The following is a 115,343-nucleotide window of genomic DNA, read 5'->3' as shown; positions in this document are numbered from 1 at the left end:
GCTGACGTCATGCTGGTATTGGCCAACGCCGATGGCTTTAGGCTCGATTTTAACCAGTTCGGCCAGCGGGTCCTGTAAGCGCCGTGCAATGGATACAGCACCACGATAGGACACGTCTAAATCAGGAAATTCCTGCGCTGCCAGCTCAGATGCCGAGTATACCGATGCACCGGCTTCGCTGACCACCACCTTAGTCAGACGCTGCTCAGCTAGCTGCTTAATGACCTCAGCCACGAGTCGGTCCGTTTCACGTGACGCAGTGCCGTTGCCAATCGCGATTAGCTCAACTTTATGCAGGTGACACATGGCGGCTAGTGCGCGCACAGTTTTATCCCAAGCATTCTGTGGCGGATGTGGAAAGTAAGTGCTTTGGGTTAAGAGTTTACCGGTGCCGTCCACCACGGTAGCCTTAATGCCGGTGCGCAAGCCTGGGTCGATACCCAAAGTTACCCGCTGACCTGCAGGCGCCGCCATCAGTAAGTCTTTTAAGTTTGTGGCAAACACTTGGATAGCCGCTTTTTCAGCGTCTTCCCGCAATTGACCAAGCAAGTCAGTTTCCATGCGCGGTAAAATTTTGATTCGCCACGTCCATTGCACCGCCTGTTGACGCCATGCGTCCGCTGGTGCGTGGTTAAAGCGCAGGCCAAAATGGCTGGCTATCACATGTTCAAACTGGCTGCTGCGAATACTGTCGTCCTGGTCCGGATCGGCATTCAGTTGTAACTGCAATACCCCTTCGTTGCGTCCGCGTAGTAAGGCTAAAGCGCGGTGGGAAGGGACTTTGCGTAGCGGCTCCTGGTAGTCGAAGTAATCGCGAAACTTGGCGCCTTCCTGTTCTTTACCTGGTGCTACTTTGGCCTGCAGCGCTGCGCCTTGCCATAGGCTTTGTCGAATTGATTTCAGTAGGGCGGCGTCCTCGGCAAAACGCTCCATCACGATATATCGTGCGCCTTCCAATACCGCTTTGGTGTCACTAAAGCCAGCTTCCGCATTGATGTACTGCGCAGCTTGCTGTTCAGGATCTATGTTAGCGTCGTTGAGCAGGGCGTCGGCTAATGGTTCGAGCCCAGCTTCAATCGCGATTTGCCCTTTGGTGCGGCGCTTCGGTTTAAATGGCAGGTAGAGGTCTTCCAGCTCAGTTTTAGACTGTGCTTGGGCAATCGCTTGGCGCAATGTGTCCGTGAGCTTGCCTTGGTCGTTGATGCTTTTGAGAATGACGTCGCGACGCTCATTGAATTCACGTAAATAAACCACGCGCGAAGCCAGGGTGCGCAGTTGGGTGTCGTCTAAACCGCCTGTCACCTCTTTACGGTAACGTGCAATAAAGGGCACCGTAGCGCCTTCGTCAAGGAGGGCAATCGCGGCTTTAACTTGCGCTTCGCGGACATTTAATTCTTCAGCAATGGTAGATACAACGTGCAACATAGCTTCTCTCTGCTATCTTTAAATGGCTATTATATAGACAGCAACGAAGCTTGCCTCGTTGCCAAAGGCAGCATCATAGCATAGTCGGCCCCGCGGCAAAGGGGCGCACTTAGGATAACCAGTATGAACGAGATAATTTCCCAACTGAACGGGGTAGTTAGCATGTGGTGGGCCGGGCTGACCGTGAGCGCAGGATTAGTTTTGGCCGCAGTGGCGCCAGTTCAGGCGCAACAACCGCCGGAATATACCCAGCGTAGTATCGACCTTGCGGCGGATGGGTTAGACCACTTACAGGCTCGTTTAGCCAACGGCGCGGTCACCCTGCAGGGGGAGCCGGGGCTACAACAAGTGGTCGTTGAAGCGCATATTTACCATTATGACGCCGAGGACATTGTACTGACACTGGTGGCTGAGCAAGGCGCGGCGCGCTTGGAGGCAAGCTTTGGCGGTGGTAGCTATAGCGGCGCAGCTCCGTATATCAACTTGCATGTCAGAGTCCCACATCATTTTAGTGCCGAAATTGAACATGGCGACGGTGAAGTCATTGTGCATGAGTTGGCTGGTATGCTCAGCTTGCAAAATGGCGCTGGCGACATTCAGGTTAGCCACGTCGGTGGCGTGCATATTGAGCACCGTAGTGGCGGCAAAGTGAACACGCGCAATATTCACGGCCCAGTGCGTATTCGCCAACGCTAAGCAATCAAGGGCGCAGCTTTACAAGGTAAAGGTTTGGTATTGGGGCGGCAAAAGCGCGCGAGCTGTTCTAGGCTTAAAGGGTAAGACAAACTTACACGCACACAGCTCGCATGCTGAATACCAAGTAGGCAGCCAGCCAAGGTGACTTTTAATTGTACAAGGAGTTCATGATGAGTGAATCAAGTGCCCAGAAACGTAAAGCTGAAGCGAAAGTTGAACAGTGGGAAGCTGAGCTGAAGAAATTAAAAGCCCAAGCGAAAGAATCCAGTGCTGATGCTCAAATTAGCATTGAAAAGAAAATGGATGAATTACGCGGTAAGATCAGTAAAGCCCGTGATTAATACCAGTATCGGCGGCCGTTACTTGCTTTAAAAGGCAAGGCGGCCGCTTTTACTTTTACCTCGCCGAGTAGATGCAGTAACCTTGTTCCCCCTGAAAGCCACTTGATGAACCGCACGAACGCATGAAAACCAACCTAATTACGCGTGAAGGCTACCTGAAGCTAAGCGCCGAACTCGACCACCTGTGGCGTGTCGAGCGTCCCGAAACCACGGCAAAAGTGAGTTGGGCCGCAAGCCTTGGCGACCGTAGCGAGAATGCCGATTACCAGTACAATAAGAAGCGCCTGCGTGAAATAGACCGCCGCGTACGCTACTTGCGCAAACGCTTAGAATCAGTGCAAGTGGTTGATTATAATCAGCAGCAGGACGGCAAAGTGTTCTTTGGTGCCTGGGTCGAAGTCGAGGACGACGACGGCAAAACATTAAGTTTTCGGATTGTGGGCCCAGATGAAATTTACGGGCGCAATGACTACATTTCAATTGACTCACCGATGGCGCGTGCGTTGTTAAAGAAAAGTGTCGATGATGAGGCCGAGGTAAGCACGCCTCAAGGCAACCACACGTGGTACATTAACGCGATTCGCTATCAACCCAAGTAGGCCGATCTCGGGCTACACCTTTTGTAACAAATTAACCCTCGTAGATAGACGCATCGGCTTTGCAAAGCGGGCTGCGCACTCTTATATTGAGCGATAGACACAATCACGGTAGGACCCCGCATGGTAACGGCGCAGGAACACGCAGGCGAAAGCCAGAAAATTCTAGTGGTAGATGATGATATGCGTTTGCGCGCATTGCTTGAGCGTTATTTGCTGGAACAAGGCTTCGCTGTGCGCGCAGTGGCAGACGCGCACCAAATGGACCGCTTGCTGGAGCGCGAAAGCTTTTCTCTCATGGTGCTGGATTTAATGTTGCCCCATGAAGATGGCATGTCGATATGTCGGCGTTTGCGTGAAAAAGGCAGCGCACTACCAATTATTATGCTCACCGCCAAAGGCGACGAAGTTGATCGCATCATGGGTTTAGAGCAAGGTGCTGATGACTACCTTGCCAAGCCATTTAACCCACGTGAGCTGCTAGCACGGATTAACGCAGTGTTACGCCGCCAAAAGCGTGAATTGCCAGGGGCACCAAGTGACGAAGAGATGATCGTCGAATTTGGTGATTTTTGGTTTAACTTAGCCACCCGGGAAATGCGCCAAAACCAGCAGCCAATTGCGCTAACCAGTGGTGAATATGCGGTATTAAAAGCGCTAGTGACCCACCCCCGAGAGCCGCTTTCACGGGATAAACTGATGCATTTAGCACGTGGGCGCGACTACAGTGCGCTGGAGCGTAGCATCGATGTACAGGTGTCACGCTTACGCCGCATGATAGAAGCCGATGCCACCAAGCCACGTTATATCCAAACGGTTTGGGGCTTGGGCTACGTGTTTGTGCCTGACGGTCAAAAAGCCTAATGTGGCGCTGGACACCGCGTACTGCTTTTGCCCGTACTATTGCATTGATTGCGTTCGTGTTGGTTATCAACCAAGCGGTGTCGTATTTGATGATAGCCGTGTACGTGGTAAAACCCGGGGTGCAGCAAATTGTGCATCTGCTGGGTAGTAACCTGCAAACGCGTATCCTGTTAGAACAAGTGGAAGGCCCCGAGCGACAACCCTTGCTGGCTCAATATAACGCGATGGGTGGCGCACAACGCTTTAGCGCCCAAGAGGCAGAGCAAATGGGCGTTGATTATGCCCAGCCCTACGAGTTCCTCGCGGCAGAATTAAGTTACGTGATGCAAGAGCCCGTGCAGGTGCGCATGGCGAGCTATAACAGTACCTTTTTTTGGGTCCAGCGCAGTCAGGAGCCAGACAGCTGGTATCGTGTGGTGCTGTCTGAATTTGATGACCGTGCGTTGTCGCCATTGTTATTTTACTTAGCGTTAATTGGTTCGTTAAGTGTATTGGGTGGCATTGCATTTGCGCGTTGGCTCAACCGTCCGCTGCAAGCTTTACAGTTGGCAGCGCGCAGGATTGCCGCTGGTGAAGACCCTGGGCAACTGGAAGAACGCGGTGCCTCGGAAATCATGCAGGTGACCCAGGCGTTTAATCAAATGTCGCGGGGTATTCAGCGTCTTGAGCAAGATCGCGCATTGCTACTTGCAGGTATTTCCCATGACTTACGCACCCCTTTAACGCGCATTCGTCTTGCGACTGAAATGATGCCACCGAGTGAAGATTACTTGGTTGAAGGCATCGTCCATGACATTGACGATATGAATGCGATTATCGACCAGTTTATCGATTACGTGCGTGCCCGTGATCATGTCAATTTCAGTGAAGAAGACCTCAATGTGCTGATTCAAGATGTGATTGAGAGTGTGCAGTACGTGACGGACGCGCCAAGTGAAGACCTATTTCACCTTAACTTGGGTGACTTACCTTTGGTGCAACTGCAAGCGGTAGCGATGAAGCGCGTGCTAAGCAACCTAATTGATAACGCACGCCACTATGGCTCGACACCGATAACAATTCGTACTGGCGCTCAGGGTATCTACGCCGATGGTAATGTGCGTAAAGATGCCCGCATTTGGATCGAAGTAATCGATAGCGGTGAAGGCATTGATGAAGCGCAATTGGATGAGGTATTTGAACCCTTTATGCAGGGCAACTTGGCTCGCGGTGGGGAAGGGTCTGGTTTGGGCTTAGCCATCGTGAAACGTTTTGTACAATTGCACGGTGGCGACATTCAATTACGTAACCAAGCTGGCGCTGGGCTGTGCGTGCGGATCGAATTGCCAGTCAGGCAACCGACCCAACACGCGGTAGGCTGACTCAGCCCATCACACGGTTAATACCATTGAGGGCTGCCACCCGGTAAGCCTCGGCCATGGTCGGGTAGTTAAAGGTGGTATCGATAAAGTAATCTAAGGTATTACCTTCTCCCTTTTGCTCCATAATGGCTTGGCCGATGTGAATAATTTCTGCTGCACGCTCGCCGAAACAGTGAATGCCAAGAATCTCGCGGGTTTCACGGTGAAACAGCAATTTCAGACAGCCAACTTGGGTATCCGCAATTTGTGCACGGGCTAAATGCTTGAATTGAGCGCGACCAACTTCATAAGGCACTTTCTTCGCGGTTAGCTCTTCTTCAGTCGCACCCACCGAACTAATTTCCGGAATGGTATAAATACCCGTTGGAATATCCGCAATGAGTTTTTGCTCGCACTTACCTTCAAGCATTGCGGTGGCAGCGAAGCGACCTTGGTCATAGGCTGCACTGGCAAGGGACGGGTAACCGATAATATCGCCGACTGCATAGACATTGTCGACGCTGGTACGATAGTTGTCGTCAACCTCTAACTGGCCGCGTTGGTTCGGCTTCAGGCCAACTTTCTCAACACTCAGCGACTCGATATTGCCGGACCGACCATTGGCAAATAGCAGACAGTCTGCTTGCACAATTTTGCCTGATTCTGTGGTTAGAATGACCTTGTCGTCCGTACCTTCCACACTGGCGAACTCTTCGCCATGGCGAATCACCACGCCGCTGTTGCGTAAGTGATAGCTCAAGGCGTCAGAAATTTCAGTGTCGAGGAATGACAGCAGGCGGTCGCGCATGTTGAGTAAGTCAACTTTCACACCCAAGCCACGAAATATACTGGCATATTCACAGCCAATCACGCCTGCGCCGACGATAATAATGCTGCGCGGGTCGTGCTTTAACGCCAATACGGTATCGGAATCGTACACACGCGGGTGACTGAAATCGATATTGGCAGGGCGATAAGGGCGCGAGCCTGTGGCAATCACAAATTGGCGCGCGGTAATGAAATCAACTGACCCGTCAGCTTTTTCAATTTGCAGGGTGTTGCCATCCACAAACGACGCAGCTCCATGAATCACTGGCACCCCATTGCGCTCATAAAAGCTGCCTCGCAGCTTGATTTGGCGACGGATGACGGATTGTGCGTGATCAAGAATGTCACTGAATTTTAAATGCAGTGGGGTGTCATGACGCGAAAACAGGGGGTTTGCATTGAACTCAATTAAACGGCTAACCGAGTGGCGTAGCGCTTTAGATGGAATGGTGCCCCAATGCGTACACCCGCCGCCGATACTTGAATGGCGCTCTATCATAGCGACGCGCTGCTTGCTTTTTGCCAGCTTCATGGCGGCGCCTTCACCTGCTGGACCTGAACCGATAACTATCGCGTCGTAATCAAACGTTTTCTTTGCCATGCATGACCCTGTTTAAAACTGTAGCTGAATCGAATATTAGCTCGTAGCCCCTATTATAGGTCGTAAGCTGGCATAGTTGTCAAAACTAGGAAATTGATGGAAGATTTTTGACGGTAGCTGGCTATCTGGGTTTTCAACCCCAAGCACGTGGGCGATACCAAACTGCGCCGCCGCCGCTAAAATATGCTCACCGTCATCAATAAATAGGCTGCGAGCAGGGTCGAACTGCGTGCGTTGCTGAAGTTGTTGCCACAAACTTTGCTCTTCTTTGCAGGCACCAAATTCATGGGTTGAATATTGTTCATCACACATAGCGGCCAGGTTAGTGCATTGATTCTTAAGCGCTAACGCGTCTGGGTGTGCGTTAGTAACTAAAATAATCCGCTTATTAGCTTGGCGGGCTTCGGCTAAAAAATCCGGCACATCAGCACGCACTTTGATTAAATCAATAAACTGGCGTTTAAGTTCGCGAATCGGCAATTGCAAAGTTTGCTGCCAGTAGTCTAAACAGTACCAGTCAAGTGTGCCTGCGACCGTACTGAAATGCTGATGGATGTACTGGTGCGCAGTCGCCACTTCAATTTGTTGCGCTGCCGCATAGAACTCAGGCACGCGCTGGTTCCAAAATTGGTTATCATAGTGCAAATCCAGTAGCGTACCGTCCATGTCGAGCAGTAAAGTGTCGATATCGGACCATGGCAGCTGGATAGGCGTAGGGGTGGTTTGAGACATGGGAAAACCTAGATTGTTGATACATTGAAGGTTAGCCGTTTAGCTTTTGGGCTAAGCAGTTTATAGTAACCTTATTACCAGCTAAGCAGTGTCGGGGAATTATGACGGATAAGCAAGTACCACAAATTCTCGCGCGCCAATTGGTCGCCGAAAGCCGTTTGCTACGCATTGAAAGCGTTGATTTGAAATTTAGTAATGGCGAAGAGCGGCGTTATGAGCGCGTGCAAGGTAGTGGCCGAGGTGCGGTGCTGGTGGTGCCTATGCTTGACGCTGACACCATGTTGCTGGTGCGTGAATACGCTGCCGGGTTGCATAATTACCAGCTCGGCTTCCCCAAAGGCTTAGTAGACCCAGGTGAAAGCCATGCAGTGGCCGCAAACCGCGAGTTGCGCGAAGAGATTGGCTATGGCGCTAAGCGCTTAACTGCGATGAAATCTGTGACCATGGCCCCTGCATTCTTTTCCGCCAATATGACCTTGTTTATTGGTCAGGACCTCTACCCTGAAAAATTGGCAGGCGATGAGCCAGAGCCGCTTGAAGTGGTGCCATGGAAAGTGAGTGAGATTGACCAACTGCTGGCGCAACCAGATTTCACTGAAGCGCGCTCCGTCACCGCGTTATTGCTACTTGAGCGTTGGTTGCGGGGCGGCAGTGTTGGCCTGCCGTCGCAAGACGGCGTGGTGGATACCGAAGCAAAGCAGGAGTCGAATTTTGGCTAAGCCTTTACAGCAAGCTTTAGCAAGTATATTACGCGACACCGGCGCACTGGTGCTGGACCACTATCGTCGTCAAGACTTCACCGTAACCGATAAGGCGGATGATTCACCAGTTACCAGTGCCGACTTAGCTGCGAGTGAGTTTCTGCTCGCCGCGTTACAGCGTTTAACCCCTGACATCCCGGTACTGTCCGAAGAGGCATTAGTGCCTTGGGTAGAACGTCGTAATTGGCAACGCTATTGGTTAATCGACCCAATTGATGGCACCCAGGAATTTATTCAAGGTAGTGGCGACTTTGCCATTGCGGTGGCGCTCATCGATAATTTTCAACCCGTACTCGGTGGTATTTATTGGCCAACCGAACAGCGCTTATATCAAGGTGGAGTAGGGCTTGGAGCCCAGCGCCTCGACTACTCCCAAAGCGACAGCCCCGAACCTACGCCGATGCAAGTTCGGCGACTGCATGACCCAGCGCAGGATGAATTGGTCATCGCAATTAGTCGTCGTCAGAACCATGCCAAAGTTGCGGCGCGGATGACCAGCGAACGGGCGGTGCGCTCGGTAATGACCGGCAGCTGCTCGTTGAAAGCATGTATGGTGGCAGACGGAAGTGCTGACTGTTTCTTGCGTTTAGGACCCACTGGGGAGTGGGACACGGGGGCTGCCCAAGTCATTGTTGAGCAGGCTGGCGGACGTTTACTCAGCGAACATTTCGAGCCGATTACCTACAACCGCACGGCGAGCTTAGCGAACCCAAACTTTATGGTGTTAGGCGACCCGCGCGTGGATTGGCTCGCAGTGTTTCCACGGTTACTGGCCTGACGCAGCAAGTGTTAGGCGCTAGGCGTCTGGTTGCTGGTTGTGCTCAGTGGCGCTGACGGCGTCTTTGGGCACAATATGCACACTTTCGTGCAGCTCTGAATACACAACTACAGCATCGCCACGCTTGAGTTGCGCGCGCACGTGCTCGACTTTGGTTGCTAAGCTGACTTCCTGCTCGCCATAATCTGTACCTTCTTGCAGCACAAAGTGTTCAATCAGCGCCGTTAAAGTCTCTGGGTTTATCTGTTGGTAAGGAATTTTCATCGCTACTCCTATCAATCAAGTCCTAATTCCGTGCTCAAAAAATCTAAAATTCGTCGACTTAGCCAGTAACCCGACTTGCCCTCATGCTTGGCGACAAAGCCAACATGCCCGCCATGGGTGCTGAGTTCGTGGCGTACATTGGCAGGTAGCATCGGCGCCTCAGGCACACAGCATGGGCTGGTAAAGGGGTCGTCTGCAGCATGAATAATCAACAGCGGTCGCCTAATCAATGGAATGAATTGTAGTCCACTACAGCGTGTGTAGTAATCATCAGCGCCGTCAAAGCCGTGTAATGGCGCAGTGACCAAATTATCGAACGTACGAAAGTTGACGATGCGCCGAATCGTTGCAGGGTCGATATGCAAATGCCCCTGCAATTGCCCAAGCGCGTGCTTTTGAATGATTTTACGCTTCAATGAGCTCACTAAATGGTTGCGATAAACACGTGAAAAGCCTTGGTCAATGCGCGCAGAGCTTGGGCCTAGGGACAAGGGGGCGGAGGTGCTCACGGCAGCGCGCAGTCCAATGTCTGGTTCTTCGCCAAGCAATTTGACCAGCATATTGCCACCTAAACTGAACCCCGCCGCATACAGTTGCTCAAAACCTTGGCGCTGCAGCCAAGCCACTAAAGTCGAAGCGTCGGCGGTATCGCCTGAATGATACGCACGGTGGCTGCGGTTGGGGCGGCCACTGCAGCCGCGAAAATGCATCACCACTGCGTGCCAGCCGCGACTACGGGCGGTCGCCATGAGATCATCCGCGTAAGGGGAATACACTGACCCTTCAAGACCGTGAAAAATAATCAACAACGGTCGTTTCGGCTCACTTATGACTTCGGTGTATGGTCGGTTCCAAGCTAGGTCGATAAAGTCGCCGTCGGGCAACGGCAGGCATTGCCAATGTCGCTCGCTGCGGGCTTTGTATCGTGCAATACGACTCCATAGGGTTTGCACATGTTGGTTGCGTAGCCATGGGTGGGGCTGGAAATTTAATAATTGAGTCATACGGCAAGGCTCATGGGCATGGTTGATTTGATTCAGGCGCAGCGAACATTCAGGCGCGCACTTTAGCACGGCGCACGAAGTGACGTCAGCCGCCAGGACATACTTAGTTACAAAACATCGAACCGGGCCGCTTAGCTTTGATTGCCCAAGCGCAGCGGCTTGCGCATAATAGTTGCAACATATCATTAACTAAATGCCAAGGAAGCACACACTATGACCACAGCTAGATTCCGCACAAACCCTCGCAGCATGCGAAAAAGCTTGCTTTCGAGTGTCATTACAGGTGCCTGCTTGGCGCTATTGGTTGGTTGCCAACCCGCGCCAGAGCCATCATCGCCTAACGGTAGTAGCACACCGGCTTCGAGCCAGCAACAGGCAAGCGATAGTGGGATTTATGTCAGTCCAAATGACAGTCGCGAATACGCGGTGGTGCGCCTGGACAACGGCTTAGATGTGGTGGTGGTTCGCGATCCCGACGCAGATAAAGCAGCGGCGGCATTAAATGTCCATGTAGGCAGTATGCAAAACCCAGATGAGCAGTTGGGTTTGGCGCATTATTTGGAGCATATGCTGTTTTTAGGTACTGAAAAGTACCCTGATCCAGACGAGTATGGTGAATTCATGTCGCGTCATGGCGGTATGCATAATGCTTATACGGCCGATGACCATACCAATTACATGTTCCAGATTAACAACGACCGTTTAGCCGATGCCTTAGACCGCTTTTCGGACTTCTTCAAAGCCCCTATTTTTGATCCTGACTACTCAGAAAAGGAAATTAATGCCGTTGATTCTGAATGGTCGATGCGCCGTGCATCTGATGGTTTTATTTTATTCAAATTAAATAATATCACGTTAAACCCGGAGCACCCGATTGCTCGCTTTCGCATTGGTAATAAAGAAAGCTTAGGCGACAAAGAAGGCAGTATTTTGTATGACGAAATGCTGGATTTTTATCGTCGCTACTATTCAGCCAATTTAATGACCGCAAGTATTATCGGTAACTACCCGTTGGCTGAACTTGAGCAAATGGCACATACCTATTTTGCCGATATTCCGAACCATGACGCACCCGCACCGGAAATTACTACACCAGTGGTAACGGATGCCGAACGCAGTCGTCAAATTTTCTACCGCCCGCAAATGGAAATGCGAGTATTACAAATCGATTTCACGATTGATAACAATATCGACCAATTCGCCTACCAGCCGAATGAACTGGTGGCGTATATGATTAATTCGGAGATGCCGGGCACCCCGGGCGCATTCTTACGGGAGCAGGGCTGGGCCGATAATTTGGGTGCTTACGCGCAGCCAAATGCCTATGGCAATGCTGGACGCTTTATCATTCAGGCAGAGTTGACCGACACCGGCCTTGAAAACCGTGAAGTGATCGCCGGCATGCTGTTTAACTACATTGATAAGCTACGTGTCGAAGGCGTCGATGAAGCCTACTTCGACGAAGTGCGCACGGTGCTGAACAACCGTTTCCAATTTTTGCAGCGTACCAATGCATTTAATTACGCCACGCAATTGGCCGCTGCTATGCAGCACTACCCCCTTCAACATATCGTCGACTACAGCTATCGCTTAGACAGCTACAACCCACAGGCGATTAACGAAGTATTGACCCAGTTGAGCCCTGACAATGCGCGAGTTTGGTTTATTGCCCCAGACGTCGAGGTTGACCAGCGCTTGCATTATTTTGATGGCGAATACCGTGTCGAGGCGTTGAACCCTGAGATTATCGATAGCTGGCGCGCCCAAGCACAAGACATTGAAGTTAGCTTACCGTCGGTGAACACCTTGTTGCCTGAAGATATGAGCGTCAAGCCGTTAGGCGACAGCACCCAGGCACAGCAGGTAATCAACACGGCAGGAGTGAGCGTCTGGTTGCAGCGTAGCGAGCGTTTCCAGGAGCCGCGTGCGAATGTCAGTGTGCAGCTATTCCAAGATACCTCGGAGCAGGATTTAAACCAACGCATGGCGGCTCAAGTCGCGGTTAGTGCATTTAACTTAGCTGAGCAAGCGTTAGCGCGCGAAGCCTCTATTGCTGGGGTTAACTATGATTTGTCGGCAGGCCAAGGGTTAGCGTTAAACCTATCGGGCTTTAATGACAAGCAAACTTTGCTGGCTGAACGTGTCCTGAGCAGCTTCGCAAATTACGAGCCGAGCGCGAGTCGTTTAGAGCAGGTCAAAGACCGCTTACGTCGTCAAATTGAAAACCAAGCGTTGCAATTCCCAGTGCAGCAATTAGGTCCACGCTACAATAGCTTTATCCAATTGCCGGGTGCTAACCCTGAAGCGCGCCTGCAAGCTTTGGCTGCCGTCACGTTAGATGACGTGTTAGCGGCGCGCGATGGCCTATTTAATGGCGTGACAATTCGTGCATTGGCAGTGGGTAATTATGACGAAGAGAGCTTACAAAGCTTGGTGGCAGTGATTCGTGATCAAGTTGAGCTTGACCCGTCAATTCAATATGACCGCAGTCAAGTGATCACCCCGCGAAGCGCTACGACGGTGAGTTACCAGCGTGATGTCGCGCTTGAAGATGTCGCCTTGTTGCAAGCTTGGGTGCTACCGGACGATAGCTTAGCAACCAGAGCTAAAGCCAGTGTGATGGCAGAACTTGCCCATGCGCGATTCTTTAATGAACTGCGCACCGAGAAACAACTAGGCTACGCCGTTGGTGTATCCCCTGTGGGTGCGGGCGACTATGCGGGCATTGGTTTCTTGATTCAAAGTTCGGTGGCGTCATTGCCAGAATTGAAAGATCATTTTACAAGCTTCCAGCAAGGGTTTGCTGAGCATTTAGACGACATGTCAGACGAAACCTTCACTGAAAGTAAGCAAGGTGTGCTGGTCAGTTTGCGCGAGCAGCCACAGAACTTAAATCAGGAGGCGTCACGTGTACGTGCTGACTGGGCTCGGGAAAACTATCGTTTTGACACCCGTGAGCAACTTATTGCAGAGGTCGAGCGGTTAACTAATGAAGACATGCAAGCATTCTATCGTATGTTGTTAGACTCAGACGCCCGTATGCAAGTATTGGTGCAGTTACGCGGGACTAAGTTTAGCGACACTGACTTTATCGACATCGATGATGCGGTCGTGGTCGATGATATCGAAGCCTTCCAGCAACAATGGCAAGGTAGTGACGATTAAGGTTTACACGCAATAACCTTATGCGCGCAGGCGCTGCAGATGTGTGATCAGCAGCGCCTGTTCTTGTTGTTCTAAGATTAACTCAGCGTCTAATAGCGCTTGTTTGAGTGCCTTGCTAGCGACTTCGGTCAATGCCTCACTGCGACTTAACTGACGTCGTAACTGGCGCACTAATTGGGTGTGCTCAGTGCTAAACGCGTCAATTAACGCCTGTAGCACCTGCTTCTCATTGGTATCTAACGGTTGCCCTCGCTCTGCAAGATACAACTCCAACAACGCTAAATTCACATTGTCGCCGTGCTGGTCCTGGCGCGTTATCAGTTGTTGCTGCATGCCAGGGCGCTGATAAATTTCATGACTTGCTTGCCAGAATGTGGCGGCATCAATCGGGTTATGCATCGTCCACCTGCATCATATCTAGTTGTTCACTGTGGCTTAACCAGTCGGCTTCGGCGTCTTCAAGCTGTTGCTGTAATTCACCTTGGCGCTTCAATAACTGAGTGAGCTCGTCTTTGTTGGCTGCGTCATAGATATCCGCCGCGCTAAGCCGGTCATGGACCTTGACCAGTTCTGTTTCGGCTTGTTGCATTAAGCGTTCCGCGGCTTTAATTTTGTCTTGCAGCGGTTTCATCAGTTTGCGCTTATCGGCGGCGGCTTGGCGTGCTTCTTTTTTGCTGGTCTTATCTGGGCTGTCGGATTGGCTCGCCGCATTTGCCTGGGCTTTCGATTCGGCGCGCTGGTCTTCCACCCACTGTTGATAGTCCTCTAAGCTGCCATCAAAACCTTCTACGCGCTGATTCGCGACTAAGTAAAAATCGTCGACGGTGGCACGCAGAAAATGACGGTCGTGGGACACAATGACCATGGCGCCGGTGAAATCCTGCAAAGCGCGAATCAGCGCCTCGCGAATATCCAAGTCCAAGTGGTTGGTCGGTTCGTCAAGCAGCAATAAATTGGGCTTCTGATAGACAATTAACGCCAGTACCAAGCGTGCTTTCTCACCACCTGAAAACGGCCCGCTGGGTGCAAACACGCTATCGCCATGAAAACCAAACCCGCCTAAATAGTCACGCAGGCTTTGCTCGCTTGCGCTTGGGTCGAGCCGTTGTATATGCGCCATAGGGCTCTCTTCAGGGTGCAAGGTTTCTAACTGATGTTGTGCGAAGTAACCAATTTCAAGCCCTGCACTTACCCGGCGCTGGCCCGCCAAGGGCTGCATCTCGCCAGCTAATAGCTTCATCAGCGTCGATTTACCCGCGCCATTGTGGCCTAACAAGCCGATACGGCTACCCGGCACCAAGTTCAGGTGAATGTTGTGCAAAATAACGGTGTCGCCATAACCCGCCTGCAGCTTTTCCATTTCAATCAGTGGGTTGGGTAACTTGTTAGGCGGGCGAAAGCTAAATTCAAAGGCCTGGGCATCTTCCAGCGGTGCGCTTAAGGTCAGCTTCTCAAGGGCTTTGACCCGGCTTTGGGCTTGCTTAGCTTTAGTCGCTTTGGCTTTAAAGCGGTCAATAAACGACTGCAAATGGGCGCGCTGGGCTTGCTGCTTTTCATACTGCTGGCGGTGCTGTGCTAACTGCTCACTGCGTTGGCGCTGGAAACTGGTGTAGTTGCCGCTATAACTGTGGGTTTGCTGGCGGTCGATATGAATCGTATGGGTAATCACCGCGTCCAAAAAGTCACGGTCGTGGGAAATCAGGATCAAGGTGCCGGGGTAACGCAGTAACCAGTTCTCTAACCAATAAATAGCATCCAAGTCGAGGTGGTTGGTAGGCTCATCCAGCAGTAATAAGTCAGACCGCGCGATCAAGGCTTGAGCTAGGTTTAAGCGCATTCGCCAACCACCAGAGAACGCGCGCACCGGTTTTTGCAGTTGCGCTTGGCTAAATCCTAAGCCGGCCAACAAACTCGCTGCTCGCGCTTCAATTTGATAGCCGCCAATCGCATCTAACTGGCCATGAATAGCGGCTATCTTGTGGCCGTCATCGGCCTGTTCTGCCGCCGCTAGGGCTTGATTCAATGCGGTGTACTCTTGGTCGCCACTGACCACATAGGCAAGTGCCGTGGCATCTAGCGCTGGCGTTTCCTGCGCCACAGCCGCAATGCGCCACGCGGCTGGAAACTGCAGGTTACCTGCGTCTTCCTTGATTTCTCCGCGCAGCAACGCAAATAGCGATGATTTACCAGTACCGTTCGCACCCACTAAGCCGACGCGCTGTCCTGCATAAATGGTAAAACTACTTTGCTGTAATAACTGCTTGGCGCCACGAATAAGGCTTATCGATTCCGCTTGAATCATAGGGTAAAATTCCAACCACCTAGAAATGGGATTGATTTTATCACAGCCATGATCAGGACGGCAGGGCGGTATGCTATGCTAATGGCAAGTTAAGCCCGTCGTCGGTTGGTGGCAACCAGAGGAGTACGCATCATGGCGAGAAGTAAGAAGCGGTTTATCGCCGGCGCAACATGCACAGAATGTAAGGCAGTCGACAGTTTAATGTTGTACAGCGAACACGGCATTGAGCATGTTGAATGCGTTGAGTGTGGCTTTAAGATGGATGAGCCAAAAGCCCAAGGCAGTGGTTCGGAGCGCACGTTTGACGGCGTGATCGGGGTGTTCAAACCCGAGTAACCGCGGCTGACCGAAGCGCCACCGGCCAAACTCTGCTTGAGGAGTTTGTATGAACCGATTATTGACCCGACAGATCCCCCAACAACTGTATCGCCCTGATCAGGTGCGTGACTATGAGGCAAGAGCGGCTGAAATTGCTGGCATTAGCATGTGGCAATTGATGCAGCGCGCTGGCCGTGCCGCCTTCGAGTGCTTGCGCGAAGCGTATCCGGCGCCACTGCGCGTTGCGGTACTCTGTGGTAGTGGTAATAACGGCGGTGACGGCTATGTATTGGCCACACAAGCGGCACTGGCAGGCTACGATGTACGTGTATTTACTGCTAAACCCGCAGCCACTGAGCTGAGTGCGCGGGCGCAAAGTAGCTGGCAAGCCCAGGGTGGCCAGATCGAAGCCTTGTTGGATTGGGGCGACTGTGACCCGGACGTGGTGGTGGATGCGTTACTTGGGACTGGGGTGGATACGCCGGTGCAAGGCGACATTGCTGAGGCAATAGCCAGCGTCAATGAAGCGCGCTTACCGGTAATTGCGATTGATGTTCCGAGCGGGCTGCATGCAGACACCGGGCGTGTATTGGGGCAGGCTATTCAGGCTCGCCATACGGTGACTATGGTGGCGCCAAAGCGTGGGCTTTACACGGCTCAAGCTGGGGACTATTGCGGCCAGCTATGGTTCGCTGACCTGGGTATTTTGCGTGAATTTCGCACCTTGTGCAAAGCGGCAGCTTGGCGTTTAGACCCAACTCAGTTGACTCAAGCCTTTCCGCCCCGGCCTTGGAATTGCCATAAAGGTATGTTCGGCCATGTGGTCATTATCGGCGGCAGCGAGGGCATGGTGGGCGCGGTTCAGTTAGCCGGTATGGCGGCGTTGCGTGCGGGCGCAGGTAAAGTCACTGTGATTTGCCAACATGGCAGCCAAGGGTTTGCGCCTGAGCTTATGGTGCGCAGTTTACAAGCCGATGACCCTGATAGCGATACCCTCTTGCAACAAGCCGATGTGATCGCTATTGGCCCGGGCCTGGGCCAGCAACAGTGGGGGCAGGCGTGGTGGCATAAGGTGATTGAGCTGGATACGCCCCTTGTGGTTGATGCGGACGCGCTTAATTTGCTGGCGCGAAACCCCATGCGTCGAGACGATTGGATTCTAACCCCACACCCTGGCGAAGCGTCGCGATTACTAGCCACCCAAGCCAATGAGTTAGAGCAAGATCGCTGGGACACAGCGGCACGGCTGCATGAGCAGTACGGTGGTGTGGTGGTGCTAAAAGGTGCGGGAAGCATTATTTACCATTCAGACTATGTGGCAGTGAATACTTCGGGCAACCCAGGGCTTGCCAGTGCTGGTATGGGAGATGTGTTAACGGGCGTTATCGCCGCGGTGCTTGCGCCACTATACGCACAAGCGGGTCAGCTGCGCCAAAGTCTGCCCGAAAGCACAGGCTACGCAGCGCTGGTGCATGGGTTGGCGGCGCAAACGGCTAGCCAAACGCGAGGCCAGCGCGGTTTGCTGGCCAGCGATGTGATTGACTGCATCAGTGCTTGGGTAAATCCTTCGCAAGGGGGGTCAACTGCTGATTGAAGTTTGCTAATATTCACCGCAGTCAGCGAATTCAATGGTTATAGCAACAATATAAGGCAACAGCACGATGAGTCATCTGGTGAGTAGTGAAATAAATCAGCACGCAACGCCTCAGTTGGTTATTACGCTGGCTGACGCTGACGCGACTGTTGCAGCGGGTCAAGGGTTAGCGCAGGCGATAAAAGAGCTGGCCGAGGTTCCGCCGTTGGTGGTGTATTTGCATGGTGGTTTGGGTGCCGGGAAGACAACCTTTAGTCGCGGCTTAATTCAGCACCTCGGCCACCAAGGGGCAGTCAAAAGCCCGACCTATACTTTGGTAGAGCCCTACGAGCTAAGCGATATGCGCGTGTTTCACTTTGATTTATACCGTTTGCAAGACCCAGAAGAGCTCGAATTCATGGGGATTCGAGATTACTTTGCCAATGATTGCTTGTGTTTGGTCGAATGGCCGCAGCGTGGGTTCGGTTTGCTTCCAGGCGCTGATATTGAGCTTGAATTAGTGGCCCAGCAAGACAGTGCAGGCGTTGAGTTGCATCGAACTTTATCCGCGCTGGGTCGAACTGCGGCGGGAAATGCCTGTCTGAACTTGTGGCAAACCGCAGTGTAGTTTGTTAAAAACGCAATTTAGTTTGTTAAGAACTACGTGTAATGAGATAAATAACTGCTAGTTAAATAATCTATGAGTTAACCAAGTAATTAAATAATAATGAAAAAAATACGCAGTGCGCTGAACAGTTTGGCTCTTATATGGTGTTCGTTGTGGCTTATCGCCCCAGCGTTTGCAAGTGATGCCTTAGAATCGGTGCGGGTGTGGCCTGCGCCGGACAAGACCCGCATTGTGTTTGACCTGGCAGCAGCCCCTGAACATAGTTATTTTACCATCTATGACAACCAGCCTTATCGGCTTGTGATAGATTTTCGTAACACCCGCAACCAAGTCAACCTGGACGCCCTCGACTTTGAGTCGATGATGGTCAATCGTATTCGCTCGTCATCACCGCCCCAAGCATCCACCACACGTATCGTGTTAGAGCTCAGCCGACAAGTGACCCCAGTGATATTTCCATTGCCGCCGAATGAGCGCTACGGCCATCGCTTAGTGGTCGATATTCCGGGGCAGTCAGTGCCAGAACAGCGCGTAACACGCAGTTTAGAAGGTATGAAAGAGCGTCCTGTGGTGGTCGCGATTGATGCTGGCCACGGAGGCGAAGACCCAGGTTCAATTGGGCCTTCGGGGACCTATGAGAAAAATATTACCTTGCCGGTTGCACGTCGCTTGGCGGAGCTAATTAATGCTGACCCAGGCATGAAGGCAGTATTGGTGCGAACTGGCGACTATGGCGTACAACTGAATCAGCGTAACCGCATCGCCCGACGTGAGCGTGCAGACATGCTGATTTCTATTCACGCCGACGCATTTACAACACCGCAGCCGCGTGGTGCATCGGTGTGGGTGTTGTCGCGGCGACGTGCGAATACTGAGTTAGGCCGATGGTTAGAGAACCGCGAGCAGCATTCTGAATTGCTCGGCGGTGCTGGCGAAGTGTTGTCAAACAATGGCGACGACCCGTACTTAGCGCGCACCTTATTAGATATGTCGATTGACAGCTCAATGAGCGGTGGCTTTGAGGCGGCGAATTTATTGTTGTCACGCCTCGGCACAGTGACGCGCTTACATCGCCGCGAGCCACAGGCTGCAAGCTTTGCGGTCTTGAATAGCCCGGATATTCCGTCGGTATTAGTCGAGTTAGGCTTTATATCGAACCCGCAAGAAGAGCAAGAAATGCGCTCGACGGCGCATCAGCAGCGCTTAGCCCAAGCCTTGTATGAGGGCACGCGTGAATTTTTTGTCCGCCACCCAATTGATGGCACTATTTTAGCCAATCAACGCACACGTCAGCATCGTGTGCAGTCGGGTGATTCGCTGTCAGTGTTGGCGCAACGTTATGGGACGACCGTGCGTGCGATTCAGCAACAGAACAACCTGTCGTCTACGGTGTTGCGAGTTGGTCAGGTGTTAGAGATTCCGGCTAGCTGATGCCTATTCGTCAATTGCCGCTGCAACTAGCCAATCAAATTGCTGCGGGCGAGGTGGTTGAGCGCCCGTCGTCTGTGGTTAAAGAGCTGGTGGAAAATAGCATCGATGCAGGTGCAACAGATTTAAGCTTAGACATTGAACAAGGCGGAGCCAAGCGCATCCGCTTGCGTGACAATGGAAGCGGCATTGCCAAAGACGAGCTGGCGCTGGCATTAAGTCGTCATGCAACTTCGAAAATTCATACCTTGGATGACCTTGAGAGTATTCAGTCCCTCGGTTTTCGTGGCGAAGCATTAGCAAGTATCAGTTCGGTATCACGCCTAACCTTGACCTCGAAGCCAGCAGATCAAAGCGAAGCTTGGCAGGCGTTTTGTGAAGGCCGTGATATGCAGGTACAAATTCAGCCCGCCGCGCACCCCCAAGGCACTACCGTTGATGTGCAGGATCTCTTTTTCAATACCCCAGCGCGGCGTAAGTTTTTACGCACCGAGAAAACTGAATTTGGTCACATTGATGAGGTGGTGCGGCGGATTGCATTAGCCGCGCCTCATGTGCGTATTCATTTGACCCACAACGGCCGGAAGGTCCGTGACTATAAGCCTATGCGCGGTCAGGCGGCGGAGCAGATAGATGTCGACCAAGCGTTGCCCAGATTAAAAGCAATTGCCGGCCAAGGCTTCGCCCAGGACGCGGTGTTTCTGCAACATACTTTCGAGCAGTGGCAACTACATGGCTGGATAGCGCCTGCACAGGCATGTCGGCACCAAGGGGACGTTCAATATATGTACGTCAACGGACGCATGATGAAGGACAAATTGCTAAATCATGCGATTCGACAAGCCTACGACGATAGCCTGAACGACGATCGCCAGCCAACGTATGTGCTGTATTTAACGCTGCCAGCGCGAGAGGTGGATGTGAATGTTCATCCAGCGAAGCATGAAGTGCGCTTTCATCAGGCGCGCCAAATTCATGATTTTGTGCTGCACAGTTTGCGCCAAGCTATCGCTAGTTATAAGCCGTTGCAGGATGACGCGCCAAGCTTTACCACTACGGAATCAAACCTGAACCCGCAAGGGCCAGTGACGGCAGCCAATGAGGCGCCCGCACAGCAGGCCTATCAGCCCCCGCCGCGTCACGCCTATCAGCAGCCCCATAGCGACTCAGCGGCTGCACACTCAGCGATTAGGCAGCTCGTAGAACAGGATGCTCCAGCCGCAGCAGCCTATTACCAGCAGTTAATGACGCCTGCGGCGCAGACGTCCGCACCAGCATTAACACCGGGCCATAGCCAATGGCGGCGAGTCGGTTTATTAGCCCAGCGCTATGCGCTGATGCTGCAACACAGCACCCAAATGACCAGTGACTTGGCACTGATTGATGTCAGCGCCGTGCAGGTCGCCGTGGAGCAAGCTCGGTTAAAGCAAAAGCTAAAACAAGGCTTAAGCGGTCAGCCTCTGCTGCTCCCGGTGCAGCTTGAATTAGCCGAGCCTTTGCAGCCAGAACAGCAGCAGCAATTAGCCGTACTTGGGGTGCAGTTGAAAATGCTCTCAACACAACGTGCGGTGGTCATGCAGGTGCCAACGATGTTGCGCCAACGAGACATTAGCCAATTGTTACCTAAGCTTATCGAGCTATTAGACGCTACCGACCTAACCGAGCACCAAGCGCTGCACCGGTGGCTGGCGCAGCAGGCGGAATTAACCCAGTTTAGCGAGTCGCAGGCAGACTATTGGCTGCAAGAAAGTGCGAATTTAGATATTCAGGCTAATTTCTTGCGCGCACTTGATTGGCAGAGCACACTTAATTAAGCCCTAGAACATAATGTAACAGGACCGAATGTGACACAACTGAATGGCGGTCAGCCTTTTGTTATTTGTATTTCCGGACCCACAGCCGCGGGTAAAACCCAGCTGGCGATGGATCTATTTGAGCGCTTGAATGGGCGTATTATTAGTGTTGATTCTGCGCTCATTTATAAACAAATGGACATTGGTACAGCCAAGCCAAGTGCTGCGGAGCTGGCGCGCTACCCCCATGCTTTAGTGGATATTCTTGACCCTGCGCAGAGCTACAGCGCAGCAGACTTTCGCCATGCTGCCCTGGACCTTATTGAGCAGGCGATTGCGCAGCAGCAAGTACCTATCTTAGTCGGCGGCACCATGCTGTATTACCGCACGCTCCTTGGCGGCATGTCGAACTTGCCAACTGCGGATGCGGCAGTGCGTGAGGCCCTGCAAGCTGAAGCCGAGCAGCACGGTTGGCTGGCATTGCACCAAAGGCTGGCCAGCTTTGACCCGCAGTCCGCCGCACGTATTCACCCGAATGATCCGCAGCGGTTATTGCGTGCTTTGGAAGTGTACACATTAAGTGGGCGCAGTATGACTGAGCTCACGGAGTCCCAGGAGCCAGGTCTGCAATGGCCAAGTTACCAATTTGCAGTAGCGCCTGCCGATCGAAAAGTGTTGCATCAGCGTATTGAATTACGTTTTGATGATATGTTGCAGCAAGGCTTCATTGCTGAAGTTGAAAAACTGCGTGCACGCGGCGATTTGCATTTGGATTTACCATCCATGCGCTGCGTCGGCTACCGTCAAGTATGGCAATATTTAGACGGCGACATCAGCGCCGACGATATGCGGGCAAAAGGGATTGCAGCCACACGTCAATTGGCAAAACGCCAGTTAACTTGGTTGCGTAGTTGGCCGGATTTACATTGGCTTGACCCAACTCAGGTGAACCTAGCTGACGAGGCGTGGTCAACCTTGCGGGACAAATTCGCGACGCGGCCACAAATGTGGTTAAAAAAGCCTTGAAATTTGTAGAAATAACCCGCACTTAATAAATTATCTTGCTACACTCAAGATGCAGTGGCGTCGTACTCAAGCACTGTATCAATTCTAATAACAAGTTGCGAAAGGAACATAGCCATGGCGAAAGGCCAAACGTTACAAGACCCTTTTTTGAATGCGCTACGACGTGAGCGTATTCCCGTTTCAATTTATTTAGTAAACGGCATTAAGCTCCAAGGACAGATCGAGTCGTTTGATCAGTTCGTGGTACTATTAAAGAATACCGTGAGTCAGATGGTGTATAAGCATGCCATCTCAACTGTGGTGCCTTCACGTATTCCGAACAACTACCATCCAACGGGTAGTGACGACGCTGAAGGTGGTGCCCCCCAATTTTAATTTCCAATTAAGCAGAGGTAGCTCGCTTGTTTGATAGATATGAAGGCGGCGAGCAGGCGATACTCGTCAATGTCGACTTTCCGAATGAATCCGCTCGTGAAGACGTTGAAGAGCTCGCTTTGCTGGTGTCATCGGCTGGGGTTGAAGCACTTGAAGTCGTTTCAACCAGCCGACGTGCGCCGGATGCGAAGTTGTTTATCGGCACAGGTAAAGCCGAAGAAATTGCTGCATTGGTTAAAGCCCATGAAGCAGACATCGTTATTTTTAACCACGCGTTGTCACCCTCCCAGGAACGTAACTTAGAGAAAGTCTTTCAGTGTCGCGTGCTTGACCGCACCGGTTTAATTCTTGATATCTTCGCCCAGCGTGCGCGCACCCACGAGGGTAAGCTGCAGGTTGAGTTGGCGCAATTGCGTCACATTTCAACGCGACTGATTCGAGGCTGGACTCACTTAGAGCGCCAAAAAGGTGGTATCGGTTTACGTGGGCCTGGTGAAACTCAGCTCGAAACTGACCGTCGCTTGCTGCGCGCACGTATTAAAGCGATCTTAGCGCGTTTAGACAAAGTGGCGAAACAACGTGAACAAGGGCGTCGCGCACGCATGCGTGCGGAAATTCCTACGCTTGCATTGGTCGGTTATACCAACGCCGGCAAGTCGACGTTATTTAATCGAATTACCAACGCAGATGTGTATGCCGAGGACCAATTGTTTGCCACCCTCGACCCAACCTTACGTAAGATTGACTTGAAAGACGTTGGCCCTGCGGTGCTGGCGGACACCGTTGGGTTTATTCGCCATCTTCCCCACGACTTAGTGGCAGCGTTTAAAGCCACATTGCAAGAAACCCGCGATGCCGACTTACTCCTCCACGTGATGGATATTAGTGACGAGCGCCAAGCGGACAACCAACGCCAAGTTGATGCGGTATTAGCTGAAATTGAAGCCTCCGAAACACCGCAATTATTGGTATGCAATAAGATAGATCGTCTGGAACAGCAAAATCCACGTATTGATTATGACGACGCAGGGGTTCCGCAACGCGTATGGTTGTCTGCCCAAACTGGCGTTGGGGTCGATTTGTTGTTCCAAGCCCTGAGTGAGCGCCTGTCAAAGCAAATGATGCGTGAGCATTTGCGACTACCTCCGCAGGAGGGTAAACTTCGCAGTCAATTATATGCGCTTGATTGTGTGCAATCAGAACAGATACTCGACAACGGAGATATGTTAGTATCTGTCAACATGCCTGCGGTGGAGTGGCAAAAGCTGCTTAAAGTGCACGGTAACAAGCTTGCTAGTTTTGTTGTCGAGCAAGAATAACACCCGCAGTAGCAACGAATTTTATCTACGTTTGGAGTAATCAATGGCCTGGAATCAACCGGGGAATGGCGGTGACAAAAACCGCGACCCATGGAAAAACCAGGGCGGAAAAGATCAGGGTCCTCCTGATCTGGACGAGGCCCTGAAGAACCTACTCGGCAAGCTGGGAATGGGTGGCAAAGGTGGTCAGGGTGGCAGCGGCCAGTCTGGCGGCAGCGTGCCAAGTAAACTGATTGGCTTAGTTGCCGTGTTGGCTTTAGTCGTCTGGTTTATCGCGGGTTTCTATACCGTCAACGAAGCAGAACGTGGTGTCGTACTGCGTTTTGGTGCATACCATACTGAAGTAACTTCAGGCTTGCACTGGCGCCCAGTGTTCATTGACGAAGTGTCGAATGTGGACGTCAATAACGTTCAGTCGCAACAGACTAGCGGCTTTATGCTGACCGAAGACGAAAACGTAGTTCGCGTCGAGCTAGGCGTTCAATATCGTGTAGTGAATGCACGTGCCTATCTATACAACGTCGAAGCACCTGACGACAGTTTGGCTCAGATTACCGATAGCGCCTTACGTTTCGTGGTCGGCCATAATACGATGGACAATATCCTGACTGTTGGTCGTGAACAAATTCGCCAACAAACTTGGGAAATTATTGACCGTTTGGTTGAGCGTTACGACCTAGGTATCAATGTGATCGACGTCAACTTCTTGCCTGCGCGTCCGCCAGAAGAAGTACGTGATGCATTTGATGACGCCATCGCGGCACAGGAAGATGAAGAGCGTTTTATTCGTGAAGCTGAAGCCTATGCACGTGAGCGTGAGCCGCAAGCACGTGGTCGTGTGCGTCGTCTGCAACAAGAAGCCCAAGCGCAAAAAGAAAGTGCTATTTTACAAGCTCAAGGTGAAATCGCACGCTTTAACTTGTTACTGCCACAGTATCAAGCAGCGCCAGAAACGACGCGTCAACGTTTGTATTTAGAAACGCTACAAGCAATTTACGCGAATAATGCGAAAGTGTTTGTCGATGTCGATGGTGGCAACAACATGTTGTACCTACCGCTCGACCAAATTATGCAAAATCGCCAGCGTCAGGTCGCACCTATATTGCCGTTAGAAGGCGTGGGTTCGCAGACTGGGACATCAAGTAATACACCGCGAGTGAATTCTTCTGGGTCTGGTATTGTCCAGCCTGAGAGTATGCGTGGTAGCAATCCACGTGGCACAAGCGGTCGAGGAGGTAACTAAGATGCGCAATTTAGTCATAGTCATTGCTGTTATCGTCGCCATTTTAGGCTATTCATCGCTGTTCACCATCCAAGAGGGTGAGCGTGGTATCGTGATCCGTTTTGGTCAGGTTGCCCAAGATGAAGACGGACGCCCTGTCGTGTATCAGCCAGGCCTACACTTTAAAATTCCACTGATCGAGCGGATAGAGAAGTTAGATGCGCGCGTGAAAACATTGGATGGTCAGCCTGACCGCTTTATCACCAGCGAACAAAAAGACTTAATCGTCGATGCGTTCGTGAAATGGCGAATAGCTGACTTTGCCCAGTTCTACTTGTCTACGGGTGGTGGTAACGAGCGTCAAGCAGAAGACCTACTGATGCGCCGGATCAATTCGGGTCTACGTAGTGAGTTTGGTACACGTACTATCCGTGACATCGTTTCAGGCGAGCGTGATGAGCTGATGGAACAAGCGCTGGTGCAAGCTGGCGATGGAGCGTCTGACTTGGGTATTCAAATTCTTGACGTGCGAGTAAAGCAAATTAACTTGCCAACCGAAGTGAGCCAGTCGATTTTCGCGCGTATGCGGGCTGAGCGTAATGCAGTTGCTCGTGAGCACCGAGCTGAAGGTCAATCTCAGGCGGAGTTTATCCGCGCTGACGTGGATGCGCGTGTGACGGTTATGCTTGCAGATGCAGAACGTGAAGCACGTCAAATACGTGGTGAAGGTGATGCGGAAGCGGCACGTATTTATGGTGAAGCATACAGCCAAGATGCTGAGTTCTTTGCCTTCTTACGAAGCATGGAAGCTTATAAAGAAAGCTTCTCAAGCGGTAACGACGTGCTGGTGCTAAGCCCAGATAGCGAGTTCTTCCGTTTCTTGAACCAGATGTCGGGTATCCGTAGCGAGTAACACTTTCGCTACCGCCTAAATGTCGGCTTAAAAAGGCCGCGCTGTTCACTTGCATAGCAAGGAAGCAGCGCGGCCTTTTTGTTACTATGATTTGCACCCAAAGCGACAATGGATATACTCAAGCTACTGTTGTTATAAGCATGGGGTTGCTATGCGCCATTTATATTCTCGTTTCCTTGATGCCCGCCCTGGGGTATTACATATGTCGCCGCACAGCCACTATTATTGGCCGGATGTGACCCGGCAGGCACAATTGGATTACTGGGATGACGCGGCACGCTTTGCGGATGATAAGTGGGATGAAATCTTCGCTCGGCGTGTCCCTGCGGTGCAGGCAATGATTGCTGAGCGCCTACATGTGAGTAGCCCTGAACAGATAGCCTTTGCAGGCAATACCCATGAATTTGTATACCGGATTATGAGTAGCTTTGCTGCTGATAAGCCATTGCGTATCTTAACCACGGATAGTGAATTTCATAGCTTTAGCCGTCAAAGTCGGCGCTTACTCGAGCGCGGCAACGTGGAAATTACCACAGTCCCAGCACAGCCCTACGCGAGCTTAGCGACACGCTGGCGCGACGCAGTCGCGGCCCAAACCTATGAACTAATCTTCATCAGCCAGATTTTCTATAATTCAGGGGTTGCAGCACCCGGGGTCGACCAATGGCTAGACGCGGTGCGTGATGACAATACGGTGGTGGTTGTCGATGGCTACCATGGCTTTGGTGCGGTGCCGACGGACTGGTCCGCGTTTCAACATCGGGTATTCTACTTAGCCGGCGGCTACAAATACGCGCAAGCCGGGGAGGGCGTTTGCTTTGCCGTGGTGCCGCAAGGTTGCAAATTACGTCCAGAATATACCGGTTGGTTTGCAGACTTCGCCAATTTAGCTAAACCGCAGCAGGGTGCTGTTGAGTATGCGGACGATGGCATGCGCATGGCGGGTGCAACCATGGATTTTAGTGCGCTATATCGGTTGCAGGCGGTGCTGCAGATGTGGCAGCAAGAAGGCCTTAGCGATACTAAAGTAAACGCGTATGTTCGTGATTTGCAGCAGGGTTTCCTACGTCATATCGATAGCTTGAACCATCCGTTATTGACGCGCGCTAACCTCTTAGTTGAGGACTATGCGACCCATGGACACTTTTTTACCTTTCAGTTAAGTTCGCCGGAAGAAGTGCAAAGCTTGGCAACCCGTTTACGCGAGCAGGGGGTGATGACGGATTACAGATACGACCGCTTGCGCTTTGGGTTTGCTTTGTATCAACAGGTGCAGGAATTTGAGCAAATTGTCGGTTGAGCACTCAGTTTTGCGAAAATCTGGGTGAATTATAAACGCCGCTTTGGTAGAATCGCGGCTTAATTTTCCACTGTTTGAGAATCATGGGTAAAAACGTCGTTATTCTTGGCACCCAGTGGGGTGACGAGGGCAAAGGAAAGATCGTTGACTTGTTAACTGACAAGGCAACGTATGTCGTACGCTATCAAGGTGGCCACAACGCTGGTCATACATTGGTCACCGAAGGCAAGAAAACAGTTCTTCACCTTATTCCATCGGGCATTTTGCGCAACAACGTTACCTGTATGATAGGTAACGGAGTCGTGCTGTCGCCTGAAGCTTTGATGGAAGAAGTTGAGATGCTGGAAGCGCGCGGCGTGCCGGTGCGCGAGCGCCTACTCATTAGCGAAGCCTGCCCACTTATCTTGCCTTACCATATTGCTTTGGACCAGGCCCGTGAAGCGGCACGTGGAAATAAAGCTATTGGTACCACAGGTCGTGGTATCGGCCCTGCGTATGAAGATAAAGTGGCTCGGCGTGCACTGCGCGTGGGCGACTTAATGAATATGCAACAGTTTGAGCACAAACTACGCGACATTATTGAGTACCACAATTTTGCGCTCACCCAGTATTACAAGCAACCTGCAGTAGATGCGGACGAAGTCCTTGCCTACTGTAAGGAAATCGCACCTATCCTGATTAAGATGATTGCCGATATTCCTGGTTTGCTAGATAAAGCGCGTAAGAATGGCGACCACATCATGTTTGAGGGTGCTCAAGGCACCTTACTCGACATCGACCACGGCACCTACCCGTATGTAACCTCCTCGAACACCACGGCTGGTGGCGTCGCCACAGGTGCTGGTTTCGGCCCACGCCATATAGATTATGTACTGGGTATCGTAAAAGCGTACACCACCCGCGTTGGTTCAGGTCCGTTCCCGACCGAACTGGGTTGTGAAGTGGGCGAGCATTTAGGTGTGAAAGGCCATGAATTTGGTGCGACCACTGGGCGCAAACGTCGTACGGGGTGGTTTGATGCAGTGGCCATGCGTCGCGCGGTACAGATCAACTCAATCAGTGGCTTATGTTTAACCAAGCTTGACGTGTTAGATGGCCTTGATGAAGTGAAAATTTGTACGGGCTACAAGTTGCCCTCAGGTGACATCGTGGACCTACCGCCGTTATCGGCCGAAGACTACGAGAAAGTTGAGCCAGTGTATGAAACCATGCGGGGCTGGGCGAAGCCAACTGTGGGCGTCACCAAGCATGAAGACTTACCAGCTAAGGCACTTGCGTTTATTGCACGGATCGAAGCATTGCTTGAAGTGCCAGTAGATATTATCTCTACCGGCCCTGATCGTGCTGAAACCATAACTTTACGCCATCCTTTCTCGGCGTAACCGCGTTTGGTGGCATACTTTGTATGCCACCACGCCATGTTTGTGAGCAGGCTGAGCCTGCCCTAGACATGAAATAACGTATAAAAACCGAGCTTATTACGCAAAAAATAAGCAATCGGTAGCAAAAATTAAAAAAAAATGCGATTAGCTGTTGCAACGATGAAAACCTTGCCATAGAATTCGCACCACCTAAACGGTGACGCCGGCATAGCTCAGTTGGTAGAGCAACTGACTTGTAATCAGTAGGTCCCGAGTTCGACTCTTGGTGCCGGCACCATTTAGCTAAAAAATTTGTGGAGGGGTTCCCGAGCGGTCAAAGGGATCAGACTGTAAATCTGACGGCTCAGCCTTCGCAGGTTCGAATCCTGCCCCCTCCACCATTTTTTTCTGCAGACCCCAGGTAGCCGAAGTAAGATTGCGGGTGTCGTATAATGGCTATTACCTCAGCCTTCCAAGCTGATGATGCGGGTTCGATTCCCGCCACCCGCTCCAAGACAAGTTTTCGTGCTGATATAGCTCAGTTGGTAGAGCGCACCCTTGGTAAGGGTGAGGTCGGCGGTTCAAATCCGCCTATCAGCACCAGTCTTCTGCCTCTTATCTTCCCAGTCCTGCTTTTCTGCAAACATAACCAAGTTTATCAATCCTAAGCACTGGTGAGTATCGTCACCGAGCGTATTAAAGAGAGGCTGTCATGGCTAAAGCAAAATTTGAACGTAGTAAACCGCACGTAAACGTCGGTACTATCGGTCACGTTGACCATGGTAAAACCACGCTGACGGCGGCGATCACCACGGTATTGGCAAAAACCTACGGTGGTTCTGCAAAAGACTTCGCATCAATCGACAACGCTCCAGAAGAGCGTGAGCGTGGTATCACTATCTCAACCTCACACGTTGAGTATGACACTCCGTCACGTCACTATGCCCACGTAGACTGCCCAGGCCACGCTGACTATGTTAAAAACATGATCACTGGTGCTGCACAGATGGACGGCGCAATCTTAGTAGTAGCTGCGACTGACGGCCCAATGCCACAGACTCGTGAGCACATCTTGTTGTCACGTCAGGTAGGCGTACCATTCATCGTTGTATTCATGAACAAGTGTGACATGGTAGACGACGAAGAATTGTTAGAGCTGGTAGAAATGGAAGTCCGTGAGTTGTTGTCAGAGTACGACTTCCCAGGTGACGACTTGCCAGTGATTCAAGGTTCAGCGCTAAAAGCGTTGGAAGGCGAAGAAGAGTGGGAAAAGAAAATCATCGAATTGGCAGAAGCTTTGGATTCATACATCCCAGAGCCAGAGCGTGATATCGACAAGCCATTCTTGATGCCAATCGAAGACGTATTCTCAATCTCAGGCCGTGGTACCGTAGTAACTGGCCGTGTTGAGCGCGGTATTGTAAACACTGGTGACGAAGTAGAAATCGTAGGTATCAAAGACACTACGAAGACTACCGTAACGGGTGTTGAGATGTTCCGTAAGTTGCTAGACGAAGGTCGTGCAGGTGAGAACATCGGCGCATTGTTGCGTGGTACTAAGCGTGAAGATATCCAGCGTGGCCAAGTATTGGCGAAGCCAGGTTCAATCACTCCGCATACCAAGTTCGAAGCAGAAGTATACGTACTGAGCAAAGAAGAAGGTGGTCGTCATACGCCATTCTTCAAAGGCTACCGTCCACAGTTCTACTTCCGTACTACGGACGTAACTGGTGCAGTAGAATTGCCAGAAGGCGTAGAGATGGTTATGCCTGGTGACAACATCAAGTTCGTAGTAGAACTGATTGCACCAATCGCGATGGACGACGGCTTACGCTTCGCTATCCGTGAAGGCGGCCGTACCGTAGGCGCTGGCGTTGTATCTAAAATCTTAGATTAATTGGTAGGGCAGGCTTTGCCTGCCGCCAAGCGATGTTGAACGGCAGGCGAAGCCTGCCCTACAACCACCAATCAAGATTTTCAAAAGGCTCCCATAGGGAGCCTTTTTTGATTTCCGCCTTTGCGAATATATTGTGCCAGACATCACACAGCCATTCTCGGCATAGATTTGCAACACATCATTAACGTTGCTATTGTCATTGCAGCACCGTGAATGAGCGTAACCATTCAACGAGGCATGATGGTATTGTATCTAAAATATTGGATTAACCGGGCAGGCCATGTCCGCGTCACGCAGTGATGCCGCCGCGCATTGCCTGCCGCCAAGCGATGTTGAAAGGCAGACAAAGCCAGCTCACGATGTTTTGAACAGAGTATTGCCAATGACTACTTGGATAAGCCACCGCGGGTATACTAAACACGCAACTGAAAACACCGCTCAGGCATTTGATGATGCCGTTGCACTCGGCTTTGACCACCTTGAGACTGACCTGCGCACGACACGAGACGGTCATATTGTGTTGTGCCATGACCCTGAGTTAAGTCGTATCAGTGCTGCGCAAACTAAAGTCAGCGACTTAACTCGCAGTGAACTGGAAGCGCTCAAGCTGATTCAGGGCGAACCACTATTGTTCTTTGATGAATTCCTCGACCGGTATGCACACTTAAACTGGATCCTTGATATCAAGCCGGACAGCGCTGAGGCGACTATTGCTGGGCTGCAAACTTGGCTTAAGCACCCTCAGGGTGAAACTTTCCTACGCCAACAGGTGCGTTTTTTGATGTGGCAACCCGCGCATGAGCAGCAACTACAACAGGTGTTGGACAATGCATTTTGTCTTGCCCGAGATAAAGCCTGTGTGCGTGCTGGGGTGTCTGCGCTAGTCGGTTTGCCTGCACTTGGTGTGGTTGAGCATGGCGTGTATGCGGTGCCACCAAAGCTTGGTGGTGTGCCGGTGTTATCAGCAGGCTTAGTCAAGCGTTACCACAAGCTTTCGGCAAAGGTCATCGGATATTTGCCTGAGAGTGAGGCTGAACACCAGCAAGCATTAGACGCAGGCGTTGACGAATTGCTGACGAACCATGCGCACCTGATACAAAGTTTGGGCAAAACCGCGGACTAAAGCAATGCTTGACGTTTGAACGCATTGTGAGCCTTGCTTTCACTACTTTGATCGGTATAATACGGCGTCCATCCTAATTATCCTTTCTTCCCTTGTTTTTCCAATGCACAGGGTTAGTCCATGATTAGGATGCTTGTGTAATTTTTAGGGGTGTAGTTCCAATTGGTAGAACAGCGGTCTCCAAAACCGACGGTTGGGGGTTCGAATCCCTCCACCCCTGCCAAATTTTTGTTGAATGCCTGAGCATTCATTGTCAACGCATACATTGCAGGATCAGCAACCATGAGTGCAAACACAGAAAGTCAAACGAACCAAATGGATGGCCTGAAATGGGTTATCACCATCGCGCTGCTTGCAGCGGCAGTTGTAGGTAATTATATCTATGGCGACGTGATGGTTGTGTTCCGTGCATTAGGCGTCATTGTATTGGTTGTTTTAGCCGGTATTATCGCTAGCCGCACCGCTAAGGGTCAGACCTTTCTGAACTTCGCCAAAGAAAGCCGTACTGAGGTACGCAAAGTTGTATGGCCAAGCCGCAAAGAAGCTACCAACACGACTGCAATTGTTCTAGTTGCGACCGTGATTGTAGCGCTTTTATTGTGGGGTCTAGATGGCATTTTAGTGCGTGTAGTGGGTATGGCCACAGGCATCAGTGCCTAACTACAGCGCCTAAGCAACTCGATAAGCCAAATCATTTATCCGGAGAACATAATGGCTGAAGAACAGAAGAAACGTTGGTACGTCGTGCAGGCGTTTTCAGGTTACGAGCAGCGCGTCCAAAAGACCTTACTTGAGTACATCAAAGCCCAAGGTATGGAAGAGTTGTTTGGCGAAGTCTTAGTACCGACTGAAGAAGTCGTCGAGATGCGTGGCGGTCAGCGCCGTAAGAGCGCACGCAAGTTCTTCCCTGGCTATGTATTGGTCCAGATGGTCATGAATGAAGATACTTGGCACTTAGTTAAGAGCACGCCGCGTGTATTGGGCTTCATTGGTGGTACTGCAGAACGTCCTGCGCCGATCAGCAGCAAAGAAGCTGATGCTATCTTGAATCGTTTGCACGAGTCAGAAGACAAGCCGCGTCCGAAAACTATGTTCGAACCGGGTGAAGTTATTCGTGTTACTGACGGTCCGTTTGCAGACTTCAATGGTACCGTTGAAGAAGTTGACTACGAAAAGAGCCGCATGAAAGTATCGGTTTCAATTTTCGGACGTTCAACACCAGTAGATTTAGATTTCAGTCAAGTCGAAAAGTCTTGATCGAGTTGGCGGATTCGTATACAATCCGCGCTCAAATTTTCCATCGGGAAGCCGTTTGAGCCACCTTCCTCAAGGTCTGGCGAGGCGTTTAACCCATAACAGAGGTCGAGTAAAATGGCTAAAAAAGTCAGTGCCATCATCAAGCTGCAAGTAGCAGCTGGTAAAGCAAACCCGTCACCACCCGTAGGTCCAGCATTGGGTCAGCACGGTGTGAACATCATGGAATTCTGTAAAGCGTTCAACGCCCAGACAGACAACCTTGAGCAAGGTGCACCAGTTCCAGTTGAAATCACTGTGTTTGAAGACCGTTCATTCACGTTCATTACTAAAACCCCTCCTGCAGCATTCTTGTTGAAGAAAGCAGCTGGTATCAAGAGTGGTTCAGGCGAGCCTAACAAGAAGAAGGTCGGTACTGTGACCCGCGCTCAGTTAGAAGAAATCGCGAACATGAAAGAACCGGATCTGACTGCAGCGGACATGGACGCAGCAGTTCGTACAATCGCGGGTTCAGCTCGCTCAATGGGCTTGATCGTAGAGGGTTAATGCAATGGCAAAACTAACTAAGCGTATGCGTACCATTCGCGAGAAAGTTGAAGCTCGTGATTATGATGTTAACGAAGCACTGACTTTGTTAAAAGAATTAGCAACAGCCAAGTTTACTGAAAGTGTAGACGTTTCAGTTAACTTGGGTATCGATGCACGTAAATCTGACCAAAACGTTCGTGGTGCAACTGTACTACCTAACGGTACTGGTCGTGACGTTCGCGTTGCAGTATTTACTTCTGGCGCTAACGTTGAGAAAGCGAAAGAAGCAGGTGCTGATTTAGTTGGCATGGAAGACTTAGCTGAGCAAGTTAAGAAAGGCGAAATGAACTTTGACGTTGTTATCGCTTCTCCTGACGCAATGCGTGTGGTCGGCCAATTAGGTCAAATCTTAGGTCCACGTGGCCTGATGCCTAACCCTAAGACTGGTACTGTAACGCCAGACGTTGCGACTGCAGTTAAAAATGCAAAAGCTGGTCAGGTACGTTATCGTAACGACAAGAATGGTATCATTCACTGCACTATCGGTCGTGTTGATTTCGACAACGACAAATTGAAAGAAAACTTAGAAGCATTGCTTGGTGCTTTGAAGAAAGCCAAGCCATCTTCTGCGAAAGGCGCGTTTGTTAAGCGTGTTAGCTTGTCGACCACTATGGGCGCAGGCGTTCGTGTAGACCAAAGCACTTTAGCTGATAAAGCGTAAGTTGGTTCGCTTACTTAGGTAAGCAATCAAGGTTTTAGGGTTGGAGTTGCCTCTCATTATGATGCGGCTCTCATCCAAGACCGCAGGTGCTCACATCGGGAGGTGAGGGCTTAATCTTCGTTCATTTGAATGGGGCCTGCGCAGATGGTGACATCCGACTCAGACTCTCTGGGAGAGATTCACCGTGACAAAGGGGTGGTAGCGGGTAACCAACGCCACCAACTTGTAACGATAAGAGGGCGGCTTGACCAAACTCTTTTATTAACGAGGTGATACTAGTGGCACTAGGTTTAGATGCAAAAAAGGCGATCGTTAAGGACGTTAACGAAGTCGCTTCTAAGGCACTATCCGTCGCTGTTGCTGAGTATCGTGGAATCGAAGTTGCGGACATGACCAAACTTCGTACCGAAGCTCGTAAGCAAGGCGTTCACGTACAAGTCGTACGTAACACTTTAGCTAAGCGTGCTTTTGAAGGTACACAGTTTGCTGACATGGACGAGGCACTTAAAGGTCCACTTCTCTACGGTTTTTCTTTGGACGCTCCAGGCGGCGCTGCTCGCTTGTTCAAAGACTTCGCTAAAGAGAACAAAAACCTGCAAGTGACTGCGCTATCGATCGGTAACGGTCTGATGGGTCCAGAAAAACTGGACGCTGTAGCGTCACTTCCGACTCGCGACGAAGCATTGGCGAAATTGCTTGCCACCTTCAAAGCGCCGGTTACCAAATTTGTTCGTACTATCAATGAAGTACCTACTAAGTTTGTCCGCGTTTTGGGTGCAATCAAAGACGCTAAATAAGCGACATTTATTTTTTAATCGAATTTACATTCATAATCCCAGGAGTTTAGAGACATGGCTCTGACTAAAGAAGATATTTTAAACGCGATCGCTGAAATGCCAGTAATGGAACTGGTTGAATTGATCGAAGCTGCTGAAGAAAAATTCGGTGTTGACGCATCTGCTGCTGTTGCAGTTGCTGCTCCTGCTGCTGGCGGCGCTGCTGCTGAAGAAGAGCAAACTGAATTTGACGTAATCCTGAAAGCCGCTGGTGCTAACAAAGTTGCTGCTATCAAAGCAGTACGTGGCGCAACTGGCCTAGGCTTGAAAGAAGCTAAAGCTATGGTTGAGTCTGCTCCAGTAGCAGTTAAAGAAGGCATTGCTAAGGCAGACGCTGAAGAGCTGAAGAAGCAGCTTGAAGAAGCTGGTGCAGAAGTTGAACTTAAGTAAGTTCTGTTTGCATTAAGGCCTTTTTAGGGCTCAGGCTGGTGACTTTTTAGTCACCAGCCTTTTTGCGCTAAAGAGGATGCATCTGTTTTTCCACTATAGTTTTGGATGCATCAGGATGAAAACTGTAGTAGTAGCTGCCACGCAGTTTGGCAGTTAGGGTCAGAAATCAGCTAGCTGAGGAACCCCATGGCGTACTCCTACTCTGAAAAAAAACGAATTCGTAAGGACTTTGGCAAGCGCCCACGAGTGCTTGAAGTACCTTACTTACTATCAATTCAGCTTGATTCATTTAAAAAGTTTATTGACGCCGATCCGGAAGGCCAATACGGTCTGGAAGCCGCGTTCCGCTCAGTATTCCCGATTACAAGCTACTCGGGTAACGCCGAGCTAAAATACGTGAGCTACCGCTTAGGTGAGCCAGTATTTGACGTCAACGAATGTCAAATTCGTGGTGTAACTTATTCTGCGCCGCTACGCGTGAAGCTGCACATGGTGCTGTATGATAAAGACGCACCTGCCGGCACTGTAAAAGACATTAAAGAGCAGGAAGTGTACATGGGCGAAATTCCGCTCATGACTGACAACGGTACCTTTGTTATCAATGGTACTGAGCGTGTCATCGTTTCTCAGTTGCATCGTTCGCCAGGCGTATTCTTTGACCATGACAAGGGTAAAACCCATTCGTCAGGTAAAGTCTTATACAATGCACGCGTGATTCCTTACCGCGGCTCTTGGTTAGATTTCGAGTTCGACCCGAAAGACAACGTATTCGTGCGTATTGACCGTCGCCGTAAACTGCCTGCGTCGATCATTCTACGTGCTCTTGATTACACCAACGAACAGATCCTTGAGCTGTTCTTTGAAACCACGCATTTTGAAATCAAGCGCGATAAGGTTCTGATGACCCTGATCCCTGAGCGCCTGCGTGGTGAAACTGCATTGTTTGATATTAAAGATACCAACGGTGACGTGATTGTCGAAAAAGGCCGTCGTATTACTGCGCGCCATATCAAACAACTTGAAAGCCTGAATATCCAAGAAATGGAAGTGCCGGTTGATTACTTAGTGGGCAAAGTGCTGGCTAAAGATTACGTCAACAAGAAAACCGGTGAAGTGGTGTCTAGCGCCAATGACATCATTACCTTGGAACTATTAGCTGAGCTGCGCGAAGCAGGCTTCAAGAAATTTGAAACCTTGTTCATGAACGACCTAGACCATGGTCCTTACATGAGCGAAACCTTGCGTATTGATAACTCAACTAATCGCCTAGAAGCTTTGGTTGAAATCTACCGCATGATGCGTCCGGGGGAGCCGCCCACTAAAGACGCCGCAGAAGCATTATTTGAAAACTTGTTCTTCTCTGAAGACCGTTATGACTTATCGACCGTTGGTCGTATGAAGTTTAACCGTCGTTTAGGCCGTGACGAAGAGACTGGTTCAGGTATCTTGTCAAAAGAAGACATCGTTGCCGTGATGCAAAAGCTGATCGAAATCCGCAACGGTTTAGATATCGTGGATGACATCGACCACTTGGGTAACCGTCGTATTCGTTCGGTTGGCGAGATGGCAGAAAACCAATTCCGCGTCGGCTTAGTCCGTGTAGAGCGTGCTGTGAAAGAGCGCTTGAGCTTGGGTGACCTTGATAGCGTAATGCCACAAGACTTAATTAACGCCAAGCCTATTTCAGCGGCGGTGAAAGAGTTCTTCGGTTCAAGCCAGTTGTCACAGTTTATGGACCAAAATAACCCATTGTCGGAAGTCACGCACAAGCGTCGTATTTCGGCATTAGGTCCAGGCGGTTTGACCCGTGAACGTGCCGGCTTTGAAGTGCGTGACGTACACCCGACTCACTACGGTCGTTTGTGCCCAATCGAAACGCCTGAAGGTCCGAACATCGGTCTGATTAACTCATTGTCGTCGTTCTCACGTTCAAACGAGTATGGTTTCCTTGAAACCCCGTATCGTCGTGTTGAAAACGGTGTGGTGACTGACGAAGTTGATTACTTGTCTGCGATTGAAGAAGGTAAGTACATCATCGCTCAGGCCAGCATTAACCTAAGCGACAGTGGTGAAATTACGGAAGAGCTTGTACCTTGCCGTCACCAGGGTGAATTTACCCTGACCAGCAAAGAGCAAGTTCAATATATGGACGTGTCACCACAGCAGATCGTATCGATCGCTGCGGCATTGATTCCGTTCCTAGAGCACGATGACGCTAACCGCGCATTGATGGGCTCGAACATGCAACGTCAGGCGGTACCGACTTTGCGTGCAGATAAGCCATTAGTTGGTACGGGTGTTGAGCGTACAGTTGCTGTCGACTCTGGTGTAACCGTGGTTGCTAAACGTGGTGGTGTGATTGACTACGTAGACGCTGCACGTATCGTGGTGAAGGTGAATGAAGAAGAGATGGTACCAGGCGAAGCGGGTATCGATATCTACAACCTAACCAAATACACCCGTTCGAACCAGAACACTTGTATTAACCAAAAGCCTACGGTCAACCCAGGCGAGCCAGTGCAGCGCGGTGACGTGTTAGCCGACGGCCCTTCGACTGACTTAGGCGACTTGGCACTTGGCCAAAACATGCGCGTGGCATTTATGCCATGGAACGGTTACAACTTCGAAGACTCGATTTTAATTTCAGAGCGTGTAGCTATCGAAGACCGTTTGACCACCATTCACATTCAAGAATTGAACTGTGTGGCGCGTGACACCAAGCTAGGTCCAGAAGAAATTACGTCGGATATTCCTAACGTAGGTGAGTCAGCGTTATCTAAGCTGGACGAATCAGGTGTGGTGTATATCGGTGCTGAAGTAAATGGCGGCGATATCTTGGTCGGTAAAGTGACGCCAAAAGGCGAAACCCAGCTGACCCCAGAAGAAAAGCTTCTGCGTGCCATCTTTGGTGAAAAAGCGTCTGACGTGAAAGACAGCTCATTGCGCGTACCAAATGGTGTCACTGGTACCGTTATCGACGTCCAGGTATTTACTCGTGACGGCGTAGAGAAAGACAAGCGTGCCCTGGATATCGAAGAAATGCAGTTGGCGACAGTCAAAAAAGACTTAACCGACGAGTTCAAGATTCTTGAAGAAGGTGTGTTCAGCCGTGTTCGTACCTTGTTGTTAGGTAATGGCTTTGACGAGTCTAAGCTGGCTGCGCTTGAGCGTAGCAAGTGGTTAACTCAAAGCCTGAAAGACGAAGATGCGCAACAGCAGCTTGAGTACCTGGCACAGCAGCACGAAGAACTGCGCACTGACTACGACAAGCGTTACGACGAGAAACGTCGCAAGATCACCCAGGGTGATGACTTGCAGCCAGGCGTTCTGAAAATCGTTAAAGTTTACTTAGCTGTGAAGCGTCGCATTCAGCCGGGTGACAAGATGGCTGGTCGTCACGGTAACAAAGGTGTTATCTCTAACATCGTTCCGGTTGAAGATATGCCGTACGATGAAAGCGGTGAGCCAGTCGATATCGTATTGAACCCGCTAGGTGTACCTTCGCGGATGAACGTGGGTCAGATTCTCGAAACTCACTTAGGTGCTGCCGCGCGTGGTATCGGTCGTAAGATCGAGAAAATGATGAAAGAGCAGCGTGAACTGGCTGAAATGCGTGAATTCCTGCAAAAAGTCTATGACTTAGGCGAATGCCGTCAGCAGGTCGATATCAGCACGTTCAGCGACGACGAGGTAATTCGCTTAGCCACTAACCTGAAAGCAGGTCTACCGACTGCGACGCCAGTGTTTGATGGCGCGATTGAATCAGAAATTAAAGCATTGTTGACCTTGGCAGATTTGCCAGAGTCAGGGCAGGTAACCTTATTTGACGGACGTACCGGTAACGAGTTCGAGCGTCCAGTCACCGTCGGTTACATGTACATGCTGAAGCTGAACCACTTAGTTGATGACAAGATGCACGCCCGTTCAACCGGATCATACAGCCTGGTTACTCAGCAGCCGCTGGGTGGTAAAGCGCAATTCGGTGGTCAGCGTTTCGGGGAAATGGAAGTATGGGCACTGGAAGCATACGGTGCCGCTTACACCCTGCAGGAAATGTTGACTGTGAAGTCGGACGACGTGAACGGCCGTACGAAGATGTACAAGAACATCGTAGACGGCAACCATCAGATGGATCCAGGTATGCCGGAATCGTTCAACGTATTGTTGAAGGAAATCCGCTCACTAGGTATCAACATCGAGTTGGAAGACGAATAAGCCGTCACGGCGTTAGCCATGGCATCTGAGGCGGGAGCCGCTTGCGGCTCCCCGAAGGTTTAACTCCGACAGGAGAAGAAGCGTGAAAGATTTATTAAAGTTTCTGAAACCAGCTAACCAAGCGGATGAGTTTGATGGAATCCGCATTGGTCTGGCGTCGCCAGACCAGGTTCGTAGCTGGTCATATGGTGAGGTTAAAAAGCCGGAAACCATTAACTACCGTACCTTCAAGCCAGAGCGTGACGGTTTGTTCTGTGCGCGTATTTTTGGTCCGGTAAAAGACTATGAGTGTTTGTGCGGTAAGTACAAGCGCTTGAAGCACCGTGGCGTGATTTGTGAGAAGTGTGGCGTTGAAGTGACGCTGACTAAAGTGCGTCGTGAGCGCATGGGTCACATTGAACTCGCTAGCCCGGTTGCACACATTTGGTTCTTGAAGTCATTACCGTCACGTATCGGCTTAATGCTGGACATGACATTACGTGATATCGAGCGCGTATTGTACTTCGAAAGCTACGTAGTGATTGACGCTGGCATGACCTCGCTGGAAGTGGGTTCATTGTTAGGCGAAGAAGACTACCTGGATGCGTTAGAAGAGCACGGCGACGAGTTCGAAGCGAAAATGGGTGCGGAAGCGGTATTGCACATGCTGCGTCAGGTCAACATGCCTGAGCAGATCAAAATGCTGCGTGAAGAGCTACCAGAAACGAATTCTGAAACCAAGCGTAAGAAAATTTCTAAGCGTTTGAAATTGTTAGAGTCATTTGAGCAGTCTGGCAACAAGCCAGAGTGGATGATCCTACAAGTATTGCCAGTATTACCACCGGATTTGCGTCCGTTGGTACCATTGGACGGTGGCCGTTTCGCAACCTCAGATTTGAACGACTTATACCGTCGTGTGATTAACCGTAACAACCGTTTGAAGCGTCTTTTAGACCTTGCTGCGCCAGACATTATCGTGCGCAACGAAAAACGTATGTTACAAGAAGCGGTAGACGCCCTGTTAGACAACGGTCGTCGTGGTCGTGCTATCACTGGTTCAAACAAGCGTCCTTTGAAGTCACTGGCTGACATGATCAAAGGTAAGCAAGGTCGTTTCCGTCAAAACCTATTGGGTAAGCGGGTTGACTACTCAGGTCGTTCGGTGATTACCGTAGGTCCTAAGCTGCGCTTACACCAGTGTGGTTTACCGAAGAAAATGGCACTTGAGCTATTCAAACCGTTTATCTATGGCAAGTTAGAAGGTCGCGGTTTAGCCACGACTATCAAAGCTGCAAAGAAAATGGTTGAGCGCGAAATTCCAGAAGTATGGGACGTGTTAGACGAAGTCATTCGTGAACACCCTGTATTGTTGAACCGTGCACCAACGCTTCACCGTTTGGGTATCCAAGCGTTTGAACCTGTGTTGATCGAAGGTAAAGCGATTCAGTTGCACCCACTAGTGTGTGCGGCCTATAACGCTGACTTCGACGGTGACCAAATGGCGGTTCACCTTCCTTTGACGCTTGAAGCGCAAATGGAAGCACGTGCGTTGATGATGTCGACCAACAACATCTTGTCACCTGCCAGCGGCGACCCGATTATCGTACCTTCACAGGACGTTGTATTGGGTGTGTACTACATGACCCGTGAAGCGATCAATGCGAAAGGCGAGGGCATGATGTTCAAGAGCCCTGCGGAAGCAGAGAAAGCGTATCGCACGGGCCAGGCTAGCTTGCATGCTAAAGTGAAAGTACGTATTAACGACGTTGAGCGTGACGAAGACGGCGTGGTCACTGAGTACACCCACGTGATCGACACCACCGTAGGTCGTGCCCTGTTGTCATTGATTTTGCCAAAAGGCATTAGCTATAGCAGCATCAACCAGAACATGGGTAAGAAGCAAATTTCAGCGTTGCTGAACAGCTGTTACCGTGATTGCGGTTTGAAAGATACCGTCGTATTCGCTGACCAATTGATGTACACCGGTTTCCATTATGCGATGGTCTCTGGTACGTCGGTTGGTATCAACGACATGGAAATTCCAGCGGCTAAGAAAGAGCTGATCGAAGGTGCAGAAGCCGAAGTTGCAGAAATCCAAGCGCAGTTCGAGCAGGGTTTGGTAACCGCAGGTGAGAAGTACAACAAGGTCATCGATATCTGGTCAACCGCGAACGAGAAAGTCTCGAAAGCGATGATGGAAAACCTGTCTAAAGAGACGGTTACCAACGCGAAAGGCGAGCAAGAAGAGCAGATGGCCTTCAACTCAGTCTTTATGATGGCCGACTCGGGCGCTCGTGGTAGCCCCGCACAGATCCGTCAGTTAGCAGGTATGCGTGGTTTGATGGCGAAGCCAGATGGCTCAATCATCGAAACACCTATCGTGGCTAACTTCCGTGAAGGTTTGAACGTACTTCAGTACTTCATCTCGACCCACGGTGCGCGTAAAGGTTTGGCCGATACGGCATTGAAAACTGCGAACTCAGGTTACTTGACCCGTCGTTTGGTTGACGTGGCACAAGACTTGGTTATCACTGAAGCTGATTGTGGTACGCAAGAAGGTCTGTTCGTTAAGCCGCTGATCGAAGGTGGCGACGTGGTAGAACCTCTGCGCGAGCGTGTATTGGGTCGTGTGGTATGTGACGACGTATTAGTGCCGGGTTCTGACGACGTTCTGATTCCGCGCAACACCTTGTTAGACGAGAAGTGGTGTGACATTTTAGAAGCCAACTCAGTCGACGAAGTAAAAGTACGCTCTATCATTACCTGTGATTCATTACGTGGTGTATGTGCGAACTGTTACGGTCGTGACTTGGCACGCGGTCACTTGGTTAACGAAGGTGAAGCAGTTGGTGTTATCGCTGCCCAGTCTATCGGTGAGCCAGGTACCCAGTTAACCATGCGGACGTTCCACATCGGTGGTGCCGCATCGCGTGCGTCAGCTGAGAACAGCATTCAGGTTAAAAACCCAGGTAAGTTGAAGCTACACAACGTGAAGAGCGTTGAGAACAGCGACAGCCATTTGGTGATTACCTCGCGTTCAGCGGAATTAACCCTAATCGACGAGTTTGGTCGTGAGCGTGAGCGCTATAAAGTGCCTTACGGTGCGATCTTGAAGAAAGGTGACGGCGCAGCAGTTGCAGGTGGCGAAGTAGTGGCCAACTGGGACCCGCATACGCACCCAATCATTACCGAAGTACAAGGTAAGATTAAGTTTGTCGACATGGTTGACGGCGTTACGATGATGACTCAAACCGACGAACTGACTGGCTTGAGCAGCTATGTTATTTTGGAAACTGGTCAACGTACCAGTGCCGGTAAAGACATGCGCCCAGCGGTTAAATTGGTTGATGCGAACGGTGATGACGTGAATATCGCTGGTACCGACATGCCTGCACAGTACTTCCTACCGGGTGGCGCTATCGTCAGCTTGGCGGACGGTGCTCAAGTAGGTAGTGGTGATACGCTTGCGCGTATTCCGCAAGAAGGTTCGAAGACCCGTGATATTACCGGTGGTCTACCGCGTGTTGCCGACTTGTTCGAAGCGCGTAAGCCAAAAGAGCCAGCTATCCTTGCTGAAATCACAGGTACTGTTTCGTTCGGTAAAGAGACCAAAGGTAAGCGTCGCTTAATGATTACCCCTGCTGAAGGTGGCGATCATTACGAAGAGATGATTCCTAAGTGGCGTCAGTTGAACGTGTTTGAAGGTGACCAAGTGAGCCGTGGTGAAGTAATCGCTGACGGTCCAGAAGCGCCACATGACATCTTACGTTTACGTGGTGTGTCTGCGGTCGCTAACTACATCACCAACGAAGTACAGGAAGTTTACCGCTTACAGGGCGTTAAGATTAACGATAAGCACATTGAAGCCATCGTGCGTCAGATGCTGCGTAAGGCGATGATCTTGAAGCCAGGCGATTCAGGCTTCCTGGAAGGTGAACAGGTTGAAGTGTCTGCGGTGATTGAAGCAAACCGTCAGCTAGAAGCGGAAGGCAAAATGCCTGCGCTGTTCGAGCGTCAGTTGCTTGGTATTACCAAAGCGTCACTGTCTACAGAATCGTTCATTTCAGCCGCATCGTTCCAGGAAACGACGCGCGTATTGACCGAAGCTGCGGTACAGGGTAAAGAAGACAGCCTGCAAGGCCTGAAAGAAAACGTTATCGTTGGCCGTTTGATCCCTGCGGGTACGGGTTACGCTTACCATCAAGAGCGCGCGCGCAAGCGTGCGGCGTCGATGCAAGCGAACCAGCAAACCACAGTGAGTGCAGAAGAAGCGGAACAAGCGCTGTCAGATGCATTGAACGAAAGCGACAGCAACGACTAACCGTTCTGTTGTTTAAAAAAGGCCCTGCGGGGCCTTTTTTGTTGGTTGTTGTTGTCGGGCCAACGCAACATAGATCACGGGATCAGGTTGACAGGTTAATCTGTGACCTATAAAATTCGGCCTCCCTTAATGGGGAACAGTTTGGAATATATGGTTCGTTTAGCGACTGAAACCATTGAAAACCAAAGTCGCGCTTGGGTGAATAGACACTCGGGCGCTTTGTGTTGTTTTAGTAAAAGTACTGATTACTTGGAGAAACCATGGCAACAGTTAACCAATTAGTGCGTAAGCCGCGCAAAGCACCAGTTGTGAAAAGCAACGTGCCAGCGTTAGAAGCTTGCCCACAAAAACGTGGCGTATGTACTCGCGTATATACCACCACTCCTAAGAAGCCAAACTCTGCATTACGTAAAGTTTGTCGTGTACGTTTGACCAACGGTTATGAAGTGACTTCATACATCGGTGGTGAAGGCCACAACTTGCAAGAGCACAGCGTCATCCTAATCCGTGGCGGTCGTGTTAAAGACTTACCAGGTGTGCGTTATCACACTGTTCGCGGCGCATTAGACTGTGCTGGCGTAAATGACCGTAGACAAGGCCGTTCTAAGTACGGCGCGAAGCGGCCTAAATCTTAACGGTTCTCCGTTTCTAGTAAGGCCAAACTTTTAAATACATTTTGTTTTGGGTAATCCCTGAAGACATCGGAGAATTAAGATGCCAAGAAGACGCGTAGTCGGCCAACGTAAAATCCTTCCGGACCCTAAGTTCGGATCAGAGTTGTTGGCGAAATTTATCAATATTGTCATGGTTGATGGCAAGAAATCAGTCGCTGAAAGAATTATCTATGGTGCACTAGACATCGTTGCTGAAAAAGCGGGCAAAGATCACTTATCAGTGTTCGAAGAAGCTTTAGACAACATCCGTCCAAGTGTCGAGGTTAAGTCACGTCGCGTAGGTGGCTCAACTTACCAAGTACCAGTAGAAGTTCGCCCAGTGCGTCGTAACACGCTGGCAATGCGCTGGATGGTTGACGCAGCTCGTTCACGTGGTGAGAAGTCTATGGCTCAACGCCTGGCTGGCGAAATGTTAGATGCCTCTCAGAACAAAGGTTCTGCGGTTAAGAAACGTGAAGACGTTCACCGTATGGCTGACGCGAACAAAGCATTCGCTCACTATCGCTGGTAATTCACGCCCAATCTCAATTAAGAGGATATTAAAGTGGCAAGAAAAACTTCTATCGAACGCTATCGTAATATCGGTATCGTTGCTCACGTAGACGCAGGCAAGACGACGACTACCGAGCGTGTATTATTCTATACTGGCTTGTCTCACAAGCTGGGTGAAGTACATGACGGTGCGGCGACGACTGACTGGATGGCACAGGAACAGGAGCGTGGTATTACAATCACCTCAGCTGCTGTAACCAGCTTCTGGCCAGGTATGGACAAACAATTCCCTGAGCACCGTATCAACATCATCGACACCCCTGGTCACGTTGACTTCACTATCGAAGTTGAGCGTTCATTGCGTGTTCTTGATGGTGCAGTAGTAGTGCTATGTGCATCTTCTGGTGTTCAGCCACAGACTGAAACTGTGTGGCGTCAGGCCAACAAGTATGAAGTACCGCGCATGGTATTCGTCAACAAGATGGACCGTGCTGGTGCTGACTTCTTGTCAGTTGTTAACCAGATGAAAACTCGTCTACAAGCGAACGCAGTTCCAATTCAGATGCCTATCGGCGCTGAAGAGGAATTTAAAGGCGTTATCGACCTGATTAAAATGAAGGCGATCAACTGGAATGAAAACGACATGGGTATGACATTTACCTATGATGCGATTCCAGCTGACCTGATGGACGAAGCAGAAACCTTGCACAACGAATTAGTTGAAGCAGCGGCTGAAGCGACTGACGAGCTGATGAACAAATACCTTGAAGAAGGTGAGTTGACTGAAGCTGAAATCAAAGCGGGTTTACGTGCGCGTACTTTGGCTAACGACATTATCCTGACCTTGTGTGGTTCTGCATTTAAGAACAAAGGTGTTCAGGCGATGTTGGACGCGGTTATTGAATACCTACCTTCACCAACTGAAGTTAAGCCAATTACTGGTATTAACGACGACGAGTCTGAAGGTGTGCGTAAGTCAAGCGACGACGAGCCTTTCGCTGCGTTGGCGTTTAAAATCGCAACTGACCCGTTCGTAGGTACTTTGACCTTCTTCCGCGTGTACTCAGGCGTTGTAAACACAGGTGACTCTGTGTATAACCCAGTGAAGCACAAGAAAGAGCGTTTTGGCCGTATCGTTCAGATGCACGCTAACGACCGTGAAGAGTTGAAAGAGGTTCGCGCTGGTGACATCGCTGCTGCTATCGGCTTGAAAGACGTGACTACTGGTGACACCTTGTGTGACATCAACAACAAGATTACCCTTGAGCGCATGGAATTCCCTGAGCCAGTAATCTCTGTTGCGGTAGAGCCGAAAACCAAAGCTGACCAAGAAAAAATGGGCGTAGCTTTAGGTAAGTTGGCCGCAGAAGATCCTTCATTCCGCGTTAAAACTGACGAAGAGTCTGGTCAGACTATCATTTCTGGTATGGGTGAGCTTCACCTGGACATCATCGTTGACCGTATGAAGCGTGAATTCAACGTTGAGTGTAACGTAGGTAAACCTCAGGTTGCTTACCGTGAAGCGATTCGTAAGAAAGTTGAAGTTGAAGGCAAGTTCGTACGTCAATCAGGTGGTCGTGGTCAGTACGGTCACGTTTGGTTACGTATCGAGCCGTTGGCTATCGATGAGAAAGACGAAGATGCACCGACATTCGAATTCGTTAACGAAATCGTTGGTGGTGTGGTACCAAAAGAGTATATCCCTGCGGTATCTAAAGGTATCGAAGAGCAAATGCAGAATGGTGTATTAGCTGGCTTCCCAGTATTGGGTGTTAAAGCGACATTATTCGACGGCTCTTACCACGACGTTGACTCGAATGAAATGGCGTTCAAAATCGCTGGTAGCATGGGTTTCAAAAAAGGTGCCCTGCAAGCCAACCCTGCGATTCTTGAGCCGATGATGAAAGTTGAAGTTACTACCCCTGAAGATTTCATGGGTGACGTAGTAGGTGACTTGAACCGTCGTCGCGGTATGATCGAAGGTATGGAAGACTCGCCAGGTGGCCTGAAAGCGGTTAACGCACAGGTTCCATTGGCGGAAATGTTTGGTTATGCGACTGACTTGCGTTCACAAACGCAGGGCCGTGCTTCTTACTCAATGGAGTTCCTGAAGTACGCTGAAGCACCAAGCAACGTTGCAGAAGCTGTTATTGCAGCTCGTAACACCAAAGGTTAGTTGAGGTCTGGTCCCGGTCCTTAGGGCCGGGCTTTAAACTTAAAATTAAAGGAAATAGCAATGGCTAAAGCAAAATTTGAACGTAGCAAGCCGCACGTAAACGTTGGTACTATCGGTCACGTTGACCACGGTAAAACTACTTTGACTGCTGCAATCACCACGGTATTGGCAAAAACCTACGGTGGTTCTGCAAAAGACTTCGCATCAATCGACAACGCGCCAGAAGAGCGTGAGCGTGGTATCACTATCTCAACCTCACACGTTGAGTATGACACTCCGTCACGTCACTATGCCCACGTAGACTGCCCAGGCCACGCTGACTATGTTAAAAACATGATCACTGGTGCTGCACAGATGGACGGCGCAATCTTAGTAGTAGCTGCGACTGACGGCCCAATGCCACAGACTCGTGAGCACATCTTGTTGTCACGTCAGGTAGGCGTACCATTCATCGTTGTATTCATGAACAAGTGTGACATGGTAGACGACGAAGAGTTGTTAGAGCTGGTAGAAATGGAAGTACGTGAGTTGTTGTCAGAGTACGACTTCCCAGGTGACGACTTGCCAGTGATTCAAGGTTCAGCGCTAAAAGCGTTGGAAGGCGAAGAAGAGTGGGAAAAGAAAATCATCGAATTGGCAGAAGCTTTGGATTCATACATCCCAGAGCCAGAGCGTGATATCGACAAGCCATTCTTGATGCCAATCGAAGACGTATTCTCAATCTCAGGCCGTGGTACCGTAGTAACTGGCCGTGTTGAGCGCGGTATTGTAAACACTGGTGACGAAGTAGAAATCGTAGGTATCAAAGACACTACGAAGACTACCGTAACGGGTGTTGAGATGTTCCGTAAGTTGCTAGACGAAGGTCGTGCAGGTGAGAACATCGGCGCATTGTTGCGTGGTACTAAGCGTGAAGATATCCAGCGTGGCCAAGTATTGGCGAAGCCAGGTTCAATCACTCCGCATACCAAGTTCGAAGCAGAAGTATACGTACTGAGCAAAGAAGAAGGTGGTCGTCATACCCCATTCTTCAAAGGCTACCGTCCACAGTTCTACTTCCGTACTACGGACGTAACTGGTGCAGTAGAATTGCCAGAAGGCGTAGAGATGGTTATGCCTGGTGACAACATCAAGTTCGTAGTAGAACTGATTGCACCAATCGCGATGGATGACGGCTTACGCTTCGCTATCCGTGAAGGCGGCCGTACCGTAGGCGCTGGCGTTGTATCTAAAATCTTAGATTAATTGGTAGGGCAGGCTACGCCTGCCGCCAAGCGATGTTGAACGGCAGGCGAAGCCTGCCCTTCAACCACCAATCAAGATATTCAAAAGGCTCCCATTGGGAGCCTTTTTGTTAGCAAAAGGTTTATCATTGCGCTAAATTAAATTGGTGCTGACCAAGGCGAAGGCCTGTAAATACGGCGTATTTACTCTCTATTGCGGTGATCAGATTTCACCCTACATCCCTTTTCGATTACAATGCATGGCGAAATTATTCGAATAAAGCCGCCGCAACAGGCCGCTAAAGAGGATTAACCATGTCTGCTGGCTCCCCTAAGACTGAAAACGACAACGCCAAGCGCGGTGCTTTTACCCGCTTTTTGGACGGCGTTGAGTGGTTAGGTAACTTACTACCACACCCTGTTACTTTATTTGCCTTATTCGCATTAGCTGTGATGGTGTTTAGCGCCGTTGCTGCTTATTTCGGTGTTTCAGTTGAAGACCCGCGCCCAGGCCAGGAAGGCGTGACTATCGCTGTGAATAGCTTGCTTAGCGGCGATGGACTGCGCTGGATGGTGGCGAATTTAGTACCGAATTTCACCGGCTTCCCGCCGTTGGGTGTGGTGCTGGTAGCGCTTTTAGGTGTCGGTATAGCCGAGCGCTCAGGCCTATTGGCCGCGCTGCTACGCAGTATGGTATTGAACGCATCTCCGCGTATGGTCACGATTGTAGTGGTATTTGCAGGGGTTATCTCAAATACCGCCTCAGAGCTTGGCTATGTGGTACTGGTGCCACTCGCAGCAGTCACCTTCCACTCCTTGGGTCGCCACCCATTGGCTGGTTTAGCGGCAGCCTTTGCCGGGGTTTCAGCCGGTTATAGTGCGAACTTGTTTATTGGGACTGTTGACCCCTTACTGGCAGGATTCACCCAGGAAGCGGCGCGTTTAATCGACCCAGATTATGTGGTCGGCCCGGAAATGAACCACTTCTTTATGATCGCTAGTACCTTCTTGATTGCAGCGTTAGGCGCCATTGTGACCGAGAAGGTCGTCGAGCCGAAACTAGGCAAGTTTAATGAAGCCGACATGGACGCTGAAGCCATTGCTGATAACCACGTTTCAATGGAAAAATTGAACAGCGTTGAGCGCAAGGGTTTAATCGCTGGTGGCGTAACCTTTGTCAGTTTATTAGCGCTTTTGGCGATTACCGTAGTGCCTGAATGGGGTGTGTTGCGTAACCCTGCAACGGGCGAGGTGTTTGGTTCACCATTCTTAAGTGGGATTGTGGTATTCATCTTTATTACCTTCGCAATTCCAGGTTTTGTCTACGGCTATATCACAGGCTCAATGCGTAATGACCGCGACGTCATTCAAGCGATGGCGAAAAGCATGAGCTCGATGGGCTTATACATTGTATTAGTGTTTTTTGCGGCGCAGTTCGTTGCCTTCTTTGGCTGGACCAACTTCGGTACTATCTTCGCGGTCAATGGCGCAAACTTCCTCGAAGCGATTAACCTGACAGGCCCGGGCGTGTTCTTGCTGTTTATCTTAATGTGCGCCTTTGTGAACCTGATGCTGGGCTCTGCTTCAGCGCAGTGGGCGATTACCGCACCTATCTTTGTACCTATGTTGATGATTATCGGTTACGCGCCTGAAACAGTTCAAGCGGCATATCGAATTGGCGACTCGGTGACTAACATTATTACGCCAATGATGAGCTACTTCGGGATTATTTTGGCCGTTGCCGCGCGTTACCAAAAGAACTTAGGTATCGGCACTTTGATTTCGATTATGTTGCCTTACAGCATGGTATTTTTCGTGGGCTGGACCGCACTTTTCTATTTGTGGGTATTCGTACTAGATTTGCCAGTGGGTTGGGGCGCTGCCACCTACTACCAAATGGCGGGTTAATTCTCTGCTAACGATGACAAAAGCCAGCTTACCAGCTGGCTTTTTGTTGTCATCATGGTCGCGTTTCACCGCATTTAGTTGACACTATTTGCCAACGTGCAATGCTCTGTAAACCAAGCAGAGGCGCACAGTGATACACACGAAGGAATGAGTGAATGCAGGGGCGAGTAGTACACACAATATTTTATCTGGCGGTGGTCGGTTGGTTATCGCTCAGCTTTACAGCTTTTGTTAGCTCGGCTCAGGCGCACACACCGGCGCAGCAAACCAACTCTGACGCCGAAGTTATTCATGTCGCCGCTTATGAATTTCCGCCTTATTATTCGTCGCACCTCTCAGAACACCTGCTTGGCGGCTTACTTGATTACTTGAACGCTCAACAGCAACAGTACATATTTAACTTGGTGGAAATTCGTTCTACCGCACGCTATCAACAGGTCAGTGCTGAAGGGTGTTGCAGTGTGATTTTCTTCCAGGCCCCAGAGTGGGGTTGGCAGCAAAATGACCAAGTTGTTCGCGGCCCGCGCTTAAGCCGTGGTGCCGATTTATACGTGGCCTTGAAACCACCCAGCGAAGTGATTGCGAATGATCCTTTAATCGGTGGTTTGCGTGGTTATCATTACCAATTCACCGACTTTCAACATGACAGCGAATTGCTGGAGTACGAACATCGCATGTACTTGGCAGATAACCATTTCACGCTGGTGAATATGCTGCAGCGCGAGCGCCTTGACTTGGTGATGGTGAGTGAAGAGTTTCTCGGTATGCTGGCAGCATTACAGCCGCAGAAGGTTGATTTAGCCGAGCTGCAAACGGAGGTCGACTTAAGTTACCACACCTATTTATTGGCACATCAATCACAGCAAGCGCTGCTCGACTGGCTGGAAGGGCAACTTACAACGATGCACCAAAGTGGTGAGTTAAGCGCATTATTCGAGCGCTTCGGGGTGGGGGAACATCTCGATTACGTCCCCCGCCAGCGCGATATGGATTAGTAGACTGAAAGCCCAAGTTTTTCAGCCAAGCGTGTGATCATATACATGCCCATACATGAGTTGCCATATTGGTTTAGGCGCGGGCTCCAGGCGCATATCACGCCATAGTTTGGCACAATCGCGACAATGCCCCCGCCGACGCCACTTTTCGCCGGCAAACCGACTTCAAAGGCAAATTCACCGGATTGGTCATACATGCCACTGGTTTGCATAATGGCATTGATACGGTGGGCGTCCCGGCGACTGACAATGGTATCACCTGAGTGCGGCTGGACGCCGCGGTTGGCTAGAAAGCTTAAACTACGCGCGACATCACGACAGCTCATTTCAATTGAGCATTGGTAGAAGTAATGATCGAGTGCGTCTTCGACATCTGCTTCAATGTTGCCAAAGCTCTTCATCAAATAAGCCAGCGCTGCGTTGCGACTACCGTGCTGCTTTTCGGATAAGAACACGTCTTGATTGACTGCTATCTCAGGGCGGTCGGCAAGACCACGAACAAACGACATCAGCGCATTCTTACTTGCCGAGTAATGGCTGACTAAGGTGTCCGCGACCACAATCGCACCGGCATTAATAAACGGATTGCGCGGAATACCGTGCTCCCACTCCAGCTGAACAATTGAATTAAAGGCTTGCCCTGAAGGCTCCATGTGCACGCGCTGCCATAAATCATCGCCCATGCGCAGCATCGCCAGCGCGAGTCCAAACACTTTAGACACGCTTTGAATGGAAAACGGCACGTCGGCGTCGCCCGCCACGTGCACTTGGCCGTCGAGGTTGGCGACGGCAATGCCACACTGGTTGGGGTTGACGCTGGCAAGTGCAGGAATGTAATTGGCGACTTCACCGCTTAATGGCAGCGCAAGGGCTTCTTGCAAAATTTCATTTAACAATAACTCTTGGTTGCTTGGGCGCTTTGGTGTACCTTCCATGCAATTACCTATGTAAGTGGGTGGTCAGGGTGGCTGTGCTGCAATAACTTGGCGCGGATGCTATCTGGCACCGGCACGGAGCGCTCGTTCTTATGGTCGTAATTGACCAATATTGTGGTGCCTTTGGCGCACAGCTCACCTTTTTGCCAAACTTCACTGCCGATATCAAACGAGCTTTTACCAAGGCGCGCGATATAGGTTTTAATCGTAACTGCGAAACCAAAATAGACAGGGCGTACAAAATCGACATTCAAATTCGCCACAATCAGGCTGATTTCATACGGGTTGCCCTGCTCATTAAACAATTCAAACACAGGCAGGCGGCCGGTTTCAAACCAAGCTGGAATGACTGTGTTATTAACGTGCCCTAAGGCGTCAGTTTCATAAAAACGTACTTTTAACTCTTCAACGTACATGTAGGTTCCTTGGCTTAACCAGCAAGCTTACAACATTGGCTTCAAGAATCGAGCGGTATGCGACTTGGTGCTCTTGGCGACGGTTTCAGGCGTACCCTGCTCAAGAATTTCACCACCACCAGAGCCGCCTTCAGGGCCTAAGTCGACAATCCAATCCGCGGTTTTAATCACATCAAGGTTGTGTTCGATGATCACAATGGTGTTGCCGTGATCACGCAGGCGATGGAGTACCGCGAGCAACTGCTGAATATCGTGAAAGTGCAGGCCAGTTGTGGGCTCGTCTAAAATATATAAGGTCTTACCGGTATCGCGTTTAGACAGCTCGCGCGATAGCTTAACGCGCTGAGCCTCGCCCCCTGACAAGGTGGTTGCAGACTGACCCAGGCGCACATACGACAAGCCAACGTCCATGAGGGTTTGCAGCTTGCGTGCAATCGCTGGAACGGCATCGAAAAATTCACGTGCTTCCTCAATGGTCATATCGAGTACTTCGTGAATGCTCTTGCCTTTATACTGAATTTCCAGAGTTTCACGGTTGTAACGCTTGCCTTTACAAATGTCACAGGGCACATATACATCCGGCAAGAAATGCATTTCAACTTTAATCACGCCATCACCCTGGCAGGCTTCGCAGCGACCACCCTTGACGTTAAAGCTGAAGCGGCCTGGCTTATAGCCGCGTGAACGTGCTTCAGGCACCGCTGCAAAGAGTTCTCGCACTGGGGTAAAAATACCGGTGTAGGTGGCAGGGTTTGAACGCGGCGTGCGGCCGATAGGGCTCTGATCAATATCCACGACTTTGTCTAAGTGCTGTAAGCCATCAATGCTGTCATGAGGTGCCGCCACTGTGGTGGTTGCGCCATTCAGTTCACGCTGTGCCAGTGGGTATAAGGTGTCGTTAATCAAAGTCGATTTACCCGAACCTGACACCCCGGTCACGCAGGTCATCAAGCCAATGGGTAAGCGTAAATCGACATTTTTTAGGTTATTGCCACGCGCACCTTTTAAATCAAGGTAATCTTTACCCGGCTTGTGGCGCTGCTTCGGCACTGCAATTTCTTTGCGTCCAGACAGGTAATCGCCGGTGAGCGAGCCTTCGCTCGCAATCACATCCTCAACACTGCCTGCTGCAACAATTTCACCGCCATGCACACCGGCACCGGGGCCTATATCAATCACATAGTCCGCGCAGCGAATCGCATCTTCGTCATGCTCCACCACCAACACGGTGTTGCCCAAGTCGCGCAGGTGACGCAAGGTATCGAGCAAGCGCTCATTATCACGCTGGTGCAAACCGATTGAGGGCTCGTCGAGCACGTACATAACACCGACCAGGCCTGCACCAATTTGGCTGGCTAAACGAATGCGCTGGGCTTCGCCCCCTGACAAAGTCTCGGCACTGCGCGATAAGGTGAGATAATTCAACCCGACATTGACCAAGAAACTAAGGCGGTCGTTAATTTCCTTTAAGATCTTCTCCGCAATGCTGGCGCGCTGACCGGTCAACGTTAGGGTCTGGAAGAAATGTAAGGCATCACCAATAGAGCGCTCAACGACTTCAGGCAAGGTTGTATTTTCCACAAATACGTTACGAGCCTCTTCGCGTAAGCGCGTGCCGTTGCAGGATTTACAGGGCTGACTAGCCAAATACTTCGCAAGCTCTTCGCGCACCGCAGTCGAGTCAGTTTCACGGTAGCGGCGCTGCATATTTGGAATAATGCCCTCGAAGGTATGTTTACGCACCACGGTATCGCCACGGTCGTTCACATACTTGAACTTAATTTCTTCTTTACCGCTGCCGTACAACACTTTGTCGCGGGTGTTGGCGGCTAAACTTTGGAACGGCACGTTCAAGTCAAAGCCATAATGCTCCGCTAACGAGCGCAGCATTTGGTAATAATAAAAATTGCGTTTGTCCCAGCCGCGAATAGCACCGCCGGTGAGACTTAATTCTGGGTTAGCAACCACTTTCTCCGCGGCAAAAAATTGCTCAACCCCAAGGCCGTCACAGGTAGGACAGGCACCTGCCGGGTTATTAAACGAGAACATGCGCGGCTCAAGTTCTTGCATGCTGTAACCACATTCAGAACAGGCGAAGTTGGCAGAGAAGGTAAGTGATTCTCCCTCGCCTTCCATGGGCACAATAAATGCCGTGCCGCCACTTAGCTCGAGCGCAGTTTCAAACGACTCAGCAAGGCGAAGCTCTAGCCCGTCACGCACTTTCAGGCGGTCGACCACAACTTCAATATCATGTTTTTTATGCAATTCCAGCTTAGGCGGGTCACTTAAGTCGCAGACATTGCCATCTACCCGCGCCCGCAAATAGCCTTGCGCCGCTAAATTCTCTAAGGTCTTTTGGTGCTCACCTTTACGCCCCTGTACGACTGGCGCAAGTAGCATAATTTTACTGCCTTCTGGCAGTGCCATCACGTTATCCACCATTTGGCTGACCGTTTGTGCAGCCAAAGGTAAATCATGATGGGGACAACGAGGCTCGCCCACGCGGGCAAACATCAAGCGCAGGTAATCGTATATTTCGGTAATGGTACCGACGGTCGAACGCGGGTTATGTGAGGTCGATTTCTGTTCAATTGAAATGGCCGGTGATAAACCTTCAATGGAATCAACGTCAGGTTTTTCCATTAAGCTCAAAAATTGACGTGCATAGGCAGACAACGACTCAACATAGCGCCGCTGACCTTCCGCATACAAGGTATCAAATGCAAGGGACGACTTACCCGAGCCAGATAGACCAGTGATCACGACAAGTTTATCGCGCGGAATTTCGAGATGAATATTCTTTAAGTTGTGAGTACGCGCCCCACGAATGTCAATTTTATCCATAGTCTCCGACTTCTTTTGGCTTAAGGTGAGGGTGCCCGGAGGCTGAGCTAATCCTCTATTATCGCACAGATTTGCAGCAAGCGCAGCCAGCACATACTGGCAATGCATGCTTTCAACATAGTGCGTTGTGATGCTTTCTGGTACACTCTCGTGCCAATATTATCCACCCAGTCTATCCACGTTTTCAGGTGCATTCGGGTTTGAACAAACACGCATTAAATTCAGTTGAGAAAAAGGCAGCGGCTTCGCTAGCGTCCGTCTTTGGCTTACGTATGCTCGGGCTGTTTTTGATCATGCCGGTGATTGCGGTATATGGCCAACAATACCCCGATTACTCACCATTTTTGATTGGCATGGCGATTGGGGCCTATGGCCTTACCCAAGCCTTGCTGCAAATTCCGATGGGCTGGGTGTCTGATCGTATCGGCCGACGACCTGTCATTGTCGGCGGCTTATTAATATTTGCCTTGGGCAGCGTGGTGGCAGCGCTTGCTGATAGCCTAACGTGGGTCATTGTTGGCCGTGCTTTGCAGGGCGCAGGCGCGATTGCCAGTGCCGTATTGGCGTTGGCGTCGGATTGTTCACGTGACCAGCAACGACCCAAAGTCATGGCCGTTATTGGCTTGTGTATTGGCCTGTCATTTGCGCTTGCGTTAGTGCTGGGCCCTTGGTTAGGTGCCCATGTTGGCATGAGTGGCCTGTTTTGGTTTACTGCAGCCAGTGCGTTGCTTGCGGTAGGTTTAGTGCTAACAGTCACCCCGGATGCGGTGACTAAAACGCCCAAGCGCGATTTGCTACCGGTTAAAACGGAACTGAAGCGTTTGTTGCTGACACCTCAGCTGGCACACTTGAACCTAGGTATTTTTGTGCTGCACTTGGTGCTAACCGCATGGTTTGTAAGTTTACCCACGACCTTGGTCAGCGCAGGGCTCAATGCGGCGCAACATGGTTGGTTGTACTTCCCCACGCTGTTACTGTCGTTCGTGGTCATGGTGCCACTGATGTTTTATGCAATTCGACGTCAGCGACAACTACCAACGTTTAGGTTTGCGATTATGCTATTACTTGTGGCATTCGCGGTAATCGCGTCTTTTGCGCACTCTTTACTTGGTTTGGTGCTTGGGGTCTGGATTTTCTTTATCGGTTTTAACTATCTTGAAGCAAGCCTTCCTGCGATGCTGGCGCAATATGCACCTGCAGGTAGTAAAGGCAGCGCGAGCGGCATTTACACCAGCTTTCAATTTTTTGGTGCCTTTGCTGGTGGTATCAGCGGCGGTGCACTGTATCTGTATTTTGGCATGACCGGCGTAGTTTTATTCTGTATGGTGCTATTAGCCATTTGGTTTACGGCCAGTTTGCGTATGCAGCCGGTGGTTGGGGTTGCGAATGTCAGCCTGGCGTGTCCTAGCGTGAAGCCTGCGCAGGCTGGCGCACTAGCGCAGGCGTTAGCTGAGCAAGCTGGGGTGATTGAGGCGGTGGTAATCGCCAATGAACAGATGAGTTATTTAAAAGTGCGTCGTGATGCCTATGATAGTAAGGCGGCGCAAGCGTGTATTGCCCAATTTTCGGCGACGCAGTAATTAGAAAAGCGAATGATATAAAGTAAAGGAGCGAGGCATGGCCAGTCGTGGAATTAATAAAGTTATCTTAATCGGAAATTTGGGCGCCGACCCAGAGGTACGCTATACCCAAAACAGCACCGCGATTGCCAACTTAAGCGTGGCGACCAGTGAAACCTGGAAGGACAAGCAAACCGGTGAACAAAAAGAGCAAACTGAGTGGCACCGTGTGGTTTGCTATCGTCGCTTAGCTGAGATCGCGGGTGAATACCTGCGCAAAGGCTCCAAAGTTTATATCGAAGGGCGCCTGCAAACACGTAAGTGGCAAGGCCAGGACGGTAAAGACAACTACACCACGGAAATTGTGTGTAATGACATGCAAATGCTTGATGGTCGTGGTCAAGGCGGTCAAGGCGGCGGCAACTTTGGTGGTAACCAAGGTGGTTTCGCACCACAAGGTGGCCAGCAAGGCGGTGGACAGCAGCAAGGCGGTTTTGGCGGTCAGCAAGGCGGTGGACAGCAGCAAGGTGGTTTTGGCGGTCAGCAAGGCGGCGGTCAACAACAAGGCGGATTTGGCGGCCAGCAGGGTGGTCAACAGCAAGGTGGGCAGTCTAACCGTGCACCTCAGCCGCAACCACTCGCACCAGACTCGGATTTTGACGACGATATCCCGTTCTGAATGTTAGGTTACCCCAAATTAAGCCAATTCCGTGCGGTTACGGCCGTTGGTTTTGGCTTTATATAAAGCACTGTCAGCGCGGCTTAATAAGCTATCGATGCTGCTGTCCTCGGGTTGCAGCATACTGACGCCAAAACTAATGGTGACGTGAAAGTTTAGGCCTGAAGTAGTTTTAAATTCTGTACCGCTGATTTGTTTGCGCACTTGCTCGGCGATGCTGCGCGCATCGCCCAAGCTGGCGCCTTCCAGTAAAATAGCAAATTCTTCACCGCCCATGCGTGCGGCAATATCAACACTACGCACGCGTCTACCAACTAACTGCGTCACCTTTTGAATCACGCTATCGCCCGTGGCGTGGCCATAACTGTCGTTAATTGATTTGAAATGGTCTATGTCGAACATGATCAGTGCAAGCCGGGTGTGCTGACGTTGGGCACGCTTTACCGCCCTTGAGCCCGCGTGCAAAAAATGACCGCGATTGAACCAACGCGTCATTTCATCCGTTATTGAACGGGTACGCAGAGTTTCCTCGGTGGTCTTAAGTGCTGTAATTTCAAGGTGGATACCGGACATGACCGTGGGCGTTCCTTGGCTGTCCCATTCGGTAATTTGGCCGCGCGCTTTGACCCAGATCCAATGCCCTTGCTGGTGGCGCAAACGGAAGTTGGCTTTGTATTTAGGCACTTTGCCTTCGATATGGGCTTTTACGTTGGATTCAACTTCGGCGATATCGTCCGGGTGAATCAGTTGGCTGAAACGCTCATAATTAGTCGGCTGTAGCTTACTCAGTTCGTAGCCGAGCATAGCTGCCCATGCTACCGAGACAAGATTTTCGCCGCTGGCGATGTTCCACTCCCAGAGGCCGACTTCGCCGTTGTCCAGAAGTTGTAGTAAGGCCTCTGATGAGCGCACTTCGAAGCGTCGCAATTGAGTAGTGGCGTCCTCTGGGGATAATTCCGGCTGAATAGGGTCGGGTTGCTTCATGTTGGCATCCTCTGTTGTATAGATTTGAGTCTACCGAGGTTAGCGCCGAGTGTAAAACTGTTGTAGCCTAAGCAAACTTGACCGATAACACCAGTATGGGTCAAACCCCAAGGCCAATAATGGACAAATTGAGTACTTATGACTGAGTCAACACCTACGCATACCAGTTCGCAACAGGCCAAAGATGAAGCCGCACGCCTAAAAGCATTGCGTGAGACTGGGTTACTCGATTCAGAGTCCAGCGCTGAATTTGATCAATTGACCCAACTTTGCCAGCTATTATTCGACGTTCCTATCGTAGCGGTGTCTATGGTAGACGAAGCGCGCCAATGGTTTAAAAGTCAAGTCGGCTTAAGTGTATGTGAGACGCCACGGGGTGTGGCGTTTTGCGACCATGCGGTTAGTGCACGCGAGCACATTGAAGTGCACGACGCTGCCGCTGACGCGAGATTTAAAGCCAATCCGTTAGTTACCGGGGCGCCGCACATTCGCTTCTATTCCGGTTTCCCTATTTTTAGCGAACAAGGGCATGTGCTGGGTACGCTGTGTATTATTGATACGAAGCCGCGGACATTAACCTCGAAGCAGCGCGAATTACAGCGTTTGCTGACGCGCCAGGCCGAGGTGTTAGTGCGTCGCTATGACGAGCAATCGCAACTGATGGCGACGCAAGCGCGCTTGGAAGAACAAGACAAACTGCTGCAAGTGTTGCTAACAGGGCTTACGGACTACAGCGCGCTGATGTCAGGAGACCGTCTTTGGACCTTCTTAGAGCAGGCGTTACGGGACTTAACCGACAGCCAATATGCGCTGATCGGTGAGTGTATCGCGGGCACAAAAAAGCTTAAAATCCACGCCATTACAGATTTATCTTGGGACGAACCTTCGCGCCGCTTGCTTGAGCAATTGCGCGCAGGGCAAATGACCTTGAGTAACCCCGACACCATGCTCGGTCAGGTATTTGCCCAAGGCCAAACTTTGATTAGTAACGAATTTGCCCAAGACCCTAGGCGTGGTGGTCAGCCCGAGGGCCATCCGCCGCTGCACAACTATGTGGGTGTGCCCATTATGGATGGTGATGAAATTCTAGGGATGTTCGCACTCGCCAACAGCAGTGAAGCATTTAGCCAGCAGACAGTCGGGCGCTTAAAGCCTTTTACTGCTACCTGCGCATTACTCATTCGCTTGTATCGTCAATTGGAAGAACGTGAGCGAGCCAATAAAGAACTGCAACAGGCCAAAGATGCTGCTGAAACGGCGAGCCGTGCCAAGAATGACTTTTTATCGTCTATGAGTCATGAACTGCGCACCCCGTTAAATTCCGTGCTTGGTTATGCCCAGCTACTTGTCAATAGCAAAAAGCAGCCATTACCCGAGCGTCAGCGTAACCAAGTTGAACAGATTTACAAAAGCGGTCAGCATTTACTTGCGCTGATTAACGAAGTGCTCGATTTGGCCAAGATTGAAGCGGGGCAAATCCCGCTATCCATTGAAAGTATTTCGTTACACGATGCGGCGACTGAGGCGGTCAACGTAGTCCAAAGCATTTCCGGGCAATATGGCGTGCGGGTTGAGTTTGACCCCCGCATTTTACCCAAAGTGCGGGTTGATGCTGATTATACCCGCACCAAGCAAGTGCTGATGAACTTGCTGAGTAATGCGGTAAAGTATAATCGCGAGGGCGGATATGTGCGCTTGCACTGGGCGCTTAATGGTGAGCTGGTGCACATTCAGGTTAAAGACAATGGCATTGGTATTGCCAAAGATAAAATCAGTCAGCTGTTTCAGCCGTTTAATCGTCTTGGTGCAGAAAATTCAAGCATTGAGGGCACTGGGGTTGGGTTGTCTATTACACGTACCTTAACGGAATTAATGGCTGGAAACATTGAAGCTGAATCAGTGGAAGGTGAAGGCACAGTGTTTCACGTTACCTTGCCGATGTCGAAGCAACAAGACACCAGCATTGATGAACTTAAGGCGGGCAGTGACGCCGAATTTGATCGTCATATTCGTGTGTTATACATTGAAGATAACCCTGCGAATCAGCGCCTAATGGAAGATATTTTCAGCGAGCATGACAACTTTGAGCTGACCTGTGCCCACGATGCACAATTAGGTTTGCAATTGGCGCGGCAACTGATGCCAGAGCTGATTCTAATGGATATCAACTTACCGGGCTTGAATGGCTTTGAAGCCTTAGAGCAAATCCGGATGGACGAAAGCCTGCAACATATTTCGGTGGCGGCTTTATCGGCTAATGCAATGGAAAAAGACGTACGACGCGGTTTAGATCAAGGCTTTGATGCTTACTTAACCAAACCCTTAGCGGTGGAAGAACTGTACGATCTGTTGCAACACATAGAAGCGAAACACGATGACGCCAGCAGCAGCTAAGATAGTTATTTTAGATGACAAGTTGGAAAACTTACTTTTACTCGAAGCGATTCTTGAAGAAGAAGGGTACGAGCAGATCCTGTGTATTCAGGATCCGCGTAAAATGCTGCCAGCCTTAGAAGTGCAGCCAGACGCCTTACTGCTCGATATGCGCATGCCGCATTTAAGCGGACTCGACGTGATTGAGATGGTGCAGCAGTATTATCGCGAACGCTATGCTGACAAGGCGTCGTTGCATGTGCCACCGATAATGGTTTTAACTGCCGATAACGACGAGCAGATAAAACTGTCTGCTTTGGAGATGGGGGCGCAAGATTACCTTACTAAGCCGTTTAACCAATTTGAAGTAGTACAGCGGCTGACTAATTTGCTGAAGAAGCGTGCTGAAAGTAAGCAGCAGTTAGCGATTAATAGCGAACTTGAGGCCACAGTCGAGAGCCAAACTGAAGCTCTGCGCGTGCTATCGGTCACTGACCCTGCCACTGGTTTAGGTAACCGCCGCTACATTAGCCAACAACTAGATGCCGAGCTTGCAGGCGATCAGGATTTTAGTCTACTTGCGGTCGCTGTCTACGGTATGGACGACATCAGCCGTGTTCGAGGCCAGCAGATTGCAGATAATTTACAGCTGGAGATTGCGCGCAGTTTGACTGATCTCGTCACTGATAAAGGTGGCTGGCTAGGGCATTACGACAGTAATATGTATCTCATCTGCTTAACCCATAATCCGCAGCACGTGTGTCAGACGGTGAGTCTTATTACTGCGGCAATCGACGCGAAAATTTTGAATCTTGTGCATGGGCGCGTGCATGCGCGTGTGGGCGTTTACCATCACCGACAAGAGCTGGCAGCTTCAGAGCAACAAGATGCTGAGCAGTTGCTGCGCTTTGCGATTCAAGCGGTGCCACGTGGTGGTGATAATCAAGTTGGCGAGTACAGCCAAGCCTTAAGTGAGGCTGAGGCGCGTCAGTATCGGCTCAAATTAGACTTAGCCGAAGTGACCTTTAATACCGGATTGCATTTAGCCTTACAGCCAAAAATCGATTTAGCAGGCCAGCGAGTGACTGGGGCGGAAGCCTTATTACGTTGGGAACACCCTGAACTGGGGGCGATTAGTCCATTGGAGTTTATTGCGCTCGCTGAGGAAACAGGCGATATACGTCAAATCGGCGACCGTATTATCGTAGAAGCCATGCGCTTGCGTGGCGATTGGGCGCAGCAGCAACTGGTGGATAATGACTTTGAACTTGCGGTGAATGTCGCAGCGCAGCAATTGGTATCTGGTTTTGCCGATTTCTTTTTGCGCGAGCTTAAGCAACGACAGCTGAATGCAAATATGTTGTCCCTTGAAGTCACCGAGTCAGGTTTAGTGAGCAATCAACAAGTGGCGTATGGTGAATTGCTGACCCTACGTCAGCATGGTGTCGCGATTGCTATCGATGATTTCGGTACCGGGTATAGTTCATTGCAATATATCAATACGTTGCCGGCTGACTGGATAAAAATTGACCGCAGTTTTATCGTCGACTTGCTCAAAGGGCAGCGTAATCAGTTTTTACTCGCTTCCATTATTCAGATGGCAAAGGGGTTAGGTTACGGGGTCGTGGCCGAGGGCGTCGAGCAAGCACAAGAGGCGCAGTGGTTGCGCGAACATGGCTGCGACTTAGCCCAAGGCTATTATTTCGCACGGCCATTAACCAGCGAGGCATTGCTAGACTTTGTGCAAGCCCCGCTGGCTGATTTTGATGCTTAGTGATTTACCCGCTCAAGCGTGACTGTCGGGTAACTAAGGGGAAGTAATACGCCATTGGCAGCTTGACTGCGTTGTTGAAGGTAACTGACCACCGCGGTTGCGTCGGTATTGCACGCAACGTCACTGGCGCTACAATCGATGCCTTGTCCTTGATACTCGACCTGCAAGCGTCCACCCTCTAAAGCGCGAATACGCGCGACGGCGCGTGTCTGCAGCTCACCATCCACATATATTAAGTCAACGCGATCACTGCGCTCACGCTGAGCTTCCGCGACGGCTAGCCAGCCATCATTGCCGGTGGCGATATAACTATTCATGACCACGTTATACAACACGTTATCTTCTAAATCGCGCCAACGCGGGGCATCAATGGTGCCCGTATTTAATTGAATGCTAGTCACTTCGCCGTCAATCCCTGCATCGGTTTCACGGAAGGTATAGCGTAGCTGACCACCATAGGGAAAACGTCCGGCGTGGGCACCGTCTGGCAAGGTTGCGATAATGGTCTGCTCAATTACGTCACGCACCACAGAACCACGCAGTGGCACGATAGACAGGGGGCTGGCAAACGGCAGCACTTCTAAGGTAATGGTGCCTTCACGAATTTCGCCCTCTTCTAAACCGCTGCGAATACCACCCGCGCCGACAAGTGCAAAGTCAGGCTTAAGCCCAGTAATGCGCTGCACGGCTGGGCTATTGGCGTAGTTGAATTGCGCGGCGGCAATCAGCGGAGCTAACTGCGAGCCGTGTTGATCGCTACCGCTGTCGCCAGGGCGGCGTACATGCATGATAGGCTCAGGTAAACTACCGATGGGCGCACCATACGCGGCAAGCATAGGCTCGCGGTACGTGGTATCAATGACCTCGCGAAGTGCCGGATCTTCATCGACGATAGCAAAACCTTCGACGTTCTGAAGCCATTGTTTGATGTCATTTGCCTTGGTGCTGGGCATGCTTTGCTGACGTTCGGCATCGCTAAACCATGCGGCATTACTAAGTGCGGCATTACTAAGTACTGTGTTGCCGCCTCCACATGCGGTTAACTGACCATCGGCATCAAAGCTAAGCTCTAACAAGCCGACGGCTTGCGCGTATTCACCTGCCTGCACAACACAGGTAAAGCTGGTGCCATTAGGATTCGCTACGCGCTCAGCATAAGGCCTTGCGCTCTGGCCTAAGCCAAGCTCGCGAAAGTCACCGAGTAGTGAATGGGAATGACCACCAATAATCGCATCAATACCGTTCACTTGGGCGGCAATGCTGACATCGACGGCATTGCCTACGTGAGTGACGGCTAAAATGTGCGCCACCCCAAGTTCTTGCAACTCATCTACCATGGCTTGTGCGCTGGTCACCATATCGTGAAAAATCACTTCGCCGACATTCGGTGAGATGCTCGGCATGTCGTCTAATGCGATACCAAATACAGCGACTACCTGAGCGCCTTGGCGCTGAGCTTGGCTGATATCGGCACGGGTGATAACTCGTTTTTCGGCGCCATCAAAGCGAAATAGCGTGTAGGCCTTGAGGTTGGCTTGGTCCGCTAAATCAGGGTCATTACTGGTATCAATGTTAGCGGCCAGGACTGGGAAGTTGATGTACTCGATAAAGGTATTTAAATGCGCGTTACTGAGGTCAAACTCATGATTACCCAATGCCATCGCATCAATGCCCATGCGACTTAGAATGTCGGCATTCATACGCCCTTCATTGACCTTGAAATAGGCAGTACCTTGCCAGGCATCGCCGCCGTGCAATACCAGAAACGGCAACTGATGGTCACTGGCCGCTTGGCGATGTTGTTCAATTCGGGTCAGCAGGCGAGGGTGTCCGCCCCACTGGTTATATACGCGCTGTTCCTGCGCCTGAAATTGACCATCAATTGGGTCAAAGGCCGAATGGGTATCGTTGATATGGGCAATATGCAAGGTCAGTGGGGGCGTGCTGACTGGCTCTGAGCCTAAAGGTGCACAGGCAGCGGTGACAAGCAGTATCAAGCCGAGCGGCAATGCACGTAAACAAGTAGCTTTTAACATAAATCACACGGGCAAAATAAAAACGCTACTATACGTGAAAGGACATTATGCTGCCAGCCGGCAAGTTTTCGCCGTTTTTGCGCTCCATGGCATCACGAAACAGTTGTTTGCGTTGCTCTAATAAGCTCTCTAACTCGCTTTGCTGCTCTTTATTACGCGTCTCAATGCTCTCTAACTGTTCAATTTTACCTTCAATGTCGTTCAGCGTGTCAATGTCGACGCCCATGCGCGCCAGCAATGTCAGGCGCTGCGCTTCCTCTAAGAAGCCTTCACGGCTTTGACTTGGTGCTTGCAGCGACTGAATCAGCGCGGCTGATTGCTCTGCGCTGGCGTGTTGCTGCTGGCGCTGGGCTTGGCTCGCCGGATTCGCTTCGTATACGGCAGATAGATTGGCTTGGGTTGAAATATTGAGCATAAAAAAGCTCCGCTAGTGGTCTCTAACGGAGCTTTGCATGATTCGTACCAATGACTTAAATGAAGCCGTATTTATGCGCAACCTTGTCGAAATATTCTAAGGTTTGTTTGGCATAGGCGCGTTTTTCTACATAGTTGCCAGGGAAGAAGTTTTTCTTAAACCCGTAAGCCACAATGTCTTTCAAGCGTTTAAGCGGCACATCAAAGGTATCAAGGGCGAGCTTGTACTCGTTGCTTACTGTGGTGCGTGACACTAAGCGGTTATCGGTACATATAACTGTCGCCAAGCGGTTATTTAGCATATGTCCAAAATTATGGTGCTTCAATTCACCGATAGCCGGGTTAGTTTGCATGTTACTGGTTAAGCACACTTCAATTGCGATGCGGCGATCAGCAATATAGGACGCTAAATTTTTCACATAGGCCTGCTTGTCAGTAATCTGCTCGTCTTCGATCATGTCAGGTGAAAATAGTGAGTAGCCATGACCAAGGCGGTCGGCCTGACATTGGGTCAAGGCTTCAAAGATACTCTCGGCGCCGTACGCTTCGCCCGCATGCACGGTTTTGAGCAGGAAGTTCTCTTGTGCATATTCGTAAACGTCTTTAAATTTATGCGCTGGATAGCCAATTTCTTGCCCTGCGATATCCAAACCTACAATCGGTAGGCCTTGTTCATCACGCACCCGCACACTGGCGCGAACCAGCTCCATCGCCGCTGACTTAATCACATCAATTGGTTTGTGGTCGGCCAATAGCTGGAACATTTGGGTGTAGTAGGGGGAAAAGCCTTTGGCGCCGAACATGCGCATTGCGCAATTAATGATGCCGTAATGGAACGGAGGCTTGCCCTGCTGTTTCACCGCATCGCTTTGGTTGTACTCGCGCTGTGCCTGTGCCAAACCATCATTGACAGCATGCATGACCTTGTCAAACGTGATGCCGCGCGCAGGGTCCATTAATAACTGTGGCGCAAAGCGAATTTCAATGTAGTTAACGCCTTCAGCCAAATTGTCCTGGGCTAATTCATAGGCCGCTTGCTGTAGGCTTTCTAAATCGCGCAGTACCGAGCAGGTGTATTGGAAACCATGCAAATACTCACCAAGGTTTTGATAGTTCTCTTTGAACACCAGGTCAAAAAGGCCGTCAACGGTGTAGCTTGGCAACTCAATTTTGCTGCGCTTTGCCATGTCTATCAGGCTCTCAGGGCGTAAGCTGCCATCAAGGTGTAAATGCAAATCAGCTTTGGGCATTTCCTTGATGAAGTCGAGAGAATATTTGCTGTGCGGGAAACTGGATTGAGACATGCAGAGAAACTCCTGTACCTTGGGTGAACTTAACCGCGTATCATACCACAAAACCCGCAGTTCACCGAAAAACTGTAAGAAAAGATTACCAGTGGTGGCGTTTACGCGTAAATTTACGCACTATTGCGAAGTCTTTTATTTTAATCGTTTTTGGCAGTGTATGGCGTCTTTATATTTCACCTATTCAGCAATGAATGCAGGCAAAAGCACCTCCTTACTTCAGGTGGCTCACAATTACGAAGAGCGCGGGCAGAATGTGTTACTACTCACCCCAGCGCTGGATACCCGCGGTGGCGTCGGTCATATTCACTCACGTTTGGGGATTGACCGTGAGGCGCTTACTTTTGGTCCTGAATCGAACTTATTTCAATTGTTGAGTGACCAACTAGCGCAAGGGCCGCTGGATTGCGTACTACTCGATGAAGCACAATTTCTAAGCAGTGAGCAAGTCTGGGCACTGGCGCGGGTGTGTGATGTGTTGAATGTACCTGTGATGTGCTATGGCATTCGCACCGACGCGTTTGGGCAGGCATTTGCCGGTAGCGCTGCGTTGTTAGCGATTGCCGACAAGTTAGTGGAAATGAAAACAATTTGTCACTGTGGACGTAAAGCAACCATGTCCCTGCGGGTGGATGCCCAAGGAAAAGCGATTGCAAGTGGGGAACAAATTTCAATCGGTGGCAATGATCGTTATGTTTCGTGCTGTCGAAGACACTGGTTGCAAGCGTTGCAAGAAGCCGGTGTCGATTCATTCGGGGGTGCTCCAGAACGGAGCCAATAAGGAACAGCAACAGATGAAAAAGCAGTATGGCGGCAGTAAATTAGGATTAACCATTGGCGTATTGGTATTGGCTGCTGTAGCCGTTTGGGGTTACCTCAAGTGGACAGCGCCTGACACCCGTCAGCAAGTCAATACTGCGCGCGCCGAGGTGCGCGATGTGGAGGTCTTAGTGACTGCGACTGGCCGGCTGCAACCACGTGACTTCGTTGATGTAGGTGCGCAGGTATCCGGCCAGCTCGAGCGCTTACTGGTAGAAGTTGGAGATCAAGTGGAGCAAGGGCAATTATTGGCGGAAATTGACCCGACGCTATTGGAGTCGCAGGTGGAATCGAATCAAGCCCAATTGCGTAACCAACAGGCGGTACTGCGCGAACGTGAAGCCCAATACGAACTCTCGAGATTAAACTATCAGCGCCAGGAACGCTTGCAGGGGGCTAGTTTAACCTCCGAAGAGTTGGTAGAGACGGCGCGCGCCACCATGCAGCAGGCTCAGGCCCAGGTTGATTCAATTCGTGCTCAAATTGACCAGACCCAATCGAGTTTGCGTGCCGCGGAAGCGAATCTTAATTATACCCGTATTTTCGCCCCTATGAGTGGCACTGTGGTCAGTATTGAAGCGCGCCGTGGGCAAACCCTGAATGCAGCACAAACCACGCCGACCATACTTACCATTGCGGATCTAAGTGAAATGACCGTAGAAGCCCAAGTATCGGAAGCGGATATCGGGCGCTTAGAACTAGGCATGCCGGTCTATTTTACCACCATGGGGAATCGCACCCAGCGCTGGCACGGTGAGCTGCGCTTGATCGAACCGACCCCTGTCGTTGAGAACAACGTGGTGCTATACAACGCGCTGTTTGAAGTGCCAAACGACGAGGGTCGTTTGATGACACAAATGACCACCAACGTATTTTTCATCGCCGATGCGGCGCGTGATGCGGTAACCGTGCCAGCCGCGGCGGTGCGCCGCGACCGTGAGGGTGCCTACGTGGAGGTGATATCCAGTGACGGCAGCCAGCGTCAAGTGCGGGTGTCGACTGGGGTAAGCGACCGTGTACATACGGCGATTGAAAGTGGCATTGATGCTGGCGCCCAAGTGGTGATCCCAGCCGCCAATGCTGCGCCGATGGCAGCTGGCGGTGGTCGAGGTATGCGTGGATAATCAAGTTGCGCAGGCATCACAATCGGTGCCATTGATCCGCTTACGCGGCATCACCAAAAGTTATCAGAGTGGTGAACTGACTACTCAGGTGTTGCACGGCATTGACCTTGATATTCAGGCGGGTGAATTCGTCGCCATTGTGGGTAGCTCCGGCTCCGGCAAATCGACGCTGATGAATATTTTGGGCTGTTTAGATAAACCCACCGAGGGTGATTATGAGTTTCGCGGCCGTGCGGTGAGTGCGCTGGACCATGACGAACTTGCGGCGCTGCGGCGCGACGCCTTTGGGTTCGTATTCCAAAACTATAACTTGCTTGCCGCAGCAGATGCGGTGGCAAATGTCGAGCTACCCGCTGTGTACTCCGGGCGGCCTGCGACTGAGCGTCGCGAACGCGCGAAAGCCTTACTCTCGCAATTGGGGCTCGCAGAACGCCTTGACCACAAGCCCGGCCAATTGTCCGGAGGTCAACAGCAACGGGTGTCGATTGCACGGGCACTGATGAACGGTGGTGATATTATTTTGGCTGATGAGCCGACCGGTGCCCTTGACAGCCAAAGTGGTAAAGACGTGATGGCGTTGCTGGCAGAGCTGTCGCGTCAAGGTCATACCATTATTTTGATCACCCATGACCCGAAAGTGGCGGCCCATGCTGACCGACTTATCGAAATCAAAGACGGTCATATTGTCGCAGATAACAAACGCGAGGACGCCGTCGTTGTAGCTGAACCAAAGGTTACCCCAGCACGTGGCAAAGGCAATGTACTGAATGATTTAGGTGAAGCCTTTGCGACTGCTGCGCGCTCACTCAAAGCCAACGTATTTCGAACTATGCTGACCTTGTTAGGGATTGTCATTGGCGTCGCCTCGGTGATTTCTATGCTGGCGATAGGGCAAGGGGCGCAGCAAGAGGTGGTGGACAGGATTAGTGCGATGGGCAGCAACTTACTGTCGGTATTCCCGGGCGCGCCGAATCAACGTGGGCGCTGGAACGTCGCAACCTTAGTGCCTGAAGACGCAGACGCGATCAATGAATTGCCGAATGTGCTGGCGGCCGTGCCTGAATTGACGGGGTCGCAAACGTTGCGCCGTGCAGGGTTTGACCAGCAAACCCAAGTCAATGCAACCTATGCAACCTACCCGATGGCACGCAACTGGTTTCCTCAGCAGGGCAGCTTTTTTACCCAAGAAGACGAGGAAATGACCAATACCGTGGCGGTGATAGGGCATACGGTTGCGCGGCAAATGTTCCCTGATCGTGACCCACTGGGCGAGTTTTTGTTAATTAACAATGTGCTGTTTAGGGTCATAGGAGTGATGCAAGAACGCGGTGCGTCACCTTGGGGGCAAGACCAGGACGACGTCGTGTTAGTACCATTCAGCACCGGCTCGCTACGTTTATTCGGGCAGCGTTTCGTGCGCAACATCACCATTGCGGTGGATAACACCCAGTTGATGCACCAGACCCACCAAGAGGTGCACAACTTATTGCTTGAACGCCACGGGGTCGAAGACTTTACCATTCGCAACATGGCGTCGATTATTGAAACCCAGACAGAAACAGAAAATACCATGACCGTGCTGCTCGGCGTCATTGCGGTGATTTCGTTAGTGGTAGGCGGTATTGGCGTGATGAACATTATGCTGGTTAGTGTGACCGAGCGTACCCGGGAAATTGGCGTGCGCATGGCCACTGGGGCAAGGCGTTTGCATATTATGCAACAGTTCTTAATTGAAGCATTGACGGTTTCTTTGCTCGGTGGCGTGCTCGGTGTGGCCATTGGCTTGGGTGCCACGGCGCTGATTGAGCGCCTAGGTACGCCTGTACTGTATGCCACGGCACCTGTGGTATTGGCGTTCGCTTGTGCGTTTTTGACTGGGTTAATTTTTGGCTTCTTGCCAGCTCGTAAGGCGTCTCGTCTTGACCCAGTACAAGCATTGTCGAGTGAGTAATGCTAAAATAGCGCGCGAATTTAAACCAGGAGAGCCCCATGAGTAAGCAATTTAGCATGACCCGCCCGGACGACTGGCATTTACATTTACGCGACGGTGACTTACTGGCTGGCACGGTGCCGGCTACCGCCCGGCAGTTTAAGCGCGCGGTGATCATGCCCAACTTGGTGCCGCCGGTCACGGAGGTGGCGCAAGCATTGGCGTACCGTGAGCGCATTATGGCGCATGTACCCGAGGGCAGCGATTTTGACCCACTCATGGCTTTATATTTAACCCAGCAAACCAGCGTCGATACCATTCGTGAGGCGGCGGCAAACCCGCATGTTATTGGTTTTAAGTTGTATCCGGCGGGCGCAACCACGAACTCAGCATCTGGCGTCACCGATATTGATGGTTTGAGCTCGGTGTTTGCAGCCATGGCGGAGTTGCAAGTGCCGTTGTTGGTGCATGGCGAAGTGACGGACAGCGAGATTGATATTTTTGACCGCGAACAAGTGTTTATTGACCGCTATTTAAAGCCGTTGCATGCCAAGCACCCCACCTTAAAAATTATTCTTGAGCATATCACCACCCAAGACGCGGTCGATTTTGTGCTCGCAGCAGGCCCGACCGTGGCCGCGACAATTACCCCGCAGCATTTGCTGATGAACCGCAACGATATGTTGGTAGGCGGCATTCGCCCGCACCATTATTGTTTGCCGATTTTAAAGCGCCGGACGCATCAACAAGCGTTGCAACAGGCTGCGTTAAGTGGCAATCCAAAGTTTTTCCTGGGGACTGACTCAGCGCCGCACGCGCAGGATAAGAAAGAGGCGGCCTGTGGTTGCGCAGGGTGTTATTCCGCCCCTGCGGCGATAGAGCTTTACGCACATTTATTTGAGCTGTTTGATGCGATGGACAAGTTTGAGGCGTTTGCCAGTCACTTTGGGGCTGATTTTTATGGTTTACCGCGCAATCAAGAGCGCATCGTACTGCAGCAACGTACATGGCAAGTGCCGCAAACGGTCAGCATTGCCGGTCAGAGCTTTGTGCCTTACTGGGCAGGTGATTCATTGAATTGGAAATTGGGCGACGACTAAGCACACGACTCGGTTCTTGATAATCAGGCAGCGCTACCGTTGCGACGGCTTATGGTTACCCGACAGCAGAGGGCTTGCAGAGTGCATTGAATGTGAGTGCTGGTGATTGGGATTTCAGTGTGGATGACGACACAGTGCGTATCACGCCTCAAGGTCGCGATGTAGTAACTGATGGTGGTGATGCATGTCAGGTAGAGTACGTTCAGTCAGCTAGCGAAAATGCACGTCCAACAGTGACCGTCAACACGGAAGCTTGCTAAAAGCTGTGTTCAACGCATAATGGTTGGCGCAGTGAGATGAAAAAGTCTCAGCTACCAAGCAAGATTTGCCCGCAATGTCAGCGCCCGTTTAGTTGGCGCAAGAAGTGGGAGCGCGATTGGAAGCAGGTGAAATACTGCTCCAAACGATGCGCAGGAGAAGCCAGACGCGGTTAGCGGCTGGCTTTTTTAATGCCACCAGGCTTACCGCCTTTGCGCACTAAGCGCACATACCAGTTACGCGGCAATAAGCGCTTGGCTAACCAAAGCCGCCGCGCAGGTGCGTGGGGCAAAATATAGAACTGCTTGCGGTCTACCGCCCGCAGGACCAACGCGGCAACGTCATCGGCATTGAGTGGGCTTTTTTGCATCAGCTTGTCGAGGGATTTGTCCATATTTGGGATGGTGCTGCGCATGGCTTGGCCCAAATTGGTGCGAAAGAACGAGGGACACACCACACTTACCCCGACCCCATGGGGCGCTAACTCGTTGTGCAGTGTCTCTGACAGTGACACTACCGCAGCCTTGGTGGCGTTATAACTGCTCATGTTGGCGACATCGAGTAAGCCTGCCATCGATGCCACATTAATAATATGGCCGTGGCCTTGGCGTTTAAGCATCGGGGTAAAAGCCTTACAGCCGCGCACCACACCTAGCAAGTTAATTTGAATAATCCAGTGCCAATCGTCCATGCTGACGGTTTCAATCGGGCCTACCTGAGCGACACCGGCGTTGTTGAACACCCAGTCAACGCCGCCCCAGCGCTGGCTTAGTGTATCGCAAGCCGCTTCCAGTTGTGCTAACTCGGTGACATCGCAGGGCAAATAAAGCACGCCGTCGAGTGGTTCGGCAGGCTCTGAAATATCGGCAATACACACGCGGGCGCCGCGGGCCAGACAAGCTTTGGCGAGGGCATGACCGAGGCCACTGGCGCCGCCTGTAATAAAAACGCGTAAAGACTGGATGGACATACACAATTCCTTGTTGAAAATCGTCGCTACACGCTCGGGTAGCCGAGGCGACCTAATGAATGGGTAAGATGATAACTGTCTAACCCTGATACGGTTACGCTACCAATTTCTTCAATGGCTGCATATCCTTCGGCGTGCAATATATCGTCTTTAATTTGCACCCAGTCGATTTCGCCTATCACCATCTCTGTGCCGTTGTGCTTAATCGGCACTATTTCCACCAAGCGTAACCCGATTTGCAAACGAGATTCAGCCACCGCAGGGGCAGCAAAGCTAAATGGGTACTCAATACTGAGCCCAACGGCGTCAAATTCTGACACCTGGCGTGGATATTTAGCTGCGGTTTGATGGGCTTGTTCCAGAATGTCGCGGTGCACATGGTTAAGTGTATACACACCCGTTTCACGAATATTGTCCAAACTATGGCGTTCAACCACGGGCGGCCGCATCACTAAGGCAAGTAATGCAGGGTCGGCACCCAAGTGAACTGCGGAGCTCACCATTGCAACATTGGGCTGCCCTTGCAGGCTTTGGGTCGCTAATAAGTTGGCGGGTTTAAAGCCAGTTAAACTATTAATAAGCTGAGCGCGATAACGCGAAGGCATCGCGGCAATATCACTGCGGGTCAACTGATGAGGCACGGGTGCCGATTCGGTCATGACGAGTTTCCTGTTTGTTGATTCTGTTACTAAGCTTACGGTATTCCCGATGCTGGGGATCTGGATTAATTCGTGCAATCTGATATTTTAACCCTAGTTATATATGTGCACGCTGGAGGACACCATGCAGCAGCCAGGAACGCCTGCCAATGAAGCGCAGCGCTTAGCGCATTTAACTGCATTAAAAGTGCTGGATACTTCCCCTGAGGAGCGTTTTGACAATATCACCAAGCTTGCCGCTGAAATGTTCTCTGTTCCGGTAGCATTAATTAGCCTGGTCGATGATAAACGTCAGTGGTTTAAGTCAAGCTGCGGCTTAGATATCAAAGAGACCTCACGTGAGATTTCGTTTTGTGGTCATGTGGTCGAGCAAGGCGATATGATGGTGATTCAAGATACTACTAAGGATCCGCGTTTCACTGGCAATCCATTGACAGAGACAACAGAGCAGCCAGTTATCTTTTATGCAGGCGCGCCGATTAAAGCTCAGGGCGATTTAGTGCTGGGCACGTTATGCTTAATCGACCATAGTCCACGAGAACTTAGTGATTCGCAACAACAGCAGTTGGGGCGTTTGGCGCGCATTGTCGAAGACGAGCTTGAGTTGCGCCAATTGGTGGTGCGCGCGAAAAACGCCGAAAAACGTTTGGCGCAAAAGCAGCAGCATTTGGAGCAGCGCAACCATAAACTTATGCAACTGATTGAGCGCTTTAAAACCACACGCTCGCGTTTAATTAGCGCAGAAAAGCTTGCCACTTTGGGCCTTTTGGCCGCGGGTGTCGGCAAGGAAGCAGGGAAGGCGATTAATATAAGCCGCAAACACTTGCTTGAAGCCCATAAGTTGGCGGGTAACGAAAAATGTGCAGGCTTAATTTCTCAAAGCATGTCATGTCAGGACGATCTGCGGCGGATGGTCGATGCCTTAAGCGACACCACAGAAACTGCGGGTAATAATGAGCTGGCGGAAACCGACTTAAACGACACCGTGCGCCATTGCCGTAATGTGTTGTTAAGTCGCTTTGATAATAAAGTACGTTTTGTGTTTGAGCCAGTCGCAGACCTGCCTAAAGTACGCGTGGTGGAAAGCCAAATTTTTATGGCGTTATTAAATGTGCTGGTTAACGCCGCTGAATCGAGCGCTGGCAAAGTCAGCGTCAAAGTGGCGTTGCTGACTAAAGATGACCATGTGCAGATTCGAGTTCAAGACAATGGCGATGGCATGTCAGATGAAACGGTGCAGCGTGCCACTGAGGCCTTTTATTCTGAGGGTAAAGACAGCTTGCACTTTGGCTTAGGCTTAAGTATTGCCACCGGTATCGTGCGTGACCACAGTGGCGCGCTCAAAGTGCGCAGTGAGCAAGGTAAAGGTACTCTGGTGGTTATCGCGTTACCTTTAGCGCAGCCAGCGCAAACCACGACGGAGCTTGAACAAGGCCAGGTAGGCGCTGACTAGCGCCGCTCCAGCCAGAAAATAATACGGTCATTGCCCCGAAACTGGCCAAAGGTCGCTGTAGCACTTGGGTCTTGCTCGACGCTACCGTCCCAGTTATAGCGTAACCAAACAGGCGCTTGGTAACTAAATTCAAATTCGCCAGACGCACCTGCTGGGCTCCAGCCAAAGTCTTCACTGCTGAGCCCCAGCGTCAAAGGCATTTGCTCGCCAGCATTGCGGACAACACTTGAATTTAGAGTATTTGGGTTGGCGCCGATCGCAAAGTTACTGGCAGTGAGTTGCGTGCAGCTGTCGGCAATGTGTCTGACAAAACGTTGCCCGTCCCAGCGCTCTACCCGTGCAATAATGTTAAGGGTTTCGTCTTCGGGCCCTGCGAGGTTATCCAGCACCAAACGGCCAAAGATCATGTCAACCGTGCCATCTAATGTGAAAACACCGATGCCGTTTATGTTGTCGGGGTTTTGCTCGACTATCAGGCCGAGCTCAACACCGGTATATGGCCCTTCTTCCACGTTCGATGTTTGACGCTGAATACCAAGTAATCGAGGCGTATCGACATCCGATTGATTAAACGAGAGTGCGCCATCGAGCCATGCGGCGTTGCTGATACCGGACGGCGCGTTGTCTGGGTTGGCAAATAAGCGCGTACCATCAATGTCTGAGCCCACAATAGTGAAGCCGAACTGGGCTTGATAATTCGTATTCGGCTCGGCGGTGTAATTGACCAGTACATTACCCGCACGATTCACCGCGTGCAGCCTATATTGGGCTTCAATGCTCGGGTCGCCCAGATAGCTAAACGGGGTATCGCTCAGACATGCGTTGAGCAGCGAAGATTCATCAAGCTCAAAACCAAACGGGTAGAATCTACCAACCTGAGCTTCGCTGCCGATGTCCGCGTCGGCGGTTAAATAGCGATTATTCGGTAACTGAGCACGCAGCACAAGACTGCCGGCCTCGTTCCAGGAGGCATTGTCACTTTGGTAGCGCCCAGGCGCAATGCGTGTCAGCTCGCCGGTGCTAAATAAACTACTTTCAAAACGGCCACCCTCTGGCCGCAATAGTCGCTGAGGGCTTACCTCTGGTACCACTGGGGTTTGTTCCTGTCCGAAATTTGGTGTCACTTGGCCGCTCGCGTTGTGTGCTTCCACCTGCAGAGTAAATGGCTCGCCCGCGATAAAGCGGGCGATGAACGACGTGGTTGCGGCAAATGAGTATGGCGTTAACCTCGCCAACACCAGCGCCGGATTACAAGTAAGCACGCTACAGCCGCAGCAAACGATTACATTTGGTGGGATTAGCGTAAGTACACCGGCGACGCTTAGGTTTAACCCGCAAGGATGCCTGCAAAGCTGCAACCTGGCGGATACAGAGCTGCGCATTCAAGGCCAAAATGAGGCGTTTGTCTGCATTAATCGCCAAGGGTATATTTTTGCAGGTCGTTGTTGAAGAAACGAGCGCAACGAACTGAAAGACAAATAGACATGGGATTGAAGGATAAAGCACAGCAATTGCTTGCCTTTTGATACTATTGAAAATAGCATAGCGGTAATAACGTAAAAAACACATATCAGATTTTGGGGATACACATGCGCCTAGCTCAGACATCGTTGATGATAGCTGTGTTGCTTAGCTCGCCTACGCTTCTGGCCGAAGAGGCTGGGCAGTTGAGCGTCACGCAAATTAATAACCAGATATCCAGCGTGCAGTCGCAGTTGGAACAAGCCATTGCCCAGCGCCGCGATTTAGAGCAGCAAGTGAGAGCCACGTCCGAGCGCTTAAACAGCGCACGTGAAGCAAGCGCAACCCTCGAACGTGAGCGCCGTCAAGCTTTAGAGCAGATGAACCGTCGCTATCGCGAGTTAGTTGATAACCCCACTCTTGATATTAACGAAGTGCAGCAAGCTTATCAGCAAGCAGTAGCAGAAGAGCAGCGTAATAACCAACGCGTAGCGGAATTGAGCTCAAACTTAGGTAATTTGCGTGCTGATCTTGAACGCACTCAAGTGCGTGAGCACTCGATGCAAAACCAGCTTGCCACGTATCAGGACCAATTGCAGCTGGCGCGCGTAGATCGCTTGGTACATGAATTTAATGCCTCGAATAAAGTGCAAGTACAACAGCAAGTGACTTGTGACCGCGATGAGACCATTTCACAATGTGAAAATCGTGCTGATATGTTAGCCAAGCAACGCGCGTCGCGTTCATTTTTGACCAATGCGTTAGAAAATTTAACTGAATACTCGGTGGCCTTAGAGAATCGTGAAGAGGTGTCGCCGGATGTGCGTGTGTTAGGCGCAACCCCGCTTGAAAGTGGTTTTACTGGTGGTCGGCAGTATAATTTAAGCCTTGAAGTAGAAGTGGAAGGCCGTATGCGTCGCATCGAAGCTTGCCAGCTACTGAAGATAGACCCTCGTTACTGTGCTGATAACATCCAGGCGGAAAACGAGGAGGCGAGCGACCGCGGAAAAAAGCCGTCTAGCGAGAACGCTTTACACCGTGTTCTCGTACGCTCCAATGTGCATAACGACAGCGTCATCATTAATGGTGAGCGTTATGGTTCGACCCCTGTCGAAGTGATGCTGCAACCTGGCGAATATGACATCGCGGTCAGCCGCCGTGGCTACACCACGTATTCGTCACGCATTGCGGTTAACGGTGCCCAAACCATGTGGGCCGAGTTGAGCCGCTTAGCCTATGACTTTGCGCCAGGTGAATTGATTCAAGATGCTTTAAGTGGTGAAGGTGATGGGCCCACTGTGGTGGTAGTACCTTCAGGTTCAGCGCGTGTGGGTAATTTACAGCGTGCCAGCGAAGATGCTAGCAGCGCACGCCAGTTTGAAATGGCGGTGCCAGTCGCATTCGGTGTCACACCGGTCACCGTTGGGCAATTCCGCCGTTTTGTGCAGGCAACCGGGCATGTTACCACAGCCGAACGTGGCGCAGGGTGTCGCTTCCTTAATTCAGGTTCGATTGAAACCGATGCCAGCATGAGCTGGGAATCACCTGGCTACACGCTACAAGATAATTTACCAGTCACTTGCGTTAGCTTAAATGATGCCAAGGCTTACACCAACTGGCTATCGCGAAGCACCGGTCAAAGCTATCGCTTACCTAGCCAAGATGAATGGGAATACGCAGCCCGTGGCGGCAGCACCAGCGCCTATTGGTGGGGCCAAAGCATTGGCACTGGGCGTGCAAATTGTGTGACCTGCGGCTCAGCCTTCAATGGCACGCCTTCACCGATTAATAGCTTCGCGAAAAACCCCTATGGTCTAGAAGACGTGGTGGGAAATGTCTGGGAATGGACAAATCCGAGCCAAGGAGAGGTAGCAACTGCACGTGGTGGCGCGTATAATTTTGCCCCTGCGTTAGCGCGGATGCACGTGCGTTTAGAGCTGTTTCCTGAGTTTAGCTCGAATTATTTAGGCTTCCGCGTGCTGCGCGATGAAACTAATAGCTAACACTGAAATCATATATATACTATCAACGCTTGTGGTGATAGTGAGCACTTGCTAAAGTTGCAGCATTTAAAATCTATAATTGTAGGATCAGCCTTCCATGTTTAAGAAGTTGCGCGGCGTGTTTTCCAACGATCTGTCCATTGACCTTGGCACAGCGAACACCCTTATTTACGTCAAAGATGAAGGTATCGTGTTGAACGAACCTTCTGTGGTCGCTATCCGTCAGGAACGTTCTGGCGGCCCCAAAAGTGTTGCCGCAGTAGGTACTGCAGCGAAGCAAATGCTTGGGCGTACTCCGGGTAATATCCGCGCAATTCGACCGATGAAAGACGGCGTGATCGCTGATTTCTTCGTCACCGAAAAGATGCTCCAGCATTTCATCAAAACCGTGCACGACAGTCGCTACTTTAAGCCAAGCCCACGCGTCCTTGTGTGCGTACCTTGTGGTTCGACCCAAGTCGAGCGTCGTGCGATTCGCGAATCAGCCTTAGGTGCTGGCGCGCGTGAAGTGTACTTAATTGACGAGCCGATGGCCGCAGCGATTGGTTCAGGTTTGCCTGTGTCTGAAGCGACTGGTTCGATGGTGGTTGATATCGGTGGTGGTACCACCGAAGTTGCGATTATCTCTTTGAACGGTGTCGTGTATTCATCGTCAGTTCGGATTGGCGGCGATAAATTTGATGAAGCGATTATTAATTACGTACGTCGTAACTTTGGCTCACTCATTGGTGAAGCCACTGCTGAGCGCATCAAGCACGAAATTGGCTCTGCATTCCCAAGTGACGAAGTAAGAGAAATTGAAGTGCGCGGACGTAACCTTGCTGAAGGTGTACCACGTTCATTCACCCTGACCAACGGCGAAATCTTAGAAGCGCTACAGGAACCTTTGTCGGGCATCGTGTCCGCAGTCATGGTCGCGTTAGAGCAGTCTCCACCAGAGCTTGCGTCAGATATTTCCGAGCGCGGTATGGTATTGACCGGCGGTGGCGCCTTATTGAAAGACTTAGATCGCCTGCTTATGGAAGAGACAGGTATTCCAGTGATTATTGCCGATGACCCTCTGACTTGTGTGGCGCGCGGTGGCGGCAAGGCATTGGAAATGATTGATATGCATGGCGGCGATTTATTTAGTTACGAGTAATCGTGAATCAGCTTTTTAATCAAGCCATATCCTTACGGGGACGATTAACGCTAGCCTTAGTGCTGGCGTTTTTGCTTTTGATTTTAGACCTCAGAATGGGCGCTATGCAGCAGGTGCGTATGGTGCTCAACTCGGTGGTGAGCCCCGTGCAATACCTCGCCGTCGTACCCGAACAGACCTTGCAACGGGTGTATAATTCACTGCGCACCAAACATAGCCTACTGACTGAAAACCAACAACTGACGAACCAGATGCTTGACCTTCAGGGGCGGGTGCAGCGCTTCGAGTTCCTTAGCCAAGAGAACCAGCGTCTACGCAGTTTGCTGGCAAGTGAATCGCAAGCTGAATCAACGCGTATGGTGGCCGAAGTCATTGCTGTGGATTCCGACCCTTTTAGCCAGCAAGTTGTGATTAACAAAGGCTTACTTCACGATGTGTTTTTAGGCCAGCCGGTAATTGATGACAGCGGTATCGTCGGCCAAGTTTCATCGGTGGGCGCGACGACCGCGCGCGTGATTCTAATTTCGGATGCCAGCCATGGTATTCCAACTCGCTCTGAGCGCAGTGGTATTCGTGTGATTGCACAAGGCGTAGGTGACACCCAACGCTTAGAGCTCATGCACGTACCACATTCGACGGAACTAGAAGTCGGTGAGCTGCTATTTTCTTCCGCATTGGGCGGTGTGTTCCCTGAAGGTTACCCCGTCGCACAAATCAGCCGCATTCGGCGTGACGAGTCGTTGCCATTTGCCCAAGTTGAAGCACGCCCGGTGGCGCAATTAGACCGCGTACGTATGGTGTTATTGCTGTGGCCTGGGGTCGGCGACGAATCAGACATGAATGGCGATATGATGCCGCAGGAGCCAGACCAATGAGATTTAGCTTCGGTCAACGTATGGTGGTGTACCTGACTTTACTCGCAGGCTTAATTTTGGCTGTGATGCCAATGTCGGCAGGTTTGCAAGCATGGCGTCCTGAATGGGCGCTGATGATCGTGATTTACTGGGTGATTGCATTGCCGCACCGAGTCAATATCGGCACCTGCTTTGTAATTGGTTTGGCCACCGACGTGCTACTAGGTTCGCACCTGGGTATTCATGCCGCGGCGTACTCTTTTATTGGCTTTATTTTTGCCAATCATTATAAGCGAGTGCGCAACTTCTCGCTGTCGCAACAGGGGCTATTTATTCTGGTGATGGTGATGGTGGAACGCTCTATCGTCTATCTGGTCGAATACTATGTCAACAATGCGCAGATGACGAGCAGCTACTTTTTCCCTGCACTCAGCTCTGCGGTGATATGGCCGTGGTTGTTCCTGCTGATGCGTAAAATTCGCCGCCGTTTTGGGGTTGTATGACATCACTGTATTTAGCTTCAGGGTCGCCGAGGCGTTACCAGTTACTGCAATTGCTTGAACGTCCATTTAGTGTGATTCGACCACAGGTTGAAGAAATCCGCCAGCCGCATGAGACCGCGCCTGACTATGTATCACGCTTAGCTGAAGACAAAGCGCGTGCAGGGCTTAAGTTACTCGAGCAACAGCAATCCGGGATACCGTTTGACGCTTGGGTTATTGGTTCGGACACCGTGGTGGTGGTGGACGGTGACGTATTAGAGAAGCCACGCGACCAAGCGCATCATGCGGCGATGATGGCCCGTTTGAGTGGGCGCAGCCATCAGGTCATGACCGCTGTTGCAGTGGTCAGTGTCAGCGATTGCCTGCACGACCGCGTGACCACTGAGGTTAAATTTTGCCAGATAAGCCCAGCCCAAGCGGCCAAGTATTGGGCAACTGGCGAACCCCAGGACAAAGCCGGCGGCTATGCGATTCAAGGCTATGCGGGCAAATTTGTTACTTATTTGAAGGGTAATTACTCGGCGGTCGTTGGCTTACCCTTATACGAAACTGAGCAGTTGTTGCAGCGTATGCAGCAGCCTAAAACCGAAGGCGAGCAACACGACGAGGCCAGTGAATGAGCGCTGAAATTCTAATTAACGTGACCCCAAGTGAGACCCGCGTGGCGTTGGTGGAAAACGGTATTTTGCAAGAAATTCATATCGAACGCGAAGCCCGTCGTGGCTTGGTTGGAAATGTGTATATGGGCAAAGTAGCGCGGGTGCTGCCTGGTATGCAGGCAGCCTTCGTCGACATCGGCCTGGATAAAGCCGCCTTCTTGCACGCCTCTGATATTATTACTCATATTGATCAGGTGGAAGAGCTTGATCGGGAACAGTTACCAGCGCGTGACATTTCCAGCTTAGTGCGCCAAGGCCAGTACATTATGGTGCAGGTGGTGAAAGACCCTCTCGGCACCAAAGGTGCTCGGCTGACGACTGATATCACCATACCTTCACGCTACTTGGTGTTAACGCCACGCTCCAACCATGTCGGCGTGTCACAACGAATCGACGATGAAAAAGAGCGTGAGCGCCTAAAAACCCAATTACGCGAAGTGGTTGACGATCAGTTGGGGTTCATTGTGCGTACGGCTGCCGAAGGCGTCGGTAACGATGAGTTGCAGCAAGATGCACGTTTTTTGCGTCGTCTTTGGGACAAAATCCGCGAGCGCAAAAAGCGTTATAGCAAAGGCGGGGTGCTGTACCAAGACTTAAACCTTGGCGCGCGCGTATTGCGTGACTTTGTCGGCGGCGAAATTGAGCGTATCCGAGTCGATTCGCGTTTAAGCTACGAGCAGTTGCAGGAGTTTCTACAGGAATTTATCCCTGAGCTTGAGCCAGCACTGGAATACTACGAGGGTGAGCGCCCGATATTTGATATTTTTGATATTGAAAATGAAATTCAGCGCGCGTTAGACCGTAAGGTGAATCTTAAGTCCGGTGGTAGTTTAATCATTGACCAGACTGAAGCGATGACCACTATTGATATTAATACTGGCGCCTTTGTGGGTCACCGGAATCTGGCTGAAACCATCTTTAACACCAATACTGAGGCGACTCAGGCCATTGCCAGACAGCTGCGTCTGCGTAATCTAGGCGGCATTATCATTATCGACTTCATTGATATGCAGAACGAGGACCATAAGCGCCGAGTGTTGCATAGCCTTGAGCAGGCGCTAAGTAAGGACCGTGCGAAAACCACCATCAACGGGTTTACCAGTTTGGGCTTGGTGGAAATGACGCGTAAGCGCACCCGTGAGAGTCTTGAGCACGTGTTATCGTCTGAATGCCCAGTTTGCCAAGGGCGCGGCTCAATGAAAACCGTAGACACTGTGTGCTACGAAATCATGCGCGAAATTGTGCGGGTTAACCGTGCCTATGACGCCGATCAGTTCGTCGTGTACGCGTCCGCGTCCGTGGCAGAAGGGTTGCTAAACGAAGAATCTCACGCGCTGGCTGAGCTGGAAGTTTTTGTTGGTAAGCAAGTTAAAGTCCAAGTAGAACCGCTATACCACCAAGAGCAATTTGACGTGGTGATGATGTAATCTATGGTTCGTCGCGCGCTTCACTTCACCCTTCGCAAACTCTGGCTGCTGCTGGCTATTTTATTAGTCCTGGCAGCGGTTGCGTTGAGCGTGGTGCGCTATAGCCTGCCTTATATTGATAACTACCGTGCCGATATTGAAGCCATGGTGGCGGAGCGCTTCGGCCAGCAAGTTCGCATGGGTGCGCTATCCGCGGACTGGTCAACCTTCGGGCCGTCGTTGGTGCTGCAAGATGTGGAGCTCACCGTTGGCGATCATTACCCGTTTGATATTCACGTCGAGCGCACGCATCTGGTGCTTAATCTGTGGCAAAGCCTTTGGCAGCGCGAGTGGATGCTGGAAGACTTCGTGCTTGAAGGCGTTCGCTTTGACTATGCGTTCGATGGTCAGATTGCGAATCAGCAAGACACTGGTGTGGTGCGCGCACTTGAGCAACTATTACTATTCCAGCTTGAGAGTTTCCAAGTTGTGAATTCAGAGATTTATGTCAGCGACCCTCAAGGCGTTGGGCGACGACTGTATATCGAACAACTCAGCTGGCGTAATCAAAGCCCGCAGCGTCAAGGTATTGGGCGTTTTCGGGTATCGGACATTGCCCAAAATAGCTTTAACTTCATTATTAACGCCAATGGCAATAGCTTTCTGAACTTGCATGGCGAGCTGTATGTTGAAGCGGAAGATCTCGACTTCTCACCTTGGTTTGAAGCTGCAATTGAAGGCGTCGACATCACGGAAGCGCGAGTGAACGTGAATGCCTGGTTTGACTTTGCAGACGCGAAAGTAGGCCAGGCCCAAGTGCACTTTGGTGAAAATAGCTTACGTTGGCAGCGCGATGGCAATACCCATGAGCTGGTGACCAGCCCAGTTACCTGGGGCTTCTGGCCACAAAGCGATGGTTTTTTAATGGCCAGTGAAGCACTCACTATTGCGGTGGACGATGCCGTCTGGCCAGTTGAAGCAGCGAGTTGGCGCTATCAAAACCAGCGCCATACGTGGAACTTAAGCAACTTAAGTTTTCGTGATACGGCCCCGTTGTGGAGCTTATTTGGCTCACCTGGCGCGCAAATTCGTGATTGGTTTAGCGGTATTCAACCTGCCGGAGTCATCAACCAAGTTCAGGTTCAGCTCGATGAAAACATGGACTGGTCATTTTATAGTCGAGCCGACACTTTAGACTGGCAAGCACACCGCGGCGTGCCGGGCTTAAGTGGCTTAAGCTTTGAGTTATGGAGTACCGAATACAGTGGTGCTTTTGCGTTGCGCGGTGAGCAGGTTGACCTTGTTTCGCCTGACACTTACGACCAGCCGCAGCAGCTATCTCAAATCGACTGGCAAGGTTATTGGCATCGCCTTGAAGACGGCTTTCGGGTGGCTTTGCCTTATGCACAAGTACACATTGGTGATGTGCTGTTGGAGCAGCAGTTTAGCCTCACGCGGGAGCATGACGACAGCCCAGTCGTGGAATGGTGGCTGCAAGGTGAGGGCGCCAATATGGCGGTTCACGATGCGATGGCCATGTTACCTTTACAGCTTGGCAGCCAGTTGACGCACTATTTGCAAGACGCGATCGTCGACGGTGAAGTGCGTAAAATGAACCTGCTGTGGCGAGGTAGCTTAGAGCAGTTTCCCTATTATCAACATGACGGTGTGTTCATGGCCAGCTTGAACGCTACGCCGCTGGCGTTCAAGTTTCAGCCCGATTGGCCAGCGATTGAAGACACCGAACTAGCGCTCGTCTATCGCGAGCATAGCTTATTGATTCATGCACGCGGCGGACGTTTATTAGACACCGAGCTGGTGCAAGTCGATGCCAGCATTCCTGACTTGGTATTTGGGCAGCCGTGGTTGCTGCTGGATGCCAAGGCGCGCGGTAGCGCGGCTGCAGCACGTGAAGTATTTAGCCAAAGCCCACTTGCCGACAGTGTGGGTGCAACCTTGATGCAACTAGATTCAGATGACACTTTCGACGGCGAATTTAGTTTGCGGGTACCGCTGTTTGCTGCGTCAGAGGATGGCTCAGACCCTGCAGAAATAGGGGTCGAGGGTAAGGTCATCTTTGCTGGCCAAGACTTAAACATTGTACCGATTGACTTAGAACTGAATAACTTAAGCGGAGAATTGCAGTTTAACGGGGCGCGTTTAGATGCCAGCGCAATTCGTGCGGATGTGTTTGAACTCCCGGTGCATGTGAGCTTGCAAGGGTATAGCAACGCACCCAATGCACGTATTCAAGCGCGTGACGCGAGTGTTGAAGAGGCTTACCAATTAGATATCCAAATGGACAGCCGCTGGCGGCAGTCCCAAATGCATACATCGCCAATCCTTGGGTGGCTGGCGCCATTTGTCGATGGCCATGTGGAAAGTGACACGACCTTAAGTTTGCAAATTGCCGGTAGTCGCCTGGACTATGAATGGCGTATGCGCAATCACTTATACGCCCTGGATATCCACTTACCCGCGCCGATGAATCAGCCTGCTCAGGACGACCGCTTTATTGATATTGTGGCGCGTGGTGATGAGCAAGATATTTTCATTCAAATGTTGTGGCCTGATCTCGGTCGCTTTGAAAGCCAATTAGAATTAGGGCAAAGCCAGTTTAGTCGTGCATTGATTGAACTTGGGCCAAATTTAAGTCGCGGACCGGGCATGCCAGTCGCAGGCATGGATATCTATGCTGACGTGGATGAACTCGGTTTAAGCCAATGGCTTGGCGCACTTAGCATGATCCAAAATGGGGACGGAAACGGTCTGCCGTGGACCTTGCCTGCGGTGGAGAACTTGCAGTTAACGATCGGGCAAACCCAAGTATTGAATCAGAATTTTGACCACGTTCGGGTGACTGGTCGTCAGCAACAAGGCGACTGGGATATCCAGGTCGACGCAAGTCAGGGACGAGGGCGCATCGCAGTGCCGCGGCAAGTGCTGCTAGGGGACGATGTAGGCGAACATCGAATCGACATTGAGATTGATTATCTGAACCTGCGTAGCGAGACCGGTCAGCACGATGACGCAGCAAACGATGACACCGACACAGAACAGCATCAAGCTTTAGCCAATCGCCCAAATGTTGCGTTCTTTGAGCGTTTACCACCGATGCATGTGGTGTGTGAACTGTGTCGTTATCAAGACACCGATTTAGGGCGTATCCAGCTACAGTTTGACCCGCGCGAGCCAGGCACTCAGATTGGTTTGATTAATGTGCGTCGCAGTGGCGCTGAGCTTAACTTGACGGGTGGCTGGTATGGTCAAGGCGAAGCGGTTGAAAGCTATATCAATGGCTGGGTAGCGGTTGCCGACGTGGGTAACTTAATTGCCGACTTTGGTAGCAGCTCCGTAGTGCGTGACTCGAGTGCGCAAGTGGAGCTAAGTTTACGCTGGCCAGGCTCACCTGCAGAATTTAGTCTGGCGGATCTCAATGGGCAAGTCGATTGGCGTTTGGGCGCAGGGTATTTGCGAGATGTCAGCGATGGTGGCGCACGTTTATTCTCTTTGTTTAGCTTAGAAAGCTTGATGCGCAAACTGACCCTCGATTTTCGTGATATTTTTGCACGTGGGATGTTTTATTCCAGTTTTCGCGGTACGCTGGATATTGAAGAGGGTGTGGTTTATACCCAGAATACGCGAATGAACGGATCAGCGGGTGACATGGAGGTAACAGGTAGCACTGATTTGGTCACTGAGGCCTTAGATTACGAACTGGTGTATATCCCTAAAGTGACCTCGAGCTTGCCTGTGTTAGTCGCCTGGATGGTGAATCCGCCGACGGGCATCGCGGCACTGCTGATTGACCGTGTATTACATGACGCTCAAGTGATCTCGCGTTTAGAATATTCGATTACTGGCACTATTTCAGAGCCAATTGTGAATGAAGAAGCTCGTGCGCAGCGTGAAGTGGAGCTGCCGGAAGTTGAGTTAGAGCAACTGCAACTGCTGGAGGAACAACATGGCACAGATTAGCGTGGTGCAATGGACTTCAGGTAATAAGCCTGAGCAAAACCTGGAACAATTACGTCGTTTATTACGTTTATTACCGCCCCAGCGTCCTCAGCTGGTGGTGCTGCCAGAAGCGTTCGCAAGTTTTGGTGCCGGTGAGTCGAGTCAGTTAGAGCGTGCCGAAGTCTACGGCGATGGCCCGATTCAGCAAGCGGTTGCCGAGTTGGCGCGCCAACATGACGTCTGGATTGTCGCGGGCACAATTCCCGTAAAAGCGGGCAAGCGCTATAGCGCAGCATCGATGCTGTTTAATAACCAAGGCGAAGCAGTGGCGCGTTACAACAAAATTCATTTGTTTGACGCCACCGTAGAAGACGGCACCGGTAGTTATCAAGAGTCAAAGTATACCCAGCCGGGTGACGAGTTAGTGCTGGTCGACACGCCGTTCGGACGCATTGGTATGGCGGTATGTTACGACTTACGCTTCCCTGAAATGTTCCGGGCGTTAAGAGCCAAAGGCGCTGAGGTGATTGTGTTGCCCTCTGCATTTACCAAAGTGACCGGCAAAGCCCATTGGCAACCACTATTGCAAGCGCGCGCCATCGAAAACCAGTGTTATATGGTGGCGCCGAACCAAGGTGGCGAGCACCCAGATGGGCGTGAAACTTGGGGGCACTCGATGGTGATTGACCCATGGGGAAAAATTTGCACCCAGATTAGCAGCGACATTGGGGTTGGCAGTGTGCCAATTGACCCGACTATTATTCAAGATGTGCGGCGGCGAATGCCTGTAGAAGCACATAATCAATTTAAGGTGAGTTTTAACCATGCATCCTGAAGTTAGCGAGCATTTGCTCAGTCGTGCTGACATGCGTCTCGAAGACCTTGAGGCCGGTTTGGCCCAGTTGTATCAAGGTAGTATCGACTACGCAGATATTTATCTCCAATCCAGCCATCACGAAAGCTGGGTGCTGGAAGACAGTATTGTTAAATCCGGCAGCTTTTCGATTGATCGTGGCTTAGGTGTGCGTGCGATTGAAGGCGAGAAGACTGGCTTTGCCTATGCAGACGATATTTCTATTCAAGCCTTGAACCAAACCTCGAAGGCGGCGCGTGGTATCGCAGCAGCAGGACAGAATAAACAAGTAGGGCAGTTGAATACGACATCCGCACGCCTGCTATACCTGCCAGACAACCCATTGAGTGCGTGGAAAGAAGCGCAGAAGATAGATATTTTGAATGCGATGGATCGTCACGCACGCAAACTGGATCCGCGTATTAGCGAAGTCACTGTGAGTTTGAGTGCGGTGTATGAACACATTTTAGTCGTCGCCACTGATGGTACGTTAGCGACGGATATTCGCCCTCTAGTGCGGTTAAACTGCAGTGTGTTAGCACAGCAAAACGGCCGTCGCGAACGCGGTAGCGCCGGTGGCGGTGGACGCTTTACTTATGACTACTTCACGCAAAAGAACGAGCGCGGCCAACCACGCCACTTTGCCTTCGCAGAAGAAGCAGTGCGCCAAGCATTAGTGAATTTAGAAGCCGACGAGGCACCTGCGGGCAAAATGCCAGTAGTACTCGGAGCGGGCTGGCCCGGCGTGTTGTTGCATGAGGCTGTTGGGCATGGTCTGGAAGGTGACTTTAATCGTAAAGGTTCATCCGCATATGCTGGCAAAATTGGTCAGCAGGTAGCAGCCAAAGGCTGCACCATTATTGATGACGGTACCCTGGATAATCGTCGTGGGTCGTTGACTGTCGATGACGAGGGCACAGCGTCTCAACATAATGTGCTGATAGAAGACGGCAAGCTGGTCGGCTATATGCAAGATAAGCTGAATGCGCGCTTGATGGGTATGGCGCCGACAGGCAACGGGCGCCGGGAGTCATTTGCTCACTTACCGATGCCACGCATGACCAATACCTATATGCTGGGTGGTGAGCATAGCAGCGAAGAAATTATCGCCTCAGTTAAGCATGGTATTTACGCGCCGCACTTTGCGGGCGGCCAGGTGGACATTACCTCGGGTAAGTTTGTATTCAGCGCATCTGAAGCCTACTTAATTGAAAACGGTAAGATTACCCGACCGATTAAAGGGGCCACTCTGATTGGAAATGGTCCTGCATCAATGCAGCAAGTCTCGATGATAGGGAATGACTTAGCCCTTGATGAGGGGGTTGGTGTGTGTGGCAAAGATGGTCAGAGCGTGCCTGTAGGCGTGGGACAACCAACGCTTAAAATCGATGCGATGACTGTCGGTGGAACTGGTTAGTTAGCTCGGCGCCAAGGGTTAAAACCCTTGGCTTGCCGTGATTAAAGGTGACACCAACACGTTATGCGTCAGCGGCTTCACGCAAATATTTAAACAATTCACGATAGCCTGCCGGCGGCTTATCTTCCGCCTGCTCTTTTTGCACCTTGCGCACCAATTGGCGCAGCTTCTGCCGATCCGCACTCGGGTACTGGTCAATGAATGCTTGAATAGCATCATCACCCCCACTGATAATGCGCTCGCGCCAGCGCTCAAGCGCATGGAATTTCGCGTTTTCAGCGTCACCACTGCGCTGCAACCCATCAAGCTCACGCTTAACCGCAGCGTGGTCGCCTTGACGCAGTAGCTTAGTTATTAACTGCAATTGGCGGCGATAGCCTTCGCGTGTATTGCGGATACGACGCGCCAGAATGACCGCTTGGATCAGTTGCTCATCAATCGGCATTTTACGCAATGAGCTGTCGGTTAACTGGATAAGCCGAGATGCCATGTCCTGAACGTCTGCAATTTCACGCTTAATTTGGGTCTTATTCGGACGCTGGGAACCAGGTTCCGGGGTCAAGTCTTCAGGATTACTCATGCCATACTCACTTATAAATGGACGCCATGTAAAGTTGCTACGCATTCAATAGGGCGCCGCACCATGACGTGCTAAATCAAATCAATTAACCACATCTATATAGTAACACATGTTATGCTTGAGCCATTCCCCTAGCGTGGTTGATTTTTCTTAAGGAGATAATCGTGAGCGGGCAACAAAGCGAGCAGCAGCAACTGCTAGAGCAAGATATGCACAAAGCGAAGCAAGCCGTCGAAGAGGCGATAGCCTTCGCCAAAAGCTTAGGTGCCAGTGCCGCTGAATGTGCACTATCCCAAAGTCGCGGCTTAAGTGTGGACAGTCGTTTAGGCGAAGTCGAAACCGTCGAATTTAATCAAGATGGTAGTCTTGGTATTACGGTCTATCGTGGTCAATCTAAAGGCGCGGCAGCCACCGCAGACCTTAACCCTGACGCAGTGCGCGCGGCGGTCACCAAAGCCAATGATATTGCGCGTTACACGTCGCAAGACCCAGCCGCAGGCTTAGCGGACGCGCAGCTGATGGCCTATGATTACCCAGACTTAGGGCTATATTTTGATGCCAATATGGACCCGCAACATGCGATAGATATCACCAAGGCCTGCGAGCAAGCTGCGTTAGATAAAGACCCTCGCATTATCAATTCAGACGGCGCCAACTACAGTGCGCATGCGGGTTTTCGTGTGTATGGCAATAGCCATGGCTTCACCGGTGCCTACATGAGCTCACGTCAAAGTCTTAGCTGCGTGTTAATCGGCAAGCAAGGTGATGTGATGGAGCGCGATTACGCTTACACCTTAGCGCGCGATCCAAGTCAACTAAAGCGTCCTGAAGAAGTCGCTGCTGAAGCCATTGAGGCAACGGTATCGCGACTGGGTGCGCGTAGCATTGATACCTGCAAAGTACCGGTGATATTTCACCGCGACGTGGCACATGGCTTATTTGGACATTTGGTCGCAGCGATTAGCGGCGGCAGTTTGTATCGCAAATCAAGTTTCTTACTCGACAGCTTACATACCCAAGTCTTACCTTCATGGCTTAATATCCATGAGGACCCGCATATTGTGGGTGGCTTGGCCAGTAGTCCGTTTGACCATGAAGGGGTGCGTACCCAGGCGCGAGATATTGTCACCGCGGGGGAGCTGAACACCTACCTGTTAACCAGTTATGCTGCGCGTAAACTTGATATGCAAACCACGGGACATGCGGGCGGTATCCATAATTGGCGAGTCAGTCATGGCGACGATGATTTAGCCGCTTTGTGCCGCCGCATGGGCACTGGCTTATTGCTCACTGAAGTCATGGGCCAAGGGGTGAATATTGTAACGGGCGACTACAGCCGTGGTGCAGCCGGTTTTTGGGTCGAGAACGGTGAGCTACAATATCCGGTTAGTGAAATCACTATCGCCGGGAATTTAACTCAGATGTTACGCAGCATTGTTGCCATCGGCAATGATATTGACCCACGCCATGGCATTCAAACTGGGTCCATTTTGTTAGAGCAGTTGTCAGTCGCTGGGAACTAGTCGCGGGGAATCTGTCGCTAATTCACTTATTCGTCTTCATCAAAGCGGTTTTGGATCAGGTTCTCGATAGCATCGAGAGCCTTTTCTGCGTCTTTCCCCACTGCATTGACGGTGATGGTTTTACCTTGTTGACTCGCCAGCAGCATTAAACACATCACGCTACTTGCGTTCACTTCCTGAGTGCCTTGTTTAACTGAAATAACGGCGTCAAACTGATTAGCCAAACGCACCAGTTTAGTGGCAGCACGCGCATGCAACCCAAGTTTATTACGGATGACCATTTCACGGCTTATTGGGGTCATGATTTTCTCTCAAGTTCTCGGTGCTTAACCTGCACTTGGTCGTGCACGGTGCGAAAATGGTTGGCTAGCTGCTCGGCGATATACACCGAACGATGCTGTCCGCCAGTGCAGCCGATGCCTATGGTTAAGTAACTGCGGTTACTACGTTGAAAGTACGGCAGCCAAGTGGAGATGAAGTTCTCAACTTGGTAGATAAACTTAGTCACGAGTGGCTGCTGACCCAAAAAGCGTTGTACTGGTTCATCGAGCCCAGTAAACGGCTTTAGCTCTGGCTCCCAATGTGGGTTGGGCAGAATGCGCGCATCAAACACGGTATCCAGGGTTGAGGGTAGGCCATGTTTGAAGCCAAATGAGGTAAAAACAAGAATTAACTTATTCATCTTACGGCCGAGCACGCGTTCTGTAACTTGCTCACTGAGTTCATGCACACTAAAGCTGGAGCTATCAATGCGCCACGTGGCGCGCAATGCCATTGGCTCGAGTAATTTATATTCTAAGGCAATAGCTTCAGACAGCGGCATGCTGCCTTGTGATAAGGGGTGTAAACGACGTGTTTCGCCGTAACGACGCATCAATACTTCGTCATTGGCGTCAATAAATAAGATATCGGCTTTAAGCTTAACCGGTAAGAAATCAAGGGCTTCCGCCAGTTCTTCTTCATCGGCAGGCAAGTTGCGCACATCGACACTGACCGCGATTGATTCAAATTTACCCATAATGGCGTGAATCAAGGTTGGCAGTAAGCTAATGGGAAGGTTATCTACGCAGTAGAAACCTAAGTCTTCGAGCACTCGCAACGCGATGGTTTTACCAGAGCCTGAGCGCCCGCTGACAATGATTAGCTGCACGGGGGCTCGTCCTGCAAAAAGATATCGTACAACTCTTGATTAGTAGAGGCTTTTCTCAAAGCGCGGCAGCATTCTTTGTTGTTGAGACGGCGGGCGACTTCTGACAACGTTTGTAAATGTTGCTCGGGTTGGTCTTCAGGTACGAGTAAGGCGAAAACGATATCCACAGGCTGATTGTCAATGGCATCGAAATCGACTGCTTGCGCCATCGTAATTAGCACCGCAACGGGTTGGTTGGCTTTGGCCAAACGCCCGTGGGGAATCGCAATGCCAAGGCCGATGCCGGTACTACCTAAGCGTTCACGCTGAAGTAGGCTGTCAAATACGTCGGCACGATGAATCCCAACAAGTTTGGGAGCGACCATACCGCTGATAGTTTCAAGTAGCTTCTTTTTACTTGAATGTTGGACTGCACAGTGTGTGCAGTCCAAGCTCAAAATGTCACTTAGTTGCATAGTTAATGGCGTTTCAGCTTCTCTTTATGCTTCACAACCTGGCGGTCTAACTTGTCAATCAAACCGTCAATTGCCGCATACATGTCTTCATGCTCGGAGGTGGCAAACACCTCGGCCCCACTTAAATGGACGGTAGCTTCCGCTTTTTGGCGCAACTTTTCAACGTTTAAAATTACATGCACGTTGGTAATATGGTCAAAGTGGCGTTCAAGCTTAGCGAATTTGGTGTCTACATACTCACGCAGAGCTTCAGTAATGTCGACATGATGACCAGTTAAATTAATTTGCATAGTACATCTTCCTTCTGTTGCCGTCGTTTAAAGTAGGCTTTTACGTTGATTGGAAGGCGGAATATTGAGTGACTCCCGATACTTCGCAATCGTCCGTCTAGCTACTTGGATTCCCTGATCCGCCATGAGTTCAGCAATTTTGCTATCACTTAATGGTTTACCGGGACTTTCTGCCGCAACCAACTTCCGAATTAAGGCTCGAATAGCGGTTGAGGAGCACTCGCCACCATTCTCGGTACTGACATGACTAGAAAAAAAGTACTTCAGCTCGAAAATGCCACGTGGGGTGTGCATAAACTTTTGCGTCGTCACCCGTGAAACTGTCGATTCATGCATATCAATCGCTTCCGCAATATCATTCAGCACCATCGGTTTCATCGCTTCTTCACCGTGTTCAAAGAACGCTTGCTGACGTTGTACGATAGCATGAGTTACTTTTAACAAGGTTTCATTACGACTTTCAATACTTTTAATAAACCAACGTGCGTCTTGCACATGCTGCTTAATATAATCTGAGTCTGATGCGCGTTTTGCCTGCTTGGACAATGCGGCGTATTCCTCATTGACTCGCAGCTTCGGCACTGAATCCGGATTCAATTCAACCACCCAACGCCCCTGATGCTTAAACACGGATACATCAGGTATGACATATTCAGATTCCCTTTGCACCACACTTTCACCGGGACGCGGATTCAGTTGGTGCAGCAGCCGCATCACCTCGCGTAATTGCTCTTCTCTAAGCTTAGACTTTCGCGCCAGAGTTCGATAGTCTCGTGCCGCTAATAAATCGAGGTGATCACGGATAACCGCCATGGTGTGATCACGCATTGGGGTGGTATCTGGCATATGCTGCAGTTGAATAAGTAGGCATTCACTCACGCTGCGAGCTGCGACTCCTATAGGGTCAAAACGTTGTACACGCTTTAGAACCATACAGACTTCGGCGTCAGTGACCTCGGGGAAATCTTTTTCAACCGCTAACTGAATATCTTCCAAGCTGACGGTTAAATAACCGGCTTCATCCACCGCATCAATAATCGCTTGAGCAATCGCCTCATCTTCAGCGCTAAAATGCGACAATTGCATTTGCCAAATCAGGTAGTCTTGTAAGCTTTGGCTGGTTTCGCCTTGGTAGACGAAATCGTCGTCAGCGCTAACGCTCCCTTTGGCAGAGCTGGTACTGGCTGAATAGACGTCGTCCCAGCTTGAGTCGGTGGGCAAATCTTGTGGAATATCTTGTTGTTGTAGCGCGTCGCTGGTTTCCATGCTGCTTGTGTCAGCAACAGTCGCATCATGCTCGTCGTTATGATCGTTATCTTGTGCGCCAGCGAAGTCATCGTCATGGTCAACTTCCAGCAACGGGTTACCATCCAATGCGTCCTGAATTTCTTGCTGTAAATCCAGTGACGAAAGCTGCAGCAGGCGAATGGCCTGCTGCAATTGCGGGGTCATGGTAAGTTGTTGGCCAAGTTTTAACTGCAGACTTTGCTTCATATTCTTTTTATTCGCTTATGTCTTCACAGGCTATCGCTGTATCTTACAATGTAAACTGGTCACCCAGATAGACATCTTTTACCTGTTGATTGGCCAGTATCTGCTGTGCGCTGCCGGATGCAATCAACTCTCCTTGACTGACAATATAGGCACGCTCACAAACTGACAAGGTCTCACGTACATTATGGTCGGTAATCAGCACGCCGATACCGCGATTACGCAACTGTTGAATGATTTTTTTGATATCGATCACTGAAATCGGGTCAACGCCCGCGAATGGTTCGTCGAGCAAAATAAATTTCGGCTCTGCGGCAAGGGCACGGGCAATTTCTACCCTGCGACGTTCACCACCAGACAAACTCATACCCAAACTGTTGACGATATGGCCGATGTTGAATTCCGCCACCAACGCGTCTAACGCCGCTTCACGACCTTCACTGTCGAGGTCTTTGCGAGTTTCTAAGATAGCCATAATGTTATCGCGCACAGATAACTTGCGAAACACCGATGATTCTTGCGGCAGATAACCGATACCGCGTCGCGCACGTGCATGCATCGGCAGTAACGTCAGGTCTTCATCGTCAAGGGTGATACGGCCTTTGTCGTTATTGACCAAGCCAACAATCATATAAAAGGTCGTGGTTTTGCCCGCACCATTCGGCCCCAGCAAGCCAATCACTTGCCCGGCATCGACCTGTAAGCTTACGTCTTTAACCACCTGGCGCTTTTTATAGCTTTTCGCTAAATGCTCAACTTTCAAGGTTGCCATGCTTAATTACCTTGGTTGGAGCCGCCATTTTGGCGCGGCTGGAAAATAGTACGGACTCGTTCTTCACTGTCTTGGTCGCGCTCAGCGGTCACCCGTTGCTCGTCTACATAATAGGTAATGCGGTTTGCGCTGACTTGGTTGCCGCTTTGTAGCATCTGCGCATTGCCTTGCAAAACCAAAATTCGTGTTGAGGCGTCATAGCGAATCTCGGATGCACTTGCTTCAACCAGCATGCCGTCTTCCACTTCCTGCTGGTAGGTGGCAGGCGAGCCCGTAGCGATGAATACTTCGCCTTCTCCTTGTGACACGTCACCGTCACTGACTACCTCAAGACGATCTGCGGTGATTAACAGGCTACCCTGACGAATAATGACATTGTTGCGCACGATCACGCGGTTGGCCTGAATATCTAGCTCTTGGTCATCGGCTTCGATTGAAATTGGCTGTTGGAAGTCGCGGCTTGCGTCTGCAAACACCGGGCTTATCAACAGACTACTGAGGATCGCGCTGAGGATAATAGGTGGTTTGAACATGGTTGATTAACTCCAGTTGTTGGGCTTCAAGGTTTGCCCTGAGGCCCTGTCCGCGTACTTCAAATTGAGGACCATGCGCAAGCACCGGGTGGTCCGTGGTAATATCTTGGGTGACTAGGTGAATCATCAAATAATCAGTTTCAATCGCATTGATAAATGCATTGCCCTGCACATTGGTGATTCGCACATTATCCAGCAGCTCTAAACGTTCATCGTTATGGTAGCGGCCTGAGTCAGCGACTAACTGCCATACCTGTACTTGGCCGTCGCTATCGATTAGCGTGGTAATGTACTTGGGTTCACTCAATTCAGTTAAGCCAATGACACTAAAGTGTGCCATACGACGAGACTCTATTCGATGCTGAAGCTCACCTGCAGGGTTAAACAGTTTAGTAAACAAACCTTCGGCTACGAAATCAGGCTGCAGTTCAGATGGGTCAAACAGGTCACTGGTTGGCGCTGGCCCCGAAAAAGGCCGCCAGAAAAGCAATACTAAGGCGACACCAATTGCCGCTAGAATCGTCCAGATGCGCCAGTTCACTCGCTGCTTCCTGTGTATTCGTTTAGCTTACCTTGGGCCATTAACAATAAGTCAGTGACTTCGCGCACAGCACCAAACCCACCAGGCAAGGCTGTGACGTAACTGGCAGCTTGCTGAACGCTGGGGTGGGCGTCACGCACTGCGATACCGAGCCCAACCTGCCGAATGAGACTCAAATCGGGTACATCATCACCTACGTAGGCAACGTCCGCATGGCTAAGTTCAAGTGTATTTAGTAGTTCAGCGTAGGCTTTGGTTTTGTCGTCCTGGCCTTGGTAAATATGTTTCACGCCCAAAGACTCCATACGTCGCTGCACAATATTTGAACGGCGACCGGTGATGACTGCCACTTCAACACCCGCGGTCATCAGTGCTTTCACACCAAACCCGTCGCGAGTATGAAAGGCTTTTAATTCTTCGCCGTCATTACCAAGGTAAATGCGACCGTCAGAAAATACCCCATCGATATCACAGATAAGGAGTTTGACGTGGCCAAAACGCGCGAATAAATCATGGTGAATATCGCCGTACCAAGTGGTTACAAACGGGGTGTCTTTTGGTGGAAGTGGGTGTTGCATTAGATTACTCCAGCACGTAATAGGTCATGCATGTTAAATGCGCCCACTGGGCACTGTTGTTTATTCACAACCACAAGCCCATTAATTTTTTTATCTTCCATCAGTTTCAATGCTTCGGCGGCCAGCATCTCAGGCTTAGCCGTAATACAACGCGCGGTCATGACGCTGGCGATAGAGGTCGTGTGGACATCAACCTGCTGGTCTAAAATACGGCGCAAATCGCCGTCGGTAAAAATCCCGAGTAACACGTCATTATCATCCACCACCGCGGTCATGCCGAGGCCTTTGCGCGAAATTTCTAACAGCGCATCCTTAATAATGGCATCGTGGCGTACTTTGGGCAGGCGCTCGCCTTCATGCATAATATCGCTCACGCGCAGTAATAAGCGCCGGCCTAAGCTGCCGCCCGGGTGGGAGAGTGCGAAGTCATCGGCAGTAAAGCCGCGTGCATGCAACAGCGCAACCGCAAGGGCGTCACCCATCACTAAGGCAGCGGTCGTGCTGGCTGTTGGCGCCAGCCCAAGGGGACAGGCCTCGGTTTGCACAGCGACATTAATATGCACATCAGCGGCGCGCGCCAATGTCGATTGTGGGTTACCCGTCATTGAAATTAAGGTGACCCCAAGGCGCTTAATCACAGGTACGATGCTAATCACTTCTGAGGTCTCGCCTGAATTCGACATGGCTAACACCACGTCGGTGGCGGTAATCATACCAAGGTCGCCGTGACTTGCTTCGCCCGGGTGCATGAAAAAAGCAGGGGTGCCAGTACTGGCGAGTGTCGCAGCAATTTTATTGCCAATATGACCTGATTTACCCATCCCGGTGACCACCACGCGGCCACGGCAGTTGAGCATCAGCTCGCAGGCTTGGGCAAAGTCTTGATTGATTGAAGGCGTGATATCGTCAATGCCAGCGCGTTCAATATCTAATACGCGCAGCCCTTGCTGGATAAATTCATTCACGTGTTGGGTCATGTAAATCCTGAAATTCTTTCACTTTGGCGACAGTATATCACTTGGTGTCGTCAAGTCAGCTATTGTGGCCTACATCTTGTTACGCTTTCTTTATGTACCGCTCGGACGGTCTCTGCTACTATGCTTGCATTATAGTTAGGAGACAGAGCATGAACGCAAAGCCTCGTGGTGGTCGTCCGAGTAAACGTAATTATATCTTAATGGCGGCCGAGCAATTGGTGAAAAGCCATGGTGCGGCTCAGTTAACTTTTGATAAGTTAAGTGAAGAAACTGGTATCAGTAAAGGTGGTTTGCTATACCACTTTGCGAGTAAAGACGAATTGGTCTTGGCGATGATGGAACGCCTCATCGATACGCGAGAGCAATTACGCGAAGACTTAACGCCGCAATTCGATGGGCCTGACGCTGAGCTCAAGGCGCTGATTATGTCTGAAGCGAATGTTCAGCGCGTGGCGAAAGACGGCAACGACGAGTTGGCATTGGACAGCGCAGTGTTATGCGCCGCGTCGCACAATCGCGACTTACTGAAGCCTTTGCAAGGTCGGTTTGAGGAACTATTCGCACGCTTTGATGCCAGTCAAATGGGCGGCGACAAGGCCCGCATTGCATTTTTTGCGGTACTGGGTGAACGTTTAATGCAGCAACTCGGTATGATGGATAGCGATCCGCAAGAACGCGATGTGTTCGTACAGGCGATTCGCAAATATATTGAAGAGTAACTGAGCAGCGCAGCCGTGAAGCAGCTGCACGTGTAAAAAGTAAAGGTTGATACGTGGATAATTTAGTTGAATTACAGGACGTGCACTTTTATCGCGGTAATACGCCGATATACCAAGGTGTGAATTTACGTGTTCCGCGTGGAAAAATTACTGCGATTATGGGCCCGAGTGGCTGCGGTAAGACGACGATGTTACGTCTTATCGGTGGTCAGCTGAAACCACGCTCAGGTAGTGTTCAATTTGCCGGCCAAGAAGTGCCAAGCTTATCGCGCAAAGAACTATTTGAGTTGCGTAAGCGCATGAGTATGTTGTTTCAAAGTGGGGCGCTGTTTACTGATATGACAGTCAACCAAAACGTGGCATTCCCTATCCACGAACATACGGAGCTGCCGCGTGAAATTGTCGACACCATTGTGAAGATGAAACTTCAGGCGGTCGGATTGCGTGGTGCTGGGCAGTTATTTCCGAGTGAATTGTCAGGTGGTATGGCACGTCGCGCCGCGTTAGCGCGGTCAATCGCCTTGGATCCCGAATTAATTATGTATGATGAGCCTTTTACCGGCCAAGACCCTATTTCTATGGGCATGATCGTCAAACTTATCCGCTCACTGAATGAAACCTTAGGGCTGACCAGTATTGTAGTATCTCATGATATTCATGAAACTATGGGTATTGCTGACCATGTCGCGATTATTGCGAATAAGCAGGTGGTTGCGCAGGGGTCACCGAGCGAGTTACTAAATCATGAGTCCGCCTTAGTGCGTCAATTCTTGAATGGTGAACCCGACGGGCCTGTACCGTTCCATTATCAGGCGAACGATTACCTCGAAGACTTAATGGTAAGGAAGGGCTAATGGATGTTTTAGCGAATTTAGGCCGCTCGAGCCTAAATATATTTCGCGGTATGGGCGCAGCCTTAATTATGTTGCTGCAAGCGATTATCGGGAAGCCTCAACCGCGTAAATCATTCCCACTGTTTGTTCGTCAAATGTACGTAGTGGGCGTGCAGTCATTGCTGATTATTCTAATTTCCGGCTTGTTTATCGGCATGGTGCTAGGCTTGCAAGGCTACACCATTCTGGTGGATTTCGGCGCTGAGCAGGCGCTGGGGCCAATGGTCGCATTGTCACTCTTGCGCGAGCTTGGGCCTGTGGTCACCGCATTGCTGTTTGCGGGTCGCGCAGGTTCGGCACTGACCGCAGAAATTGGCTTGATGCGTGCCACAGAGCAACTTTCAAGTCTTGAAATGATGGCAGTTGACCCGCTTCGCCGCGTGGTCGCACCGCGTTTCTGGGCAGGCTTTATCAGTATGCCGATGCTGGCGCTGATTTTCACTGCAGTCGGTATCCTGGGCGGCTACTTCGTCGGGGTGCAATGGCTGGGTGTCGATGATGGTGCCTTTTGGTCAGTCATGCAGTCGGCGGTTGATTGGCGTGACGATGTCATGAATGGGGTGATCAAAAGCTTGGTCTTTGCATTCGTGGTGACCTGGATTGCGCTCTATAAAGGATATACCGCTGAACCTACCTCTGCAGGTATCAGCAAAGCAACGACCTCGACAGTAGTCACTGGTTCGTTGGCCGTGTTGGGTTTGGACTTTGTCCTGACTGCAATCATGTTTAGCTAATTTTATATTTGATAGGTTTAGCCAATGGAAACGAGAAAAACAGAAATTTTGGTCGGTGTGTTTGTGGCCGTAACGATTGTTGCTTTAGTGTTTTTAGCCTTGCGGGTGGCCAGCAACACCGACATCACCCGCGGTAGCACGTACACTTTGAGTGCCAGCTTCGACAATATTGGCGGTTTGAAAGTGCGCTCGCCAGTCAAAATTGGTGGTGTGACCGTCGGCCGAGTGACCCGTATTTACCTGGAAGGTGAGTACTACGAGCCTGTGGTGGAAATGCAAATCAGCACCGCTTATGACCAATTACCGGAAACTTCAACGGTATCCGTGCTGACTTCAGGTTTATTGGGTGAACAGTACTTAGGCGTTGAGCCTGGCTTTATTGACGACGGCATTATGATGTTGCAAGACGGCGACCGCTTTATGAATTCTAATTCTGCGATGGTACTTGAAGAGCTGATTGGTCAGTTCTTGTTTAGCCAAGGTGATAATTAAAGGTAAAGATATGCCACAAGCGCTGCAATTTAACGCTCAAAATGGCGAGGTCGTCGTACACGGCGACCTTGACCGCAATACGGTTCCAAAGGCTTGGGCTGAGCGCCAACAGTGGTTGCCACAGCAAACTGACGTGGTGATCAACCTTGAAGCTGTGAGCCACGTGGACTCTGCAGGGTTAGCGATGCTTATTCGGCTGCGCTCCGAGCTGGTTGCCAACCAGCAAACCCTAACTTTACGCAACCTAAACAAACAACTGCAACAATTCGCCCAAGTCAGTGGCGTTGAAGGCCTTGTTTCGATAAGCTAGTCACATAAAAGTTTGAAATAAGGCTGGTCTGATGGACGCGCAACAAATTGAACAAACCCTTCGTGACGCCCTCGATCTTGAGGAAGTCCACGTAAAAACTGACGGCAGCCACGTACATGTGATTGCTGTCAGTCAATCTTTTACCGATGTATCTCGGGTTAAGCAACAGCAAATGGTCTATGCACCACTGAATGCCGCGATTGCGGACGGCAGCATTCATGCGCTTACCATTAAAGCCTACACCCCAGAACAATGGCGTCGGGACAAGCTGCTTCAGCCAGCTCCGTAAGTCGTCTGGCTATCTGTTAACTCTTTGCAGCGAAATAACTATGGAAAAATTAGTGATACAAGGTGGCACTCGCCTGTCTGGTGAAGTGTCCATTTCTGGCGCCAAAAACGCCGCGCTACCAATAATTCTCGGCGCTATTTTAGCCGAAGACGATGTGGTCATTCATAACGTCCCGCGCCTGCAAGACGTGGAAACATCGTTTGAATTGCTACGTCAGTTAGGTATTCCACATACGCGCGATGGCGAGCATAGCTATGTGGTGCGCGCGTGCAAGGAACATGACCATGTCGCGCCCTATGAATTAGTTAAAACCATGCGTGCTTCCGTGTTAGTGCTGGGCCCGTTATTAACTAAATGCGGACATGCAGAGGTTTCGCTACCGGGCGGCTGCGCAATTGGCGCACGGCCAGTTGATTTGCACATTGAAGGTTTGCGCCAAATGGGTGCAAACATTGTGGTGCAAAATGGCTATATCAAAGCCTCGGTAAAAGGTCGCTTACAAGGTGCCCATTTACTGATGGACACCGTCAGTGTGACCGGCACAGAAAACCTGATGATGGCGGCCACGTTGGCGCAGGGTGTGACGGTGATTGAAAACGCTGCACGCGAACCAGAAGTGATCGACTTAGCGAAGTTTCTGATTACCTTAGGTGCCGATATTCGTGGTGCGGGTACCGATACGATAGAAATCCATGGTGTTGAGCGTTTACACGGCGGCGAATATCGGGTTTTACCGGATCGCATTGAGACCGGCACGTTCTTAGTGGCAGCTTTAGCGAGCCAAGGACAAATACGCTGTAACAACACTGACCCAAAAATGCTGGATGCGGTACTTAAGAAGTTGACCGAGGCAGGTGCGCAGATTACCCGGGGCGACAACTGGATTGATTTAAAAAGCCAAGGGCGTGCACGTGCCGTAAATATCATTACTGCACCTCACCCAGCATTTCCGACGGACATGCAGGCGCAATTTACAGCGCTGAACAGCATTGCTGAAGGTACCGGGTTCATTCGCGAAACTATCTTTGAAAACCGCTTCATGCATGTGCCTGAATTACTCCGTATGGGCGCTAATATTGACTTAGAGGGCAATACAGCGATTTGCAAAGGGGTAGAGCGTTTAACAGGAGCACAAGTCATGTGTACTGATTTACGTGCCTCAGCGTCGTTAGTCATTGCGGGGATGGTGGCAGAGGGTGTGACTGAAGTAGAGCGCATTTACCACATTGACCGTGGCTACGAGCAAATCGAAGTCAAACTACAAGCGCTGGGCGCGCAAATTCAACGTGCGCCGATGAAAGCTAGCGTCGAGTAAAGTTTGCTCAGGTAAAGCTTAGGTGGCGTTACTGGTTGTCACCTAAGCGACTGATCCGCACGCGTGCTTGCATGGGCCGGACATCACGGTAAAACAACACATCTAATACTTCACCGGGGCGAGTTTCGGCAACGATATCAAGGCCTTGGTTGACTGACTGAATCGGTTCTCCGCCAATTTCATAAATAAAATCACCGACTTGAATGCCTGCGTTTGCCGCAGGTCCTTGTGGGTCGACGGCGCTGATCAACAAGCCGCGAATATCTTGGTTGGTGTTGTAATGCTGCTCCGCAGTGATGCCTATGTAGCCTCTTACCACCACACCGTCGCTAATGATTTGCTGCATAATTCGACGAGCTAAGCGATAGGGCACTGCGAAGTAAATCCCAGTGGTCGCGCGGTTGGCAATTTGCGATTGAAACGACACGTTGTTAATACCCACCAACTCGCCACGAGAATTCACCAATGCCCCGCCCGAGTTACCCTCGTTGATCGCCGCATCCATTTGTAGAAAGTCAGAATAGCCACTACTTAAGCCACCCGTGCGTTCGGCAAGACCAGCGCGGCCTGTTGCAGAAATAATACCTTGGGTCACGGTTTGGCCCAGGTTGTAAGGGTTACCGATGGCTAGCACCACGTCGCCAACGCGAGTCTGAATATCATTGTTTTGCGGAATCACCGGTAAGTTATCGGCATCAATGCGCAGTACCGCTAAGTCAGTTAAGCGGTCACTACCCACTAATTGGGCCCCCATCAGACGTCCGTCTTGCAGTGCGACACGTATCTCATCGACGCCGGAAACCACATGGTCTGCGGTGAGAATAAAACCACGGCTATCCATAATGACACCAGAACCCAAGCGTAGCGATGAGCGCGGTCTTGGGTCGAATGGACCTTGGCGGATAGACTCAGTGTAAATATTGACTACGGCAGGTGAAGCGCGGTTGACCGCCTGTGCATAGGAAGCCGGCTGTGGGTCCGCGACATGGGGCTGCGGCCCCAAGGAACTAACGAACGGCAACACCCCGATCACCGTAGCGGCGACTAGCAGCCCCATTAAGGCAGGTTTAATAATAAGCTGTATCAGAGGGTGGCTGGCCTTTTTCATGTATTGTTATACTCGATTGAGTCGGCAATTGTTCGCCAAGAAAACTAAATTTTTTGATATCTGATTGAGCATACTAGCATGAATGTTGAAAAGCGAACAGGCGACCACTAGGGTCGCCTGTTGAGGTCGAGAGGAATAGTTTAGTTCGGTAAGACTAAATACAGAGTCGATTGGCCGCGACGCACATGCATAGCGACTACGCCCTGGGTGTTGTCGAGTAAGCGACGCAGTTCGCTGACTGAACTCACGCGCTGACGATTAACACCGATGATAATATCGTCTGCACGCAGTCCAAGGCGATGTGCCGGACTACCTTCATCGACGCTGGTAATACGCACGCCTTGGTTGTTACCCTCTGCGCTGAGCTGGGCGCCTTGTAAGGCGGCGTGCATAGTTGCTGCCGCAGCTTCTGCTTCGCGCTCTAACAGTTCGACGTCGATATTCATCGCTTCACCGTCGCGAATAACACCAAGCGTCACCTTACGACCCGCGCCCATGGTGCCAACGGTTGCCGCGAGTTCGGTAAATGATTGAATGTCATTGCCATCCACGCTGACGATGACGTCACCCGCCTGGATACCCGCGCGCTCTGCTGCACCGTCAGCCAACACTTCGCTGACCCACGCACCACGGGTACGGGAAATATCAAGGGCGTCCGCCAGTTCTTGGGTTAAGTTGCCACCGCGCACGCCCAGCACACCACGACGCACTTCACCAAACTCAAGAATCTGATCGACTAAGTTCTTCATCATATTGGCAGGGATCGCAAAACCGATCCCGATATTGCCGCCACGACCCAGAATAGCGGTGTTAATCCCAATCAGGTTGCCGCGTAAATCGACTAAGGCACCACCTGAATTACCACTGTTGATGGCCGCGTCGGTTTGAATAAAGTTTTCTAACCGTTCAGGGCCAAAGCCTCCTCTACCCAATGCAGAGACGATGCCCGATGTGACGGTTTGGCCCAGACCAAAGGGGTTGCCAATTGCGACCACGAAGTCACCGACACGCATGGCATCGGAGTTACCAATTTGAATCGCAGTGAGGTCACGAGGGTTGTCAATTTTTAGTAGGGCAACATCGGTTTGTTCGTCACGACCAAGTACCCTTGCACTAAATTGACGGCCGTCCTTTAAGGTGACGGTAATATCAGTGGCATCATCAATAACGTGGTTATTGGTGACTACGTAGCCTGCTTCAGCATCGATAATCACGCCTGAGCCTAAACCGCGAAATGGTTGTTCACGAGTTTCTTCCTGAGGCGCATTCGGGCCGAAGAAAAAGCGAAAAGCTTCTGGCATGCGTTGGCGCGTCACGCGCTTACCTTCAACGGAGATATTCACTACCGCTGGGGTCACTTCTTCCAGCATAGGTGCCAAAGTTGGCACGCCGTCAGAATTAGTGGCTAAAGGGATTTGTGCTTGGGCAACGCTAACGCTGCTCAGTAAAATAAAACAGGGGATTAAAAACAACGACTTTAGTTTGCTCATTGTCAATCAGCTCCAAATACACACTCAAAGACAGGGTTAAAAGTCTTATAATGACCTCACCACACTTGAATAAGTTCGCAAAAATTAAAATTCAAGTGTGATGGGCAGGAACTGATTGTGGAGCAAGCGTTTAAGCTTTGTGGTCTTCTTTATGCTGCTTGTCTTGATTGGCATTTGCGTTTTCAAGGCTACTGAATAAGCCACTGCTACCTTTTTCACTGTAGTCACGCGGGGCGTCGGCGCTGCTTTCTAATTTGCGGTAGCGGCTGTCGCTATCCAGGGTGTTGGCAGCGCGCAATTGGCGAATGGTATCTTCAGCGAAGAATGGCAGCGGCTGTTGCCACTCTTTTTCTTGCTGCAGCAACTGCTGGCTGTCAGCTAAAAACGTGTTTAGCTTAGCTTGGGTGTCGCTCAACTGTTCGCCAAGCTGGCGTGCAGTTTCAAAATGTTCCACCACGTCTTTGCGATATGCAGCTAATTGCTCGCGGCTGGCTTCAACCTGGGCTTGTAACTGCGCCGAATCGCTGTGTTTAGTAAAGTAATAGCGCGCCGCGAAGAAACCAATCACGCCACCGACAATAACTAATAATAATCCTACAAGCCAATCCATCAGGTTGTCTCCAAAATGCTTATTTATATGAATTTATGATACCATGCTTTACCCAAGTCAACAGTGGGTTTTTCGTAAACCAGAAGTGGTACGCGCAGTCATGACACCCAAACAATTATATCAACGCGATCTGGAAAATTCAGGTTTCACCTATGACCCTGCTCAGGAAATGGCAGTGGGTCACTTGCAACGTTTGTACGATGACTTGGTCGCTTCTCAGCCACACACACGGGGTGGGGTGCTAGGTAAGCTGAAGAACGTATTTGCTAAACACCCGAAACAAACGGTCAAAGGTTTGTACTTCTGGGGTGGCGTCGGTCGTGGCAAGACTTACTTAGTCGACACGTTTTATAACGCGCTGCCGTTCGATCGCAAAATGCGTATTCATTTCCACCGCTTTATGCATCGGGTGCACGATGAGCTCAAATTATTGAAAGGGCAGTCTGATCCGCTGCCTAAAATTGCGGAAAAATTTGCCCGTGAAGCACGGGTGCTATGTTTTGATGAGTTCTTTGTGCAAGACATCACCGACGCTATGTTGCTTGGTACGTTAATGCAGGAACTGTTCAAGCGCGGTGTGGTGTTAGTGGCGACATCGAACATTGTGCCGGACGAGTTGTATCGAAACGGTTTACAGCGCGATCGTTTTGTCCCGGCGATTAACTTAATTAAGCAGCACTGCGAAGTGGTCAATGTGGACAGTGGTATCGACTACCGTATGCGCACTCTGACGCAAGCGGAAATTTTTCATTCCCCGTTGGACGAATGTGCTGATACCAACTTGGTGCAATATTTTAATCAATTGGCGCCGGATCATCAGGCGCACTCACAAGGCAAGCCAATTACCATCAACAACCGTCAAATTCCAACGCGTATGGAAGCCGATGACGTGGCGATGTTTGACTTCTACGCACTGTGCGGCGGCCCTCGTAGTCAAAATGACTATATGGAAATTTCGCGGTTATACCATGCAGTATTAGTCTCCAATGTGCGTCAAATGGATGAGAAAACCGATGACATCGCGCGTCGATTTATCGCCATGGTGGATGAATTCTACGAGCGTCACGTCAAACTAATCATGTCGAGCGAAGTACCATTAGAGCAGCTCTATGCTGGAGGCCGCTTAAGCTTTGAGTTTAAGCGCACTTTAAGTCGGCTACAGGAAATGCAATCTCACGAATACCTAGCCCGCGAGCATTTGGCATAACCCGCCAGCGCGCGCACCGGTGCGCGGCGGCTTACGTAGCTGCGGGAACACCTTGTTCGAGACGCCGTAGATACATCCCTGTAGGCTTGGCGCGCGCGTCGGTGCGCGGCGGCTTACGCAGCTGCGGGAACACCTTGTTCGGGACGCCGTAAATACGTCCCTGTAGGCTCGGCTCGCGCATCCATGCGCTCGACGCCCGATCAAGGTGTTATCCCGCAGCTTCTCCGCCACCGAATCGTTCAGCGTCTCGCGGACAAAGTCTGCCCTACGAAAACCTTGAATTATTGTTGAAAAAGCGAGCGCGGTACGTGTATAATCCGCGCCAGCCCACGTTACCGGTAGCCGCCAAACCCGAGAGGGGAGCTGCTAGCCGTTATATTTATTGGTGTTTCGCGGGGAAGCCCGGAAATGACCTCGGTTGTGGAACTTATTTAAACTGGGTAATTAAAAGTCATGAAAACTTTTGTAGCTAAGCCAGAAAGCGTAAAGCGCGACTGGTTCGTGGTTGACGCCACTGATAAAACTTTGGGTCGTCTGGCCACTGAAATCGCTCGTCGCCTGCGTGGCAAGCACAAGGCTGAATACACGCCACACGTTGACACTGGTGATTACATCATCGTTGTAAACGCTGAGAAAGTTGTTGTTACTGGTGCTAAAACCACTGACAAAATGTACTACTCACACACCGGTTTCCCGGGTGGTATTAAAGAAATCAGCTTCGACAAGTTGATTCAACGTAAACCAGAAATGGTTATCGAAAAAGCGGTTAAAGGCATGTTACCACGTGGTCCACTTGGTCGCGCCATGTTCCGTAAGCTGAAAGTGTATGCGGGTGCAGAGCACAGCCATGTTGCTCAACAGCCTCAAACCCTTGATATTTAATTACGGAGCAGATGACAATGGCAGATAATCAATACTACGGTACAGGTCGCCGCAAAAACTCAACTGCACGCGTATTCTTGCGTCCAGGTAGTGGCGAAATCAAAATCAACCAGCGCACTCTAGAAGAGTACTTTGGTCGTGAAACAGCTCGCATGGTTGTTCGTCAGCCTCTAGAGCTTGTTGAAATGACTGAGAAATTCGACTTGTATGTGACTGTTACTGGTGGTGGCACAACGGGTCAAGCCGGTGCAATCCGTCACGGTATCACTCGTGCGTTGATGCAATACGACGAATCTCTACGTAGCGACTTACGTAAAGCGGGTTATGTAACTCGTGACGCGCGTCAAGTTGAGCGTAAGAAAGTTGGTCTACACAAAGCGCGTAAGCGTCCACAGTTCTCAAAGCGTTAATTTACGCAGAACTGTTTGCAGCACTTGCTGCTCAAAACAAAAACCGCGCTTCCAGCGCGGTTTTTTTGTGGTGCGCCAGGCATGGCGCGTAGCGCCTTGACGGGCGCTGTTCCTGTGCAGGTGGTGCTGACAGGATGACTGGGAGGTGAAAGTCCTCTGTGAGCCCGGTAAGGGGAATCACTAGCTGAACCGCAAGGGTGTTCACCGCGAGGTGAAATCTGAAGGAAGCGGCAAGCAAACCACTGGCCTGACGAACAGAAATCGCATATGAGGCGGTCATAGTGGGTTAGGTAGCCATTACTGCTAAAGCCCGATACTTACACGGAAACTATGAACGTAGATGCGGCAGGTATAAGTGGGACGGTCACGCGCATTACCCTGGGAGGTCTGTTGCTTTGCTTAAAGCTACTGATGCTGTGAGGTATCAGGATGGAGCAGCAGAAGTCAGCCGAGGCCGTAGTAGGCTGGTTACCGCCAGCTGAAGGGCTGAACATAGGTTACGAATCGGAGCCTGTTGATTCGATGATGTTACATACCACAGCAAGAGGAAAACCTCACCCGACCCAAACCGCAAGGCCAGAAGCCTGCGCGGGATGCTTGGGTTGTGCAGTGCATCACGGCATCAACCAGAACAACTCCGAGCGGGGCTGACATGGATTTAATGTCAGCGATAACCGAACGGTCGAATATGCTGCAAGCCTACCAGCGAGTGTGCCGGAACAAAGGCGCTCCGGGGGTAGACGGTGTTACGACAGATGAACTGAAAGGCTATCTGCAACAACACTGGCAGCACATCAAACAACAACTGCTGGAGGGCAGCTATCAACCGCAACCGGTGCGCAAGGTAGAGATACCCAAGCCCGGTGGCGGCATGCGGATGCTGGGCATCCCATGTGTGATAGACCGACTTATTCAGCAGGCAATGCATCAGGTACTGAGCGAACAGTTTGAACCAAAGTTCTCACCGCACAGCTATGGCTTTAGACCGGGCAAAAGCGCCGCGCAAGCGGTGCATCAAGCCCGGAACTATATGGAATCCGGCAAGCGCTGGGTGGTCGACATTGATATGGCGAAGTTCTTTGACCGGGTGAACCACGACATTTTAATGTCCCGTATCGCCCGGGTTATCAAAGACAAAACCGTACTCAAACTGATACGCCGCTACTTACAGGCAGGCATCATGGAAAATGGCGTTACGACAGCACGAACGGAAGGCACGCCGCAAGGCGGACCGCTCTCGCCGCTGCTGTCAAACATCCTGCTGCATGAGCTGGACATGGAGCTGACGAAACGAGGCCATAGCTTCTGCCGCTACGCGGACGACTGCAATATCTATGTCAGCAGTGAGCGCGCCGCGCACAGAGTGCTCGCTTCAACAACGAAGTTCCTTGAACAGCGCCTGAAGCTTCAGGTCAATCGTGGAAAGAGTGCGGCCGACAGGCCTTGGAAGCGCAGCTTCCTTGGCTACACGGTGTGTAGCCGGAACTATAACATCCGGCTCAAAGTTGCCGACAAAAGCGTAAAGCGCTTTAAAAGCAATCTCAAAGCACTGCTTCGCATGGCCAAGGGCTGGAACATCCGCAAAACGGTGAACGAACTCGCGCCTAAACTGCGTGGCTGGATAAACTACTTCCATCACGCAGACGCCAAAGGCATCTTCAATGAACTGGATGGCTGGCTTCGTCGCCATTTAAGGAAGATACTCTGGCGACAATGGAAGCGAGGACGAACCCGAGCACGGATGTTGATGCGTCTGGGTATTGCCGAGAAACGTGCAGTACTAAGCACCACCAATGGGCGCGGCCCATGGTGGAACTCGGGTGCTTCGCACATGAATCAGGCAGTACCGAAGAAGTTGTTTGATAGACTGGGCTTGATATCGCTGATGGACAGTTATCATCAGCTCAAATGTAACGTATGAACCGCCGTGGTACGGAACCGTATGCCCGGTGGTGTGAGAGGACGGAGGCCGTGAGGCCTCCTCCTACTCGATCGCCGCAATCAAGTGCTCGAAAAAATAGTGGCGGCTTTTTAGTTGAATTAGTTTGTGTACGGTAAGCCCAAATTCTTCTCGCTCTAATTCCTTTAGATTAACTCCGGATTAAATAGCGTTAGCCTTGTAAAAGGTGGGGCTTTTCTTTATGATCGTGCTGATAAATTTGTCACAACTAAATAAGTTTTTCGCTGCGGATGCGTCCGCCGAGCGTTCAAAACTGGAGATAAATGGATGAGCAATGCGCCTGTAGATAAAGGCCGCCGTCGGTTTCTGACTGTTGCTACCTCTGTGGTAGGTGGTGCCGGAGCGGTCGCTGCTGCTGTGCCTTTCATTGCCTCGTGGAACCCTAGTGCGCGTGCGCGCATCGCGGGTGCCCCGGTGGAGATGAAAATCGACAAGATCGAGCCTGGTCAGTTAGTAAGAAGCGAATGGCGGGGAAGCCCTGTGTGGGTCATTCGTCGTACCCCAGCGATGGTTGAGCAACTTAACTTAACCGACGACCGTGTGCGGGACCCAAATTCAGACCAACCGCAACAGCCTGAGTATGCGAAGAACCAACACCGCTCAATCGACCCTGAGTGGTTTGTTGCCGTTGGTATCTGTACTCACCTCGGCTGCTCGCCGCAATTCTTGCCGCGTAACTTCACCAATATGGATGGCATCGAGTCGGGCTTCTTCTGTCCGTGTCATGGCTCGCGTTTTGATATCGCAGGGCGAGTATTCCAAGGCGTTCCAGCACCAACAAACTTGGTCGTTCCACCGCATTACTTTGTCGATGAGAGCACCATTTTGATCGGTGTCGATGAGGGGGCTGCATAATGTCACGCTTAATGAATTGGATCGATAAGCGGTTGCCAGTGAGCAACTCGCTGAAGCTGCATGTTACGCAGTATCCAGCACCGAAGAACTTTAACTTTTGGTATTTGATGGGTTCGTTAGCACTGGTTGTGTTAGTGAACCAAATCGTAACCGGTATTTGGTTAACGATGAACTACGACACCAGCGCAACGGGTGCGTTTGCGTCGATTGAATATATCATGCGTGACGTAGAATATGGCTGGTTGCTGCGTTATATGCACTCAACCGGTGCTTCATTCTTCTTCATTGTTGTCTACTTACACATGTTCCGCGGATTAATGTACGGCTCGTACCAAAAGCCGCGCGAATTGTTGTGGGTATTCGGCATGCTGATTTTCCTGGTGTTGATGGCTGAAGCCTTCATGGGTTACATGTTGCCATGGGGTCAAATGTCATTCTGGGGTGCGCAGGTTATCATCTCGTTGTTTGGCGCTATTCCGTATGTGGGTGACGCACTAACAACTTGGATCCGTGGTGACTACGTCATTTCAGGCGCAACACTCAACCGTTTCTTTGCGCTACACGTTATCGCTCTGCCGCTGGTGTTAGTCATTTTGGTGTTCTTGCACATTATTGCGCTGCACGAAGTGGGTTCAAACAACCCAGACGGTGTTGACACTAAGAAGCCGAAAGGCACAGTCCCAGATGAAGAGAAAGCGCCATTTGAGTTCCATGAGCGTTATACCAACAAGTATGACATTGTTGACTCAGTGCCGTTCCACCCGTACTACACGGTGAAAGATATCGTTGGTTTGGCTGGCTTCTTGATTCTGTTCGCGCTGGTTCTATTCTTCGAACCGACCATGGGCGGCCAGTTCCTGGAATCGCCGAACTTTGAAGCTGCTGACCCGATGCGCACGCCTGAGCACATCGCACCGGTCTGGTACTTCACACCATTCTACGCGATTTTAGCGGCCGTACCGAATGCGGTATTGGGTGTGGTGATGATGTTCCTTGCCATTGTCGTGTTGTTCTTAGTGCCGTGGTTAGACCGTTCTACCGTGCGTTCAGTGCGCTATCGTAGCGGTTTTCACAAAGCGAACTTAGCGTTGCTGGTAGTGAGTTTTGTTATCCTTGGCTTTGTAGGTGCGTTGCCACCGACCGAGTTCTGGACAGTAGTTGGCCGAATCTTCACATTTACCTATTTTGCGTTCTTCGTATTGCTGTTTATCTACAGTAAAAACGAGAAAACTAAGCCAGTGCCAGAGAGGGTAACGAAATGATTAAGCGTTTTATCCTAGCTTTAGCTCTGCTATTACCGTCGGTCGCCTTTGCGGCCGGCTACAGCGGGCCATTAGATCGCGCGAACTATGATTTGCGTGATAAAGAGTCGCTGCAGCGTGGCGCCCAAATCTACATGAACTATTGTTTAGCGTGCCACTCCATGCAGTATCAGCGTTACTCACGTACGTTCAATGATTTAGGCATCCCACAAGAACTGGGTGAAGAGCTGTTGCAGTTCACTAGCTCGCCTGGCATGCATAAAACATCAGCAATTGATGCTGACGCTGCAGCTGAATGGTTTGGCTTAACTCCGCCAGACCTGACCATGGTTGCGCGTGTACGCGGTGCAGATTGGATTTACACCTATTTGCGCTCGTTTTATGCAGATGACTCACGTCCATTCGGTGCGAATAATGCTATCTTTGACAACGTAGGTATGCCGCATGTGTTGGAAGAGTTGCAAGGTACGCCGCGTCGCGTCACTGAGCAACGCATGGTTGACGGTGAAATGACCGATGTGTACGTCGGTATTCGCTCTGATGGTAACGGCACTATGAGTCCTGAAGAGTTTGACCAAGCTATGTTAGACTTAACTAACTTCTTGGTGTACACCGGTGAGCCAATGATCCTTGAGCGTCAGCGCATGGGTTACTTTGTCATCGGGTTCTTAATCGTGTTCCTTATCTTAGCTATCTTGCTGAAGAAAGAGTACTGGCGCGATATTAAGTAATCGAGCTCGACAACACCATTTATCAATGGGGGCGTATCACGCCCCCTTTGCTGTTTGCATAAACTGGAGAAAATCATGGCTGTAGCTGCCAATAAACGTTCGGTAATGACCCTTTATTCTGGCAAAGACGATTTGTTCAGTCATCAGGCTCGCATTGTGCTGGCTGAAAAAGGGGTAGGTTTTGAAATCAGCTTTGTAGAAGACGATGACAAACCAGAAGATCTCATGCAGTTAAATCCTTATCCAGACGCAGTGCCAACTTTGGTTGATCGTGAGCTGGTGTTATATAGCTCCAAGATTATCATGGAGTATTTGGACGAGCGCTTTCCACATCCGCCATTAATGCCAGTGTATCCGGTGGCGCGCGGTAATAGCCGTTTGATGATGTATCGCATTGAGCGTGACTGGTACACACTGACCGACGTTATCTTGAATGGCTCGGATAAAGAAGCAGCACAAGCGCGTCAAGAATTGAGCGAAGGTTTATTGGCTTTAGCGCCTTTGTTTGCTGACAATGACTACTTCATGAGTGAAGAATTCAGCTTGGTTGACTGCTATTTAGCACCGTTGTTATGGCGCTTACCGCAGTACAAAATTGACTTAGAAGGCACTGGTTCAAAAGACATCAAGCGCTACATGGTGCGCTTGTTCGAACGCAATTCGTTCCAGAAGTCACTGACTGAAGCAGAGCGCGAACTAGCCCAAGGTTAAGCCGCTTGAAGAACGCGAGGCATGTGCTGATATCGGCCATGCCCACGCGTTTTTATCGCATGCATGACAATCAGAGCCCAACCTGCAGGAGCTATGATGGATTTACAGATGACCCCTCAACGCCCTTATTTATTACGTGCTCTATATGACTGGCTGTTAGACAACCAATGCACCCCGCATGTGGTGGTCGACACCGAGCAGGCGTTTGTTGAAGTACCCCAAGAGCATATTCAAGACGGCCAAATCGTACTTAATATTCATCCTGACGCGGTGACGCGTTTTAATATGGATCTTGAGCATATTAGTTTTGAGGCGCGGTTTAGTGGCTCAGCGCGACGGATTTGGTTGCCTATGGCCGCCATTATTGCGATATATGCGCGCGAAAACGGTGCTGGCACTATGTTTGAACCTGAGCCAGGATTGTTTCCACAGGAGAATCAGGCTGATTCCCAAGACGCTGAAAGCGAACCTCACGCGCAACCAGCGCCCTCTGCACCGAACAAGGGTAAGCCTTCATTGAAGGTGGTGAAATAAGCATCTTGGCAGTGGGCGGGTGAAGCTTGGCGACGCAGGCTAATCCCGCTCAATCACGTCTATCACGCGCTCGACACCGTTAATATGACGGGTGACTTCAATCGCATTCGCAGCCGCCTCGCGGCTTGTACGCCCAACCAAAAATACTTCGCTAGCTTCGGTAAATACGCGTATGTTGCTGTGGTCAAACTGACGCTGGGCTATTAACGTGGTTTTCACCCGCGAGGTTAACAGGGTATCGCGGCTACGTTGGGTGAAGGACACTGGCTCAGCGACACGCAATTGGTCATACACCCGGTTGACACCCTGGGTGTTGCGGATCAAGCGCACTGCCTGCTCGCGCATGCCATTACTACTAACCTGCCCGTAAG

General features: G+C 50.8%; 105 protein-coding genes and 5 tRNA genes (2 of these 110 cut by a window edge). 78 read left to right on the top strand and 32 right to left on the bottom strand.

Annotation, left to right across the window (positions count from 1 at the left end):
* Positions 1 to 1,425 carry the 5' portion of a Tex family protein gene (locus CWE07_RS03380; protein WP_111568782.1) on the bottom strand. It extends 939 nt beyond the left edge of the window, so only the first 1,425 of its 2,364 coding nucleotides appear in the window; the start codon lies at positions 1,423 to 1,425; its stop codon lies off the left edge, out of view.
* Positions 1,426 to 1,548: 123 nt separating this feature from the next.
* Here CWE07_RS03380 and CWE07_RS03375 point away from each other — a divergent pair, with 123 nt between their 5' ends.
* From CWE07_RS03375 to envZ, 5 genes are all read left to right on the top strand, one after another.
* Entirely contained in the window at positions 1,549 to 2,121 is a 573-nt protein-coding gene (locus CWE07_RS03375; protein WP_111568783.1) for a hypothetical protein, read from the top strand.
* A gap of 170 nt (positions 2,122 to 2,291) precedes the next feature.
* Positions 2,292 to 2,462, top strand: a complete 171-nt coding sequence (locus tag CWE07_RS14295) for a sll1863 family stress response protein (protein WP_157983209.1) — start codon at positions 2,292 to 2,294, stop codon at positions 2,460 to 2,462.
* A 122-nt stretch (positions 2,463 to 2,584) separates the two neighbouring features.
* Positions 2,585 to 3,061, top strand: coding sequence for a transcription elongation factor GreB (gene greB, locus CWE07_RS03370; RefSeq protein ID WP_111568784.1), 477 nt, complete (start codon positions 2,585 to 2,587; stop codon positions 3,059 to 3,061).
* A 120-nt stretch (positions 3,062 to 3,181) separates the two neighbouring features.
* Positions 3,182 to 3,922 (top strand): osmolarity response regulator transcription factor OmpR, encoded by a 741-nt coding sequence (ompR, locus tag CWE07_RS03365; RefSeq protein ID WP_111568785.1) that lies wholly within the window; start codon positions 3,182 to 3,184, stop codon positions 3,920 to 3,922.
* Positions 3,922 to 5,283, top strand: a complete 1,362-nt coding sequence (gene envZ, locus CWE07_RS03360) for a two-component system sensor histidine kinase EnvZ (RefSeq protein ID WP_111568786.1) — start codon at positions 3,922 to 3,924, stop codon at positions 5,281 to 5,283. The genes ompR and envZ overlap by 1 nt, the downstream gene beginning before the upstream one ends.
* Position 5,284: 1 nt before the next feature.
* Here envZ and sthA read toward each other — a convergent pair whose 3' ends face one another.
* Positions 5,285 to 6,691 (bottom strand): Si-specific NAD(P)(+) transhydrogenase, encoded by a 1,407-nt coding sequence (gene sthA, locus CWE07_RS03355; protein WP_111568787.1) that lies wholly within the window; start codon positions 6,689 to 6,691, stop codon positions 5,285 to 5,287.
* Between the two features lie 36 nt (positions 6,692 to 6,727).
* On the bottom strand, positions 6,728 to 7,423 hold the full coding sequence (yrfG, locus tag CWE07_RS03350; protein WP_111568788.1) for a GMP/IMP nucleotidase: 696 nt from the start codon (positions 7,421 to 7,423) through the stop codon (positions 6,728 to 6,730).
* Positions 7,424 to 7,524: 101 nt separating this feature from the next.
* Between yrfG and nudE the strand changes: the two genes are divergently transcribed.
* Positions 7,525 to 8,142 (top strand): ADP compounds hydrolase NudE, encoded by a 618-nt coding sequence (gene nudE / locus CWE07_RS03345; RefSeq protein WP_111568789.1) that lies wholly within the window; start codon positions 7,525 to 7,527, stop codon positions 8,140 to 8,142.
* The gene (gene cysQ, locus CWE07_RS03340; protein WP_111568790.1) at positions 8,135 to 8,962 is read left to right on the top strand and encodes a 3'(2'),5'-bisphosphate nucleotidase CysQ; all 828 of its coding nucleotides are present in this window, start codon (positions 8,135 to 8,137) and stop codon (positions 8,960 to 8,962) included. Before nudE ends, cysQ begins: the two co-directional genes overlap by 8 nt.
* 18 nt (positions 8,963 to 8,980) lie before the next feature.
* Here the strand turns inward: cysQ and CWE07_RS03335 are convergent, their stop codons facing one another.
* Together CWE07_RS03335 and CWE07_RS03330 are read right to left on the bottom strand one after the other, a co-directional pair.
* Positions 8,981 to 9,226 (bottom strand): YheU family protein, encoded by a 246-nt coding sequence (locus tag CWE07_RS03335; RefSeq protein WP_111568791.1) that lies wholly within the window; start codon positions 9,224 to 9,226, stop codon positions 8,981 to 8,983.
* Between the two features lie 11 nt (positions 9,227 to 9,237).
* Complete coding sequence (locus CWE07_RS03330; protein ID WP_111568792.1) at positions 9,238 to 10,230, bottom strand: hydrolase; 993 nt, start codon at positions 10,228 to 10,230, stop codon at positions 9,238 to 9,240.
* 213 nt (positions 10,231 to 10,443) lie between these two features.
* Here CWE07_RS03330 and ptrA point away from each other — a divergent pair, with 213 nt between their 5' ends.
* A complete protein-coding gene (gene ptrA, locus CWE07_RS03325; RefSeq protein WP_111568793.1) occupies positions 10,444 to 13,395 on the top strand; it encodes a pitrilysin in 2,952 nt (983 codons plus the stop codon).
* An 18-nt stretch (positions 13,396 to 13,413) separates the two neighbouring features.
* Here the strand turns inward: ptrA and CWE07_RS03320 are convergent, their stop codons facing one another.
* Together CWE07_RS03320 and CWE07_RS03315 are read right to left on the bottom strand one after the other, a co-directional pair.
* The gene (locus CWE07_RS03320) at positions 13,414 to 13,794 is read right to left on the bottom strand and encodes a TIGR02444 family protein (protein WP_111568794.1); all 381 of its coding nucleotides are present in this window, start codon (positions 13,792 to 13,794) and stop codon (positions 13,414 to 13,416) included.
* Complete coding sequence (locus CWE07_RS03315) at positions 13,787 to 15,697, bottom strand: ATP-binding cassette domain-containing protein (protein ID WP_111568795.1); 1,911 nt, start codon at positions 15,695 to 15,697, stop codon at positions 13,787 to 13,789. The genes CWE07_RS03320 and CWE07_RS03315 overlap by 8 nt, the downstream gene beginning before the upstream one ends.
* A gap of 132 nt (positions 15,698 to 15,829) precedes the next feature.
* Here CWE07_RS03315 and CWE07_RS03310 point away from each other — a divergent pair, with 132 nt between their 5' ends.
* The 33 genes from CWE07_RS03310 to CWE07_RS03150 all read left to right on the top strand — a co-directional run bounded on the left by CWE07_RS03310 (position 15,830) and on the right by CWE07_RS03150 (position 51,685).
* A complete protein-coding gene (locus CWE07_RS03310; protein WP_111568796.1) occupies positions 15,830 to 16,033 on the top strand; it encodes a YheV family putative zinc ribbon protein in 204 nt (67 codons plus the stop codon).
* A gap of 49 nt (positions 16,034 to 16,082) precedes the next feature.
* A complete protein-coding gene (locus CWE07_RS03305; protein ID WP_111568797.1) occupies positions 16,083 to 17,609 on the top strand; it encodes an NAD(P)H-hydrate dehydratase in 1,527 nt (508 codons plus the stop codon).
* Positions 17,610 to 17,676: 67 nt separating this feature from the next.
* Positions 17,677 to 18,216, top strand: coding sequence for a tRNA (adenosine(37)-N6)-threonylcarbamoyltransferase complex ATPase subunit type 1 TsaE (gene tsaE / locus CWE07_RS03300; RefSeq protein WP_111568798.1), 540 nt, complete (start codon positions 17,677 to 17,679; stop codon positions 18,214 to 18,216).
* Between the two features lie 99 nt (positions 18,217 to 18,315).
* The gene (locus tag CWE07_RS03295; protein ID WP_111568799.1) at positions 18,316 to 19,647 is read left to right on the top strand and encodes an N-acetylmuramoyl-L-alanine amidase; all 1,332 of its coding nucleotides are present in this window, start codon (positions 18,316 to 18,318) and stop codon (positions 19,645 to 19,647) included.
* Complete coding sequence (gene mutL / locus CWE07_RS14475; protein WP_111568800.1) at positions 19,647 to 21,458, top strand: DNA mismatch repair endonuclease MutL; 1,812 nt, start codon at positions 19,647 to 19,649, stop codon at positions 21,456 to 21,458. The genes CWE07_RS03295 and mutL overlap by 1 nt, the downstream gene beginning before the upstream one ends.
* 39 nt (positions 21,459 to 21,497) lie before the next feature.
* Positions 21,498 to 22,463: a tRNA (adenosine(37)-N6)-dimethylallyltransferase MiaA gene (gene miaA / locus CWE07_RS03285; RefSeq protein ID WP_275541002.1), complete on the top strand. Its 966-nt coding sequence runs from the start codon at positions 21,498 to 21,500 to the stop codon at positions 22,461 to 22,463.
* 114 nt (positions 22,464 to 22,577) lie between these two features.
* On the top strand, positions 22,578 to 22,838 hold the full coding sequence (gene hfq, locus CWE07_RS03280; RefSeq protein WP_111568801.1) for an RNA chaperone Hfq: 261 nt from the start codon (positions 22,578 to 22,580) through the stop codon (positions 22,836 to 22,838).
* Positions 22,839 to 22,864: 26 nt separating this feature from the next.
* Positions 22,865 to 24,157, top strand: coding sequence for a ribosome rescue GTPase HflX (hflX, locus tag CWE07_RS03275; RefSeq protein ID WP_111568802.1), 1,293 nt, complete (start codon positions 22,865 to 22,867; stop codon positions 24,155 to 24,157).
* Between the two features lie 43 nt (positions 24,158 to 24,200).
* Positions 24,201 to 25,400, top strand: coding sequence for an FtsH protease activity modulator HflK (gene hflK / locus CWE07_RS03270; protein WP_111568803.1), 1,200 nt, complete (start codon positions 24,201 to 24,203; stop codon positions 25,398 to 25,400).
* Between the two features lies 1 nt (position 25,401).
* On the top strand, positions 25,402 to 26,292 hold the full coding sequence (gene hflC, locus CWE07_RS03265) for a protease modulator HflC (protein WP_111568804.1): 891 nt from the start codon (positions 25,402 to 25,404) through the stop codon (positions 26,290 to 26,292).
* Between the two features lie 151 nt (positions 26,293 to 26,443).
* The gene (locus CWE07_RS03260; protein ID WP_111568805.1) at positions 26,444 to 27,592 is read left to right on the top strand and encodes an aminotransferase class V-fold PLP-dependent enzyme; all 1,149 of its coding nucleotides are present in this window, start codon (positions 26,444 to 26,446) and stop codon (positions 27,590 to 27,592) included.
* 83 nt (positions 27,593 to 27,675) lie between these two features.
* Complete coding sequence (locus tag CWE07_RS03255) at positions 27,676 to 28,974, top strand: adenylosuccinate synthase (RefSeq protein ID WP_111568806.1); 1,299 nt, start codon at positions 27,676 to 27,678, stop codon at positions 28,972 to 28,974.
* 201 nt (positions 28,975 to 29,175) lie between these two features.
* Positions 29,176 to 29,251, top strand: a tRNA-Thr gene (locus CWE07_RS03250).
* 18 nt (positions 29,252 to 29,269) lie between these two features.
* Positions 29,270 to 29,354 (top strand) — tRNA-Tyr (locus CWE07_RS03245).
* 37 nt (positions 29,355 to 29,391) lie between these two features.
* Positions 29,392 to 29,466: transfer RNA gene (locus CWE07_RS03240), tRNA-Gly, on the top strand.
* A gap of 14 nt (positions 29,467 to 29,480) precedes the next feature.
* A tRNA-Thr gene (locus CWE07_RS03235) sits at positions 29,481 to 29,556 on the top strand.
* Positions 29,557 to 29,665: 109 nt separating this feature from the next.
* Positions 29,666 to 30,850, top strand: a complete 1,185-nt coding sequence (gene tuf, locus CWE07_RS03230) for an elongation factor Tu (RefSeq protein WP_111568807.1) — start codon at positions 29,666 to 29,668, stop codon at positions 30,848 to 30,850.
* 382 nt (positions 30,851 to 31,232) lie between these two features.
* Positions 31,233 to 31,973, top strand: coding sequence for a glycerophosphodiester phosphodiesterase (locus CWE07_RS03225; protein WP_157983208.1), 741 nt, complete (start codon positions 31,233 to 31,235; stop codon positions 31,971 to 31,973).
* Between the two features lie 146 nt (positions 31,974 to 32,119).
* Positions 32,120 to 32,196 (top strand) — tRNA-Trp (locus tag CWE07_RS03220).
* A gap of 59 nt (positions 32,197 to 32,255) precedes the next feature.
* A complete protein-coding gene (secE, locus tag CWE07_RS03215; RefSeq protein ID WP_111568809.1) occupies positions 32,256 to 32,633 on the top strand; it encodes a preprotein translocase subunit SecE in 378 nt (125 codons plus the stop codon).
* Between the two features lie 51 nt (positions 32,634 to 32,684).
* A complete protein-coding gene (nusG, locus tag CWE07_RS03210; protein WP_111568810.1) occupies positions 32,685 to 33,230 on the top strand; it encodes a transcription termination/antitermination protein NusG in 546 nt (181 codons plus the stop codon).
* Between the two features lie 114 nt (positions 33,231 to 33,344).
* A complete protein-coding gene (rplK, locus tag CWE07_RS03205) occupies positions 33,345 to 33,773 on the top strand; it encodes a 50S ribosomal protein L11 (RefSeq protein ID WP_111568811.1) in 429 nt (142 codons plus the stop codon).
* A gap of 4 nt (positions 33,774 to 33,777) precedes the next feature.
* Positions 33,778 to 34,476 (top strand): 50S ribosomal protein L1, encoded by a 699-nt coding sequence (gene rplA / locus CWE07_RS03200; protein ID WP_111568812.1) that lies wholly within the window; start codon positions 33,778 to 33,780, stop codon positions 34,474 to 34,476.
* A 278-nt stretch (positions 34,477 to 34,754) separates the two neighbouring features.
* A complete protein-coding gene (gene rplJ / locus CWE07_RS03195) occupies positions 34,755 to 35,273 on the top strand; it encodes a 50S ribosomal protein L10 (protein WP_111568813.1) in 519 nt (172 codons plus the stop codon).
* 54 nt (positions 35,274 to 35,327) lie between these two features.
* Positions 35,328 to 35,702: a 50S ribosomal protein L7/L12 gene (rplL, locus tag CWE07_RS03190; RefSeq protein WP_111568814.1), complete on the top strand. Its 375-nt coding sequence runs from the start codon at positions 35,328 to 35,330 to the stop codon at positions 35,700 to 35,702.
* A gap of 186 nt (positions 35,703 to 35,888) precedes the next feature.
* Positions 35,889 to 39,917, top strand: a complete 4,029-nt coding sequence (gene rpoB / locus CWE07_RS03185; protein WP_111568815.1) for a DNA-directed RNA polymerase subunit beta — start codon at positions 35,889 to 35,891, stop codon at positions 39,915 to 39,917.
* Between the two features lie 82 nt (positions 39,918 to 39,999).
* Complete coding sequence (gene rpoC, locus CWE07_RS03180; protein WP_111568816.1) at positions 40,000 to 44,217, top strand: DNA-directed RNA polymerase subunit beta'; 4,218 nt, start codon at positions 40,000 to 40,002, stop codon at positions 44,215 to 44,217.
* 260 nt (positions 44,218 to 44,477) lie between these two features.
* Positions 44,478 to 44,852, top strand: a complete 375-nt coding sequence (gene rpsL / locus CWE07_RS03175; protein ID WP_111568817.1) for a 30S ribosomal protein S12 — start codon at positions 44,478 to 44,480, stop codon at positions 44,850 to 44,852.
* A gap of 79 nt (positions 44,853 to 44,931) precedes the next feature.
* Positions 44,932 to 45,402 (top strand): 30S ribosomal protein S7, encoded by a 471-nt coding sequence (gene rpsG / locus CWE07_RS03170; RefSeq protein WP_111568818.1) that lies wholly within the window; start codon positions 44,932 to 44,934, stop codon positions 45,400 to 45,402.
* Positions 45,403 to 45,435: 33 nt separating this feature from the next.
* A complete protein-coding gene (gene fusA / locus CWE07_RS03165; RefSeq protein ID WP_111568819.1) occupies positions 45,436 to 47,559 on the top strand; it encodes an elongation factor G in 2,124 nt (707 codons plus the stop codon).
* A gap of 60 nt (positions 47,560 to 47,619) precedes the next feature.
* Entirely contained in the window at positions 47,620 to 48,804 is a 1,185-nt protein-coding gene (gene tuf, locus CWE07_RS03160; protein ID WP_111568807.1) for an elongation factor Tu, read from the top strand.
* A 293-nt stretch (positions 48,805 to 49,097) separates the two neighbouring features.
* Entirely contained in the window at positions 49,098 to 50,690 is a 1,593-nt protein-coding gene (locus CWE07_RS03155; RefSeq protein WP_111568820.1) for an AbgT family transporter, read from the top strand.
* Positions 50,691 to 50,845: 155 nt separating this feature from the next.
* On the top strand, positions 50,846 to 51,685 hold the full coding sequence (locus CWE07_RS03150; protein ID WP_111568821.1) for a type 2 periplasmic-binding domain-containing protein: 840 nt from the start codon (positions 50,846 to 50,848) through the stop codon (positions 51,683 to 51,685).
* Here the strand turns inward: CWE07_RS03150 and CWE07_RS03145 are convergent.
* Genes CWE07_RS03145 through uvrA form a run of 3 tightly spaced genes read right to left on the bottom strand, consistent with a single transcriptional unit; the run spans position 51,682 to position 55,880 of the window.
* On the bottom strand, positions 51,682 to 52,620 hold the full coding sequence (locus CWE07_RS03145) for a glutaminase (RefSeq protein WP_111568822.1): 939 nt from the start codon (positions 52,618 to 52,620) through the stop codon (positions 51,682 to 51,684). The two genes, CWE07_RS03150 and CWE07_RS03145, sit on opposite strands and share 4 nt — an antisense overlap.
* A gap of 8 nt (positions 52,621 to 52,628) precedes the next feature.
* Positions 52,629 to 53,036, bottom strand: coding sequence for an acyl-CoA thioesterase (locus CWE07_RS03140; protein ID WP_111568823.1), 408 nt, complete (start codon positions 53,034 to 53,036; stop codon positions 52,629 to 52,631).
* 27 nt (positions 53,037 to 53,063) lie between these two features.
* On the bottom strand, positions 53,064 to 55,880 hold the full coding sequence (uvrA, locus tag CWE07_RS03135) for an excinuclease ABC subunit UvrA (RefSeq protein ID WP_111568824.1): 2,817 nt from the start codon (positions 55,878 to 55,880) through the stop codon (positions 53,064 to 53,066).
* Positions 55,881 to 56,080: 200 nt separating this feature from the next.
* Between uvrA and CWE07_RS03130 the strand changes: the two genes are divergently transcribed.
* Both CWE07_RS03130 and ssb read left to right on the top strand, forming a co-directional pair.
* Positions 56,081 to 57,460: an MFS transporter gene (locus CWE07_RS03130; protein WP_111568825.1), complete on the top strand. Its 1,380-nt coding sequence runs from the start codon at positions 56,081 to 56,083 to the stop codon at positions 57,458 to 57,460.
* Between the two features lie 37 nt (positions 57,461 to 57,497).
* Entirely contained in the window at positions 57,498 to 58,118 is a 621-nt protein-coding gene (gene ssb, locus CWE07_RS03125) for a single-stranded DNA-binding protein (RefSeq protein WP_111568826.1), read from the top strand.
* 18 nt (positions 58,119 to 58,136) lie between these two features.
* Here the strand turns inward: ssb and CWE07_RS03120 are convergent, their stop codons facing one another.
* Complete coding sequence (locus CWE07_RS03120; RefSeq protein ID WP_111568827.1) at positions 58,137 to 59,102, bottom strand: GGDEF domain-containing protein; 966 nt, start codon at positions 59,100 to 59,102, stop codon at positions 58,137 to 58,139.
* Positions 59,103 to 59,240: 138 nt separating this feature from the next.
* On the opposite strand from CWE07_RS03120, the gene CWE07_RS03115 reads away from it, so the two are divergent.
* Positions 59,241 to 61,496, top strand: a complete 2,256-nt coding sequence (locus CWE07_RS03115; protein WP_111568828.1) for a hybrid sensor histidine kinase/response regulator — start codon at positions 59,241 to 59,243, stop codon at positions 61,494 to 61,496.
* Entirely contained in the window at positions 61,477 to 63,249 is a 1,773-nt protein-coding gene (locus tag CWE07_RS03110) for a GGDEF/EAL domain-containing response regulator (RefSeq protein WP_111568829.1), read from the top strand. The genes CWE07_RS03115 and CWE07_RS03110 overlap by 20 nt, the downstream gene beginning before the upstream one ends.
* Here CWE07_RS03110 and CWE07_RS03105 read toward each other — a convergent pair.
* The 3 genes from CWE07_RS03105 to CWE07_RS03095 are packed head-to-tail and all read right to left on the bottom strand — an operon-like array spanning position 63,246 to position 67,003.
* Complete coding sequence (locus CWE07_RS03105) at positions 63,246 to 65,285, bottom strand: bifunctional metallophosphatase/5'-nucleotidase (RefSeq protein WP_111568830.1); 2,040 nt, start codon at positions 65,283 to 65,285, stop codon at positions 63,246 to 63,248. The two genes, CWE07_RS03110 and CWE07_RS03105, sit on opposite strands and share 4 nt — an antisense overlap.
* 28 nt (positions 65,286 to 65,313) lie before the next feature.
* Positions 65,314 to 65,700: a hypothetical protein gene (locus CWE07_RS03100; protein ID WP_111568831.1), complete on the bottom strand. Its 387-nt coding sequence runs from the start codon at positions 65,698 to 65,700 to the stop codon at positions 65,314 to 65,316.
* A 55-nt stretch (positions 65,701 to 65,755) separates the two neighbouring features.
* Entirely contained in the window at positions 65,756 to 67,003 is a 1,248-nt protein-coding gene (locus CWE07_RS03095; protein ID WP_111568832.1) for an adenosine deaminase family protein, read from the bottom strand.
* Positions 67,004 to 67,163: 160 nt separating this feature from the next.
* Here CWE07_RS03095 and CWE07_RS03090 point away from each other — a divergent pair, with 160 nt between their 5' ends.
* The 6 genes from CWE07_RS03090 (at position 67,164) to CWE07_RS03065 (ending at position 72,410) form a co-directional block, all read left to right on the top strand.
* Entirely contained in the window at positions 67,164 to 67,784 is a 621-nt protein-coding gene (locus CWE07_RS03090) for a thymidine kinase (protein ID WP_111568892.1), read from the top strand.
* A gap of 13 nt (positions 67,785 to 67,797) precedes the next feature.
* Entirely contained in the window at positions 67,798 to 68,946 is a 1,149-nt protein-coding gene (locus CWE07_RS03085; RefSeq protein WP_111568833.1) for an efflux RND transporter periplasmic adaptor subunit, read from the top strand.
* Complete coding sequence (locus tag CWE07_RS03080; protein WP_111568834.1) at positions 68,900 to 70,897, top strand: MacB family efflux pump subunit; 1,998 nt, start codon at positions 68,900 to 68,902, stop codon at positions 70,895 to 70,897. The genes CWE07_RS03085 and CWE07_RS03080 overlap by 47 nt, the downstream gene beginning before the upstream one ends.
* Before the next feature lie 38 nt (positions 70,898 to 70,935).
* Positions 70,936 to 71,976 (top strand): dihydroorotase, encoded by a 1,041-nt coding sequence (pyrC, locus tag CWE07_RS03075; protein WP_111568835.1) that lies wholly within the window; start codon positions 70,936 to 70,938, stop codon positions 71,974 to 71,976.
* 74 nt (positions 71,977 to 72,050) lie between these two features.
* Positions 72,051 to 72,236, top strand: coding sequence for a hypothetical protein (locus CWE07_RS03070; RefSeq protein WP_111568836.1), 186 nt, complete (start codon positions 72,051 to 72,053; stop codon positions 72,234 to 72,236).
* Positions 72,237 to 72,272: 36 nt separating this feature from the next.
* Positions 72,273 to 72,410: a DUF2256 domain-containing protein gene (locus CWE07_RS03065; protein ID WP_111568837.1), complete on the top strand. Its 138-nt coding sequence runs from the start codon at positions 72,273 to 72,275 to the stop codon at positions 72,408 to 72,410.
* Here the strand turns inward: CWE07_RS03065 and CWE07_RS03060 are convergent.
* Positions 72,407 to 73,204: an SDR family oxidoreductase gene (locus tag CWE07_RS03060; RefSeq protein WP_198679876.1), complete on the bottom strand. Its 798-nt coding sequence runs from the start codon at positions 73,202 to 73,204 to the stop codon at positions 72,407 to 72,409. The genes CWE07_RS03065 and CWE07_RS03060 overlap by 4 nt on opposite strands.
* Before the next feature lie 26 nt (positions 73,205 to 73,230).
* Positions 73,231 to 73,863 (bottom strand): flavin reductase family protein, encoded by a 633-nt coding sequence (locus tag CWE07_RS03055; protein WP_241974023.1) that lies wholly within the window; start codon positions 73,861 to 73,863, stop codon positions 73,231 to 73,233.
* Positions 73,864 to 73,987: 124 nt separating this feature from the next.
* Here CWE07_RS03055 and CWE07_RS03050 point away from each other — a divergent pair, with 124 nt between their 5' ends.
* Complete coding sequence (locus tag CWE07_RS03050) at positions 73,988 to 75,316, top strand: GAF domain-containing sensor histidine kinase (protein WP_181452253.1); 1,329 nt, start codon at positions 73,988 to 73,990, stop codon at positions 75,314 to 75,316.
* On the opposite strand, the gene CWE07_RS03045 is transcribed toward CWE07_RS03050, so the two are convergent.
* Positions 75,313 to 76,578 carry a DUF6701 domain-containing protein gene (locus CWE07_RS03045; RefSeq protein ID WP_126818968.1) on the bottom strand — a complete coding sequence of 422 codons (1,266 nt, stop codon included), beginning with the start codon at positions 76,576 to 76,578 and terminating at the stop codon, positions 75,313 to 75,315. The genes CWE07_RS03050 and CWE07_RS03045 overlap by 4 nt on opposite strands.
* 327 nt (positions 76,579 to 76,905) lie before the next feature.
* On the opposite strand from CWE07_RS03045, the gene CWE07_RS03040 reads away from it, so the two are divergent.
* From CWE07_RS03040 to tldD, 9 genes are all read left to right on the top strand, one after another.
* On the top strand, positions 76,906 to 78,780 hold the full coding sequence (locus CWE07_RS03040; RefSeq protein ID WP_111568841.1) for an SUMF1/EgtB/PvdO family nonheme iron enzyme: 1,875 nt from the start codon (positions 76,906 to 76,908) through the stop codon (positions 78,778 to 78,780).
* A 97-nt stretch (positions 78,781 to 78,877) separates the two neighbouring features.
* Positions 78,878 to 79,921 (top strand): rod shape-determining protein, encoded by a 1,044-nt coding sequence (locus CWE07_RS03035; protein ID WP_111568842.1) that lies wholly within the window; start codon positions 78,878 to 78,880, stop codon positions 79,919 to 79,921.
* A gap of 2 nt (positions 79,922 to 79,923) precedes the next feature.
* The gene (gene mreC / locus CWE07_RS03030; RefSeq protein WP_111568843.1) at positions 79,924 to 80,796 is read left to right on the top strand and encodes a rod shape-determining protein MreC; all 873 of its coding nucleotides are present in this window, start codon (positions 79,924 to 79,926) and stop codon (positions 80,794 to 80,796) included.
* Entirely contained in the window at positions 80,793 to 81,278 is a 486-nt protein-coding gene (gene mreD, locus CWE07_RS03025) for a rod shape-determining protein MreD (protein ID WP_111568844.1), read from the top strand. Before mreC ends, mreD begins: the two co-directional genes overlap by 4 nt.
* On the top strand, positions 81,275 to 81,898 hold the full coding sequence (locus CWE07_RS03020; protein ID WP_111568845.1) for a Maf family protein: 624 nt from the start codon (positions 81,275 to 81,277) through the stop codon (positions 81,896 to 81,898). The genes mreD and CWE07_RS03020 overlap by 4 nt, the downstream gene beginning before the upstream one ends.
* On the top strand, positions 81,895 to 83,364 hold the full coding sequence (gene rng / locus CWE07_RS03015; RefSeq protein WP_111568846.1) for a ribonuclease G: 1,470 nt from the start codon (positions 81,895 to 81,897) through the stop codon (positions 83,362 to 83,364). The genes CWE07_RS03020 and rng overlap by 4 nt, the downstream gene beginning before the upstream one ends.
* A gap of 3 nt (positions 83,365 to 83,367) precedes the next feature.
* Positions 83,368 to 87,321 carry a YhdP family protein gene (locus CWE07_RS03010; RefSeq protein ID WP_111568847.1) on the top strand — a complete coding sequence of 1,318 codons (3,954 nt, stop codon included), beginning with the start codon at positions 83,368 to 83,370 and terminating at the stop codon, positions 87,319 to 87,321.
* Positions 87,308 to 88,135: a carbon-nitrogen hydrolase family protein gene (locus CWE07_RS03005; RefSeq protein ID WP_111568848.1), complete on the top strand. Its 828-nt coding sequence runs from the start codon at positions 87,308 to 87,310 to the stop codon at positions 88,133 to 88,135. The genes CWE07_RS03010 and CWE07_RS03005 overlap by 14 nt, the downstream gene beginning before the upstream one ends.
* Positions 88,125 to 89,570: a metalloprotease TldD gene (gene tldD / locus CWE07_RS03000; RefSeq protein ID WP_111568849.1), complete on the top strand. Its 1,446-nt coding sequence runs from the start codon at positions 88,125 to 88,127 to the stop codon at positions 89,568 to 89,570. Before CWE07_RS03005 ends, tldD begins: the two co-directional genes overlap by 11 nt.
* A 61-nt stretch (positions 89,571 to 89,631) precedes the next feature.
* Here tldD and yjgA read toward each other — a convergent pair whose 3' ends face one another.
* The gene (gene yjgA / locus CWE07_RS02995; RefSeq protein ID WP_111568895.1) at positions 89,632 to 90,150 is read right to left on the bottom strand and encodes a ribosome biogenesis factor YjgA; all 519 of its coding nucleotides are present in this window, start codon (positions 90,148 to 90,150) and stop codon (positions 89,632 to 89,634) included.
* Between the two features lie 209 nt (positions 90,151 to 90,359).
* Here yjgA and pmbA point away from each other — a divergent pair, with 209 nt between their 5' ends.
* Complete coding sequence (gene pmbA / locus CWE07_RS02990) at positions 90,360 to 91,673, top strand: metalloprotease PmbA (protein ID WP_111568896.1); 1,314 nt, start codon at positions 90,360 to 90,362, stop codon at positions 91,671 to 91,673.
* Positions 91,674 to 91,699: 26 nt separating this feature from the next.
* On the opposite strand, the gene CWE07_RS02985 is transcribed toward pmbA, so the two are convergent.
* From CWE07_RS02985 to CWE07_RS02940, 10 genes are read right to left on the bottom strand one after another with little or no spacing between them, the layout of a single operon-like run.
* The gene (locus CWE07_RS02985) at positions 91,700 to 91,975 is read right to left on the bottom strand and encodes an HPr family phosphocarrier protein (RefSeq protein ID WP_111568850.1); all 276 of its coding nucleotides are present in this window, start codon (positions 91,973 to 91,975) and stop codon (positions 91,700 to 91,702) included.
* Entirely contained in the window at positions 91,972 to 92,823 is an 852-nt protein-coding gene (gene rapZ, locus CWE07_RS02980) for an RNase adapter RapZ (RefSeq protein WP_111568851.1), read from the bottom strand. The genes CWE07_RS02985 and rapZ overlap by 4 nt, the downstream gene beginning before the upstream one ends.
* Positions 92,814 to 93,278, bottom strand: coding sequence for a PTS IIA-like nitrogen regulatory protein PtsN (ptsN, locus tag CWE07_RS02975; protein WP_111568852.1), 465 nt, complete (start codon positions 93,276 to 93,278; stop codon positions 92,814 to 92,816). Before ptsN ends, rapZ begins: the two co-directional genes overlap by 10 nt.
* A 2-nt stretch (positions 93,279 to 93,280) precedes the next feature.
* The gene (gene hpf / locus CWE07_RS02970; RefSeq protein WP_111568853.1) at positions 93,281 to 93,568 is read right to left on the bottom strand and encodes a ribosome hibernation promoting factor; all 288 of its coding nucleotides are present in this window, start codon (positions 93,566 to 93,568) and stop codon (positions 93,281 to 93,283) included.
* Positions 93,569 to 93,595: 27 nt separating this feature from the next.
* Positions 93,596 to 95,062 carry an RNA polymerase factor sigma-54 gene (locus tag CWE07_RS02965; RefSeq protein ID WP_111568854.1) on the bottom strand — a complete coding sequence of 489 codons (1,467 nt, stop codon included), beginning with the start codon at positions 95,060 to 95,062 and terminating at the stop codon, positions 93,596 to 93,598.
* Positions 95,063 to 95,105: 43 nt separating this feature from the next.
* Positions 95,106 to 95,831, bottom strand: coding sequence for an LPS export ABC transporter ATP-binding protein (lptB, locus tag CWE07_RS02960; RefSeq protein ID WP_111568855.1), 726 nt, complete (start codon positions 95,829 to 95,831; stop codon positions 95,106 to 95,108).
* 2 nt (positions 95,832 to 95,833) lie between these two features.
* Complete coding sequence (gene lptA, locus CWE07_RS02955; protein ID WP_111568856.1) at positions 95,834 to 96,364, bottom strand: lipopolysaccharide transport periplasmic protein LptA; 531 nt, start codon at positions 96,362 to 96,364, stop codon at positions 95,834 to 95,836.
* The gene (gene lptC, locus CWE07_RS02950) at positions 96,324 to 96,905 is read right to left on the bottom strand and encodes an LPS export ABC transporter periplasmic protein LptC (RefSeq protein ID WP_157983207.1); all 582 of its coding nucleotides are present in this window, start codon (positions 96,903 to 96,905) and stop codon (positions 96,324 to 96,326) included. Before lptC ends, lptA begins: the two co-directional genes overlap by 41 nt.
* Positions 96,902 to 97,483: a 3-deoxy-manno-octulosonate-8-phosphatase KdsC gene (gene kdsC / locus CWE07_RS02945; protein ID WP_111568858.1), complete on the bottom strand. Its 582-nt coding sequence runs from the start codon at positions 97,481 to 97,483 to the stop codon at positions 96,902 to 96,904. The genes lptC and kdsC overlap by 4 nt, the downstream gene beginning before the upstream one ends.
* A complete protein-coding gene (locus CWE07_RS02940) occupies positions 97,483 to 98,460 on the bottom strand; it encodes a KpsF/GutQ family sugar-phosphate isomerase (protein ID WP_111568859.1) in 978 nt (325 codons plus the stop codon). Before CWE07_RS02940 ends, kdsC begins: the two co-directional genes overlap by 1 nt.
* A gap of 149 nt (positions 98,461 to 98,609) precedes the next feature.
* Here CWE07_RS02940 and CWE07_RS02935 point away from each other — a divergent pair, with 149 nt between their 5' ends.
* The 7 genes from CWE07_RS02935 to murA are packed head-to-tail and all read left to right on the top strand — an operon-like array spanning position 98,610 to position 103,212.
* Entirely contained in the window at positions 98,610 to 99,179 is a 570-nt protein-coding gene (locus CWE07_RS02935) for a TetR/AcrR family transcriptional regulator (protein ID WP_181452254.1), read from the top strand.
* Positions 99,180 to 99,232: 53 nt separating this feature from the next.
* A complete protein-coding gene (locus tag CWE07_RS02930) occupies positions 99,233 to 100,033 on the top strand; it encodes an ATP-binding cassette domain-containing protein (protein WP_111568861.1) in 801 nt (266 codons plus the stop codon).
* Entirely contained in the window at positions 100,033 to 100,806 is a 774-nt protein-coding gene (mlaE, locus tag CWE07_RS02925) for a lipid asymmetry maintenance ABC transporter permease subunit MlaE (RefSeq protein WP_111568862.1), read from the top strand. Before CWE07_RS02930 ends, mlaE begins: the two co-directional genes overlap by 1 nt.
* Positions 100,807 to 100,830: 24 nt before the next feature.
* Complete coding sequence (gene mlaD / locus CWE07_RS02920; RefSeq protein ID WP_111568863.1) at positions 100,831 to 101,298, top strand: outer membrane lipid asymmetry maintenance protein MlaD; 468 nt, start codon at positions 100,831 to 100,833, stop codon at positions 101,296 to 101,298.
* Between the two features lie 10 nt (positions 101,299 to 101,308).
* Complete coding sequence (locus CWE07_RS02915) at positions 101,309 to 101,608, top strand: STAS domain-containing protein (protein WP_111568864.1); 300 nt, start codon at positions 101,309 to 101,311, stop codon at positions 101,606 to 101,608.
* Positions 101,609 to 101,639: 31 nt separating this feature from the next.
* On the top strand, positions 101,640 to 101,897 hold the full coding sequence (locus CWE07_RS02910) for a BolA family protein (RefSeq protein WP_111568865.1): 258 nt from the start codon (positions 101,640 to 101,642) through the stop codon (positions 101,895 to 101,897).
* A 40-nt stretch (positions 101,898 to 101,937) separates the two neighbouring features.
* Complete coding sequence (gene murA, locus CWE07_RS02905) at positions 101,938 to 103,212, top strand: UDP-N-acetylglucosamine 1-carboxyvinyltransferase (RefSeq protein ID WP_111568866.1); 1,275 nt, start codon at positions 101,938 to 101,940, stop codon at positions 103,210 to 103,212.
* 28 nt (positions 103,213 to 103,240) lie between these two features.
* Here murA and CWE07_RS02900 read toward each other — a convergent pair whose 3' ends face one another.
* The 3 genes from CWE07_RS02900 to CWE07_RS02890 form a co-directional block, all read right to left on the bottom strand.
* The gene (locus CWE07_RS02900) at positions 103,241 to 104,320 is read right to left on the bottom strand and encodes a trypsin-like peptidase domain-containing protein (protein WP_111568867.1); all 1,080 of its coding nucleotides are present in this window, start codon (positions 104,318 to 104,320) and stop codon (positions 103,241 to 103,243) included.
* A gap of 140 nt (positions 104,321 to 104,460) precedes the next feature.
* A complete protein-coding gene (locus tag CWE07_RS02895; protein ID WP_111568868.1) occupies positions 104,461 to 105,810 on the bottom strand; it encodes a DegQ family serine endoprotease in 1,350 nt (449 codons plus the stop codon).
* 130 nt (positions 105,811 to 105,940) lie between these two features.
* Positions 105,941 to 106,420: a Z-ring associated ZapG family protein gene (locus CWE07_RS02890; protein ID WP_111568869.1), complete on the bottom strand. Its 480-nt coding sequence runs from the start codon at positions 106,418 to 106,420 to the stop codon at positions 105,941 to 105,943.
* 100 nt (positions 106,421 to 106,520) lie between these two features.
* On the opposite strand from CWE07_RS02890, the gene zapE reads away from it, so the two are divergent.
* From zapE to CWE07_RS02845, 9 genes are all read left to right on the top strand, one after another.
* Positions 106,521 to 107,627, top strand: coding sequence for a cell division protein ZapE (zapE, locus tag CWE07_RS02885; RefSeq protein WP_111568897.1), 1,107 nt, complete (start codon positions 106,521 to 106,523; stop codon positions 107,625 to 107,627).
* A 453-nt stretch (positions 107,628 to 108,080) separates the two neighbouring features.
* Entirely contained in the window at positions 108,081 to 108,509 is a 429-nt protein-coding gene (rplM, locus tag CWE07_RS02880; protein WP_111568870.1) for a 50S ribosomal protein L13, read from the top strand.
* A gap of 17 nt (positions 108,510 to 108,526) precedes the next feature.
* The gene (rpsI, locus tag CWE07_RS02875) at positions 108,527 to 108,919 is read left to right on the top strand and encodes a 30S ribosomal protein S9 (RefSeq protein WP_111568871.1); all 393 of its coding nucleotides are present in this window, start codon (positions 108,527 to 108,529) and stop codon (positions 108,917 to 108,919) included.
* Between the two features lie 652 nt (positions 108,920 to 109,571).
* Positions 109,572 to 110,840 carry a group II intron reverse transcriptase/maturase gene (gene ltrA, locus CWE07_RS02870; protein ID WP_111570282.1) on the top strand — a complete coding sequence of 423 codons (1,269 nt, stop codon included), beginning with the start codon at positions 109,572 to 109,574 and terminating at the stop codon, positions 110,838 to 110,840.
* Between the two features lie 306 nt (positions 110,841 to 111,146).
* The gene (gene petA, locus CWE07_RS02865) at positions 111,147 to 111,734 is read left to right on the top strand and encodes a ubiquinol-cytochrome c reductase iron-sulfur subunit (protein ID WP_111570226.1); all 588 of its coding nucleotides are present in this window, start codon (positions 111,147 to 111,149) and stop codon (positions 111,732 to 111,734) included.
* Positions 111,734 to 112,996: a cytochrome b gene (locus tag CWE07_RS02860; RefSeq protein WP_181452297.1), complete on the top strand. Its 1,263-nt coding sequence runs from the start codon at positions 111,734 to 111,736 to the stop codon at positions 112,994 to 112,996. Before petA ends, CWE07_RS02860 begins: the two co-directional genes overlap by 1 nt.
* The gene (locus tag CWE07_RS02855; RefSeq protein WP_111570283.1) at positions 112,996 to 113,727 is read left to right on the top strand and encodes a cytochrome c1; all 732 of its coding nucleotides are present in this window, start codon (positions 112,996 to 112,998) and stop codon (positions 113,725 to 113,727) included. Before CWE07_RS02860 ends, CWE07_RS02855 begins: the two co-directional genes overlap by 1 nt.
* A gap of 75 nt (positions 113,728 to 113,802) precedes the next feature.
* On the top strand, positions 113,803 to 114,438 hold the full coding sequence (sspA, locus tag CWE07_RS02850; protein ID WP_111570228.1) for a stringent starvation protein SspA: 636 nt from the start codon (positions 113,803 to 113,805) through the stop codon (positions 114,436 to 114,438).
* Positions 114,439 to 114,546: 108 nt separating this feature from the next.
* Positions 114,547 to 114,972 carry a ClpXP protease specificity-enhancing factor gene (locus CWE07_RS02845; protein WP_181452299.1) on the top strand — a complete coding sequence of 142 codons (426 nt, stop codon included), beginning with the start codon at positions 114,547 to 114,549 and terminating at the stop codon, positions 114,970 to 114,972.
* Between the two features lie 39 nt (positions 114,973 to 115,011).
* Here the strand turns inward: CWE07_RS02845 and CWE07_RS02840 are convergent, their stop codons facing one another.
* On the bottom strand, positions 115,012 to 115,343 hold the 3' portion of the coding sequence (locus CWE07_RS02840) for a BON domain-containing protein (protein WP_111570230.1). Its footprint extends 241 nt past the window's final position; only the last 332 of its 573 coding nucleotides appear in the window; its start codon lies off the right edge, out of view — the gene reads right to left on this strand; the stop codon is at positions 115,012 to 115,014.

Origin of the sequence: Aliidiomarina maris, from assembly GCF_003987335.1 — a bacterium.
GTDB lineage: Bacteria > Pseudomonadota > Gammaproteobacteria > Enterobacterales > Alteromonadaceae > Aliidiomarina > Aliidiomarina maris.
Note: the sequence above shows the minus strand (reverse complement) of the source record. Positions and strands in the feature narration are given on the sequence as shown.

Bases quoted from the DNA above. Each gene is read 5' to 3' on its own strand.
- CWE07_RS03375 (WP_111568783.1), top strand. From the start codon at position 1,549: ATGAACGAGATAATTTCCCAACTGAACGGGGTAGTTAGCATGTGGTGG.
- CWE07_RS14295 (WP_157983209.1), top strand. From the start codon at position 2,292: ATGAGTGAATCAAGTGCCCAGAAACGTAAAGCTGAAGCGAAAGTTGAA.
- greB (WP_111568784.1), top strand. From the start codon at position 2,585: ATGAAAACCAACCTAATTACGCGTGAAGGCTACCTGAAGCTAAGCGCC.
- ompR (WP_111568785.1), top strand. From the start codon at position 3,182: ATGGTAACGGCGCAGGAACACGCAGGCGAAAGCCAGAAAATTCTAGTG.
- envZ (WP_111568786.1), top strand. From the start codon at position 3,922: ATGTGGCGCTGGACACCGCGTACTGCTTTTGCCCGTACTATTGCATTG.
- sthA (WP_111568787.1), bottom strand. From the start codon at position 6,691: ATGGCAAAGAAAACGTTTGATTACGACGCGATAGTTATCGGTTCAGGT.
- yrfG (WP_111568788.1), bottom strand. From the start codon at position 7,423: ATGTCTCAAACCACCCCTACGCCTATCCAGCTGCCATGGTCCGATATC.
- nudE (WP_111568789.1), top strand. From the start codon at position 7,525: ATGACGGATAAGCAAGTACCACAAATTCTCGCGCGCCAATTGGTCGCC.
- CWE07_RS03335 (WP_111568791.1), bottom strand. From the start codon at position 9,226: ATGAAAATTCCTTACCAACAGATAAACCCAGAGACTTTAACGGCGCTG.
- CWE07_RS03330 (WP_111568792.1), bottom strand. From the start codon at position 10,230: ATGACTCAATTATTAAATTTCCAGCCCCACCCATGGCTACGCAACCAA.
- ptrA (WP_111568793.1), top strand. From the start codon at position 10,444: ATGACCACAGCTAGATTCCGCACAAACCCTCGCAGCATGCGAAAAAGC.
- CWE07_RS03320 (WP_111568794.1), bottom strand. From the start codon at position 13,794: ATGCATAACCCGATTGATGCCGCCACATTCTGGCAAGCAAGTCATGAA.
- CWE07_RS03315 (WP_111568795.1), bottom strand. From the start codon at position 15,697: ATGATTCAAGCGGAATCGATAAGCCTTATTCGTGGCGCCAAGCAGTTA.
- CWE07_RS03310 (WP_111568796.1), top strand. From the start codon at position 15,830: ATGGCGAGAAGTAAGAAGCGGTTTATCGCCGGCGCAACATGCACAGAA.
- CWE07_RS03305 (WP_111568797.1), top strand. From the start codon at position 16,083: ATGAACCGATTATTGACCCGACAGATCCCCCAACAACTGTATCGCCCT.
- tsaE (WP_111568798.1), top strand. From the start codon at position 17,677: ATGAGTCATCTGGTGAGTAGTGAAATAAATCAGCACGCAACGCCTCAG.
- CWE07_RS03295 (WP_111568799.1), top strand. From the start codon at position 18,316: ATGAAAAAAATACGCAGTGCGCTGAACAGTTTGGCTCTTATATGGTGT.
- mutL (WP_111568800.1), top strand. From the start codon at position 19,647: ATGCCTATTCGTCAATTGCCGCTGCAACTAGCCAATCAAATTGCTGCG.
- hfq (WP_111568801.1), top strand. From the start codon at position 22,578: ATGGCGAAAGGCCAAACGTTACAAGACCCTTTTTTGAATGCGCTACGA.
- hflK (WP_111568803.1), top strand. From the start codon at position 24,201: ATGGCCTGGAATCAACCGGGGAATGGCGGTGACAAAAACCGCGACCCA.
- hflC (WP_111568804.1), top strand. From the start codon at position 25,402: ATGCGCAATTTAGTCATAGTCATTGCTGTTATCGTCGCCATTTTAGGC.
- CWE07_RS03260 (WP_111568805.1), top strand. From the start codon at position 26,444: ATGCGCCATTTATATTCTCGTTTCCTTGATGCCCGCCCTGGGGTATTA.
- CWE07_RS03255 (WP_111568806.1), top strand. From the start codon at position 27,676: ATGGGTAAAAACGTCGTTATTCTTGGCACCCAGTGGGGTGACGAGGGC.
- tuf (WP_111568807.1), top strand. From the start codon at position 29,666: ATGGCTAAAGCAAAATTTGAACGTAGTAAACCGCACGTAAACGTCGGT.
- CWE07_RS03225 (WP_157983208.1), top strand. From the start codon at position 31,233: ATGACTACTTGGATAAGCCACCGCGGGTATACTAAACACGCAACTGAA.
- secE (WP_111568809.1), top strand. From the start codon at position 32,256: ATGAGTGCAAACACAGAAAGTCAAACGAACCAAATGGATGGCCTGAAA.
- nusG (WP_111568810.1), top strand. From the start codon at position 32,685: ATGGCTGAAGAACAGAAGAAACGTTGGTACGTCGTGCAGGCGTTTTCA.
- rplK (WP_111568811.1), top strand. From the start codon at position 33,345: ATGGCTAAAAAAGTCAGTGCCATCATCAAGCTGCAAGTAGCAGCTGGT.
- rplA (WP_111568812.1), top strand. From the start codon at position 33,778: ATGGCAAAACTAACTAAGCGTATGCGTACCATTCGCGAGAAAGTTGAA.
- rplL (WP_111568814.1), top strand. From the start codon at position 35,328: ATGGCTCTGACTAAAGAAGATATTTTAAACGCGATCGCTGAAATGCCA.
- rpoB (WP_111568815.1), top strand. From the start codon at position 35,889: ATGGCGTACTCCTACTCTGAAAAAAAACGAATTCGTAAGGACTTTGGC.
- rpsL (WP_111568817.1), top strand. From the start codon at position 44,478: ATGGCAACAGTTAACCAATTAGTGCGTAAGCCGCGCAAAGCACCAGTT.
- rpsG (WP_111568818.1), top strand. From the start codon at position 44,932: ATGCCAAGAAGACGCGTAGTCGGCCAACGTAAAATCCTTCCGGACCCT.
- tuf (WP_111568807.1), top strand. From the start codon at position 47,620: ATGGCTAAAGCAAAATTTGAACGTAGCAAGCCGCACGTAAACGTTGGT.
- CWE07_RS03155 (WP_111568820.1), top strand. From the start codon at position 49,098: ATGTCTGCTGGCTCCCCTAAGACTGAAAACGACAACGCCAAGCGCGGT.
- CWE07_RS03150 (WP_111568821.1), top strand. From the start codon at position 50,846: ATGCAGGGGCGAGTAGTACACACAATATTTTATCTGGCGGTGGTCGGT.
- CWE07_RS03145 (WP_111568822.1), bottom strand. From the start codon at position 52,620: ATGGAAGGTACACCAAAGCGCCCAAGCAACCAAGAGTTATTGTTAAAT.
- CWE07_RS03140 (WP_111568823.1), bottom strand. From the start codon at position 53,036: ATGTACGTTGAAGAGTTAAAAGTACGTTTTTATGAAACTGACGCCTTA.
- uvrA (WP_111568824.1), bottom strand. From the start codon at position 55,880: ATGGATAAAATTGACATTCGTGGGGCGCGTACTCACAACTTAAAGAAT.
- ssb (WP_111568826.1), top strand. From the start codon at position 57,498: ATGGCCAGTCGTGGAATTAATAAAGTTATCTTAATCGGAAATTTGGGC.
- CWE07_RS03120 (WP_111568827.1), bottom strand. From the start codon at position 59,102: ATGAAGCAACCCGACCCTATTCAGCCGGAATTATCCCCAGAGGACGCC.
- CWE07_RS03115 (WP_111568828.1), top strand. From the start codon at position 59,241: ATGACTGAGTCAACACCTACGCATACCAGTTCGCAACAGGCCAAAGAT.
- CWE07_RS03110 (WP_111568829.1), top strand. From the start codon at position 61,477: ATGACGCCAGCAGCAGCTAAGATAGTTATTTTAGATGACAAGTTGGAA.
- CWE07_RS03105 (WP_111568830.1), bottom strand. From the start codon at position 65,285: ATGTTAAAAGCTACTTGTTTACGTGCATTGCCGCTCGGCTTGATACTG.
- CWE07_RS03100 (WP_111568831.1), bottom strand. From the start codon at position 65,700: ATGCTCAATATTTCAACCCAAGCCAATCTATCTGCCGTATACGAAGCG.
- CWE07_RS03095 (WP_111568832.1), bottom strand. From the start codon at position 67,003: ATGTCTCAATCCAGTTTCCCGCACAGCAAATATTCTCTCGACTTCATC.
- CWE07_RS03090 (WP_111568892.1), top strand. From the start codon at position 67,164: ATGGCGTCTTTATATTTCACCTATTCAGCAATGAATGCAGGCAAAAGC.
- CWE07_RS03085 (WP_111568833.1), top strand. From the start codon at position 67,798: ATGAAAAAGCAGTATGGCGGCAGTAAATTAGGATTAACCATTGGCGTA.
- CWE07_RS03080 (WP_111568834.1), top strand. From the start codon at position 68,900: ATGCTGCGCCGATGGCAGCTGGCGGTGGTCGAGGTATGCGTGGATAAT.
- pyrC (WP_111568835.1), top strand. From the start codon at position 70,936: ATGAGTAAGCAATTTAGCATGACCCGCCCGGACGACTGGCATTTACAT.
- CWE07_RS03065 (WP_111568837.1), top strand. From the start codon at position 72,273: ATGAAAAAGTCTCAGCTACCAAGCAAGATTTGCCCGCAATGTCAGCGC.
- CWE07_RS03060 (WP_198679876.1), bottom strand. From the start codon at position 73,204: ATGTCCATCCAGTCTTTACGCGTTTTTATTACAGGCGGCGCCAGTGGC.
- CWE07_RS03055 (WP_241974023.1), bottom strand. From the start codon at position 73,863: ATGACCGAATCGGCACCCGTGCCTCATCAGTTGACCCGCAGTGATATT.
- CWE07_RS03050 (WP_181452253.1), top strand. From the start codon at position 73,988: ATGCAGCAGCCAGGAACGCCTGCCAATGAAGCGCAGCGCTTAGCGCAT.
- CWE07_RS03040 (WP_111568841.1), top strand. From the start codon at position 76,906: ATGCGCCTAGCTCAGACATCGTTGATGATAGCTGTGTTGCTTAGCTCG.
- CWE07_RS03035 (WP_111568842.1), top strand. From the start codon at position 78,878: ATGTTTAAGAAGTTGCGCGGCGTGTTTTCCAACGATCTGTCCATTGAC.
- mreD (WP_111568844.1), top strand. From the start codon at position 80,793: ATGAGATTTAGCTTCGGTCAACGTATGGTGGTGTACCTGACTTTACTC.
- CWE07_RS03020 (WP_111568845.1), top strand. From the start codon at position 81,275: ATGACATCACTGTATTTAGCTTCAGGGTCGCCGAGGCGTTACCAGTTA.
- rng (WP_111568846.1), top strand. From the start codon at position 81,895: ATGAGCGCTGAAATTCTAATTAACGTGACCCCAAGTGAGACCCGCGTG.
- CWE07_RS03010 (WP_111568847.1), top strand. From the start codon at position 83,368: ATGGTTCGTCGCGCGCTTCACTTCACCCTTCGCAAACTCTGGCTGCTG.
- CWE07_RS03005 (WP_111568848.1), top strand. From the start codon at position 87,308: ATGGCACAGATTAGCGTGGTGCAATGGACTTCAGGTAATAAGCCTGAG.
- tldD (WP_111568849.1), top strand. From the start codon at position 88,125: ATGCATCCTGAAGTTAGCGAGCATTTGCTCAGTCGTGCTGACATGCGT.
- yjgA (WP_111568895.1), bottom strand. From the start codon at position 90,150: ATGAGTAATCCTGAAGACTTGACCCCGGAACCTGGTTCCCAGCGTCCG.
- pmbA (WP_111568896.1), top strand. From the start codon at position 90,360: ATGCACAAAGCGAAGCAAGCCGTCGAAGAGGCGATAGCCTTCGCCAAA.
- CWE07_RS02985 (WP_111568850.1), bottom strand. From the start codon at position 91,975: ATGACCCCAATAAGCCGTGAAATGGTCATCCGTAATAAACTTGGGTTG.
- ptsN (WP_111568852.1), bottom strand. From the start codon at position 93,278: ATGCAACTAAGTGACATTTTGAGCTTGGACTGCACACACTGTGCAGTC.
- hpf (WP_111568853.1), bottom strand. From the start codon at position 93,568: ATGCAAATTAATTTAACTGGTCATCATGTCGACATTACTGAAGCTCTG.
- CWE07_RS02965 (WP_111568854.1), bottom strand. From the start codon at position 95,062: ATGAAGCAAAGTCTGCAGTTAAAACTTGGCCAACAACTTACCATGACC.
- lptB (WP_111568855.1), bottom strand. From the start codon at position 95,831: ATGGCAACCTTGAAAGTTGAGCATTTAGCGAAAAGCTATAAAAAGCGC.
- lptA (WP_111568856.1), bottom strand. From the start codon at position 96,364: ATGTTCAAACCACCTATTATCCTCAGCGCGATCCTCAGTAGTCTGTTG.
- kdsC (WP_111568858.1), bottom strand. From the start codon at position 97,483: ATGCAACACCCACTTCCACCAAAAGACACCCCGTTTGTAACCACTTGG.
- CWE07_RS02940 (WP_111568859.1), bottom strand. From the start codon at position 98,460: ATGACCCAACACGTGAATGAATTTATCCAGCAAGGGCTGCGCGTATTA.
- CWE07_RS02935 (WP_181452254.1), top strand. From the start codon at position 98,610: ATGAACGCAAAGCCTCGTGGTGGTCGTCCGAGTAAACGTAATTATATC.
- mlaE (WP_111568862.1), top strand. From the start codon at position 100,033: ATGGATGTTTTAGCGAATTTAGGCCGCTCGAGCCTAAATATATTTCGC.
- mlaD (WP_111568863.1), top strand. From the start codon at position 100,831: ATGGAAACGAGAAAAACAGAAATTTTGGTCGGTGTGTTTGTGGCCGTA.
- CWE07_RS02915 (WP_111568864.1), top strand. From the start codon at position 101,309: ATGCCACAAGCGCTGCAATTTAACGCTCAAAATGGCGAGGTCGTCGTA.
- CWE07_RS02910 (WP_111568865.1), top strand. From the start codon at position 101,640: ATGGACGCGCAACAAATTGAACAAACCCTTCGTGACGCCCTCGATCTT.
- murA (WP_111568866.1), top strand. From the start codon at position 101,938: ATGGAAAAATTAGTGATACAAGGTGGCACTCGCCTGTCTGGTGAAGTG.
- CWE07_RS02900 (WP_111568867.1), bottom strand. From the start codon at position 104,320: ATGAAAAAGGCCAGCCACCCTCTGATACAGCTTATTATTAAACCTGCC.
- CWE07_RS02895 (WP_111568868.1), bottom strand. From the start codon at position 105,810: ATGAGCAAACTAAAGTCGTTGTTTTTAATCCCCTGTTTTATTTTACTG.
- CWE07_RS02890 (WP_111568869.1), bottom strand. From the start codon at position 106,420: ATGGATTGGCTTGTAGGATTATTATTAGTTATTGTCGGTGGCGTGATT.
- zapE (WP_111568897.1), top strand. From the start codon at position 106,521: ATGACACCCAAACAATTATATCAACGCGATCTGGAAAATTCAGGTTTC.
- rplM (WP_111568870.1), top strand. From the start codon at position 108,081: ATGAAAACTTTTGTAGCTAAGCCAGAAAGCGTAAAGCGCGACTGGTTC.
- rpsI (WP_111568871.1), top strand. From the start codon at position 108,527: ATGGCAGATAATCAATACTACGGTACAGGTCGCCGCAAAAACTCAACT.
- ltrA (WP_111570282.1), top strand. From the start codon at position 109,572: ATGGATTTAATGTCAGCGATAACCGAACGGTCGAATATGCTGCAAGCC.
- petA (WP_111570226.1), top strand. From the start codon at position 111,147: ATGAGCAATGCGCCTGTAGATAAAGGCCGCCGTCGGTTTCTGACTGTT.
- CWE07_RS02860 (WP_181452297.1), top strand. From the start codon at position 111,734: ATGTCACGCTTAATGAATTGGATCGATAAGCGGTTGCCAGTGAGCAAC.
- sspA (WP_111570228.1), top strand. From the start codon at position 113,803: ATGGCTGTAGCTGCCAATAAACGTTCGGTAATGACCCTTTATTCTGGC.
- CWE07_RS02845 (WP_181452299.1), top strand. From the start codon at position 114,547: ATGACCCCTCAACGCCCTTATTTATTACGTGCTCTATATGACTGGCTG.